This is a genomic window from Alteromonas sp. ABH4_456 (assembly GCF_056160645.1).
Genome location: NZ_JBSWXO010000015.1, coordinates 1 through 83,789 on the forward strand (window position 1 = coordinate 1; position 83,789 = coordinate 83,789).

The 83,789-nt window shown below is 49.7% G+C and carries 57 protein-coding genes; 32 read left to right on the forward strand and 25 right to left on the reverse strand.

Annotated features, from left to right (window positions below):
• Window positions 1-4,141: Ig-like domain-containing protein (locus tag ACXAG2_RS18470; RefSeq protein ID WP_474869400.1), on the reverse strand; the 4,141-nt coding region annotated here is incomplete at its 3' end.
• Window positions 4,142-4,383: 242 nt separating this feature from the next.
• On the opposite strand from ACXAG2_RS18470, the gene ACXAG2_RS18475 reads away from it, so the two are divergent.
• The 11 genes from ACXAG2_RS18475 (at window position 4,384) to ACXAG2_RS18525 (ending at window position 22,640) form a co-directional block, all read left to right on the forward strand.
• The gene (locus ACXAG2_RS18475) at window positions 4,384-6,288 is read left to right on the forward strand and encodes a TolC family outer membrane protein (protein WP_474869403.1); all 1,905 of its coding nucleotides are present in this window, start codon (window positions 4,384-4,386) and stop codon (window positions 6,286-6,288) included.
• Window positions 6,288-8,453 (forward strand): type I secretion system permease/ATPase, encoded by a 2,166-nt coding sequence (locus ACXAG2_RS18480; RefSeq protein WP_474869405.1) that lies wholly within the window; start codon window positions 6,288-6,290, stop codon window positions 8,451-8,453. Before ACXAG2_RS18475 ends, ACXAG2_RS18480 begins: the two co-directional genes overlap by 1 nt.
• Before the next feature lie 9 nt (window positions 8,454-8,462).
• Window positions 8,463-9,794, forward strand: a complete 1,332-nt coding sequence (locus ACXAG2_RS18485) for an HlyD family type I secretion periplasmic adaptor subunit (RefSeq protein ID WP_474869408.1) — start codon at window positions 8,463-8,465, stop codon at window positions 9,792-9,794.
• A 2-nt stretch (window positions 9,795-9,796) separates the two neighbouring features.
• On the forward strand, window positions 9,797-10,387 hold the full coding sequence (locus tag ACXAG2_RS18490; RefSeq protein ID WP_119500297.1) for a response regulator transcription factor: 591 nt from the start codon (window positions 9,797-9,799) through the stop codon (window positions 10,385-10,387).
• 27 nt (window positions 10,388-10,414) lie between these two features.
• Entirely contained in the window at window positions 10,415-12,076 is a 1,662-nt protein-coding gene (locus tag ACXAG2_RS18495) for a sensor histidine kinase (protein ID WP_474869409.1), read from the forward strand.
• 3 nt (window positions 12,077-12,079) lie between these two features.
• Complete coding sequence (locus tag ACXAG2_RS18500; protein WP_474869411.1) at window positions 12,080-13,627, forward strand: DUF3369 domain-containing protein; 1,548 nt, start codon at window positions 12,080-12,082, stop codon at window positions 13,625-13,627.
• Window positions 13,628-13,639: 12 nt separating this feature from the next.
• A complete protein-coding gene (locus ACXAG2_RS18505; protein ID WP_474869414.1) occupies window positions 13,640-14,884 on the forward strand; it encodes a sensor histidine kinase in 1,245 nt (414 codons plus the stop codon).
• 11 nt (window positions 14,885-14,895) lie between these two features.
• Window positions 14,896-16,830: a bifunctional diguanylate cyclase/phosphodiesterase gene (locus ACXAG2_RS18510; protein ID WP_474869417.1), complete on the forward strand. Its 1,935-nt coding sequence runs from the start codon at window positions 14,896-14,898 to the stop codon at window positions 16,828-16,830.
• A 64-nt stretch (window positions 16,831-16,894) separates the two neighbouring features.
• A complete protein-coding gene (locus tag ACXAG2_RS18515) occupies window positions 16,895-17,614 on the forward strand; it encodes a transglutaminase-like cysteine peptidase (RefSeq protein ID WP_474869420.1) in 720 nt (239 codons plus the stop codon).
• A gap of 113 nt (window positions 17,615-17,727) precedes the next feature.
• On the forward strand, window positions 17,728-18,951 hold the full coding sequence (gene sbcD / locus ACXAG2_RS18520; protein ID WP_474869422.1) for an exonuclease subunit SbcD: 1,224 nt from the start codon (window positions 17,728-17,730) through the stop codon (window positions 18,949-18,951).
• Complete coding sequence (locus ACXAG2_RS18525) at window positions 18,948-22,640, forward strand: AAA family ATPase (RefSeq protein WP_474869424.1); 3,693 nt, start codon at window positions 18,948-18,950, stop codon at window positions 22,638-22,640. The genes sbcD and ACXAG2_RS18525 overlap by 4 nt, the downstream gene beginning before the upstream one ends.
• Window positions 22,641-22,662: 22 nt before the next feature.
• Here the strand turns inward: ACXAG2_RS18525 and ACXAG2_RS18530 are convergent, their stop codons facing one another.
• Entirely contained in the window at window positions 22,663-23,724 is a 1,062-nt protein-coding gene (locus tag ACXAG2_RS18530) for an ROK family protein (protein ID WP_474846414.1), read from the reverse strand.
• Between the two features lie 971 nt (window positions 23,725-24,695).
• Between ACXAG2_RS18530 and ACXAG2_RS18535 the strand changes: the two genes are divergently transcribed.
• The 5 genes from ACXAG2_RS18535 to ACXAG2_RS18555 all read left to right on the forward strand — a co-directional run bounded on the left by ACXAG2_RS18535 (window position 24,696) and on the right by ACXAG2_RS18555 (window position 32,800).
• The gene (locus ACXAG2_RS18535; RefSeq protein WP_474869426.1) at window positions 24,696-27,710 is read left to right on the forward strand and encodes a TonB-dependent receptor; all 3,015 of its coding nucleotides are present in this window, start codon (window positions 24,696-24,698) and stop codon (window positions 27,708-27,710) included.
• A 173-nt stretch (window positions 27,711-27,883) separates the two neighbouring features.
• Window positions 27,884-28,603, forward strand: coding sequence for a SapC family protein (locus ACXAG2_RS18540; RefSeq protein WP_474846410.1), 720 nt, complete (start codon window positions 27,884-27,886; stop codon window positions 28,601-28,603).
• 75 nt (window positions 28,604-28,678) lie between these two features.
• Window positions 28,679-29,713, forward strand: a complete 1,035-nt coding sequence (locus ACXAG2_RS18545; protein ID WP_474869428.1) for a cupin-like domain-containing protein — start codon at window positions 28,679-28,681, stop codon at window positions 29,711-29,713.
• A gap of 9 nt (window positions 29,714-29,722) precedes the next feature.
• Window positions 29,723-31,219 carry a tryptophan halogenase family protein gene (locus ACXAG2_RS18550; RefSeq protein WP_474869430.1) on the forward strand — a complete coding sequence of 499 codons (1,497 nt, stop codon included), beginning with the start codon at window positions 29,723-29,725 and terminating at the stop codon, window positions 31,217-31,219.
• 18 nt (window positions 31,220-31,237) lie between these two features.
• Complete coding sequence (locus ACXAG2_RS18555; RefSeq protein WP_474869433.1) at window positions 31,238-32,800, forward strand: tryptophan halogenase family protein; 1,563 nt, start codon at window positions 31,238-31,240, stop codon at window positions 32,798-32,800.
• On the opposite strand, the gene ACXAG2_RS18560 is transcribed toward ACXAG2_RS18555, so the two are convergent.
• The 5 genes from ACXAG2_RS18560 to ACXAG2_RS18580 all read right to left on the reverse strand — a co-directional run bounded on the left by ACXAG2_RS18560 (window position 32,790) and on the right by ACXAG2_RS18580 (window position 37,603).
• Window positions 32,790-33,149, reverse strand: coding sequence for a DUF3703 domain-containing protein (locus tag ACXAG2_RS18560; protein WP_474869435.1), 360 nt, complete (start codon window positions 33,147-33,149; stop codon window positions 32,790-32,792). The two genes, ACXAG2_RS18555 and ACXAG2_RS18560, sit on opposite strands and share 11 nt — an antisense overlap.
• A 24-nt stretch (window positions 33,150-33,173) precedes the next feature.
• Entirely contained in the window at window positions 33,174-34,454 is a 1,281-nt protein-coding gene (locus tag ACXAG2_RS18565; RefSeq protein ID WP_474869436.1) for an SO_0444 family Cu/Zn efflux transporter, read from the reverse strand.
• On the reverse strand, window positions 34,451-34,876 hold the full coding sequence (zntR, locus tag ACXAG2_RS18570) for a Zn(2+)-responsive transcriptional regulator (RefSeq protein ID WP_349584671.1): 426 nt from the start codon (window positions 34,874-34,876) through the stop codon (window positions 34,451-34,453). Before zntR ends, ACXAG2_RS18565 begins: the two co-directional genes overlap by 4 nt.
• 175 nt (window positions 34,877-35,051) lie before the next feature.
• On the reverse strand, window positions 35,052-35,909 hold the full coding sequence (locus tag ACXAG2_RS18575; protein WP_349584674.1) for a patatin-like phospholipase family protein: 858 nt from the start codon (window positions 35,907-35,909) through the stop codon (window positions 35,052-35,054).
• 101 nt (window positions 35,910-36,010) lie between these two features.
• Window positions 36,011-37,603, reverse strand: coding sequence for an ABC-F family ATPase (locus tag ACXAG2_RS18580; RefSeq protein WP_474869439.1), 1,593 nt, complete (start codon window positions 37,601-37,603; stop codon window positions 36,011-36,013).
• A 386-nt stretch (window positions 37,604-37,989) separates the two neighbouring features.
• Between ACXAG2_RS18580 and ACXAG2_RS18585 the strand changes: the two genes are divergently transcribed.
• Together ACXAG2_RS18585 and ACXAG2_RS18590 are read left to right on the forward strand one after the other, a co-directional pair.
• Window positions 37,990-40,656, forward strand: coding sequence for a family 16 glycosylhydrolase (locus ACXAG2_RS18585; protein WP_474869442.1), 2,667 nt, complete (start codon window positions 37,990-37,992; stop codon window positions 40,654-40,656).
• A gap of 63 nt (window positions 40,657-40,719) precedes the next feature.
• Window positions 40,720-43,662: a TonB-dependent receptor gene (locus ACXAG2_RS18590; protein ID WP_474869444.1), complete on the forward strand. Its 2,943-nt coding sequence runs from the start codon at window positions 40,720-40,722 to the stop codon at window positions 43,660-43,662.
• Window positions 43,663-43,737: 75 nt separating this feature from the next.
• On the opposite strand, the gene ACXAG2_RS18595 is transcribed toward ACXAG2_RS18590, so the two are convergent.
• Complete coding sequence (locus tag ACXAG2_RS18595; RefSeq protein WP_474869447.1) at window positions 43,738-44,244, reverse strand: M48 metallopeptidase family protein; 507 nt, start codon at window positions 44,242-44,244, stop codon at window positions 43,738-43,740.
• A gap of 186 nt (window positions 44,245-44,430) precedes the next feature.
• Here ACXAG2_RS18595 and ACXAG2_RS18600 point away from each other — a divergent pair, with 186 nt between their 5' ends.
• The gene (locus tag ACXAG2_RS18600) at window positions 44,431-46,800 is read left to right on the forward strand and encodes a fatty acid cis/trans isomerase (protein ID WP_474869450.1); all 2,370 of its coding nucleotides are present in this window, start codon (window positions 44,431-44,433) and stop codon (window positions 46,798-46,800) included.
• A 64-nt stretch (window positions 46,801-46,864) separates the two neighbouring features.
• On the opposite strand, the gene ACXAG2_RS18605 is transcribed toward ACXAG2_RS18600, so the two are convergent.
• From ACXAG2_RS18605 to ACXAG2_RS18615, 3 genes are all read right to left on the reverse strand, one after another.
• Window positions 46,865-49,687 (reverse strand): hypothetical protein, encoded by a 2,823-nt coding sequence (locus ACXAG2_RS18605; protein WP_474869453.1) that lies wholly within the window; start codon window positions 49,685-49,687, stop codon window positions 46,865-46,867.
• A 176-nt stretch (window positions 49,688-49,863) separates the two neighbouring features.
• Window positions 49,864-50,271 carry a diacylglycerol kinase gene (locus ACXAG2_RS18610; protein WP_474869455.1) on the reverse strand — a complete coding sequence of 136 codons (408 nt, stop codon included), beginning with the start codon at window positions 50,269-50,271 and terminating at the stop codon, window positions 49,864-49,866.
• Window positions 50,262-51,866 carry a phosphoethanolamine transferase gene (locus ACXAG2_RS18615; protein ID WP_474869457.1) on the reverse strand — a complete coding sequence of 535 codons (1,605 nt, stop codon included), beginning with the start codon at window positions 51,864-51,866 and terminating at the stop codon, window positions 50,262-50,264. Before ACXAG2_RS18615 ends, ACXAG2_RS18610 begins: the two co-directional genes overlap by 10 nt.
• 194 nt (window positions 51,867-52,060) lie before the next feature.
• Here ACXAG2_RS18615 and ACXAG2_RS18620 point away from each other — a divergent pair, with 194 nt between their 5' ends.
• Both ACXAG2_RS18620 and ACXAG2_RS18625 read left to right on the forward strand, forming a co-directional pair.
• Window positions 52,061-52,738 carry a response regulator transcription factor gene (locus ACXAG2_RS18620; protein WP_119500319.1) on the forward strand — a complete coding sequence of 226 codons (678 nt, stop codon included), beginning with the start codon at window positions 52,061-52,063 and terminating at the stop codon, window positions 52,736-52,738.
• Window positions 52,735-54,150, forward strand: coding sequence for a sensor histidine kinase (locus ACXAG2_RS18625; protein ID WP_474869460.1), 1,416 nt, complete (start codon window positions 52,735-52,737; stop codon window positions 54,148-54,150). The genes ACXAG2_RS18620 and ACXAG2_RS18625 overlap by 4 nt, the downstream gene beginning before the upstream one ends.
• Before the next feature lie 87 nt (window positions 54,151-54,237).
• On the opposite strand, the gene ACXAG2_RS18630 is transcribed toward ACXAG2_RS18625, so the two are convergent.
• Entirely contained in the window at window positions 54,238-56,742 is a 2,505-nt protein-coding gene (locus ACXAG2_RS18630; RefSeq protein WP_474869463.1) for a glycoside hydrolase family 3 protein, read from the reverse strand.
• Window positions 56,743-56,892: 150 nt separating this feature from the next.
• On the opposite strand from ACXAG2_RS18630, the gene ACXAG2_RS18635 reads away from it, so the two are divergent.
• Genes ACXAG2_RS18635 through ACXAG2_RS18645 form a run of 3 tightly spaced genes read left to right on the forward strand, consistent with a single transcriptional unit; the run spans window position 56,893 to window position 60,825 of the window.
• Window positions 56,893-58,224, forward strand: a complete 1,332-nt coding sequence (locus tag ACXAG2_RS18635; protein WP_474869465.1) for a GH1 family beta-glucosidase — start codon at window positions 56,893-56,895, stop codon at window positions 58,222-58,224.
• 41 nt (window positions 58,225-58,265) lie between these two features.
• Window positions 58,266-59,276 carry a LacI family DNA-binding transcriptional regulator gene (locus ACXAG2_RS18640; protein ID WP_474869468.1) on the forward strand — a complete coding sequence of 337 codons (1,011 nt, stop codon included), beginning with the start codon at window positions 58,266-58,268 and terminating at the stop codon, window positions 59,274-59,276.
• Window positions 59,269-60,825: an MFS transporter gene (locus ACXAG2_RS18645; protein ID WP_474869471.1), complete on the forward strand. Its 1,557-nt coding sequence runs from the start codon at window positions 59,269-59,271 to the stop codon at window positions 60,823-60,825. The genes ACXAG2_RS18640 and ACXAG2_RS18645 overlap by 8 nt, the downstream gene beginning before the upstream one ends.
• A gap of 607 nt (window positions 60,826-61,432) precedes the next feature.
• Here the strand turns inward: ACXAG2_RS18645 and ACXAG2_RS18650 are convergent.
• From ACXAG2_RS18650 to ACXAG2_RS18690, 9 genes are all read right to left on the reverse strand, one after another.
• A complete protein-coding gene (locus tag ACXAG2_RS18650) occupies window positions 61,433-61,771 on the reverse strand; it encodes a helix-turn-helix transcriptional regulator (protein WP_474869474.1) in 339 nt (112 codons plus the stop codon).
• A gap of 300 nt (window positions 61,772-62,071) precedes the next feature.
• Window positions 62,072-63,325, reverse strand: a complete 1,254-nt coding sequence (locus ACXAG2_RS18655; protein ID WP_474869476.1) for a type II toxin-antitoxin system HipA family toxin — start codon at window positions 63,323-63,325, stop codon at window positions 62,072-62,074.
• Complete coding sequence (locus ACXAG2_RS18660; protein WP_474869478.1) at window positions 63,315-63,653, reverse strand: helix-turn-helix transcriptional regulator; 339 nt, start codon at window positions 63,651-63,653, stop codon at window positions 63,315-63,317. The genes ACXAG2_RS18655 and ACXAG2_RS18660 overlap by 11 nt, the downstream gene beginning before the upstream one ends.
• Before the next feature lie 198 nt (window positions 63,654-63,851).
• On the reverse strand, window positions 63,852-66,623 hold the full coding sequence (locus ACXAG2_RS18665; RefSeq protein ID WP_474869480.1) for a TonB-dependent receptor domain-containing protein: 2,772 nt from the start codon (window positions 66,621-66,623) through the stop codon (window positions 63,852-63,854).
• Window positions 66,624-66,863: 240 nt separating this feature from the next.
• Complete coding sequence (locus ACXAG2_RS18670) at window positions 66,864-67,442, reverse strand: tannase/feruloyl esterase family alpha/beta hydrolase (RefSeq protein ID WP_474869518.1); 579 nt, start codon at window positions 67,440-67,442, stop codon at window positions 66,864-66,866.
• Between the two features lie 84 nt (window positions 67,443-67,526).
• On the reverse strand, window positions 67,527-68,435 hold the full coding sequence (locus ACXAG2_RS18675) for a hydroxymethylglutaryl-CoA lyase (protein WP_474869482.1): 909 nt from the start codon (window positions 68,433-68,435) through the stop codon (window positions 67,527-67,529).
• 21 nt (window positions 68,436-68,456) lie between these two features.
• Entirely contained in the window at window positions 68,457-69,734 is a 1,278-nt protein-coding gene (locus tag ACXAG2_RS18680; RefSeq protein WP_474869485.1) for a CitMHS family transporter, read from the reverse strand.
• A 6-nt stretch (window positions 69,735-69,740) separates the two neighbouring features.
• Window positions 69,741-71,027 carry a serine hydrolase domain-containing protein gene (locus tag ACXAG2_RS18685; protein WP_474869487.1) on the reverse strand — a complete coding sequence of 429 codons (1,287 nt, stop codon included), beginning with the start codon at window positions 71,025-71,027 and terminating at the stop codon, window positions 69,741-69,743.
• Window positions 71,024-72,229: a CaiB/BaiF CoA transferase family protein gene (locus tag ACXAG2_RS18690; RefSeq protein ID WP_474869489.1), complete on the reverse strand. Its 1,206-nt coding sequence runs from the start codon at window positions 72,227-72,229 to the stop codon at window positions 71,024-71,026. The genes ACXAG2_RS18685 and ACXAG2_RS18690 overlap by 4 nt, the downstream gene beginning before the upstream one ends.
• A 336-nt stretch (window positions 72,230-72,565) precedes the next feature.
• Between ACXAG2_RS18690 and ACXAG2_RS18695 the strand changes: the two genes are divergently transcribed.
• From ACXAG2_RS18695 to ACXAG2_RS18705, 3 genes are all read left to right on the forward strand, one after another.
• The gene (locus ACXAG2_RS18695) at window positions 72,566-73,450 is read left to right on the forward strand and encodes a LysR family transcriptional regulator (protein ID WP_474869492.1); all 885 of its coding nucleotides are present in this window, start codon (window positions 72,566-72,568) and stop codon (window positions 73,448-73,450) included.
• A gap of 184 nt (window positions 73,451-73,634) precedes the next feature.
• A complete protein-coding gene (locus ACXAG2_RS18700; RefSeq protein WP_474869495.1) occupies window positions 73,635-74,399 on the forward strand; it encodes a hypothetical protein in 765 nt (254 codons plus the stop codon).
• Window positions 74,400-74,621: 222 nt separating this feature from the next.
• Entirely contained in the window at window positions 74,622-76,109 is a 1,488-nt protein-coding gene (locus tag ACXAG2_RS18705) for a catalase (RefSeq protein WP_474869496.1), read from the forward strand.
• Between the two features lie 85 nt (window positions 76,110-76,194).
• Here the strand turns inward: ACXAG2_RS18705 and ACXAG2_RS18710 are convergent, their stop codons facing one another.
• Both ACXAG2_RS18710 and ACXAG2_RS18715 read right to left on the reverse strand, forming a co-directional pair.
• On the reverse strand, window positions 76,195-78,435 hold the full coding sequence (locus tag ACXAG2_RS18710; protein ID WP_474869499.1) for a xanthine dehydrogenase family protein molybdopterin-binding subunit: 2,241 nt from the start codon (window positions 78,433-78,435) through the stop codon (window positions 76,195-76,197).
• Complete coding sequence (locus tag ACXAG2_RS18715; RefSeq protein ID WP_474869502.1) at window positions 78,435-78,893, reverse strand: (2Fe-2S)-binding protein; 459 nt, start codon at window positions 78,891-78,893, stop codon at window positions 78,435-78,437. Before ACXAG2_RS18715 ends, ACXAG2_RS18710 begins: the two co-directional genes overlap by 1 nt.
• 364 nt (window positions 78,894-79,257) lie before the next feature.
• Here ACXAG2_RS18715 and ACXAG2_RS18720 point away from each other — a divergent pair, with 364 nt between their 5' ends.
• From ACXAG2_RS18720 to ACXAG2_RS18740, 5 genes are all read left to right on the forward strand, one after another.
• The gene (locus ACXAG2_RS18720) at window positions 79,258-79,737 is read left to right on the forward strand and encodes a (R)-mandelonitrile lyase (protein WP_474869505.1); all 480 of its coding nucleotides are present in this window, start codon (window positions 79,258-79,260) and stop codon (window positions 79,735-79,737) included.
• A 104-nt stretch (window positions 79,738-79,841) separates the two neighbouring features.
• Entirely contained in the window at window positions 79,842-80,078 is a 237-nt protein-coding gene (locus tag ACXAG2_RS18725) for a hypothetical protein (RefSeq protein ID WP_474869507.1), read from the forward strand.
• Between the two features lie 67 nt (window positions 80,079-80,145).
• Window positions 80,146-81,054, forward strand: a complete 909-nt coding sequence (locus ACXAG2_RS18730; RefSeq protein ID WP_474869510.1) for a MipA/OmpV family protein — start codon at window positions 80,146-80,148, stop codon at window positions 81,052-81,054.
• A gap of 188 nt (window positions 81,055-81,242) precedes the next feature.
• Window positions 81,243-82,130: a hypothetical protein gene (locus ACXAG2_RS18735; protein WP_474869512.1), complete on the forward strand. Its 888-nt coding sequence runs from the start codon at window positions 81,243-81,245 to the stop codon at window positions 82,128-82,130.
• 29 nt (window positions 82,131-82,159) lie between these two features.
• Window positions 82,160-82,504: a Dabb family protein gene (locus ACXAG2_RS18740; protein ID WP_474846349.1), complete on the forward strand. Its 345-nt coding sequence runs from the start codon at window positions 82,160-82,162 to the stop codon at window positions 82,502-82,504.
• 19 nt (window positions 82,505-82,523) lie between these two features.
• On the opposite strand, the gene ACXAG2_RS18745 is transcribed toward ACXAG2_RS18740, so the two are convergent.
• Together ACXAG2_RS18745 and ACXAG2_RS18750 are read right to left on the reverse strand one after the other, a co-directional pair.
• The gene (locus ACXAG2_RS18745) at window positions 82,524-83,045 is read right to left on the reverse strand and encodes a GNAT family N-acetyltransferase (RefSeq protein WP_474869514.1); all 522 of its coding nucleotides are present in this window, start codon (window positions 83,043-83,045) and stop codon (window positions 82,524-82,526) included.
• 70 nt (window positions 83,046-83,115) lie between these two features.
• Window positions 83,116-83,679 (reverse strand): NAD(P)/FAD-dependent oxidoreductase, encoded by a 564-nt coding sequence (locus ACXAG2_RS18750; protein ID WP_474869516.1) that lies wholly within the window; start codon window positions 83,677-83,679, stop codon window positions 83,116-83,118.
• Window positions 83,680-83,789: the final 110 nt, after the last annotated feature.

Below are 83,789 nucleotides of genomic sequence, written 5' to 3' on the forward strand. Positions count from 1 at the left end.
CTGCCATTTCCGCTGGTACATCGGCACTGAATGTGCCGTCAGGTTGCACAGTGGCTGTTACTGTTTGTGCATCACCATTCGCATCTGTCACTGTCAGGGTGACAGATTCACCGGCTGGCAGATCCGTGGTACCGGAAATGGTTGGCGTGGTGTCGGTGCCTGTGCCCTGGGGATCCAGCGTGACCGTTGGGGCAGTGGTATCCACCGTACCTGACGTTGAAGCCGTGCCGGTGTTACCGGCCGTATCGGTCGCCGCAGCATCCACGGTGAAGTTACCTTCTGCCATTTCTGCAGGGACATCAGCACTGAACGTACCGTCTGGTTGTACGGTAGCCGTTACAGTCTGCGCATCACCATTTGCATCGGTGACCGTCAACGTCACAGATTCGCCGGCTGGCAGATCCGTGGTGCCTGAAATCGTTGGCGTGGTGTCGTTACCGGTGCCTTGTGCATCCAGAGTGACTGTCGGCGCAGTGGTGTCGATATTACCGCTGGTTGAAGCCGTGCCGGTGTTACCAGCCGCATCGGTTGCCGCAGCATCAACGGTGAAGTTACCTTCTGCAAGTTCTGCAGGCACATCGGCGCTGAACGTACCGTCTGGCTGTACGGTTGCGCTAACAGTCTGCGCATCACCATTCGCATCGGTCACCGTCAAGGTGACGGATTCTCCCGCTGGCAAATCGGTGGTGCCTGAAATGGTTGGTGTGGTGTCGTTGCCGGTACCTTGTGCATCCAGTGTGACTGTTGGTGCAGTCGTATCAACTTCACCGCCTGTTGCTGTTGCAGTCGTGGAATTACCAGCTGCATCGGTGGCCGTCGCTTCAACGGTATAGCTACCTTCTGCCATTTCAGCAGGGACATCGGCACTGAAGGTACCGTCTGGCTGCACGGTTGCGGTAACAGTTTGCGCATCGCCGTTAGCATCTGTCACCGTCAGGGTGACGGATTCACCGGCTGGCAGATCGGTGGTACCTGAGATGGTTGGCGTGGTGTCATTGCCTGTGCCCTGAGCGTCTAATGTAACTGTCGGCGCAGTGGTGTCGATATCACCGCTGGTTGAAGCCGTGCCGGTGTTACCAGCCGCATCGGTTGCCGCAGCATCAACGGTGAAGTTACCTTCTGCAAGTTCTGCAGGCACATCGGCGCTGAACGTACCGTCTGGCTGTACGGTTGCGGTAACAGTCTGCGCATCACCATTCGCATCGGTCACCGTCAAGGTGACGGATTCTCCCGCTGGCAAATCGGTGGTGCCTGAAATAGTTGGTGTGGTGTCGTTGCCGGTACCTTGTGCATCCAGTGTGACTGTTGGTGCAGTCGTATCAACTTCACCGCCTGTTGCTGTTGCAGTCGTGGAATTACCAGCTGCATCGGTGGCCGTCGCTTCAACGGTATAGCTACCTTCTGCCATTTCAGCAGGGACATCGACACTGAAGGTACCGTCTGGTTGCACAGTAGCCGTCACAATTTGCGCATCGCCGTTGGCATCTGTCACCGTCAGGGTGACGGATTCACCGGCTGGCAGATCGGTGGTACCTGAGATGGTCGGGGTGGTGTCGTTACCGGTGCCCTGCGCATCCAGTGTGACCATCGGTGCAGTGGTATCAACTTCACCGCCAGTCGCTGTTGCTGTCGTGGAATTACCAGCTGCATCGGTGGCTGTCGCTTCAATAGTAAAGCTACCTTCTGCCATTTCCGCAGGTACATCGGCGCTGAAGGTACCGTCAGGTTGCACGGTAGCGGTGACGGTTTGCGCATCGCCGTTAGCATCTGTCACGGTTAACGTCACCGATTCTCCCGCTGGCAAATCGGTGGTACCGGAAATCGTAGGTGTGGTGTCGTTGCCTGAACCTTGCGCATCCAACGTGACCGTTGGCGCAGTCGTATCAACTTCACCGCCCGTGGCGGTAACCGTTGTTGTGTTACCTGCTTCGTCAGTGGCGGTGGCCTCAACAGTAAATCCGCCTTCTGCCAGCTCAGCAGGGACTTCCGCACTGAACGTGCCGTCAGGTTCAACGGTGGCTGTAATTGTTTGTTCATTACCGTCTGAACCAGTGACTGTCAGCGTAACGGTCTCTCCGGCTGGTAAGTCTGTTGTACCGGAAATGACAGGCGTAGTATCAGAATCCACATCAGGTGGATTGATAGTCAGTTCAGGCGCTGTTGTATCTGGCTCAACAGGATCGACGGGGTCTGATGGTTCTACTGGCTCAGAGGGATCGACATCTGTCGAGCCTTCTGAGGGAGGCGGAGTAGTGGTCTCGCCGGTTTCACCCGGAGTCGTTGTCTCGCCGGTTTCACCCGGAGTAGTGGTCTCGCCGGTTTCACCCGGAGTAGTTGTCTCGCCGGTTTCACCCGGAGTAGTTGTCTCGCCGGTTTCACCCGGAGTAGTTGTTTCGCCGGTTTCGCCCGGAGTAGTGGTCTCGCCGGTTTCACCCGGAGTCGTTGACTCGCCAGTTTCACCCGGAGTCGTTGTCTCGCCGGTTTCACCCGGAGTGGTTGTCTCGCCGGTTTCGCCCGGAGTGGTTGTCTCGCCGGTTTCACCCGGAGTAGTTGTCTCGCCGGTTTCACCCGGAGTCGTTGTCTCGCCGGTTTCGCCCGGAGTGGTTGTCTCGCCGGTTTCGCCCGGAGTGGTTGTCTCGCCGGTTTCGCCCGGTGTGGTTGTCTCGCCGGTTTCACCCGGAGTGGTTGTCTCGCCGGTTTCGCCCGGTGTGGTTGTCTCGCCGGTTTCATCCGGAGCATCAGGTGCTGTCTCTTCTGCCGGTGCTGGCTCTGACTCAGCCGCTGTTACAGAGAAGGTGTCGTTAGCCTGAGTCTGGTTGCCGGCTGCATCGGTTGCGGTTACACCTACGGTGTAATCACCTTCAGCGAAGTTGTCCGGTAAAGTCAGATTAAAACTGCCGTCTGCAAGGACATCAGCAGTAAATGTTTGAGTGCTGCCATCTGCGCCGGTCACGGTAATTTCAACAATACTACCCTGAGCTAAATCAGTCGTACCACTTAATACAGGCGCTTCTCCTTCAGCCGCATTTACCTCAAAAGTAAGCTCTGGTGGAGTGAAATCTGTTTCACCGGTGGCATTTACTGACGTCGTATTACCCGCTTCATCGCTGGCGGTAACCGCTACATCAAAAGCGCCTTCCGCAAGAGGGGCTACCGGTGTTGCAGAGAAGCTGCCATCTTCAAGAACGATAGCGGTGATAGTTTGCTCGTTTCCATCTGCATCAGTAATGGTGATGGATATTTCGCTGCCTGCAGGCAAATCTGAAGTGCCGCTGATCTCAGGAAACTCATCATTGGTAACATCGATGGGATTTACATCGATAGTAGGTGGTGAAGTATCAACCACAAATGTTTCTGATACCGTAACCGTGCCATTCTGAGGATCCGGTGCTTCAACTACAACATCGAAAGTACCGTCTTCCAGCGTATCCGGTAATGTAGCATTGAAACTGCCATCATCTGCAACGATAACGTCAATAACCGTTTCAGCGCCTGTCTCATCAATAACCGTAATTGTAATCGGGGTACCGGGCTCCAGGTTAGAATCACCGGCTACAACCGGCGGGAAATCACCGGAAATGGTGATATTGTCCAGTGTAGTGGGTTCGTCCTGAGCTGCTGCTCCTTCAGGATCCTGCTCGATATTCTGTGGTTCAGTCGTCGCAGGCTCATAATCAAATGTCAGCGGATCCACATCTTCGGCGATACGGCTTAACTGCACAAATGACGCACCGCCGCCACCAGCACCACCGCCGCCACCGGCTGCAGTTTCTTCTAACGCATCAAGGATGTCTCCGTCGCCACTCAGCAAGGCGTCAATATCCGGAACGCCCTGCGAACCGGTGGAGTCAAATCCCGTGTCACCGCCGTCAACCATGGCAAGCATGTCATCAAGGGAATCGTCGTAAACCACGAATTCATCATCGAAAGCAGATGCTTCAAATGATTCTACATCTGCTACCAGTTGCGGTGCACCCGGAGCAAGGTCAATGGCTCCCTGTTCCTGAGTGATGATCTGACCACCATTGTCTGAAACGATTTGCGCATCTGACGGAATCGTATCGCCGGCTGAGACCGGGAATTCATCCCCGTTGGGAAGGCGTATAAATACGTCACCGGACACATTAGTTACGTTCAACATAATTCAATACCTTTTGCGTTTGATGCACTAAAAACTAGTTGCCGCAAAAAGTTTGACCCTGTACCAGAGAACAGTCTGAATCTAAATGTCTGTATTTATAGCAATTAAAAATTAAATTTTTTTTCCGTAATAAAAATTCATTCCCGCCGGTTTGCGGGCTTCAAAGTTCGTGACTACTTTTACAAATACAGGGAATCAATAGCGAAAATGGATATTTGTCGGTAAACGGAAATGAGGTATTCATGCTGATTCGAATTTTGGCCGTGGGCTTGGCAGCTGGTTTCTCGCTGGGCGGTTCACTTGTGAGCGCAGCACCAGTGAGCCTGACAGAAGTCGTAAAACAAGCCATTGACACAAATCCTGATGTGCAGGCAGCGTGGCGGGAATTTCTGGAAGCAGAACAAAATGTGAAGATTGCCAGATCGGGCTATCTCCCTAAAGTGGATGTCACTGCCAGCTCAAGTCTGGTGCGCCGGAACTATGGTCTCGACCAGAGTTACGTATCCAATGAAGCCCGTATTTCTGTTACCCAGATGCTTTACGACGGCTTTTTTACCTCATCGGAAGTAAAGCGTCTTGAGTCGGCGAAGAAGGTCAGATTCCTTGAACTGTTAAACCAGGTAGAACAGATTTCATTAGAGGTTGCCACTGCCTACTCGGACGTATTGCTTTACCGCGAGTTGTTACTGGTGGCAGAAGACAATCTTAAAACTCACGTTGACGTTTATAAACAAATTGAAAAAAGTGCTGCTGCCGGTGTGGCCAGGCGGGCTGATCTGGAACAGATCAGCGGGCGTCTGTATCTGGCTGAATCAAACGTGATGACAGAACAGTCGAATTTGCATGATGTTTCTTCCCGCTTCCTGCGATTGACCGGGTTTCGCCCGCCGGCGGAACTTGAACCGGTAGACAATCTCATAAACGCTGAGATCCCGTTATCGATGGAAGAGAGTTTGCTTGAAGCCTACAAGCGCAATCCCGGTTTTCTGGCATCATGGTATAACGTTAATTCAACCAATTACGGCATCGATTCAGCCAAAAGTCGTTATCATCCCACATTAAATCTGGTGGGCAGTTACGGTTCTCAGTCCAGGGACGATGCGGGTCTGGATAACACTCAGACCGAAGGGCAAATCGGACTCCAGTTCTCATACAATCTTTACAATGGTGGCGCAGACCGGGCGTCTATCCGTGCTGCGCTGGCAGTAACCGATCAGGCTAAAGATCTGCGGGATAAATCCTGCCGCGATGTTCGTCAGACAGTGCAGATAGCCTACAACGACATTCGCAATCTGGACAGACAGATCCCGGCACTGAACGAGCACCGGCTATCTTCCAGCAGGGTGCGTACCGCCTACCTCGATCAGTTTAAAATCGGTGACCGGACTTTATTGGATCTGTTGGACTCAGAGAACGAAGCCTATGAATCCGGCCGCGCATACACCGAAGCTGTTTTCACTCAATACAAAGCCATTTTACGTTTGATGGCCGGTGGTGGTGAACTGGCTGAATACCTTACGGTGACCCGGGATGAGTTTGATTTAACTGAAGCTATTCGTCTGTCGGAAGCCGTATACGATCCTATGTACGTTTGTCCGGCTGAAACCATCGATGTGATGTCTCAGGAAACCAATATTCTGATCCGTGATACAGACGGTGATGGCATTACCGACTTGTGGGATGAATGTCCTGATACACCTTTTGATACCGCAGTGGATGACTTTGGTTGCGCAACTCAGCAGCAAAATTCCGGTGACATCATTGGTGTGATACGTCAATCAGAAGTGGTAATTCCTTTCGGTGCTGACTCTGCTGAACTGGACCCTAAATACCTCGTTAAACTTGAGCCTATGCTGGATACGCTTGGTAAAGACCCCGCAGCCGGCGTCGTTGTGTACGGCCACGCCTCTCTGGAAGGGGAGTCTCACTACAATATGATGCTTTCTGTACGGCGTGCCAATGCCGTTGCTGAATGGCTGAAGGTTCAGTCCGGCAGTAATGAGCAACGCATCTCTGCCATCGGTCTGGGCGAAGATAAGCCCCTCATCAATGACATTTCACCTGAAGCGAACCTGGCTAACCGGCGTGCGGAAGCCGTTGTCGTTGTACTTAATTCTTCACTAGATTCGCCGGAGTATATTAATTAATGGCGCAACCTAAGTTGTCTGCCCCCGCAATCGAGAAGCTGGCAGAATCCTCTGAAATCCATGGCGGCTGCCTGATGGCCTGCCTGAAAGCAATTTGTGATTTCCACGGCATTACCCTCGTGCCCGATGCGGTTATGGCAGGATTGCCAATGGACAACGGGGAATTATCACCATCGGTGATGCCCCGTGCTGCAAGCCGGGTGGGTCTGAATTGCAAGGTAGTCAAACGTGAGCTGGCTGAAATAAATCCCGCGTTATTGCCGGCAATTCTGGTGTTGTCAGAACAGCGGTCCTGCGTGTTAGTTTCCTGTCAGATTGAATCCGGTCAGGCTGAAGTGGTATTCCCGGAAGCACCTGAAACCGTTGAAGTCATCGATATAGAGGATATTGAGAAGGACTACACTCAGTTCGTCATGTTTTTACGTCCGGACAGGCGCATCGGCAAACCTGCATCGGTATCCAACTCTCAAAAAGGTGTGCACTGGCTCTGGCATACCGTAGCTTCAGCGATTTCGCTGTATAAAGATGTATTGCTTGCCTCAATATTCATCGGGCTGCTTTCTCTTGCCATGCCACTGTTTGTGATGAACGTATATGACAGGGTGGTGCCAAACGCGGCGACGGAAACGTTGTGGGTACTGGCTATCGGTGCTGCTATGGTGCTGTTTGCCGAGTTTTCATTACGTATGCTGCGGCATTTCTTTGTTGAACTGGCAGCCAGTCGTATTGATATCACCCTGACGGCGAATTTAATGCAAAAAGTGCTCGGCTTTTCGTTTAAGGAAAAGCCGGCCTCCACCGGTGCCTTTGTCAACAACCTGCAATCTTTTGAAGCGATCCGCGGATTTACGAACTCACTGACCCTGGTGGCGCTGGTCGATCTGCCTTTCGCAGTATTTTTTATTGTCATTATTGCGCTGATCAACGACTTTTTATCACTGCCAATTCTGGTGGGCGGACTTTTACTGATTTGTTTCGGGCTTTACGCCCAGCGCAATATGGCCAGGCTCGCCAGCAGTGCAAGTGAAGCCGGCTCAGCCAGAAACGGGCTGGTCACTGAATCAGTCAACATGTTCGATGACGTTAAGTTTTTTAATGCCGGTCATCATGTGCAGCATGAATGGGAACAGCATTCCATTTATCTGGCAAAACTCAATGCCAAATTACGTATCGCAGGAACATCAGTCAGCAGTGCTGCTCTCTGGATCCAGCAGACCGTGGGCGTGTCTATGATTGTCGTCGGTGTATTTCTGATCGTGGACGGCGAACTTACGCAAGGCGGGCTAATCGCGGCGTATTTGTTGTCTTCACGGGCAATGGGACCATTATCACAGGCTGCCAGCCTGCTGTCACAATATCATCATGCTAAGACCGCTTACGAAACCTTGTCTGACTTAATGGCCAAAGAAGATGAGTCAAAAGCCGAACAAAAATGGACGCAGCATACCCGCATTCATGGCCGGTTGCACTTCGATAAAGTGTCCTTTGCTTATCCTGAGCAGCCATCCCATGTGATTAGCAGAATGTCCCTCACCATCGAAGCCGGTGAGCGGGTAGCAATTCTTGGCAATAACGGTTCCGGTAAAACTACGCTGCACAAACTGTTGCTGCACGCCTATGCGCCAACCAGTGGCCTTATCACTCTGGATAATATTGATTTACAGCAATACGAACCGAGTACGCTGCGTAATCAGATAGGTTATGTACCTCAGGATATTAATCTGTTTACCGGAAGTTTGCGGGACAACATCACTGTGTTTAAGGAAGACTACGACGAAGATTTTATCTGGGAGATACTCAATGCCTGCGGTTTAACTGACTTTGTTAACCATCATCCTGACGGTCTTAATCTCAGTGTGGGAGAAGGCGGAAAATTACTGTCCGGGGGCAAACGTCAGTCTGTTGCTCTGGCACGGGCACTCATCCGTCGTCCGTCACTGTTTTTGATGGATGAACCGACTTCGGCCATGGATGCCACTGCCGAACAACGTATAAAGGAGCTGCTGGACAGAGAAACGAAAGGGAAAACCTTAATTCTGAATACCCACCGGCACACTCTTCTCTCACTGGTCGACCGCATTATTGTTATCGATCAGGGGCACATCATTGTTGACGGTCCCCGTCAGGAAGTTCTTAAACGTCTCGCTGCTGCGGTTAAAGGCTAAGGATTCATCATGCTTATGTCATGGGCCCGCGATTGGCTGGCACCACCTCCGGAAAATGACTGGGTTTTAGAAGCCGAGTGGGCGCGGATTCAGCAGCGGCCACTGCGAGCCAAAGCGCTGCTTTATGTGGTTGTACTGACAATCACGGCATTAATTGTGTGGGCTTGTTTTGCACCCATCGCAGAAGTCGCGAGGGGGGAAGGTAAGGTTGTGCCATCCAGCCAGCTTCAGATTTTGCAGTCCTATGACGGCGGTATTGTTCAGGACATTCAGGTGAAGGAAGGACAGAAAGTCAACGCCGGTGACATTATCCTGAAAGTGGATCCTACCCGCTACTTATCTTCGCTGCAGGAAAACAATTCTAAGAGAAACGCTGTGGCTGCGAAAGTTCACAGGCTGACGGCACAGACACGGGCGCAGCCATTGAGCTTCCCGGAAGACCTTAAACAGGCCGCGCCTGAAATTGTTGCCAATGAAACGGCGTTATATTTTTCCAGTGTGAAAGAACTGGAAGAAACCTTGTCGAGGTTTGAAAGCCGGATTGCCCAGCGCCGGCAGGATTTGCAATCTTACCGCGCCGAATTACAGCAATATCAGGACACTCTATCTATCGCGCAGCGTGAACTTACGGTCACACGTCCGCTGATGGCTTCGGGCGCTGTTTCTGAAATCGATATTCTGCGGCTGGAAAAGCAGGTTATTGAAAATCAGGGGGCCATTCAGCGCACACGGGCTGCAATAACCCGCAGTCAGGCAACCATAGATGAAGAGCAGAACAATCTTAAAGAAGCCAGCCTGAAAATGCAGAACCGGTGGAATGAAGAACTCAATGAAGCGGTTGCCACCATGCAATCCTTGCAGGAGTCTCAAACCGGTCTGGAAGATGTGGTGAAACAATCTGAAATCCGCGCGCCGGTCGCCGGTACCGTTCAGAGACTGCTGGTAAATACTGTGGGTGGTGTGGTGACACCGGGCAGTGCCGTTGTGGAAATTATTCCTGCCGATGACCGGTTAATCGTTGAGGCAAAAATCCCACCCAAAGATATCGCTTTTCTGAAATTAGGGCAGCCCGCCATTTTGAAATTCAGTGCTTATGATTTTGCTATTTACGGCGGTATGGAAGCCAGCGTAGAGCACATCAGTGCTGATACCGTGACTGACGATCAGGACCGGACTTACTACCTCGTCAGGCTTTCCACCGAAGATAAAAACGCCCTCAATATGGATATCCTGCCGGGCATGATGGTGCAGGTAGATATCATCACCGGTAATCGTACTGTCATGCAGTACCTGCTAAACCCGCTTATCAGGGCCTCTTCATCAGCATTAGGAGAACGTTAGGAATGAAATTTTTCGTGTTAGGAGAGTCGCTTAAGGAGTATGCACCGCTATCTGATGCAATAGCGTGGCACGAAGTTTCATTTTCCCTTGCTGCTGACGGGGGGATCTGCTGGGTCGATACCCGTGAAACTGACTGGTTACGTTTTGTGCGGGAAAGCAGTGTGTTGGGTGTGCATCCTGTGGTGATCAGCCATGCACCTGATATCAAGGAAATGCAACGAAGTCTGGTAGTTGGCGGACGGGGCTATTGCAACGGAACCGAATTGATACGCCATTGCAATGAAATTGCCAGTGCTGTCATGGCCGGCGGCATGTGGATCCCCGGCGGACTCGTCACGGCGATGGTTCACCGCCTCAGTGAACATCCGGATTATGAGTTTAAAGAGGCGCAGACCGAAGTACTCACTGAACGGGAAAAGGAAGTTTTGCGGCTTTTACTGGACGGTGATTCTAATCAGGATATGGCGGATAAGCTAAATATTACTGTCAGAACGGTAAAAGAGCATATGTCGTCTATTCTTAAGAAATACAGAGTGAAAGACAGGGTGGCCTTGCTGCTTAAGATTGGCCAATTCAAACGAACTGCCCTTTAACAGCGCTGAGAATCCGGAGAGGTAGGGGTGAATTTAATTCTTCAAAAAAACGTGCTCACTTTTTTGAGTGTGCTTTTCAGTATTCTTTGCACCTTTGGCGGTTACAAAGTGTATTTGCAACTGACAGAGCAGGAGCGCGCCGCATCTTTCGACGGACCGGTTAAAGAGTTCAATGACCAGTTTAATGGTAACCTTGAGGACATGGAGTACACCCTGCACTCTGTGCATCAATTGTTTGACTCTTCCTCAAATGTAGATGAAATTGAATTTGATTCTTTCAGCGGTCTGATTCTGGAATACAACCTGTCCATCGCCGGTATCGGCGTTTTCAATTTTGACTCCCGTGAGATGGGAGCTAAAACCACCTTACCGGAGCCTCAGTACTGGCTGGCATCTGATTCATATCCCCAATTTACCAAACGGGAAGTAACGCTGGCGATGAAGCGGAACGTTGAGTTACGGGAAGCGTCAAAACTGGACAATTTCGCCTCCGACCTTTTCAGTGTTAATGATAGTCAGCAGCAATACGTATTACTTAACCGCATTATGCCAGAACACAACTTATTGCTGGCTATGGTGGTTGATCTACACCGCGCTGCCAAGCTTTCTGTAAGTAACAGGATTGTCAGTAATTTCATTGTTTACCGTGAGGGAGAAAACAGAAAAGAACTGGCTTTTTCTGATGTGAAATATTCTGCGACCCTGGCAAAGCCTTTTAACGGCGAAATCTTCCTGTTTAACCGTGTCTGGTCCATGGTGATTTATCCGCCGGCAAATTTATTCAACCAATATTATGTAGCTATCCCTGTCATAGCGTTCCTGTTCAGTTTGATGGTGCTGTATCTGGTTTATTTCGCGTTCAAATTACACAAGCTCAGTGATGACCGGCAGCTGGCCCTGCAGGATTTGAAGTTCGCCCAGAGTAAGATGGTTGAGGCCGAGAAAATAGGCGCAATGGGGGGACTGGTTGCCGGTATCGCCCATGAAGTGAATACGCCCCTGGGGATCAGTATTACCAGTTGTTCCCACGTGAACGATTTGATGCGGGATTTGAAAGAAGATTTCGATCGAGGTGAACTGGATCAGGAAAAGTTTGAAGATTTTCTGTCCTCCGGTAAGGAAATGCTGGGCATGGCACTGGAAAATATGGGCCGGGCATCTAAGCTGATTGCATCATTTAAGAAAATTGACGTCATTAATGCAGACGATTCCACCAAAACAGAGCTGGTTGACGTGGCCGAAATCGTTGAAAACTTTGTTGAGCATTATCAGCAGAATGCCATGTCAACGAAGATTAAATTTGATGTGGAAATTGGCAAGCGGGCACAAATCCATACCTACCCTACTGTTATTACTCAGGTGCTCGCCAGCCTTGCATCGAACTCAGAGGTTCATGCGTTTGCGAAGAAGAATGAAGACTGTGTTATTTCAATCCGGGTTTCTTCCTTCGGTAACTCCGTGTTGCTGAAGTTTGCTGATAACGGTAGCGGCGTGAAAAAGAAAAATCTCGCACAAATTTTTGACCCCTTTTATACCACCAACCGTGGTGCCGGTAATGCCGGCCTCGGCTTAAGCGTGGTGTACAACCTGGTGAAAAGTAAGCTGAAAGGTGAACTGAACCATGGTGCAGTTCCCGGAGGTGGTCTGTGGATATCACTACGAATTAAAGACTTAGAAGAGAAGGAGTAAACTATGGGGAATCCATTATTTGCCAAGCAGAAAGCTGCACCAGCTGAGTCTGTGGATGACGCGGCAGAGCAGAAAGATACCTCACCGTTGAAAGTGTTGATTATCGATGATGAAACCGAAGTTCACCGGGTAACCGACCTGACGTTAAAGCGCTTCCGTTTTGACGGCAAGAAAATTCAGTTTTTGCATGCGTATTCCGGAAAAGAAGCGAAGGAGATTTTCGAAAAAGAGACCGACATCGCGCTGGCCCTCGTGGACGTAGTAATGGAAACGGATCATGCCGGCCTGGATGTGGTGCATTATGTGCGTAAAGAGCTGAACAACACAGCCTGCCGGCTGGTATTACGTACCGGTCAGCCCGGTCAGGCGCCTGAACATGAAGTCATTGAGCGCTATGATATCAATGACTACAAAGAAAAAACGGAATTAACCAGCCAGAAGCTGAAAACCCTGATGTACACAGGGCTGCGCTCATACCGCGATATCTCTACCATTGAGAGCCACCGGAAAGGTCTGCGTCAGGTCATTGAAAGTACCACTAAAATGTTGCAGACCCATGCGCTTAACGAGTTCGCCTCAGCGGTGCTGAAGGAAATCATGAACCTGCTGCAACTGGACTCCAGTGCTATTTATTGTTCTACCTTCCCGCAAAGCGCCGAAGCCAGTAAAGGCCGCACGGTATTGGCAGCTACCGGAAGTTTGGCTGACATCAAGGAAAGCCACCAACCTGAAGTGCCTGACGAAGTGGAAAACTGCTTTAAAGAGGTTTTGGCTTCTAAACAGTCTCAGCATTTCCCTTCTGGCTATGTGTTCTATAACTGTACCGACCTGGGTTATGAGAACCTGTTGTTTATCGACACCAAAGGTACGCTTTCTGATGCACAGAAAGAGTTTCTGGAAATTTACTGCATAAATGTCTCGCTGGTTTACGAAAACCTGATGATTACAGAAGAAATTTCAGAGACACAAAAAGACATTATCCACATGTTGGGGAGCGCTGTTGAATTACGCACCAAGGAAGTTGGCGCGCATGTTAAACGTGTGGCAGAAATCAGCTACAAACTCGCGATTATGGCAGGTTTAAGCGATGATGAAGCTGAAAATATCCGCCGTTTTGCACCGGTTCACAATCTGGGCAAAGTCGCCATACCCGATTCTATTTTACATAAACCCGGAGAACTCACCCCGGAGGAGTGGGGCATCATGAAGTCTCACCCCAAAGTCGGTGCGGATATGCTGAGCCTTTCTAACAAACCCATGATTAAGAATGCGGCGAAGATTTGCTATGCACATCACGAGCAGTGGAACGGTGGCGGTTACCCTGAGGGCCTGAAGGGCGAAGACATCCCTCTGGCTGCGAGGATCACCGCGCTGGCTGATGCCTTCGATTCCATGGGCTCAAAACGCAGCTATAAAGAGGCGTGGCCGAAAGAAAACATTATTTCAGAGATAGAAGCGCAAAAAGGTGAACAGTTTGATCCCCAACTGGCGGAAATCTTACTGGCCAATTTTGATGACTTCTGGTCTCTGCGTGCCCGCTATCCGGATTAAGAGGAGAGTATCGTGTCCAAATCTGTAACCGAATCGATGGCGGCGTTACTCAGCCCTGATTTGCTGCGGGCACTCCCGGTACAGTCTCAGTTTCCGCTGCTGGATCAGGCCGTCTACATTGGTGCTGATTGTTATCATGTATCAAGCTGGCATGTGAGTGACGAGGCCAGTATTGCCGTGGACTGCATGGGGTGTATTCCCGGCCGTCAACTGGAAAACAGCATGTTAAGTTCCTTGCTGGCCGGTAAGGGGGGAAATCGCTGGGCAGAACGCAGCGTCGTTGATGCCAGTTTCTCTGACTGGATGGCACAGGCAGGTATGGCGGACAAAGTTTGCTCTGTGTATGTGATTGCCGATGAACAGCATGTGGGTGGATTCATTGTTCTGGTAACGCAAACGCCGGTAGATGAAAACGATGCAGGTCTGACGAAATTGCTGGACGAATTCACGCCGTTACTCATAGAAAGTGAGTATCTGAAGGAAAAGAAGGAAGCGGCCATCGAAATGGAGAAGCTGTGCAACTTAGGTGGCATGGTGGCAACGGTGGCTCATGAGGTAAATAACCCTCTCGGTGTGGCGATCACATCTTTGTCGCACCTTAAAGAAAGTGTTGATGATCTTGATAAAAGTTTCAAAGACGGAACCCTTACGGAAGAGTATTTCTCAGACTTTATAGATGACAGTAACGAAGTAAGCGATTTGCTCTCGTTCAACTTAGGACGTGCTGCCAAACTCATCCGTGACTTTAAAACCAATGCGGTAAACCAAAGCGCTGATGTGCTGATGGCGTTCCCGCTGAAGGGTACCATCGAAAGTGTGCTGAGCAGCGTAAAACCGCAGTTGAAAGCGAAGCAAATTGAAATTGTGCTGGATTGTAAGGTGCCCGACACCTTTATTATGAAGGGGTTTCCGGGAGCCCTGTCTCAGGTCCTGACAAACTTACTGTTCAATGCATCTATTCACGCATTCGATAAATCCATTACGTCCCCTAAAATTCAAATTAGGGCAGAATCAGCGGATGGCAAGGCAACGATCACCTTCAATGATAACGGTAAAGGGATCCCTGAAGAGTTTCGTGAAGTAATGTTTGAGCCCTATTTTACCACCCGCCGTGAAGAAGGTGGCAGCGGTTTGGGGTTACATATCGTGAAGAACCTGACAGAAAACAAGATGCAGGGACAGCTGACACTAAAAAGTGAAGTGGGTAAGGGGACTGAGTTTGTTATGGTCCTTCCCGTTGAGATAGACGCTGAATAGAGTAGTTGTTAATGACCCTGAATAAGCAGCTGTGGATTGCCATTCTCACCATTATTGCCATTAACAGTGTGGTGAGCTTTCTGGTGCTATTTTTCTCTACGCAGAAAAACACCGAGGAACAGCTGTATCTGAAGAACATTGATGATGCGAATTCACTGGCACTGGTGCTGACGCAGGCGGAGAAATCACCAGCCGGCATTCGCCTCATGCTGTCTGCAAAATTTGATTCGGGGCATTATTCACTTATCCGGCTTGAAGGCACGGACGGGAATGTTATCGACGAGATCTACTTTGAGGGAGAAGCGTCAACCGCGCCGGACTGGTTTCAGGCCATGGCGGAACTGACCGTACCGCCCGGCATTTCTCAGGTGAGTGACGGTTGGGATCAGTTTGGTACCCTTTATGTTGAAAGTCAGACTGCCTTTGCCATGGATACATTGTGGTCGAAGTTTAAAAGTTTTGTGATGAGTATCGTGATCCTCACTGTAGGGATCGGGATAATCGGCTCCCTCATTTTACGTGTCATCCTGAAACCGCTGGGGACTATTGTCGACCAGGCTAACAGTTTTTCCGAGAGGAAATTTATAAAAATTGCGCTGCCCTGGACTGCCGACTTTGCCCGGGTCGTAAATGCCATGAACTCGTTGGCCGACCGCTTTAAGGCAAACCTTGTTGAGAACAACCGCCGGCTTGAACTTGCCAGGGAACGGGACCAGCATGACCCCGTTACTAATATTCCTAATATCAATGCCTTCTTTACACTACTTGAATCTCAACTGAGATTTCGTGATAAAGATGGTCAGAACGTGCTGCTCATGCACAGCCTGATGAAAGACAAAGGCGATATTCAGGCGTTTGCGCCGGAGATATTTAATCAGTTCGTAAAAGAGTTTGCTGACCGGCTGGACGGCTTCTACTGTGAACACAGTGAGCTTTACACCGATTTCCGCATGGCCCGAATCAATGAAACAGATATTTGTGTATTGCTGACAGAGTGCCGTGATCTGGAAGGGATTCAGGAAGTGTTTATGGAAGACAATCCGCTGGAGCACAGTCCGGATTTTGCCGATTTGAATATTCACTGCGTCACCGCCGGCGTCTACATCCGGGCTGATGAAGCGAGTTACGAATTGCTCGACCGGGTTGACGGATTACTGGAAGAAGTGCAGGAAAGTGAAATTGTTTTCGGTTTTAATCTGCAGCCGTTGCCGGAAACGCACTATCGCTGTGACAGCAAAGAGAAATGGCAGAAGGATTTCGACATCGCCAGTCAGTCTGCCGAACTGATGACAGTGAGTGTTCATACCCACAGCGGTAAAACCATGCATTATCAAGCTTTCGTGCTGTATAAAGACGGCGATGAAATGCGAGGATTCGGACGTTTTACTGAAGCGGCCCGCCGCTTTGATACCGTAGATAAAATCGACCTTCTGGCACTGAAGAAAGCGCTGGCTTGGCTGAAAGACAATCCCGATAAATGCTGCGCGGTGCTGCTTTATCAGGAAACAATCCTGGATACGTTTAACAGAACACAACTGGAAGATTTATTAAAAGCGAATCAGGATGTGATCACCCGGTTATCGCTGGAGTTGCGGGAGCATACAGCTGCCAACCATCCTAAATCCTTCCGTCAGTTCTGTGAGCTGGCTGATTATTTCAAAGTGGATACCGGGCTTAAAAGAGTGGGAGAAAGCTTTTCGAAGGTGGCCGATGTGCATGAATTTGGCCTTAAATATCTAAAGGTTGACAGTACTTACGTGTATGACGTGGTGAACAACCGCTCAAATCAGGTATACCTGAATGGTCTTGCTGATCTTGCCCACTCACTGGGAATGGTGGTGATCGCTGATGGCGTAGTATCTGAAAAAGACGAGGAAGTTCTGCTGTCTATCGGTTTCGACGGTGTGGCGCGGCTTAACATTGATGATCAGGTTGCAACAAAGTGACAAACTCGCCGTACGTGGTACAGTACATGCTCAGTCTTTATCAGGGTGAGTAGTTGTGCTCCTGTTGAAACAATCACTCCTCCAGGGTAACTCCGGTTCATTCAGTCAGCGCCGGCTGTGCATTATAGTGATCGCCTGTTTCCTGCTGACAAACGCATTTGTTACCCGCGCATTTGTCGATATTAATTTTGGCAAATTCTGGCAAGCTGTCGCCAGACATGGCGGTAAAGTTAATGCAGGCCGCCAGGCGGGTCTGGAAGGCATGTTCAATGAAGCGCAGAACCTGCCGGAGTCGAAGCAGCTTCTGCTGGTTAATGCTTACTTTCGCGATAACGTAACCTACAAAACCGATGATATCGTCTGGAAGCAAAGCGATTACTGGGCATCACCGGCAGAGTTTCTGGCTAAAGAACTGGGCGATTGTGAAGATTACGCTATCGCTAAATATATCTTCCTGCTCAAACTGGGGGTCGCCGAAGAAAAGCTGCGTCTTATCTACGTAAAAGCTAAAGTGGGAGGGCGCCGCAGCACTGTGACACAGGCGCACATGGTTCTGGGTTATTATGAAACTCCCACCAGTCAGCCTATGATCCTCGACAGTTTAATTTCAGAAGTGTTGCCAGCACGGCAGCGAACAGATCTCATTCCTGTGTTCAGTTTTAACAGTATGGGGATCTGGTCTCCGGGCCAGAAAAAATCATCCGGTTCTCCTTCGGCCAGATTATCACGGTGGCGTAATGTGCTGGACAAAATCAGCTCTGAAGGCATCACAGTAACATCCTGATCCCGCTTAAGCCTGTACGAATCATCGCCGGTGCCGCGGCGGATTGTTGACTCGCCGCGCCGGTGTGGTCAACATAAGGCATGACGTGTCTCTGACTTTGTATTGTTGTTCTTATGAAAATCCTCCATTCCTCAGACTGGCATCTCGGTCAGAGCTTTTTTACCCAAAACCGCAAAGACGAACATCAGCAGTTTCTCGACTGGCTGTTGCAGGTTGTAGAAGCGCAACAAGTTGATGCCATCATCGTTGCCGGCGATGTGTTTGATACCGGCACGCCACCCAGTTATGCCAGAGAAATGTATAACCGTTTTGTGGTTGCTTTGCAGGCTCACCGCTGTACCCTGATTGTGCTGGGCGGAAACCATGACTCTGTGTCAGTGCTGAATGAAACACGGGGGCTGCTGTCTTGTCTGAATACCCATGTTATTGCTTCAGTGCTGGAAAACCCCGCGGATCAGGTGGTAGAACTTAAAGATAAAAACGGCGAAACCGGCGCATTTGTTTGTGCGATCCCGTTCATCCGCCCCAGAGACGTGCTGGTCAGTGCTGCGGGTCAGTCCACGGATGAGAAGAAACAGCACCTGGGTGATGCAATCAAAGCTCACTACCGGAGTGTGTATGATGTTGCGGCTTCGCGCCGCGAAGCTTCAGGAAAAGCCGTTCCTGTCATTGCTACAGGTCATCTTACTGCGCTTGGCGTATCTGCCTCGTCCAGTGTGAGGGATATCTACATCGGTACGCTGGAAGGCTTCGCCGCCGACGGCTTTCCGCCGGCAGATTATATTGCGCTGGGACATATTCACCGGCCACAGAAAGTGGCTAAATCAGAGCATATCCGCTACAGCGGTTCTCCTGTTGCTCTCAGTTTTGATGAACTGGGTACACAAAAGCAGGTGGTGCTGGTGAGTTTTGAAGGCAGCACAACCCCTGTTATCGAAGCCCTTCCCGTTCCGGTTTTTCAGCCCATGGAGATTATCCGTGGCGATCTGGATACCATTGAGCTGTCACTCAAAGCGTTCACTGATACGGCAGCAACCACCTGGCTGTGTATCGAAGTCACCACGCAGGGGTATTTGTCTGATTTGCATCAGCGCATTCAGGCAATGACAGAAGATAAGCCGGTAGAGGTACTGCAACTCAGGCGGGTTCATGAAAGGGCTGCAGCGTCGTTGACGGCAGAATATGAACAGGATTTGTCAGAACTGTCGCCGGAAGAGGTCTTTGAGCGGCGCTTGCTGTTAATGGATGATGCCACAGAGGAAGAGGTGAAAGCAGAGTTGCGTACACAGTTTCGTGAAGTGGTATCGGGCCTTGATGCAGGGGAAGCAGCACAATGAAAATATTGACCCTGCGGCTTAAAAACCTCAATGCGCTTAAAGGTGAGTGGAAGCTGGATTTCACCGGCGCCCCGTTTACTGATAATGGACTTTTTGCCATCACCGGTGCTACCGGAGCAGGCAAAACCACCTTGCTGGATGCAATCTGTCTGGCGCTTTATCATCAGACGCCCAGGCTTGGGCAACTGTCTGCGTCATCCAATGAAATCATGACCCGTGGTACCGGTGACTGTCTGGCTGAAGTTGAGTTTTCTGTTAAGGGCACTGCCTACCGTGCTTTCTGGAGTATGCGGCGGGCACGGGGTCATGCCGGCGGAAACCTGCAACCGGCGGAAGTGGAACTGGCCGAAGTAGAAAGCGGCAAGGTACTGGCTACACAAATACGCCCGAAAGCGGACGAGATAGAGCGGATCACCGGTTTGAACTTTGCCCGTTTTACTAAATCCATGATGTTGTCGCAGGGGGACTTTGCAGCCTTCCTGAATGCGCAGGAAAACGAAAGAGCGGAGCTTCTTGAAGAACTGACCGGTACCGAAATATACGGTGAGATTTCCCGCCGCGTGCATGAAAAATATAAAGAAGCTGAACAGGAACTGGCATTGCTGCGGGGAAACCGCAATAACATTTCTGTGCTGAGTGATGAGGAAAGAGCGTCGCTGATTTCGGCACTGGCGCAGGCTGACAATACGCTGAAAGAAGCCCGCGAAGCGTGTGAACACTGGCAGAGCGGACTGAACTGGCAGGACGGTTTTGCGCAGCGCTTGTCACAAAAGCAGCAGGCAGAAGCTGCGCTGACTAAGGCTAAAGATGATCTCACTGCATTTGCGCCGGAGGTAGAAAAACTGCGGCAGGGTGAACTGGCAGAGCAAATTAAACCTGAATATGAGCAACTGAGTGCGGCAGAATCTGAAGTGCAGACATTGCAGCAGCGCAATGAACTGCTGAAAGAGCAGCAACAGCAAAGTGCACAGCACGCAGAAAGCAGCCTTAAAGAGAAAGAGCAGTGCACCGCAGCCCTGGAAATCGCGGAGCAGGAAGGAAGTGCCCGCATTGCACTTATTCATAACCGCGTGATCCCGCTGGATAACAATATTGCCAGGCTGACTCAGGAAAAGCGTGAACTTGAATCTGCGCTGGAGCAGCAAAAAGCAATCACCGGTAAACTTGCCGCTGATATAGCAGGGTATGAGCAGGCGGCGGTAAGCATGCATGAGCAACTGACTGCGCATAAAAACTACCTGGACGAACATCAGGCCGACAGTGTTTTGCTGACGAAGCTGTCAGGCTGGCGCGGACAAATTAATCAGCTTGGCGTGCTCACCGCCAGTGTGGCGACCTCAGAAGAACAAGCCATAAAGGCCCGTGAGCAGGTTGACGGGCAGACACATCAGGTTGCACAGGCGGAAAAAGCCCGCAATAAGGCCCTCAGACTGTATAACGAAAAGCAGTCTGCTGTGACAAAACAACAGCAGACAGTAGATTCGCTGGCCGCTGAGCAAAACGGGCAGCAGATCGAACAGGAGTTACTGGCTATAGAACACTGCTGGGCGCCGCTTAACCGGGCAATGTTGTTACAACAGCAATACCTGAAGTTATGCGGGAAACAGTCTGAGCACAAAGCTGAACAGGCGAGGCTGCAAAGTGACTACGATGAAGCGATAAAGCAACGTGGCCTCATGCGCGAAGAATTTGTCGCCCTCAGGCAGTCTTTAAAGGATGTCACGTTATTGCTGAAACAAGAGGAGCAACTGGCAGAGTACCGGATGCAACTGACAGACGGTGAGGCTTGTCCGCTATGCGGCTCATTGTCCCATCCGGCCTCCGGGGAGGTTGCACTAGACGTGTCTGCTACACTAACCCGCAAGCATGAACTGGAAGCACAGCTCAAAGAGGCGGAAAGTCGCGGTATTGCGCAAAACGAGCGTTGTGAAAGATTTAGGATCGGACTGGAACAAACCACGCAGGCGCTGGAAAAAGCTGTGCAAGATTCAGATGACATTGCCTTACAGTGGGAAAGCATATCGCAGGAAGCCGGTATTTCTGTTTCTCTGAATGATGAAACCGGACTGACTCAATATGAACAGCAGCAAAAAAATCGTGGGGCAGCGCTGCGGGAACAGCGAAGCAGAGCAAATCTTGAGAAGGAGAAGCTTGCAGCACTCACCACAGAACTGAATGAACTGCAACGGCAGGTAAGTCATGGTGAAAATCAGGTAGCGCTCGCCGCTGAACGGTTGGCCCAATATCAGAAGCAGGCTGGTGACGCAAAAAGTGCACTGGAAAGCGCACAGCAACAGTGTACTGCGCTGCACAATGACGTAGCGAAAGAAACCGCTGATGCCGGACATCCGTTACCGTCATCGGGTTTTGAAGCCTGGCTGGACAGGCTGGAGGAGAAAGCGCAGCAATGGGCTGATACTAATGAGCAGGTGACTGCACTTGAGAAGCAGGCATCACAGCAGGCGGTGTATCGTGAAAATGCACAGCAAAACTGGCAGGCAGCAAAAGCGCAGGCCGGTAAGCTGACAACTGCATTTAACGCTTTATGTGACACCCTTACTCAGCATCAAACCGAACGCCATGCTCTGGCCGGTACAACCCCGTCGCAAACAGCCATCACGGAAGCGGAACAGCGCATCGCGCAGGCAAAACAGGTTGCACTGCAGGCACAGGAGCGGGCAACGGCCGCAAAGGAGCGCCATACCGGCATCACGTCTTCACTAAACGCAGCTGTTGAAGCGCTGGGAGCTGCGCAGCAAAAGACGGAAGAGTTATCTGAACGCTGGCAAATGCAGCGCAACCGGGCCGGTTTTGACAGCGATACAGATTTTCAAAATGCGTTACTCACACCCGGACTACGTGACCAGCTCAGCCGTGAGAAGAAAACCCTGGAAGCGGCAACTCAACGTCATTCGGCGTTATTTGAAAGCGCCAGTATGCAGTTCAACAGCTGGCTCAATGATGAACAGGCTGCACTGTGGCAACAGGCTGACGGCGATGAGTTGCAGAGTAAATATCAGCAGGCGAATGAAGAACGGGATCGCATTCTCACCCGGCGGGGAGAACTGGCTGCCAGATGTCAGGCTGATGATGAGCAGCGTGAGAAACTGCACAGTTTGTCAGAAGGCATAGCGGAAAAAGAACAGGCGTTTGAGATCACATCGGCCCTGCATGGTCTCATCGGTTCCGCCACCGGTGATAAATTCCGAAAATTTGCCCAAGGCCTGACACTGGACAATCTTATTGTGCTGGCGAACCGTCAGTTGCAACGTCTGCATGGCCGCTACAGATTGCAGCGAAAGCAGGCGGACGGTCTGGCTATTCTGGTGGTGGATACCTGGCAGGGTGATATCGCCAGAGATACCCGTACTCTGTCCGGTGGCGAGAGCTTTCTGGTCAGTTTGTCGCTGGCACTGGCGCTGTCTGATCTTGTCAGTCATAAAACCAGCATTGATTCGCTGTTTCTGGACGAAGGGTTTGGTACGCTGGATGCTCAAACACTTGATATTGCACTGGATGCGCTGGATAACTTAAACGCCTCCGGCAAAATGATTGGCGTGATCAGCCATATCGAAGCGATGAAAGAACGGATCCCGGTACAGATCAGGGTGAATAAGCGAAGTGGCCTCGGGATCAGCGAGCTGGATAAAAGCTTCCGCTTCTCCCCTGAAGCTCCTCTTGCCGGATAGTAAAATCCGGTCTGAGACTGTGCTATTCCGGATGCTGTATCAGCCCCAGTGAGGCTAGTGCCAGTTCATGGGCGCCGGCTGATGCGCCGCAAAGCGGGGCGGTATCCGGCATTGCACTGGCAATTACCCTGGTCGGCATCAGTGTTTTTTGTGGAATTGTGTCTTTCAGTGTTTTCATAAAGGCATCGTGACGGGAAAGCGGTCCGCCAATCACTATAAGATCCGGATTCACCAGAATACCCGCGTTAGAAATTACGTGAATAATTTTATCCATAGCCGGATGATCGTACAAAGAACGGTTTTCCAGTAAGGCTTTACCCAATTGATTTTCAACCACGTAATCCTGAAGGTTCTTCGAACCATCCACTTTAAAATAGCCCACTTCGCCGGCAATACCCGAACTTCCGCGGATAAGGTGCCCGTTGATATAAATGCCTGCACCGATCCCCCGGCCAAAATAAAAGAACATGAAGTTCTTCTCGCCGATAGCGTTACCCTGCGAACGTTCCGCCATGGTTGCCCAGTTCACATCGTTATCAATGGTAATGGGACAATGGAACATGCTGGCAAACAGGGAGGGAAAATTAATGTCGTGGGCGAGGGGGAAAGGGGCACCGTGCAGAGGCAAAACCTGGCCCGTTTCAGAATTCACCGGGTCAGCAATAGAAATGCCGATGGCGAGGACTGCGCTTTTCGTTCGTGCGACCATGTCTTCAGCCATGGTGGTCAGCTTCTGGAAAAAGGCTTCGCTGCTGTCTATGCGTGTAGACGGCACGTGTGCGGCTTCTACATCGTAGTCGGGGATGGCGTGGCCATTAAGCGCGGCTAATTTGAACTGTTCTTCTGCAACAATATTTTCAGCCAGGTCGGTCAGGCGCATCTGAATGTGCTGACTGTCCAGAGCAACAGACAAGGTAACACCCCGGTTGGCATTAATCTCATAAAGTATACCTGCACGGCCCTGTTTATTCTGGGTTTTCTTTTTCGTTTCATTGACCAGAGACTGGCCCTGCAAACGTCCTGCAGCCTCTGAAATAGTGGGGCGGGAAATGCCGGTAAGCTGAGAGATGGCTGCTCTGCTCATGGGGCCATTTTCGCGAAGACAGCGAAAAAACTGTCTGTCTGTGTCCAGTGCCAGGCCTTGCTGTTGGAGACGCTGACTCGATTGCTTGTGTACGGGCATAGTATTTTTGTTATGGAACAGCTCGCGCTGTTTTATCCTGTTGTTGAATAATTGTTAACGGTAAAAGGGCTTTAAAAGCCGTTTTTGTGACACACATTGTTAAAACTAGATCGCTGTTAAAGAGTCTTCTGCACTAAAAAAGTTCAGGGTTTACCGCTGTTTGTTTTTTGTTCTTTTTGCGATAATTCAGGCTTTACGGAACTTTCTGGTTTCTTTACATTTGTGTGACAGCAAAGTCAGTTTTATTATTGTTTTTTGCTTTGCACCATTCCCTTTTCAGGGGCCTCTATCATCTTCCGGTTATATTCTCTATAACTAATGCTTATACTTTTCCTTTATTTTTCATAGCGAATTTTCAGCCTTTTCAAACAGTGACTTATCATAAAAATTTAATATGACCAATCCTTGCACTCCGGAAAGTTGTCACCTTTACTTAACCTGTATTTGTAAATAAAAAGTGCCTGACAGGCCATTTATTCTAATCAGATACAGATAGTAAAATCTGCATTTACCCGCTCATTTAAGACTAAAGAATACTTCAATTTCAAGAAAAAGGTTAATTTTGTTAGGCAACCTAACAAAATACTTGCAATTGCTTCACAAGGCGGGCTATAACTACGCCGTTACAATTCGTTAACGTTAAATGGCGGCTTGTAACGCGTTACATTGTGAGAATGGGATCACAACGTAACGGTTTGCACAGCGAGTGCGTGATGGGGTTGAGTGAACTGATTGACCAGTGTTTTATGCGCGGTAGTCATCCTCCTCATAAGGGACACGCACTTTAATTCACGTGTGAAAACTCAACTGGAAACCAAACTATGTTTAATAAAACAAAGCTATCTTGCGCAGTGTCAGGGGCACTCTGCGTAATGGTCGCATCACCTGTATTTGCTCAGGACGCACCAGAACAAGTAGAACAGATTGAAGTACGCGGTGTTCGCGGAAGTTTGTCTCAATCTATGAACGTAAAACGTCAGTCTACCGGTGTTGTTGACGCCATCTCTGCTGAAGACATGGGTAAATTCCCGGACACCAACCTGGCAGAATCTCTGCAGCGTATCACTGGTGTTTCTATCAACCGTGTAAACGGTGAAGGTTCAGAAGTTACCGTTCGTGGTTTCGGTGGTAACTTCAACCTGATCACATTAAACGGCCGTCAGATGCCTGCTGCTAACGTAGCATCTATCACCGGTAACCCGCTTGACCAGGGTGCTTCCGGTACAACCCGTTCTTTTGACTTCTCTAACCTGGCATCTGAAGGTGTAAGTGGCATTGAAGTTTATAAGACTGGCCGTGCAGCCGTACCATCAGGTGGTATCGGTGCAACAATCAACATCAATACGTTAAAGCCATTGTCTCAAGGTGAAAACCGTGCCTCTATCGGCGCGAAAGCCATGAAAGACTACAGCGGTGACGGTGTAACACCAGAATTAAGTGGTGTTGCGAACTGGTCAAACGATGACAACACATTTGGTGTAGCTGTGTTCGGTTCTTACCAGGAGCGTGACTCCGGTAGCCGCCACATGAGTGTTGAGAACTACCAGCTGTACAACTGGGATTCAACGTCTCCTGGTACTTTCGGTCTGGTAGACGGCGCTAACGTGACTAACGCACCTGCGGAAGGTCAGTTGGTTGCCATGCCTTCTAACTTAGGTTTAGGTGTTAACGAAGATAACCGCGAACGTATGAACGGTATGGTTACCTTACAGTTCGCACCTTCAGAAACTCTGACACTGACCGCTGACGCAACTTACGCCAGCAACGAAATTAACTCTACCTCTGTTGTTGACGGTGTCTGGTTTGCCCGTCAGTTCACGGATATGGAATTCGATGGTAACCCGGTTGTTGCCACGCCAATCCGTTTCACTGAAGATATCGACGGGGGTAAAGACTTCTTCTTCCAGAACCTGGTGATGGCCGCTAAAGATGAACTGACATCTTTCGGTTTCAACGCTGACTGGTGGGCAAACGATTCACTGAACCTGCGTTTCGACGCTAACATGGCGAATGCAAAATCTGGCGGTAACGGTCCTTACGGTAAAAACGTAATACGTTTCAACGTAGCAGGTGCAACTGCCGGCTGGCAAACCATGGACTTCGGTCTGGATATGCCTCAGGCAAGCATTGTTGTTGACGATTCTGTTAAAGGTAACAACAACGGTATCTTCGACCTGGCCGATGTTGGTCCTCAGGTTACCCGTGCCATTTCTTCTGATCAGGAATCTGACGTTAAACAGTTCCGTTTCGACGGTACCTGGGACGAAGGTTCTGACGTAAAAGTTGACTTCGGTATCGGCTACATGGCGACTGAAATGAATCAGCTTCGTTATGAAACTGAAGCGCAGCTTGGTGGCTGGGGTGTTGCTGATGTAGGTAATATTCCTGAAGGTCTGCTGGAAGTGACTTGTACAGCCTGTGCATTTGAAGATCACAACATGAGCGGTGTTGCCGGTGCGGACTCAATTGCTCAGCCAGCAGGTTCAACCACTATTCCTCTGGGTAGCGTATCTTTCCGCGGTAACGCAGTAGACCTGCTGAACGCTGTTGCGCCGGCGTATGGCTTCACCCCGGGTGATCTGCCTTCTGTTGGTGCTCAGAACAACACCGTTAAAGAAGATATCCTGTCTCTGTACGCGATGGCGACAATGGACGGCGAAATCGGTGGTTTCGAAGCTAACTTAGTGGTTGGTGCCCGTTATGAGAAGACAGACGTTGAGTCTATCTCTCTGCAATCTGTACCAGAGCAAATCATCTGGTTGTCAGATAACGACTTCACTATCAGCTACGGCGATCAGACTGAAGCGCTGTCTCAGGACCACTCATATGAAGCGTTCCTGCCAAACATCGACTTCTCGGTTAACCTGACTGACGATTTGAAAGCCCGTGCGTCTTACAGCATGACGCTGGCTCGCCCTGCGTATAACCAGATGTACACAGCTACCAGCATTGGTGCGCCTGGTCGTCCTACTTACTTAGGCGGTGTGGCATCAGGTAGCCGCGGTAACGCTGCGCTGGATCCACTGGAGTCCAACAACTTCGACCTGTCACTTGAATACTACTACGGTGATTCAAGCATGGTGTCAGTAGGTTACTACCGTAAAGACGTAGACAACTTCGTTGGTACACAACAGGTTTCTCAAACTCTGTTCGGTCTGCTTGATGCGACTTCAGGTGCTGCCGGTACTGTTTCAGGTGAAGCTATTGCAGAGCTTGAAGCACGTGGTATCGAAGTAACAGAACGTAACTTCTTCACCATGTCTGCACTGCTTGCAAACCCTGACGTGTTCCCTGGTGGCGCTGATGAGTTCGAAGAAGGTCAGGCATTTGCTGATGACGTATTCGCTAACAACAATGTTGAGCCAATGGCAGGCGACCCTGAAATGGCCTTCGAAGTTACTCAGCCTGTAAACAACCAGAGCGCACGTATCTCCGGTTACGAGTTTGCATGGCAGCACTTCTTCGGTGACAGCGGTTTCGGTTACCAGGCTAACTTCACCATCGTTGACGGTGATATCGGTTACGATGTAGGTGCAGATCCGGCAATCGACCAGTTCGCACTGGAAGGCTTAAGTGACTCAGCTAACTTAGTACTGATTTACGAAAAAGACGGCCTGTCTACCCGTGTTGCTTACAACTGGCGTGATTCCTTCCTGGCGGAAGTAAACCGTGGCGTATCTTCTGTTCGCAACCCATTGTTCATCGATGAGTACAAGCAGGTAGACGTTAACGTAAGTTACGACTTCAACGAAGACCTGACAGTAAGCATGGACGTAATCAACCTGTTCGAAGAAGGTTCACGTCAATACGGCCGTAGCTACAACAACACGTTCTTCATCCAGGAACTGGACAGACGTATTGTACTGAGTGCCCGCTACAGCTTCTGATAGCTGTCAGCATCCGGTCACAATCCTCCCGGATTGTGACCTTTGATTCTCAGGCCGGTGTGCCCTCGCATGCCGGCCTTAATCCTTACAAACATGACATTGCGCCTGACGGGGTAGCGCGATAACATCCTGCGTATACCTTTCGCTCAACCCGCAGTAACGGGGACCAATCTATGTCTAAACCAGCTGTTCTGAATAACGTCGATCATAAAGATCTGAAAGTTAATACCCGTCCGGGTGCTTTTTCCGGCCATCAGGTAAACCGTACCCGCGTATTCGCGTCTGAAATCAGTGAGCTGCACAAAGAGTTTCCGCTGGTATTTTATAAAGATGCCGACAGTGGCGAGTTGCAGATCCACAGTATTCTGGGGCTAAGCAAGGACGAAAACCTGTTCCTGAGTGAAGACGGATGGACAACCCGTTATATTCCTGCCGTGCTGGGGCGCGGACCGTTCAGTATTGCCTATCGCGAATCTGATGATGCCGCACCGGAACCGTTTATTTGTATTGATATGGACGATCCCCGAGTTGGCGAAGAAGGTGAAGCGGTCTTCCTGCCAATGGGTGGCGAATCCGGTTATCTGAATTATGTAAAAAAGGCACTGCAGACTATTGAAGCCGGTGCCCAATACAACAAAACTCTGTTCACGCTGGTGGAAGAGATGGATCTTCTGGAGCCGGTGAACATTGAGATTAAGCTCAGCAATGTAGAGCAGGTGAATTTCTCCAACTACTATTCTGTCAATCAGGAAAAGCTTTCTCAGCTTGACGGTGACAGTCTGGCAAAGTTAAGCCAGTACGGTATGCTTGGTCCGCTTTACTTTATTTTATCTTCACTGGGTAATTTTCAGCGTTTAATTGATCTGAAGAACGCAAAATCTGCGCTGATTTAGGTACAGTGCTGGTCCGGATTGTCAGTGCCGGCTGGTACTGACATTTAAGCCGCTTTTTATTAACGGACGAAAACCATGGTTACACCTTCCCGACAAACCGTAACAGTGTGGGAAGGCATCACACCAGATGCCATCCCGTTTGATGATCTCTTCGCTCTTAACCAGCCGGTTATTCTTAAGGGGCTGGTAAACGACTGGCCAATGGTTAAAGCAGGGCGGACATCCCCCCTTGATACCATGCAGATGCTGGAAGATAACTACAGCAATAAACCCATGCTGGTGTATCGCGCACCATCAGAAATTCAGTCCCGCTTCGGATACAACGATACCTGTACCGGATTTAATTTCTCTGCAGAACGGTCAACGATCCCTGATGTGTTCAACACAATCCGTAATGAGCTCGGTGAAAAGGAACATGAATACCTGTACGTCAACTCTCTGGTATTGAAAGAAGGATTCCCTGCACTGGCAGACAGTCATTCTCTGGCGTTTACCCATCCTGAATTTGAGCAAAATCCGGTAGTCGCTAAAATCTGGCTGGGAACAGAATCTGTAGCTGCTGCACATTTTGATCAACCTAAAAATCTGGCCTGCTGTGTTGTGGGCAAACGACGGTTCATGCTGTTCCCGCCGGAACAGGTGGAGAACCTTTATCCCGGGCCGCTGCATCCTACGCCGGGCGGTCAGGTTGTTACGCTGGCGAATCTCGCTGATCCTGACTTCGATAAGTTCCCCCGCCTTAAAGAGGCGATGGACAATGCGTGGATTGCTGACCTGGAACCCGGTGACGGCCTTTATTACCCCAGTATGTGGTGGCATGAAGTTGCGGCATACGACCGTTTTAACGTAATGGTTAATTTCTGGTGGATGACCACAGAGCGTCACAAAGGCAATCCCATGGATGTGCTGTTACACGGCATGATGAGTTTGCGTGAAAAACCAGAGCAGGAAAAACAAGCCTGGAAGGCGTTGTTTGATTATTACGTGTTTGGCGATGCGCAGCGTGTTCGTGAACATCTTCCGCCGGAGTGCCGTGGTGCGCTGGGGGAGATGGACGACATTAACGCCAGGCGTTTGCGTTCCATGTTAATCAGTAACCTGAACCGGTAAGGAGCAGGCGTGAGCGAAAATAAGAAAACAAAAGTTGTTATTGCCGGTGGTGGTACAGCCGGTTGGCTGACTGCATTCAGTCTGGCTACCAGGCTGGGAAATTTACTCGACATTACGCTGGTTGAATCCGACCAGATCGGTACCGTGGGTGTAGGGGAAGCCACTATTCCCACCATGCGTAGTTTCCATCAGTTGATGGGCATAAACGAACAGGAATTTATGTCTGCCACCCAGGCCACATTCAAACTGGGCATTCAGTTTGAAAACTGGGGGTGTAAAGATGAAAACTATCTGCATTCCTTTGGCGAAATTGGTCAGCGTGCCTGGATGGCAGAGTTTCACGCCTTCTGGATGGCGGCAAAAGAAAGTGGCTACAGTGCCGGACTGGACGACTTCTGTCTTGAGCTGAAAGCCGCCAGAGAAGGTAAGTTTGCCCTTGCGGCGGGTAAGAAGCCACTAAATTATGCCTTTCATCTGGATGCCACTGCCTATGCCGTCTGGCTGCGTAAAAAGAGTGAAGCCGCTGGTGTGACACGCATTGAAGGCAAAATCGCTGCAGTGGATCTTCACAGTGACAGTGGCAACATTACGGCATTAAAGCTGGAGACGGGCCGGGGCATCGCCGGGGATGTGTTTATTGACTGTACTGGCTTTCGCGGACTGCTTATTGGTGAACACCTGGGTGTTGAGTACGAAGACTGGAGTCATTATCTCGCAGCCGACAGCGCCATTGCTGTGCAAACTGAGTCCGTTGAACCACCTTTACCTTACACCCGTGCTATTGCCCACGAGGCCGGCTGGCAGTGGCGTATACCGCTGCAGACGCGCACCGGTAATGGCATTGTCTATTCCAGTCGTTTTCTCAGCGATGAAGAGGCTGAAAAGACACTGATGGCAAACCTTGACGGCAAGCCCCTGACTCAACCGCGGAAACTGAAGTTTAAAACCGGAAGACGGGTAAAGGCATGGCATAAGAATTGTGTCGCCATCGGTTTGTCCGGCGGCTTTCTGGAGCCTCTTGAATCAACCAGTATTCACCTTGTCACCACGGCACTTATCCGTCTTATGAAGTTATTTCCGTTTTCGGATAATTTTGGAATATTAGCCGAAAGGTTTAACCAGGAAACGGCGGTTGAACTTGAAACTATCCGGGACTTTATTATCCTTCATTATCATCAGACTACACGTGATGACAGTCCGTTCTGGAACCACTACAGGACAATGGATGTGCCCGGTTCGCTGAAACACAGACTGTCGATTTTTCGTGAAAATGGTTATGTGTGGCCTGACGATGTATCGCTGTTCAGAGTGGACTCATGGGTACAGGTTATGATGGGGCAGGGACTGATGCCCGGAAGCTATCATCAGGCCGGTAAATTGCTCCCTCCTGAAGGACTGAAACAACAGTTAACAGCGTTGAAGAACCAAATTGATAACCAGTTGGCGCAATTGCCGCCACACGCACAATTCATAGAGAAATATTGCCCGGCAGGGAAGGTGGGTTAATTTTCAGGAGACTGGAAAATGACGAACCGTGTTGTAATTGTAGGTGGTGGTGCCGCCGGATGGCTGACAGCAGGCATCCTGGCCGCGAAAAATGGCGAAAAATCCGGATGCACACATCCGGTTCGCATTGAACTGGTTGAATCTCCCAACGTTAAAAACCTCATGGTAGGCGAGGGCACCTGGCCTACCATGCGGGATACTCTCCGCCAGATTGGCATTTCTGAAAAAGACTTCATGCAGTTCTGCAATGCCGGGTTTAAACAGGCTTCTAAGTTTGTGGGCTGGCAATATGGTAACGGAGAGCATTACTATCATCCGTTCACTGCACCGGCTGGCTACGGCGCGGTGAATCTGTCGCAATATTTTCTTAAAAACCGTCCCGGTTCTGATTTTGAAACACTGGTCTGTGCCCAGGGGGCTGTGTGTGAGCAGTCACTTGCACCGAAGACGCTGGCAACGCCGGAATTTGCTTTTGCTCTGAATTACGGTTATCACCTCAACGCCGGTAAATTTACCGAAATGCTGCGTTTGCACTGCACGCAGAAATTAGGTGTGGTGCATACCACCGGACATGTAGAACAGGTTAATGGTGCGCCGGACGGTGATATCGCTTCAGTGACCTTGTCGGATGGCCGTATCATTGAAGGTGATCTGTTTATTGATTGCAGTGGTTTTAAAGCACTATTGCTGAACGGGTTTTATAACGTTCCCATGGTGTGCAGGCGTGATCAGTTATTCAATGATGCTGCGCTGGCACTTCAGGTGCCTTATCGTGATGAAAATGCGCCGGTAGCTTCTGCAACCGTAGCAACGGCACAAAAGCACGGTTGGATTTGGGATATTGCCTTGTCCGGCCGCCGGGGTATTGGCCATGTGTTCTCCCGCCAGTACTGCTCGGCAGATCAGGCTCAGGATGCACTGATGCAATATGTGAAAAATGACCCGCATCTGGATGCATCAAAAGCAGAGCCCCGGTTAATCACCTTTGAACCAGGTCACCGTTCTGTGTTCTGGCACCGCAACTGTGTAGCTATTGGCGTGTCAGCCGGATTCGTGGAGCCTCTTGAAGCAACGGCGCTGGTGCTGGTGGAGAAATCCGTTGAATGGATAAGTCACCAGTTTCCCCGTTGCCGCAATGCAATGGCGGTACTGGCTAAACGTTATAATGAAATTACCCACAGCCGGTGGGAAGAGATCATCGACTTTATCAAGCTGCATTATGTGTTGTCGTCCCGGGATGATAGTGAATACTGGCGTGCTCACCGCGATGCATCCTCAGTGCCGCAAAGCCTGAAAGATTCTCTGGCATTGTGGCAAACCCAGTCTCCCTGGCTTTACGAGAGTGATCGCCGTCTGGAGCTGTTTTCCTCAGCCAGTAAGCAATACGTACTGATGGGCATGCAATCTACATTCGGGGAGGCGTGTACAGGCCTGTCGCAACATGAAATGCGGGTGGCGGATAAGGCTTTAAATGATGTGCGACGCTCGACAGAGCAATTGCTGCATGGCTTACCCACCAACCGCGAGTTTCTGTCACGGCTGGCAGGTGCGGTTAAAAAGGACTGCAGGGCTACCGCTTAGCCCCCGCTATTTTTTCAGCCAGAGCCTCAGAAACAGGCATCGGCTTAAATGCACTGACGTTTCCGCCGCCGGTGTTTCCCGTCGGGACCAGACCTGCAAAAGTCTTCGTGGCGGCGCCGGTGATACGTATGATCTGAGCTATCACTTCGCGGATGTCAGTTCGCCGCCAGGCCCAAAGCAACATCAGAATATGAACACGTGTGTGCCAGTATGTTGAAAGCTGCCCCAGGACATGTGCATTTTCCAGGTGCTTAAACGCGTTTTGCCATTGCCCGTTAATTTGTAAAGACCGGGCCATGACCAGTTCGCGGCGAACAGACATGGCGATGTTTTTTGTAAAATTACCCATGTGATGACTTCCTGATCCGTTTATTTAATGACAGCTGCTTTGCATGTTACTACCGGAAAACCACTTGTCCTTCGCTGCCTGCCAGCTGTTACGTACCATCAGTGCGCCCAGCACGACCGCACACAATGCGTAAAAGGCATTTACTGTTTCGCCGTGATGGTGGGCTCCCTCACCGGTGGGGATAAAAGATTGCCAGTTAAATGCCTCCACCGCCGCATTCAGCAGGTAACCCAAACCGATGCTGGCTGTGAGAATGCAGAACAAATAGATGATAAGAGAGCGGCGGCCGAGTTCGCGGCCAATCATGCCCATGGTAGAAATATTGGTTGCCGGACCTGCAAGCAGAAACACCAGGATTGCACCGGGTGACAGGCCGGCAGACAGAAAGCCTACGGCAAGAGGCGTTGATGCCGTTGCACAGATATACATAGGGATCCCAATCAGCGCCATAACCAGCATAGCCAGAAAACCATCGCCCCATTGGGTCAGAAAAGATACCGGTACCCAGGTCTGAATGGCTGCAGCCAGCGTAAGGCCAATGAGTAACCACATAGTGATATCTTCCAGTAGTTTACCTGTAGCGAACTGCCAGATTTGAACGACTTTATTCTCTTTTTCTGATTCGGCCGGAGTTGAACTGCAACAGGAAGACGCTTCTGCAGGTACCGGTATAGTGACTTTCGTGTCACAGCAACTACTTTGCGCTGCAGGCTTTCCGATATTTAGCGCAGCAGGCTTTTCACTGCTGCAACAGGATTTAACCGGCGCAACCACTTCCGCTTTTGAGGCACAGCAAGACGATACCGGTTCCTGCACCTGCGCTTTACTGCTGCAGCAACTGTCCTGCTCAACCTTTTTCGGGGCAGCAGATGAAGATGATATGTTCTGGTCGTCTTTTACAAACCACTTCACCATCAAACCGGTATAAATGGCGCTGAAGATGGCAGCAACAGGACGAACCACGGCGAATACGGGGCCGAGCAGGGCGTAGGAAACCGATATTGAATCTACGCCTGTTTCCGGTGTGGAAACGAGAAAGGATGCTGTGGCCGGCTTCGAAGCACCGCTTCTTCTTAATCCCAGTGCGGCGGGAATGACTCCGCATGAGCATAGTGGTAATGGTGCACCAATGAAGGCAGATTTTATCACCGCCCCCACACTGTTCTTGCCCATATGTTTCTGCAACAAGCTCACGGGTACGAGCTCGTGCATAATACCTGCAACCAGCAAGCCCATGAGTAACCACGGCGCTGATTCCATAAACAGACCAAAGAAATTGGTGAGTAATAGCGTGATATCGTTCATAGCGGTTTTTCTGAGTCCAGTAGTTGTAGAATCGTGCAATGCTGAGCACTTTCAGGGCCGCCATCGCACAAATTATTCATTTGAAGCAGCGACTGACGGATTCGCTCCAGTTCATTTATTTTAGCTGTCACTTGCTGCAGCTTTTGTTCGGTGACTTTCTTCACTTCACCGCACGTGTGGGTATCAGGATGCAGTTTCAGCTCCATGAGTTCGCTGATTTCATTCAACGTGAAACCCACCGTTTTGGTGCGCTGAATAAATAAGAGCTTTTCCACGTCATCTTCAGAATACAGGCGATAACCTGCATCAGAGCGTTCGGAAGGCGTAAGCAAACCCTTGCTCTCATAAAAGCGGATGGTGTCGTTACTCAGGTCAGTCAGGCGGGCCAGTTCGCCTATTTTCAGTAAGTCTGATTTTTTCATAGTGCTTACTATAAACCCTGGAGTTAACTCCAGAGTCAAATGTTTTTCAAAAATATATAGAAGCAGGATTAGCGTTGCCGGGGATTTATAGATATCAGCGATGATATAAAGGGCGCCGGGGTATTGCACCTTAACGTCCTGAATAAACCTTAGATTTATTTGAACAAGCCGGAACTCAGCTAATTCTGGAATACTGCTTTTTTAACTTTTCCGGCAGGTAAGCCATTGTCGTGTTGTAGCCGGTTTCGAATAGCGCTTCTTTGTCAGCGCCGTTGGCATCAAAGTCCACGGCGGAGACCTCGCCGGTATCAATCAAAATAGTGCGCTGCCAGAATTCAGCGTGTACGTACTCCCTTGCCAGTGCCGACATAAAAGTACGGATTAACAGCATGACATAAGTGGGCAGGGCGAAACGGGCTTTCTTCTTGCCGAGGTTCTCTTTTTTCTGACGGCTTTGCAGGCGGAAACAGACCGAAGGTGTGCCGTCCTGCTGCCAGTCACGAAACAGTGCGTCCTCAGACAGTACCGCGCCGTCCACCAGTAATTTATCTTCGAATTGTTTGAAGGCAAAAATGAGGGGGATCGACATGGAAGCCCTTACTGCAGCGGAGACTTTCACATCCGGCGTTTCTGTTGCATTGAACAGCGCCGGACCGCCGCCGTTCACATCTGTGGCCAGAATATGTAAAGGATAGTTGATGGTTGAAAAGGTGACGCCGTCGAGCTGCTCATCCAGCCATTGTTCGAAAATATCTCCCGATGCCAGGCCGCCTTCACGTAACAGTCGCCACAAAGAAAAATCAGCAAACTGACGGAAGTCAGTATTCAGTGCCAGATGCTTCATTTCGGTTACTGTGAAGCCCCGTGCGTACATTGCCGCAATGATAGAGCCGCCGGATACGCCCACAATAGTGTTGTGTTTTACGTTAAGGTCGTCGAGTGCCTGTAATATACCTATGTGAGCAGGCAGCCGTGTACCGCCGCCGGACAGAATGGGAACGATTTGCTTGGGGAATATTCTGGATACAGACATACACCATCACCTTTTTCACCTTATACAAAGCATAGTTCAAGGTTGAAAAAGGCGACAGTTTCCACTGTGTGATAAGCGCTTTTCAGTTATTAAATTTAATACTAAACAGCAGCGCTGTGTGCAAGGAACTCTTCGTAGGTACCTTCGAAATGATTGATTTTCTGATCTTTAATTTCGATAACCTGGGTGGCCAGTGAAGAGACAAATTCACGGTCGTGACTGACAAAAATTACAGTGCCGTCGTAGTTTGCCAGAGCATTATTCAGTGCCTCAATAGATTCCATATCAAGGTGGTTAGTAGGCTCGTCCATTACCAGTACATTGATATCCTGCAGCATTAACTTGCCAAACAACAGACGGTTTTTCTCACCACCGGAGCAAACACTCACTTTCTTATTGAAATCATCAGAGGTAAACAGCAAACGACCCAGCATGGCTTTAACCTGCAGATCATCATGCTTTGGTCCGCGCCACTGGCTCATCCATTCAAATAAAGTCAGATCGTTGGCAAAGTCACGGTTGCTGTCCTGAGGAACGTAACCTACTTCAGCGTTTTCAGCCCACTTTACCACGCCCTCATTGGCGTCCAGTTCGTTGATCAGACATTTCAGCAGGGTGGTTTTGCCGGCACCGTTTTCACCGATAATGGCCAGGCGGGCTCCCGCTTCTAAAAGCAAATTACCGTTACTGAAAAGTGGCAATTCAGGGAAGCCGTGCCCCAGATCTTCAAGAGTAATCGCCAGACGGTGCAGCTTCTTGTGCTGTTTAAAAATGATGTATGGCTTACGGCGGCTGGACGCTTTAATCTCGTTCAGCTCAATTTTCTCAAGGCGCTTTGCCCGTGAAGTTGCCTGCTTAGCTTTTGAGGCGTTAGCTGAGAAGCGGGCTACGAAACTTTGCAGCTCTTCAATTTCTGCCTTTTTCTTATCATTTTCATGATGGAGCTGTTCCAGCGCAGCGGCAGCGGCTTCTGAGAAATCGTCATAGTTACCGGGATAAATACGCAATTCACCGTAATCAATATCGGCCATGTGAGTGCATACGGAATTTAAGAAGTGACGATCGTGAGAAATAATGATCATCGTAGACTTGCGCTTGTTGAGCTCTTCAGCCAGCCAGTTGATGGTGTAGATATCGAGGTTGTTAGTCGGTTCGTCCAGTAGCAGAACATCCGGATCGGCAAATAACGCCTGTGCCAGTAAAACACGAACTTTTTTACCCGGCGCGACTTCCTTCATCAGACCAAAGTGATAGTCTTCCTCAATGCCGGCAGCAATTAAGATATCTCCAGCACGGGCTTCGGCGGTATAACCATCCATTTCAGCAAAACGGGTTTCCAGATCGGCAACACGCATACCGTCTTCTTCACTCATGTCTGCTTTGCTGTAAATCTCGTCACGTTCCTTCTTCACTTCCCACAGTTCGTTGTCGCCCATGATCACAGCATCAACCACCGACATTTCTTCGAAGGAGAATTGATCCTGATTCAGGATCCCAAGCTTGGTGCCCGGGGAGAGTGATACGTTCCCGGCGGAAGGGGTGAGCTTGCCGCTTAAAATTTTCATGAAGGTTGACTTACCACAGCCATTCGCGCCAATCAGGCCGTAGCGATTGCCGTTACCGAACTTAGCGGAGATATTTTCGAACAAAGGCGCAGAGCCAAACTGCATGGTGATATTGGCGGTGGTGATCACAACAAATTCCCGGAAAACAAAATAAGAGGTACACGTGAGTGCATTCAAGGCCGCGCAATATAAAGAATCCTGCCGGCCGTGTCGAGGTTAAACTGGCTAAAAGTCGCGCAATAGCGCACCGGTGAGTCAATCTGTCACGAAGGTGACTAAAATGTTAAAAAAATGAGAATGGCATTGACCTTTATTTGACCGTGTCGTAATGTAATGAAAGCGCTTTCATAGTCGGCGGGAATGGAATTCAATCGCGCTCAACTGAACAGTGCTTTCTTTTTGAGAAGATTTGTAAGCGCTTACAAAATTAATTCGACCACACAGACGGGACGAAAACTAAAAACAAATTTCCGGCAACGCCTGCTTGCCGGAAGTTGAAAACAGGGCTGAACACAATGACTAAAACATTTTTACAATTGTCGCGGCTGGCGGCCGCGATATCGGTCACAACCCTTGTGGGATGTGGCGGTGGCGCCACTACAAATACGGACGTGAATATTGTTGAGCCAACGGTACCGGTAACAGACTGGGAGTTGGTATGGAGTGATGATTTTGACGGGTCTTCTATTGACGGAAATAACTGGACTCATGAAGTCAATTGCGCCGGTGGTGGCAACAACGAATCCCAGTGCTACACCGACAGTCCTGAAAATGCATTTGTCTCTGACGGCACGCTAAAAATTGTCGCGTTACCCGCCGCAGAAGGGGCGGAGAAGCCTTACACATCAGCCCGACTCGTTACACAGTACAAAGCAGACTTTAAATATGGCCGTTTTGAAATGCGCGCAAAGCTGCCCTCTGGTCAGGGAAGCTGGCCGGCATTCTGGATGATGCCTACCGATTCTGTTTATGGTGGCTGGCCGCGAAGTGGTGAAATCGACATCATGGAAGCGGTTAATCTGAAAGCCATGGACGCCGGCGGTAACCCGGAAGCAAACATTCACGGTACCCTGCATTACGGCAGTGAGTGGCCGAATAACAAATACAGTGGTAAGGCCTATAAGTTACCGGACGGCGCTAATCCAGCTGACGATTTCCATACTTATGCCGTGGAATGGCAGGAAGGCGAAATTCGCTGGTATATGGATGATTACCTGTACGCCACACAGCGAAAGTCAACGGTGCGTTACAACAGCAACGGCGAAGCGACCGGTCTGGCGCATCGTGGCTGGTACACCGAATATTTCGATCAAACCAGCGGCGAATTGCAGAACTACTATACCAATTCCCCTTTCGATCAGGAATTCTTCATGATCCTGAATTTGGCGGTAGGCGGCGACTGGCCATCCAACGTGAATGAGCTGGGTATCGACCCGGAAGCCTTCACGGAAGGACAAACTTACGAAATCGATTATGTGCATGTTTATCAATGTTCAGCCAATCCGGATACCGGTAAAGGCTGTGAAACTGTGCGCCCCGGCTATGACTCTGCAGATGATGCTCTGGTAGAAGGTGAAGCGCCCATTCCTTCACCACCTTCCAGCGGTGTGGCACAGAACCTGACCATCTTTGGTGGTACCGATAATCCGAACTGGCCAGCATGGGACTGCTGTGGTGGCTCAACGCCTGCCATCGTCGACGATGCCGAAAAAGGTGACGTTTACGAATTCTCTATTGGCGCAACACCAACGGTAATGGGGTTCGTCAGTCGCAGTACCTTTATTACCGATCCAAACGGTCAGGCAACCCCTTTTGACGGTGCGCCTATGGTGGAAACCGGCAGTGTAAAGTTTGATTTGAAAGTCACGTCGCTGCCTTCTGATGCCAGTGCTGCCTGGCTGTTCAAAATTGAAAGCTCAGAAGGATCAACCGCTGTAGAGTTTCCACTGGCAACCGGCTACACGGGCCCGAATGAATCTGCTGGCGATACGCCGGAAGAGGGCGTGTGGGAAACTTATGAATTTCCGCTTTCCATGCTCGATGAAGCTGGCCTGGATGTGAGCGCCATTGACGTCATTATGGTGTTCCCTGCCTGGGGCGCGGGAGACGGAGCAACTTACCGCCTGACCAACGTGGAAATTTCTGCAGAATCCAGCTACCCGGAACTGGTGATTTTTGAAGATGCTACAAACCCTAACTGGCCTATGTGGGACTGCTGCGGCGGCTCAACCCCCACAGAAGAAATGGATGACGATGCCCACGGCCTGACCGCTGAATTCCGTATCGGTGCCGAACCTACTGTAATGGGCTTTATTACCCGTCCCGCTGACGGTGGCGGTGACACCCCGTTCGACGCCACTGCACTGGCAGATGGCGGCCTGCTGCAGTTCGATATGCGTGTTGTGAGCTTGCCAAACGATGCCTCTGCAGCCTGGTTATTTAAGGTGGAATCTAACGGTGCTTCTACGGCCATTGAATTACCCATCACAGAAAGTGTGGAAGGGGAAGCGCCGGTTGAAGGCGAGTGGCAAACCTACACTTTCCCTATAGCTGATCTGCAGGCCGGTGGCCTGGATATTAGCGCCATTGACGTGATCATGGTATTCCCAGCCTGGGGTGCCGGTGAAGGTGCGGCATATCGTATCGACAACATGAAACTGTACCACCCGGATGCCGGTGCGGCTGCAGGTTTAACCCTGTTCGCTGATACCGCAGCGGATATGTGGAGCATATGGGATTGCTGTGGCGGTTCTACTCCGACAATCGAAGCCGATGATGATGCCCACGGTGACGTAGCCGAATTCCGAATCGGCGGTACCCCGACGGTAATGGGCTTCCTGGCAGATGAAGAGGTGTCTTTCGATGCTTCAGCACTTCTTACCACAGGTGCTGTCCGCTTTGAAATGAAAGTGACTTCCATGCCTGCTGACAGCACAGCCCCGTGGCTATTTAAGATTGAATCTACCGGTGCTGCCACTGCCGTTGAGTTGCCGCTGTCGGAAAGCCTTGAAGGCGCCGATCCGGTAGCCGGCGAATGGCAAACCTATACCTTCCCGCTGCAAACGCTGTCTGATCTTGGTCTGGATGTGTCAGACATCAACGTGGTGATGGTGTTCCCGGCATGGGGACAGGGTGACGGCGCGGTTTACCGCATCGATAATGCAGAAATTGCAGCGCAATAACAAAGCCTCCGGCGACGCTATACCGGCTCGCCGGAACAATTGATTATGATGAGTAGGTCAACTATGAAAAACAATACATTTAAAAAGACCCGGGTCGCCACATCAATGGCTTTGTTACTGGGTACAACAAGCATGTTCAGCGCGCAGGCACAGGAAGCTGAAACCGCTGCAGACGAAAGCATGGAAGTCATTCAGGTTAAGGGGATTCGCGGCTCACTGATGCGCTCTCAGGACCTGAAGCGCAATTCAAGCGGTGTCGTAGATGCCATTTCTGCTGAAGAACTGGGTAAATTCCCGGATACTAACCTGGCGGAAGCGTTACAGCGTATCACCGGCGTAACTATCAGCCGGGCAAACGGTGAGGGTAGTCAGATCACTGTGCGTGGTTTTGGCCCTGAATTTAACCTTATTACTCTGAATGGCCGTCAGATGCCGGGCACCGGTTTTACCCGTTCTTATGATTTGCAGAACCTGTCATCGGAAGGGGTAAAAACCCTGGAACTGCAGAAAACTGCACGGGCGGAAAACCCCAGTGGTGGCTTAGGTGCTACGGTGAATATTCTGACCATGCGTCCTATGGATAATCCCGGTCAGCAGTTCTCGGTGTCGGCTAAAGGCATTATGGACACCTCTAACGAAGAAGGCAGTGATATTACGCCTGAAGTAGCCGGCGTGTTCACTAACACGTTTGCTGACGATATGTTCGGTATCGGTATTTCGGTATCTCACCAGGAACGTGATTTCCGTCAGCAATCTGCCAGCATCCAGGGTTGGGTGCTTGTGCCTGACGAGGATTTGCCCGAACTGGATCCGTCCATGGTGGTGGATAACCGTTCCGTCATTACCGATGCGGCATTCTTTCCTAAGGATCTGAACTTTGGCTTTGCCGATGTTCAGCGTGAACGTACCAATGCACAGGTCACGTTCCAGTTTCGTCCTACCGATAATTTCACCGCAACCCTGGATTACACCGCATCAGACGCCGTCACCGGCACTAACAGCTTTGGCTGGGGGATCTGGAATAACTTCGGGCCTAACATAAATGCTTATGAACTGGATGAAAATGGCACCGCATTGTATGCCGATATTGCCGGTGACGACGGTTCTGCTACAGCCAGCCGTAACACCACCGAAGTGAACGCCCGTTCTCTGGGTGTGAATCTGGAGTGGCAAATCAGCGATGACTGGGAAGTGTCAGTGGATTATCACGACTCCTACAATCAGATTGATAACGGCAAGGACAAAGGGTTGGGCGGCAGTGGCCAGGTCATTCTTGGCTCCGATCAGCTGATCTCCAAAGTGTATGACTATCGGGAAGGTGATATTCCCAGTTATTACATCAATTGGAATAACGGCACCAACGAGCTGATGCCCGGTGAAATTGATTCTAACTTCAGTCAGTTTACCCGCAATCAGGGCCGTTCGGATATTGAACAGCTACAAATCGACAGTACCTGGTACAACTCGGTTTTTGACAGCATTCCGCTGGTGAAAGTCGACTTCGGTTATGCCCGTACCGAACAGTCGTTGGGGGCAACGGACGCATGGGGTGGTTTACGTGGCGGACCCGGCTTCAGCCCGTCCTATACTGAAATTTTCCCGGACAGCATGTTTACCCGCCATGATACCGGTGATTTTCTGGATGCATTCAGTGGCGGCGGTGATGCGCTGAATCCGAATTACTTTTACACCTACAGCTTTGACGAAGCGGTCACCCGGCAGCTGGCTTACCTTACGGCAGACGTGACCGGTGACAGCAATGTTTACTCCATCGATCCTTTCTTTAATGCGCCAACGGTGAATTTTGTTGAAGAGATCACCGATTCTGTTTACGTACAAACCGAGTGGGATTTTGATATTGGTGATTTCTATGTGCAGGTGAATGCCGGTGTGCGCTATGAAGAAACTGAAGTGCCCAGTTCCGCGCAGGTGCGTGTACCCACACAGGTAAACTGGGTCGCACCCTCTGAGTGGATCACTGAATATCAGTCGGAACTTATCCTGCAGGATTTCACCGGTGAATATGACATTCTGCTGCCCATGTTCGACATTAAAGTGGACGTGACAGAAGACGTGGTTGCCCGTTTCTCCTGGGGTAAATCGATTACCCGTGCGCCTATTGGCTTGCTGCAAGGTGGTCGTGCATTTAGCGGCAGCCCCAAAATTGGTGCCCGTACCGCCTCTGAAGGTAACACCAGCCTGAAACCTTACGAGTCGCAAAACCTCGACTTGTCAGTGGAATGGTATTACAGCGAAGACAGCTATGCCTCCGTCGGCTTATTCCGCAAGACGGTGAGTGAGTATATCGAAACCACCGGGGGCGATCAGACCTTCGAAGGGCTGCGTGATATTTACCAGGGACCGCGGTGGAACGAAGCCGTTGCGGCTCTTGAAGCTGATGGTGTGCAGGCCACAGACAGTGCCATCTTCCAGTATTTCCAGGATAACGGCTACGCTAACGCAGAAGGTGTTGTTGAGCCAAACGCTGATGATCCACTCATCACGTGGCGTGTGACCAAGCCGCGAAATTTGCCGGATTCCCGCACAGTGGATGGTATTGAACTGGCCGTTCAGCATACTTTCGGTGACACCGGTTTCGGTGTGGGCGTGAACGGTACGCTGGTCGACGGTGATGTGAAGTATGACCCCTATATTCTCGAAAGCGGTCAGAACCCGCTGGTGGGTATCGGTGATTCTGCTAACTTCCAGATGTTCTATGAAAAAGAAGCGTTGTCGGTAAAAGTGACTTATGCATGGCGTGCAGGCTATCTGCAGGGCATGGGGCAGGCACAGGGTTCATCTGATGTACCGCCAACACAGGCAGACTCTTTCGGTCAGTGGGACTTCAGTATCAATTACGATTTCAACGAACATTTCACCGTGTTTGTTGAAGGCGTGAATGTAAATAACGAGACTGAACGTGGTTACGGCCGCTTTGAGGAACAATTCCTTTACGCCCGTCAATATGGTCCGCGTTATACCCTCGGTGCCCGGTATACGTTCTGATAAAAATAACAGGACCACATGAGTTCAGGCCGCATTGCATTTTGCTTTGCGGCCTTTTTTATATACAAAGCCTAATCAGAATACTTTTCCGTTAGTGTCCATTTCGGTGAGATAAACCCTTACATCAAACTCTAACTGGTGGTAGTCAGGCTGCATATGGCGGCAAAGCTGATAGAACGCCTTGTTATGATCTTTTTCTTTAAGGTGAGCCAGTTCGTGCACCACAATCATGTTCAAAAAGGGCTCAGGCGTATTTTTGAATAAATCGCTGACCCGCAGTTCGTTCTTACTTTTCAGCTTCCCGCCCTGATTTCTCGCTACATAGGAGTGCAACCCAAGCGCGTGATTCACGATATGAATTTTACCGTCGTAAATGACTTTGCTTAAAGGCTGAGTTTTTTTCATGTACCGGTTTTTTATGTCAATGGCGTACTCACGCAAATCACGGTCATTGTTGATGTTGTGCACGGACGGGTAACGGGAGCGGAGCCAGTCGCCCAACTGATTATTGTCGATGAGGTGGCGGATCTGATCCTGAAGATGTTGAGGGTAATGAGATAAATAGGTCAGTGGCCGGGACATGACGAATGCATAAAATAATAGTGTTGCAGCCAGTATACAGCATGATTAACCGCTCACCATGCATCCGGCTTTGAGTTTGCGGGTCAGCGGCTGAATATTAAACCTTTGACAGGATTTCACTATGGATAGATGGAGCAGGAGTAAATGGGTGGTAGACTATGCGCCGGGCATTACGGGAAGCGAAGTATGAATTGGTTTAGTAAGGGGAAGGCGGCATTGGTGCTGGCTGTTTTAATCGCCGGTGTGGCAATCTGGCAATGGTCTGCAGCAGAAGCGCCACTCTTTGATAACCCTGATACGGTTGTGGCGACAGAACCCTTACCTGCACAATTCTTTGAGCATGAGGTCAGCCCGGTTTTGACGAAGCGTTGTGTGGTATGTCACGCTTGTTATGACGCTCCCTGCCAGCTGAAAATGACAGCGCCGGAAGGTATTGCCCGCGGAGCGAATAAAGAGAAGGTTTACGAAGGTACCCGCTTAACTGCTGCACAGCCGAACCGGTTATTTATCGATGCGCATTCTGAAGACGCCTGGCGCAAGCGTGGCTTCTTTTCTGTTCTACCTGATGAAGACAGCGACGTTGTGCAGGAAACGCAAACCTCTGTTCTGGCACAGATGCTGTTATTAAAGCGGGCCAATCCGCAACCTGATACCACCCACCTGGGAGACGGTTTCGATATCAGCTTAAACAGAGAGCAGCAATGTCCGACACTTGATGAAATGGGGCGTTATATTGCAGATCAGCCTCTTGGGGGCATGCCTTATGCGTTACCGAACCTGAATGCTGAAGAAGAACATACACTGCTAAGATGGCTGCAGCACAATGCACCTTTACCTGAATCTCCTTCGTTAGACGAAAAGACTGTCGTTAAAGTATCGGAGCTGGAAACGTGGCTGAATGCAGATAACAACAAAGCGAAATTATCTGCGCGATATATTTATGAGCATCTGTTCACCACCCATTTGTACTTTGACGGCCTGAGTCCCGAAGGCGAAACGCCGCAGTTTTTTAATCTTGTGCGGTCAGCCACGCCGCCGGGTAAACCGCTTTCGGTCATCGCAACCCGCCGGCCCTTCGACGATCCGGGTGTTGAGCGGGTGTGGTACAGGCTCCAGCCTGTGTTCTCAACCATTGTCAGCAAAACCCATCAGCCGTATGTGATTGATGACGATTTACGGGCTAAATGGCAGGCCTGGTTCGTGGATGCGGAATTTGATGTGCCGGCATTACCTTCCTATAAGCCGGATGTGGCGGCAAACCCTCTCACGTCTTTCACTTTGTTACCGGTGAAAAGCCGGTACCGTTTCATGCTGGAGCGGGCACAAAATACCATCATGGGATATATCAAAGGGCCGGTCTGCCGTGGCCAGGTCGCATTGAATGTCATCAATGACCGTTTCTGGGTGTTTTTTGTCGATCCGGAAGTCGCGGCTTCAGAAGAGCTTAATGAATTCTATGCCTCCCAACGGGAAAATCTGCATCTGCCGGCAGAAAAAGACAGTACTGCGTTGGCGGTAAGCTGGGTGAAATACGCCCGCCGCCAGGGCGAATACATGCGTGCCAGAACGGCGTTTCTTAATGAAGCGTTTAAGCAGGGTGAACACCTGAGTTTACAAAGTGTCTGGGCCGGCGACAGCAAAAATACTAACGCCAGTCTGACCGTATTTCGTCATTTCGACAACGCCACCGTGGTGAAAGGCATGGTGGGTAACCCCCCGAAAACCGCATGGGTGATTGATTACGCACTGCTTGAGCGTATCCACTATTTGCTGGTGGCCGGATTTGATGTGTATGGCAATTATGGTCATCAGTTGATGACAAGGCTCTATATGGATTTCCTGCGAATGGAAGGGGAATCGAATTTCCTGACATTACTGCCGCCTGAAACCCGCCGTACCCAGTTAGCTGACTGGTATCAGCATGCCGGGCCGGAACTGACGGATTACATCGAGGGCGATATCAACAGCTTTGAGCAGGACACCGGGATTGAATACGACACCGGTAAGCCAAAAGGGGAGTTGTACCGCCTTCTGGCTGCTTATCTCAAGCACGTTCAGCCGGAAAATACCGGATTACACAGTGATGTACTTAACGAAGAGCAGCTTGCCGCGCTGGCTACCATAGACGAATTACCTGCTCAGCAAGCCACAATTATGCCGGAAATCACCATGATTATGGTGCGAAGTGACGAAAAACCGGAAGACTTCGAGGTGTTTACTGTACTGAGAAATAGCGCACACTTTAACGTAAGCAGCTTGTTTGAAGAAGATAAGAACCGTGACCACGCCAACGATTCATTAACCCTGGTTCAGGGCTTTCTGGGCAGTTATCCAGATGTATTTTGGCAGGTTAATGCCTCAGATATTCCGCAGGTCGTAAAACAGTTGAGCGAAGTGAAAAACGAAAGTGACTATCAGCGTCTGTTAGACAGGGTAGGGGTACGCCGCACCGACCCTGAATTCTGGTCATTCAGTGATGAGCTTATCAGATGGTCAGAAGCCCGTTATCCCGTTGACGGCGGTTTGCTGGATTACAACCGGTTGGAAGACCGGTAAACGGGAAATGTAAATGGCAAACTTGTACTCAGTGCCCGCTGAGCGGGCACTGAGTGTTGTCAGTTTATTGTTCTGAAAAGGTTAAGGTGTAGCAACGATGTATGTTGTCATCGACGGAATTATGCATGTCGTTACTCCTGACCCACATACGCTTTGTTTCCGGCGTAATATTTTCCAGAATTCCGGTAGTTTGCCCCGGTTCCAGGATCACAGCGGATGAAAGTTGAGGTGTAATCCCCTGAATGTCGGGGCCATCGTTATCAGCAACCCAAATCGTCAGGCCGCCGGGATTCGTGTCAACGGTGACTGTAACGTTCATGACTTTTTCCGGTTCCCCGAAACAGAATGCAGTCAGTGCAGTTCCGTTCACACTGGAGCCTATGGTTGTCTGCATACACATTTCTACGGGTGTACCATCGTAGGATACCGGTTTATAAACAGGCAGATAATCTTCAACAACCGCGGCGCTGTTGATGTCAGGATTCGACAGACTGGCATAAAAGCCTTCACCTTCAGCATTGCCGGACACACTGTTCACGCCAAAATCACTCAGTTCACCGTTACTCAGGTTTAACGATATTTCAGTTTCAAGTGCATCAAGGAAACTAAAAATGGTTGTGAAGTAATAAGCGCCGGAGTAGAACTCTGACTTTCCTTGTTTTCTTAACGCTGAGAAAACATGTGTGCCGAAGTCGTCAGCACTTTTGCCCTGAGAAACAAAGTACGACTGCAATCCGAAAAGAATATTGCCGGTGCCTGCTTCAAACATCCAGCCCTTGTTAATTTCAGTTACGCCGCCGCTGACAAAATTGTCAGAAGAAGCACCTGAAGCAAAGGTATTGGTAATCAGTTCTTCACCTGTCACGTAATAGCTGAACCAGTTTGCAAAACCCTCTGCGAAGGCTGCCCGGGGATCCAGTGGAGTATTAATGCCATGCGTGCCGCCGGGAGAATCATTTCTGCCTGCAACTGAATGAACATAATGTCCTATCTCATGAGCGAGTAATGTGTCATCGTACTCGTCTGTGTCGGCTGTGCTTTCACTGTCGACGTAAATGATTGTGTAGGGCCATTCGCCGGAATAGCCGGTTTCCAGCTCATTGTTCCTCCAGTCTCCGTCACCGGCATCATCCGGAGACCAGGCAAATAACAGTGGCTTGATGTTTTGTCCGGCTGGCAGCTGCCCGGACACACGTTCCAGAGCAGTACGGGCGACATTAATAATATTGAAAGCACCGGCAGTGCGGTCTTCACCAAGACTGCTGCCATCACTGTCTGCAGAAGCTGTGACTGTTAAGCCACTGGTGTCAGTGGTAAATGTTCCGGACGTGATCAGAAGTTCGTGTGGCGGTATCGGGTAGTAGGTCACCTGGTCTGTCAGATCATTTAAACCCGGTGTTCCCGTATTCACCACAACTATTTCAGCATTATCCATTTCAAAAGAGGGGATGAGTTTGATATCCAGTTGAGCGTTCGCCGGAACCAACAGCTCAAACGAGCCGTCTGTTTCAACTTCAGTTCTGGCGACCGTTGCTCCTGCTGAGTCTGTGGCGATGACAGACGCACCGTATGCCGGTGAATTAAACATACCAGCGTGATCCAGTCCGGTTGTTGTTGCCGGTACTTTTTCGAAAAAAGCGTTGCCGGATACAAGAGAGCCCGACCCGCCAGCACGAACGGTCACACTAATTTCGCCCAGACCACCAAACTTATCCGCAGAATCAAGCCATGCGTACAGTTGCTCAAATGCGAAGTCTTCTCCGATAACGTCCGGCGCAGTGTAGGTAGCGACAATCCCATTGCCGGTATGAGTAGCAGAGAAACTGCCAACTTCTACATACAAGGGCCCCTCAATTAAAAACAGTTCGCCTTCCGGATCAGGAATTTCTATGGTCTGAGTTTCACCGGCAGTCACATCAATGTTGTAGGTGACAGAGGTTTCGTATGCAGACGGAGTAACAGAAAAATCAAATGTATGCTGAAATTCGACATTGTCTTTTGACACTGTGACATCTACTGATGTATCAGTGTTTTGCTCCACACCCTTCACTTTAACCGTAAGTTCACTGTCTGCGCTATTGTGCGCATAGGATACCGGCGCACTGGTCTCTCCCCAGGACACTTCGTAATCTGAGAAGTTAATATCTGCCTTCAGCTTCACAATGCCGCCTGAAGCGACTCTGTCAGCACTTTGCGTAAATACAGGTGTCTCCAGGGGCATGTACAAAGATGATAAGGGCATGGAGCCGGATACTGCAAAATCATCAATCAGAGCGGTAATTTTGAGTGTGCCTTCCTGTGCAGCAGTATCGTATAACGCCTTAACAGTAACGGTGTCTGATGTAGTATTTTCCAGACTGAATCCGTCACTGTCTTCTACAGACCAGAGGACGCTGTCCGGGGTAAAACCTGACGTGTAACCAATGCTCAGTGAGTCTCCCATCGTCAGTGTGGCGGAGCCGGTTAGTTCTACAGTTAAAGCACCTGCTGAATTTACAGACACAGTAATGGTTTCTGCGGTTGACTTGCCCGTGCTGTCGGTGGCGGTATAGGTTACAGTGATATCGCTGTCTTCCGTTACACCGGTTAAATCGAGTACGGCTTCAGTTTCTGATGAGGATATTAAATTTACATCTTCAGTTGAAACAGACCAGTCCCAGGAGGCAATACCATCAGCGTCGGTGGCTGAAGCACTGATAGTGATCTGTTCATAATTTTTGGCAGTGAGGCTGTCCGCGTTTAGCGTAACTTCGGGGCTGTCGTTTACCGGTGCAGGCGTCGAAGGAGTATTATCAGACGGGGTTTGTGGGCTGCTGTCGCTTCCTCCGCCTCCGCCACAGCCAGTGAGAGCGGCGGTGACAATAAGACATACTGCTGAATATTTCATTACATCATCCTTGTTATACAGGCAGGTGTGGCCGTTTCCGAACCAGGCATCCGTGCCTGAGTTTATTTTTGTAGGTAAAATCCAAGTCTAAGTTACTATCTAAAACCGCAGATAGCACTAATTAAGTGCATAAAATTTGTCTTATTCAGACTTAAGTTTAATGTATGCCGCAGGGCTTATATATTAGCGAACACTGTCGTTCCCCACGCAACAGCAGCTATCGAAATAGCAACCATGACGGCTGCTGAAGCGAGGTCTTTTGCAAGCCCTGACATAGGGTGTAATTCCAGTCCAATTCGGTCAATGGTGACCTCAACGGCGGTATTAATGATTTCTGCAAACATCACGAACAGGACTGAAATCAGTAAGAAACCTTTTTGCTGAATCGGAATGTCCCATACTGCCAGGACAAGAAGCGCACCTGCCAGCAGCAGTAGCTCTTGTCTGAATGCTGCTTCATTGGTAGCGAGCCATTTAAGCGCTCGCCAGGAATGACCGGATGCAAGTATGATGCGGCGTATACCGCCTGGCTTTTTCGTGTTATTGAAGTAAACAACATTGCTGGTAGATTTATTTACTGGCATGAGGCGAATATATCCTGTTCAGGTTGATAGGTAGTGCTGACAACGCCGGTTAAGCCCAGAAGCGTGTCATATAAATTATCCTGAGAATACGGGCGATCTTTCAGTGATTTTGCGCAATTTAACTTAGCCGTCATATCATCGCCGTTTCGCCAGTAAAGCATAGGGACGTGGGTTTGCTCTTCCGGCGCTAAACTGTAAGGAAAACCGTGAAGATATAAGCCTTTTTCTCCCAATGATTCACCATGATCAGACAGGTAAAGTAACTGTGCGTTTTCCACGGCTTTAAGCTGTTCGATAATGTGGCTTAAAACGAAGTCGGTATATAAAATGGTATTGTCGTAGGTATTCGATAACTGCGTCGTGTCGCAATTTTGAATATCGCTCCTCGGACAGTCAGGGGTAAAGCCTTTGAAATCACCTGGATACCGGCGATAGTAAGTCGGTCCGTGGGACCCGATCATATGTAAGACAATCAAGCGCTTCTTCTGTGTGTTTTGTTTAAGCGTTGCCTCCAGCTGGTTAAGCAATATTGCATCCAGACAATAATCGCCGTCGCAGAAACGTTCATCCCTCGCCGGGTCGTAAGGAATGGTTTCTATACGGCTGCAAACCCCTTTGCAGGTGCTGTTATTGTCAATCCAGGTTACTGAGTAACCCGCGCGATGAATGATATCCAGCACATTGTCCTGACTGTGAGCAAGACGGCTGTCATAGTTGTCCCGGCTTAAACGGGAAAACATACAGGGTACGCTTACGGCAGTTGCTGTTCCGCAGGAAGTAACCTGAGTAAAACTGACCACCTTCTCATCTGACAACAGTGGGTTAGTATTTTTACTGTAGCCATTCAGACTAAAGCGATCGGCTCTGGCTGTTTCGCCCACCACCATGACGATAGTGTCGGGTAAGTCCCGGTTGCTTTCAGCAAGGGTGGGGCGGCTGTCTAAAATACGATAGGGCAAAGGGGGTGATAAATAACTATCGCGCAGGTATTTATAGCCAGCATCGTAGAAAGCGAGTGGCGTAATCTGTTTGATGATGTTCCGGTTGTTTCTGCCGACTGCGGCATAATCTTTATAGAAAATTGCGGCGATAAGCGCAATTGCCACAATGGCAATGCCGTTAATTATCAGAATATGTTTAATACTTTTACTGAATGCCGTTTTGATTTCCATATTACACAGTGCGAACACAGGCAAAATGCCCAGAATACAGAAGAACAAAACAAAGCTCGCGTTGAGATAAGAAAATGCTTCTCCTGAGTTCGTTTCTATCAGATTTTGGATCATGCTTTTATCGAACAGCAGACCGTATGCTGTCATGCCGTAAAATATCAGTGATGCAATAATGATGTGTAACGCGGAAATCATCCGCGGAAAAATTAACCCCCCGCTCAGAGTGGTAAAAAGTATCAGCAGGCTAAACAGCAATACAGGAACCGTAGCCAGAAAGGCATAATCTTTTATGCTGTCAGGCGATACGGCTTGCCATACCGTGCTCAAAAAAGGAGCATTAAAAAGCAGGGTAATAAGCAAGCAGGAAGACACAAGCGTTTGTGCCGGGGTCAGCTTGAATTTTAGTAAAGCGAAAATACGCATCCTGTGGGGACCGGGTTAATCTTATTTCGCTGCATCTTAGGGCTGGATCCTTAAGAATGACTTAAGGCAGACTGATTGTTCCGGGGCCGTTATACAAATAAATATGTGCATAAAAAGCAAAGAGTTACATCTTCAGCTAATCTTAAGTTTTCTGGTATACACTTCGACGATTTAGTTTTTAAAAGAGGTTGGCGATGAGAGTATTGCTAATTGAAGATTCCGATGCGCTCAGACGTAATATTACCATCGGACTTAAAAAGTTAGGCTATGCCGTGGACAACGCTGCTACCGGAACGGATGGCCTGAACATGGCGCTTCTGGGCGAATATGACATCGTGATCCTTGATCTCATGTTGCCTCACCTCGACGGTATGGAAATTCTGACGGTATTAAGAAAGAAAAACATCGATACCCGGGTGATTATCCTGTCGGCACGCTCCGGGCCTGACGATAAAGTTAACGGTATCATTGCCGGTGCTGATGATTATCTGGCAAAGCCGTTTTCCTTCGATGAATTATGTGCCCGTATGGTGAACCTGATGCGTCGGGGAAAGCTGGTTCACAGTGATGACAAAGTGGTGGTGGGAGACTTTACGTTAGATCTGCAGAGTAAGCTTTTACTGCTGAATCAAACGCCGGTAGACCTGACCCCCAACGAATACCGGATTGTGGAGTGCTTGTTTCACAATAAAAACCGCATAGTGACATCAGAGCGCCTGAGTGAGTCTATTGCCGGGAGTTATGACATGGTGTCTAAAAATGCCATTGAAGCCCATTTGTCTGCGGTAAGAAAGAAAGTGCGTAAACTGGGCGGCGAATTGCCGGTTAAAAATAAGCGGGGATTCGGCTATATGGTCGCTGAGGAACTATGATCTCTATTCGCAAAACACTCACCCGACGCTTATCTGTTGCTATTTCATTGCTGATCGTAACTGCCTTGTTGATTACAGATATTGCTGTAGATGGTTGGGTAGAACGACAGTTCAATCATGCGGTACATGACAAAATTGGCCTGTTAGAAACGCTGGTCGATGAAGACACGACCGGCGTCGAATTTGAGTTCGCCGGTGAATACTATCCGGAATTTACCGGCACCAATGATCCTGAGTATTTTCAATTATGGTACGACGGAGAAACTTTCGAGAAGTCAGCCACACTGCACATGCACAGTATGAATGCCTTGCCATTTAAGGCTGTTCAGGAAGGCGAAACAGTACTGGAAGATATTGTTTTACCTGATGGCAGGAACGGGCGTATAGCTTACACCCGGTTCATTCCTCAAATCGATACTGAAAACCGGGAAGATTACTTTGCCACAAAACAAAAAGGTGAGCGTAAACCGATGACCCTGGCCTACGCGGTATCGGTTGAGCAATTACAATATTCACTCTGGCTCATTGACGCCGCTTTTATTCTGGCACTTATCATTGTTCCATTAACGGTGCGCTTTACCGTGAAAAATACGGTGGCATACGCTTTAACGCCTGTGGATGACTTTATCGGTCAAATCCGCAATACACGGTTAATCGATAAACCTGAACCGATGCAAATGAAAGTGCCGGTTGAAGAATTACTCCCTGTTGTTGAAAGCCTTAATTACTTCATTGCAGAAAACAGCAAGCATTATCAACGGGAAAGAAGGCTTACATCTGATATTGCCCACGAGTTGAAAACTCCTGTGACAGAACTTATCACCATGGCTGAAATTGCAACACGATTCCCCGGTGATGAGGAGTTAGAAGCCCACTTTAAACCCGATGTCTTAACAATTGGTTTAAGGATGAAAAGTATCATTTCAGGGTTAATGCTTTTACACAAATACTCTAATCAGAAACTGGCTTGCGCAGACATTATCGATGTTTGCGATCTGCTTACAAAAGTGATTGATTCTGAGGGAAGTGGAAGGGTGCATCTGGTCATTGATGAAGCTACAGATGCAACTGTGAAAAGCAATTTATTTGCGCTGGAGTCCGTATTTACCAACCTGATTGCCAACGCATTACAGTACAGTCCGACTGACTCGCAGGTGACTTGTAATATTGAAAAGCTTACCGGTGATACTCTGGATATTGTGGTAAGCAATACCATGCAAAAACCGGTGAGCGACGAAGAGTTGCAATTGATGTTCGAGCCTTTATGGCAACACGATCCCGCCCGAACTTCGACAGAAAACTTCGGCCTCGGACTGGCTATCGTCAAAACGCTTCTGAAAGCGGTGGATGCCAGCATTCGGGTGAGTGCTGATGGGGGCGATATCGCCTTTCGGGTTAGTTTGCCGGTGTAGTGTCAAAGCCCGTCATACCAACTCGTTATAACGGGCTTTTAACTAGTCATCCTACATGTTCAAGAGCGACAGTTTTGGGTTGCTAAATTACTCACATGCAAGCACATCTACGTTTTCAGGGGCTTGTTGAATAAATACATCGGCAAGGCTTAACGTTCCGCTACCTGATGTGAGCAGGGCGAAGGCAGTTGTCAGTGTGTTTATGTCAGGTGAGGCGAAACATTTAAGGGGTAATGCCATTGATTGCCATGTGTCAGCTTCAAAGCCCGACAGCGCCGGTGCGATATTGACGCCGGACGGGCAGGCTTCATCGCCGTCTTGCTGTTCAGAACACAAGGTAACGAAAACGTCATCTGAAAAAGGCTGCGAGACACTGGCACTGAAAACCAGCGCAGCAGTTTCAGCTATTTCATCCGGTGCGACCAGTTCACCGCTTCCAGTGCGCGTGAAAGCAATACCGGCCGGCGCCTTTCCATCGAAGGTGACGGTGATCGCATCTTCCTGTACCACTTTGTCGCTGGTGCGGTAAGCAATGCTGCCGGTGGATTCAGCGCTGGCGGCAACAGTTTTGTGTTCATTGTTTGAGGTAAGCTTTAATGACCATGGCGTGCGGACGCCGCCCTGTAAAATGGCAACAGACTCTGCAGATTGTTGCTTCAGGCTTTCATCTTTTTCGTTCAGGTTATCGGGCAATACATTCTTGTCGTTGAAGGTTAAACCAAAACCATAGGGAAGGAGAGGGGCGTAATCTTTGTCACCCACATTGGCTATTTGCAGGGGTGATGCCGGCCATGAGAAGGGCAGTTTACCTTTAAAATCATCATCGCCGAATAATACCTCTGCCACAGCCGCACCTTCGGATCCCGGAAGCCAGGCAGCAACAAACGCATCTGAAGCATTCAGTTCAGCATTCACCCACATCGGCCTGCCAGAAACAAACACCGATACCACAGGGATCCCGTCTTCTTTCAGTTTCTTCAGTAAGGCTAAATCTTTCTGATTACCTGGCTGGTAGGCGAGCGTTTCTCTGTCGCCCACACCTTCTGCATAGGGCTCTTCACCAAATACGACAATGGCTACATCGGGTTTGCTGCTATAGCTGCCATCAACCGATAAAGTGGCATTACCGCCAGCTTGCTTTGCGTACTGTGAAATACCATCAAATATCGACGTGCCGCCCGGGAAATCGTTATTGGTATTGTTGGTCCCCTGCCAGGTAATTGTCCAGCCGCCGGATTGTTTGCCAATGTTGTCTGAACCGTCACCGGCCACCAGAATATTTGCACTTGCAGTCAGTGGTAGCAGGCTTTGTTTGTTTTTCAGTAAAACCAGAGATTCCTTAACGGCCTGATGGGCGACTTTTCTGTGTTCTTCACTGCCAATCAGAGACTGTTTACCGGAAAGCGGGCGCTGTGCAGGGCTGGCTTTATCAAAAAGTCCTGCCCGCATTTTTACCCGCAGAATACGCCTTACCGCGTCGTCTAACCGGGCGCTGCTGATGGTGCCGTCTTTCACCTGTGCCACTGTATTGTGGTAAAGCGCCTTCCAGTCAGAGGGGACCATGTATATGTCCAGCCCGGCGTTTAAAGCTTGTGCGCAGTTATCGTTCGTACAGCCTTTTATCTGACCATGCCCGTTCCAGTCGCCCACCACAAAGCCGTCAAACCCCATGCGATTTTTGAGCACGTCTGTCAGTAAGTATTCATGACCATGTAGTTTTTTGCCGTGCCAGCTGTTAAACGAGGCCATCACCGATTGTGCGCCCGCAGTGAGGCTGCCCACATATCCCTGGGCGTGAATTTCAAACAGGGCTTGTTCGGTAGCGATGTTGTCACCCTGGTCGTCGCCTTTCACTGTGCCGCCATCGCCAACGAAGTGTTTTACTGTACTGATCACCCGCTCGTCACCGAGGAAATCACCGGCATCAGCATGGCCTTGCAGGCCTTTAACCACAGACGCAGCATACGCTTTTACGATTTCAGGATCTTCCGAGTAACTCTCATAGGTCCGGCCCCAGCGATCGTCACGGACTACGGCAACCGTTGGTGCAAATACCCAGTCGATACCGGTGGCCATGACTTCCTGCGCCGTGATGTTAGCTATTTTTTCCATCAATGCCGGATTGTTCGCAGCGCCAAGACCAATATTGTGGGGAAACAGCGTGGCACCAATCACATTATTATGACCGTGTACCGCATCTGTTCCCCACATGGTTGGAATCGTTGAGCCGTCTTTACTGTCGTCAACAGAAGCCTGATACATGGCTTCTGCCAAATTTATCCATTCCTGCGGCGTTGCATGTTTATTACTGCCGGGAAATGAGCCTCCGCCGTTAAGATAAGAGCCAAAGCCGTATTGACGCATATCTTCCGGGGTAAAACTGCCGATTTCAGGCTGGATCACCTGTGCGACTTTCTGCTCAACAGTCATTGACGCTAACAAAGCAGACACTCTGTCTTCCGTCGCCTGGTCCGGTTTAACGGCTATATCCAGATGAGGCCAGACTGACGAACTGTCTGCGTTATCTGTGGAAGAAACACAGGCTGTCAGAAAAACGGAGGCAACGACCGTCGAGAGCAAAGTCTTTCGCATAATGTAAGAACCTTCATAGTTAGATTTGAAAGCGCTTACATTTTGTAATAATGTTAATTGAAAGCGCTTACATTTTTTCATGATAATTACACGAAGCGTTAACAAGTTCAATCCTGAATAACGAAACTGGTTTGCCTGCCGGGAACAGATATGAAAAAAATTGAGTTACCTGATGACAGCCCGATGTGGCATCGCGATTTCCTGTTTGGCGTTGCTACGTCCAGCTATCAAATTGAAGGAGGCAGGCATCAGCGGGATGATTGCATATGGGATCTTTTTTGCAAAAAGCCCGGTGCCATCAGCGATGGATCTGACGGCGATATTGCTTGCAGGCATATCGAAAAGTGGCGGGAAGATGCTGAGCTTATTGCATCCCTTGGCGTGGATGCCTACCGGTTGTCTGTGTGCTGGCCCAGAGTTATCAATGATGAGGGAACAGTGAATGAGGAGGGGCTGGCCTTTTACGTTGAAATGGTAACCTGGCTGCACAGCAGAGGGATAAAAGTCTTTGTTACTCTTTATCACTGGGATCTTCCGCAATGCCTTGAGGACAAGGGCGGGTGGTTAAATCGCGATACTGTCCGGGCGTTTGCCCGGTATGTTGACGTTGTTGCCAGCGCTCTGGGCGATAAGGTCCATGCCTGGGCTACCATCAACGAGCCTTTTTGTTCAGCTTATCTGGGATACGAAACCGGTGTGCATGCGCCTGGTATTACCGGTGTTAAAAATGGCAGACAGGCAGCACACCATATATTAATGGCTCATGGTCTTGGCATGAAAACCTTGCGAGCCCGCTGTCCCGGTGGCATTCATGGCATTGTGCTGAATTTTTCTACCTGTATTGCTGCGTCACCGTCTGCTGATGACATAAGAGCTGCCATTCAGGCTGATGCCTATCACAACCAGTGGTATTTGCAGCCGGTGTTAACCGGTGAATACCCGGATATCCTGCTGTCACTGGCGCCGGAAGAGCGGCCTGAAATTCTGCCGGATGACATGGCGTTAATCCGCCAACCTCTGGATTACCTGGGCGTCAATTATTATTCGCCGACAGTATACCGTGATAATGGCAAGGGTAGCTTTATCGCGCAGCCACCCCGTGATGTACCGGTTACAGATATGGGATGGGAAATCCGGCCGGAGGCGTTCACTGAATTGCTGGTGTCGCTGCATCAGCGTTATCAGCTGCCGCCGGTTTATATCACCGAAAACGGAGCCGCGATGCATGATATCCTGGTCAACGATCAGGTGCACGACGACGACCGCGTAGCCTATTTTCACACTCACTTAAATGCGGTGGATGAAGCCATGCGTCAGGGCGTGGATATACGCGGCTATTTTGCCTGGTCACTGATGGACAATTTTGAATGGGCGTTTGGCTACAGTAAGCGATTCGGACTGGTCTACACAGACTATGAATCAGGACAACGCATCATCAAGCAAAGCGGATTTGCCTATAAAGAGTTGATAACCCGCAAATAACCGGTAAATTGGTGACATGATGAAGGCGCAGTATTTTTATTATGGCAACCATTTACGAAGTTTCTAAAGCAGCAGGTGTTTCGCTGGCTACCGTGTCCCGGGTGATGAACGGCAATGCCAAAGTCAGTGACCGGACGCGACAAAAGGTCGTGGATGCCATGGAAGCGTTAGGTTACAAGCCTAATGCTATCGCCCAGTCTTTAGCTTCAAACCGCACAAATAGTGTGGGTTTACTGGTGTCTGAACTGCACGGTTCCTATTTTGGTGATCTGATGAGCACCATAGAACTGATCCTTAAAAAGCACGGCAAGCACGTTATTATCACCGCGGGCCACGTCGATGAAAACCGTGAAACAGACGCCATCGATTTTCTGACCAGCCGGCGTTGTGACGCACTGATTGTCCATGCTGAAGCCGTGACTGATGAATATCTGGTTTCCTTAAGCAATGCATCTGTACCGGTGGCGGTGGTAAACCGTAAAGTTAACGGCCTGGAAGATAAGTGTTTTGTCGCTGATAACGTGGATGGCGGTTATCTTGCAACAAAAGCGGTACTGGACAAAGGTCACCGGAATATCGGCTACATCAGCGGACCGCTTTTCAAAACAGATGCATCAGACCGGTTAACCGGACATAAAAAGGCATTAGCAGAAGCGGGTATTAGTTTTGAGTCTTCACTGATGTTTGAGGGAGACTATCATGAGTCGTCAGGTCAGGAAGGGTTTGCCAGCCTGCTGGCTCAGCATCCGGATATGACTGCACTGGTATGCGCCAACGATGAGATGGCCTCCGGGGCAATGACCGCCGCCAGAGAAGCGGGTTTTGCTTTACCTGAACAGTTGTCGGTAGTGGGGTTTGATAATGCCATTTTCTGTCGCTATCTGTATCCCAAACTGACTACGGTAAGTAATCCGGTACGTGCCATGGGCGAAATGGCAGCGCACTGGGTGCTGGAACATGTTTACGACATCAAATGTCCTCAACCTGTCACGCATATTTTTGAGCCTGAACTAATCTTACGGGATTCGCTGGGACCGGAACCCCATGCTTAACAGGCTTTCTCCTTCGCTGCGTTACACTCTCATTGTAGCGCTCGGCGGGTTCATTTTTGGCTTCGATGCCAGCGTGATTTCCGGCGCTATCGGTTTCATTGATTTAGCATTCGGGTTGTCAGACTGGCAGCAGGGGTTTGTTGTCAGCTCTCCCACACTGGGCGCATTAATAGCCATGTGCTGTGCCGGTGCGGTCAGTGACGCTATTGGCAGGCGAAAAACCCTTATCATCATTGCTGGGCTGTATCTGGTTTCCGCTCTGGCCTCAGCTCTGTCGGTGAATTACTGGATGCTGGTAAGCGCCAGATTTCTTGGCGGCATGGCATTTTGTTCACTGTTAATTGCGCCGGTGTATATCGCTGAAATCAGCGCTCCGGAAAATCGCGGCAAAATGGTGTCAGTAAACCAGCTCAATATTGTCACGGGTCTGGCACTTTCGTATTTCAGCAATTACGCCTTCCTTCAGCTCAGTGGCAGTGATGCGCAATGGGTAAGTGATCTTGGGATCAGTGACAACTGCTGGCGTTACATGTTGGGACTGGAAATGATACCGGCGGCCATATGGTTAGTGCTGTTGTTTAAAGTGCCCCGCAGTCCGCGGTGGCTCATGCTTAAAAATCGTCAGGCAGAAGCCGGACAGGTTGTCAGAAAACTGTTCAGTCATGAGCAGGCTGAAAGACAGCTCGCGGCTATGAGCCAGTTATCAGAAAACAAACACTGGCGATGGCGGCAGCGGCTTGGATTTCTGGTTGCACCCCGTATGCGCTTTCCTCTCATTGTCGGATTAATACTGAGTGTGTCACAACAAATCACCGGTATTAACGTAATATTTTTCTACGCCCCGACCATTTTTGAGCATAGCGGAGTCGGCACGGATGCAGCTTTTATGCAGGCAATCTGGATAGGATTAATCAATATTGTTTTTACCATTATTGCTATGGTGACCATTGACCGTTGGGGCAGAAAACCGTTGCTTGTAGCCGGACTCTGCGGAGTAATGCTGAGCATGGCAATCTGTAGCTGGGGCTTTAAGCAAGCCACTTATGAACTGAATTCTGTGGAGGTGGCTGAAATTTCACTTGGCGATCCGGCTCTGGCCTCACAACTTGTGCCACTCACCGGCAAGGCATTTTCATCAGACGTTTCCTTTAAGCAGTCTTTAATAAATGCACTGGGACAGGAACAATACAGTCAGCATCAGCGAGTGCTGTTAAGTAAGGGCATTAATATGAATGCACCAGTGGTTCTCTTTGGATTACTGGCATTTGTGGCATCCTATGCCATGTCTTTAGGGCCTGTCATGTGGGCCATGCTGGCAGAAATATTTCCTAACCAGAGCAGGGCCCTCGCCATCTCCGTGGTGGGCGTAGTTAACTCCCTCTCCAGCTTCCTGGTCCAGTTTCTGTTTCCCTGGGAGCTGATGAATCTCGGTGCCGCCGTCACTTTTGCCTCCTACGGTATATTCGCGCTCATCAGCCTGGTGCTGGTGGTTAAACTGTTTCCGGAAACCAAAGGACGCTCGCTGGAGCAAATCTCTGAGGGATTGTAGAGGAGCCTCATGGGTGTGCAGGCCGGCATTAAGGACAGTTGCGAAAGCAAACTGAGGTGGTAAGTTTGCTCAACAACCTGGTGAAGTGGCAGAACTTGTGTTGCCATTATCCGGTTGATTTTGATTGTGTCCCTGCATCACACCCTAAAAGAAAATTACTCTATGAATCTGGTAAACCGGTACCTGAATTATGCATTCACTGGCATGACGTCTGTAATAATTGTACTCACGTTTTTCAAACCTCTCTGGTTTGTAGAGTACGAGGCATTCAGGATAGTTATCCTGATTGGGGGCGGCTTCCTGCCGGTGTTGTATTGCCGGAAGTTGCTAAAGATTGATTCAAATCGTCAAACTTAGCGCTGGTCTTTATCTTGCGGGAGGTGATAGGTATGCGTAGCTTGTGCACGCTGCTGGCTAAGGTTTAAATAACTGAAATACACTGGGGCGCAGGGTGAATTCAGGTTTATAGGCGGCCTTCACTACTTCAAGGTAATTTTTTCAGTAGTTGAAAAGCAAATCATTAGTATCAGGTGCGACAGGGTTTGCTGCGGCAGGCCGGTGTTCTTCGGTTAGCCAAATTCAATCAAATGCTTCTTTATAATCCTGTTTAGAAGTCATCTTTTACTTCCGTCTTCGTTTTTCGGGCACTTTTAGGCAGCAGTGACAGCTTTTCTTCAATTTGCCTGACCTGCATGGCAAGTCGGCCAGGCTCTGCCTCAAACAGTGTTACACCGACGATTCTGGCTACCTCAAAAGTTGCTCCTATTTCGCATTTCGGATCTGCTTTTTCTATGCGGGAAAGCATGCCTCTGGAAATACCTGCGCGGTCTGCAACCTCCTGCGCACTCATCTTTTTCTCGAGTCTGGAGGCACGAATGAGCTTCGCCAACAATGTTAGCGCTTCTTCTGTGTAACGGGAGTAACTTCTGACAGTAGATTTTGGCATTTGCGTCACATATGAAACGTTGATGGGATTAATGTTCTATATGAAGCTCATTAAGGCTTAATTTGTCAAATTATCATTTGAGTGAGTTATAGAGTATATGGTGAATCTCTCAATTCATTATTGATACGAGATCAAAATTGCCCTAAGACAGTGAGTCAGCTCAGGCTGTATTTATATCAAAGTCACTCTATTTTAAAGGATTAATATTGATAGCATTTGACAGTTGATTTGATTTCACAACGTGAAAGCTATAAGCGCACCCACCCCGCCGCGCTTAACGGGAAATAGCGCCGCTGGGTGCTATTGTGTCATCGAATAAGGATTTAAAAACTGCCTCTGCCAAAACAACCGCTTATCGATTTCAGTCAGTTCAGCTTCGGCACAGACGGCATCAAAGTTAGCTTTAATTATCTGAATTTGATGTTCAAAAATAGCCTTAGCTTCCTCCTGTGATAGCAGAAAGTTATGCGCGGTTTGAAGGCAAGTCGCGAGTTGGCTCATTTTATTGCTACCTGCAATCAGCATGGCCTGAGACGCTTCGTTTCCGGTACGCCCCTGAGGACAGATGTCATAGGCTGGTGTTAACGTGAGTGATTTGCCATTCCAGAACGCCGCATGATTGCGCGCATGGTCGTCTGTATTGCCGCAAAGAACATTAAAGGTCAGGCGACTAAATAGTTCCCGAAGTGTCTCTCTGGGATTTGTGAACCGGTGTCGTATGATTTCTGCCAGTGTCTCATAGCTGGCATACCGCGCCATCATGTCATCCAATGCAAACAGGGTAAGTGCAGACACCATAGACTTTCTTGCCCAGCCGTTTTCTGAAACCACACGATCAAACCTTTCTACCAGCAATACGTCTTTATTCGCGGCTTTGGTCAGTTTGACCGGCGCCACATCAAGTCCAGCCAGTTTGGCTAATCGCATGGCGATGTATTCAGCCTTAACGACACTGTAGATATCATTACTGGCAGAAAATTTTGCGATGTATTTTGTTCCGTCCTCTTCAATCAGGGCTTTTGGGCGTGCGCCACCAATTGAACTTCCATGAAACAGGGCTTGATCTAGCTCGGGTGTTAACGGTACGCCTTTTTCAACGCGTTCTGCCGATTCTACTAATTCCTCCATGGTGACATTCTTCGCAGAGCGCGGCACGTATTCGGTAGGAGAAAGCTGAAAATCTAATGCACCAATGCGGTCAGACCCCGACTCCAGAAGATAGGTCAGCTCATCTAGCTGAGCTGTATCGATATCATCACCTTTATACCCGAGGCGTCGGTTGATAATAACGCGTCTGCCCCATGCATCTGGCGCACTGTCACGGATACAGCCGGGCACACTGAGCCCGTCTGATAACGGAAGTGCACCGGGACGCAGGGGGAGTTCAGGTTCATAGACAGGCACTGCATCCTTCACTCTCTCTAAGTAACTTTTACCGTAGTTGAAGATCAAGTTATCTCCATCAGGAGCGAGACGACCTGCTACGACAGGCTTGGTTTCTTCGGGCAACCAAATCCAGACGAATGCTTCTTTATAATCCTGTTTAGAAGTCATCTATCACTTCCTTCTTCGTTTTTCGGGCACTTTTAGGCAGCAGTGACAGCTTTTCTTCAATTTGCCTTACCTGCATAGTAAGTCGGCCAGGCTCTGCCTCAAACAATGTTACACCGACGATTCTGGCTACCTCAAAAGTTGCTCCTATTTCGCATTTAGGATCTGCTTTTTCTATGCGGGAAAGCATGCCTCTGGAAATGCCTGCGCGGTCTGCAACTTCCTGCGCACTCATTTTTTTCTCGAGTCTTGAGGCACGAATGAGCTTCGCCAACAACGTTAGCGCTTCCTCTGTGTAGCGGGAGTAACTTCTGACTATGGATTTTGGCATTTGTATCACATATAGAGCGCTATGATATTTTGTGCTCTATATGTAGCTCATTTTGAGTTGATCTGTCAAACTGTATTGTGCTTTGTATATAAAGCACAATGTCTCTTTGTGTTTCATATATGGAGCAATGTTGTTGGGTGGGTACGGAGTGGAAGATAAAAAGCAGTGCGCCAGGCGCACTGCTTCTCCATTCACTTTTTACAGTTCAAAAGACAGTCTCACATACGCCTGACGGCCTAACGGGTCGGCGGCGGTAGACAGATACTTGGTGAAAAAGGCTGCCGGTGGTTCGCGGTCGAACAGGTTCACGGCACCCACTGCAATTTGATACTGTTCGTTGCCGCCAAAGCGCAACGCGTACTGTGCATCAATCACCGTGGATGAACTGATCTGCCCCCATGGCGTGGTGTAATTCATCGGCAGGAACACGTCATCTTCCACACCATCAACAAAGCGCATGGTGACGTTTGCGGAGTGGGCGTTGTGTAACCAGGATACCTGCATAGTATCGCGGTATTCCGGTGCAACAGAGCCGGGGTTGTTGTCGTTTCTGCGTCCTACTACATCATACACGGGTTGGTCCGGGCCCACCTGCACGGTGTACTCGTTAATCCAGGTCAGCGAGTTACTGATGCTGAGAATGTGACCGTCGATGATTTCTGTACGGTAATCCAGACGCCAGTCAATACCGTTTGTTTCGGTTTTACCCGCATTGAAATATCCCACGTTTACCGCCAGTAACCGGCCATCGGCATCCCTGATCAAATCAGGCCCGTTTGGATCCCGCTCTATCACCTGTGTTGCTGTTTCTGCCGTTACCTGATTCTCAAACTCAAAGCTCCAGTAATCTAACGATGTGGTTAATTCATCTGTTACTGTCCAGGTCATGCCGATATTAACGTTAGTTGATTCTTCCGGCTCAAGGTCGGGATTGGCAATTGTATTGATTACACGGAAAGTCCCGTTGTCATTCGGGTCCAGCGGATCAATAGTCTGGCTGACGCCGGAAGATGACTGATTACCCACTGAGTGCGCCAGAGACGGTGCTCTGAAAGCGGTGCTGGCAGAGAGTCTGAAGGTGAGGTCGTCGGTAGCACGCCAGTTAAGACCTAATTTCGGATCGGTGGTGGTGAAGCGCCCGTAATCTTCATAGCGCAACGCCAGTTGCATATCTAAATCCAGTGTCCAGGGCAGGAATAACTCTGCAAAGACAGCATCGATGGTCCGTGAGCCTTGTCCCGGAGACTGCTTGCCGGTAAAGCCCCAACGTCCGGCCTGCGTCGCCGCATCCACTGTGACTTTACGGGTCTCCTTTCTGGTTTGTCCGCCAATTGCCACACCAATCGTTCCGCCGGGTAAATCAAACCAGGAACCGTTGGCAACAAATTCAATGATTTGATAAATCACTTCATCTGAGGAACGGCTTGGTTGCAACAGGTTATAAAATACGCGGTCGTCATGGTTAAGCTGATCTTTACCAAATGGGCTGAACCAGACACAGTTTCCTTCACCGGCGGTTTCAGCGCTGCTTGGATTGCCAAACGGATCTGTCTGGCAATCTGCACCACCATAACCATTTAAAGCATTTTGCAACATTTGCAGATCCGTGTCCGGCTCTGTATTCAGTGCGCGCTCCTGGCTCCACACTCCGCTGACTTCGTACTGCCAGTCAGAGAAGCCCAGCTCACCTTTCCCCCCTAATACTAAATGGGTACCGTCCACGTCAGATTCTGCGAGACGGTAATCCGCATTAATTCCCAGCACACGGCCATTGAACTGGACATCAACGCCGAAAGGGTTATATGGGTTTTCTGCCGGGACAACAGGGGATCCCAGTGAGATGGGCATACTGGCGACACCATAGCGATTACCTTCCTGCTTATAGAAGCGGCCTTCGAAGAACATCTCATGCTCATCATTTACAAGGTAATTGGCTGATGCATAGGTCAACCAGGTTTTAGACTCTGGCATGATTGGGTTCATTTGCTGGTAGCTGAACTGGCAAGTGCCGTAGGGAAACGGATTGCTGCCAACATAAATGCCGCCGGTGCCTTCGGCGGTACAGTGCGGATCGGCCAGCGTCACTCTGTTGCTGCCTGTATCTGCTGAAATCTGGTCGTACAGGGCGGAATAGTTTACCGGTCCGTTTACGCCATTATCGATGATGACATCTGAACCGTCAGCGCTGACAGGGCGCTCTGTAAGTACGAAGTTGCCCGGCTGCGCTGTACCTGAGGTGTTGTTAGTGGCTGTGACGGCGCGAGCTGAATTCTGCAAATTTGATTTGTACTCGTAGCTGCTGGCGATCATGCCGTGAAACTTGTCGTTTCCGCCACCCAGTTTAAATTGCAGCAAATTAGCCGGTGCGTTTTCAATCGCCGTATGTTGCCAGCTGGCCGTCACACCTTCGTAGCGATCATCGGTTATGATATTCATGGCGCCGGCTATGGCATCAGAACCATAAATGGCAGATGCGCCGTCGAGTACGGTTTCAATTCTTCCCACCGCGATAGTGGGAACTAAGGCGGCAAGGTTGGTGTAACTGTTACGTTTAGCATCCATTTCCTGTGAAGAAACACGGTGTCCGTTAAGCAATACCAGCGTGGAAGAGGGGCCCAGGCCCCGTAAGTTAGCAGAACGGGTCTGACGGGATTCTGAGCCGCCGCCGGCGAGGTTATTTACGCCGCCCACACTGCCAGTGTTCGCTGTATTGTTTACAATGATATCGTCCACACCGGAGAAGCCGGATTTGAGGATTTCTTCACTGCCGACAATCTGGATTGGTGATGACATGGAAGCCTGTGCATCGCGGGTTACATAACTACCGGTCACTCTGATGACTTCAACGTCTTTTTCTTCTTTGTCCTGAGCAAAAACAGTTGTTGATGTTGCCGGGTTAAGCAGAGCGGCGAGAACGGCGAGTTGCAGCTTGCTTCTTAAGAGCGGATGCTTTTTTGATGTGCTGAACATGATGTTTAGTCCTGAATCTGGTCGGACGGCAACCACTAATACCGTCCTGTTTTATGTGTTTGCCAGCTCCTGGCCGGCAGTCCTTATCAGTTCTCATCACACCATGGTGATATCAATAAGTTAAATTGATTTATACTATTAATTAACAAATTTTTAATATGAATTGGTTTTAAGTTTCTGAAATATAATGGTTTGGTGTTGAGGGGAACAGCTCAATTTTTTCATAATCCAATATAGACGCTATTTAATTATGGTTTTGGCGGGAGCTACCTGAAAAGTCTCTTTTGACTTACCGTTTACCGGTGCGTCGATGACGCCGGGTTCAGTGCCGTGCTCAACCCATTGTTGCAGGGCATGAAAAGCATCAAATTCGCTGATAAACGGGCCGCCGGCGCAGTGAGACATACCCGGCACTTCGTAATATCTGGCATTAAAAGGCGATCCGGTATCTGCCGCGGCCTCACGGAAATAGCGTGCCGTATCGGCTGATGATACAACCGGGTCTGCCAGGCCATGATAAATAATGAGTTTTCCGCCTTGTTGCATGAAGGGAGACAGATCCGTTTCTGTGGCGTCGATACGCGGGGAGAGAGCGTTGCTTGCCCGCTGATAATCTGTGTGCCAGTCAAATGTCCATGGGTCCCATTCCGCCTGATTAAATGCCCACAAACGCCAGAAGTCTGCTCTGGCAGGTTGTGAAGGGTTTTTCGGATCGGCCATATAGGCGGCCCAGCCTGCACCTCCGGTGTATTCACTGCCGGGTGGAAAACCCGGATAGATTTGCTCATTAGTGACAGGATCGACCGGCCCCTGATAAATCTTTGGCTGCCAATGTGTGAGAACTCAGAAGGAAAGTGGCAACTGCAAGTTGGCTCAGCAATAACCGGCTTAAGAACATCCTGCTCATTGAGCATTCTGCCTGTTCAGCATTGCCAGACCGGCGCGGGATGTACTTTGTCGTTGCAGTTCCCTGTTTATCCATAATCCGGTTTCACTGAGTTTGAGTAAATCGATGCCGTGGTTAAACCCTTCGCGGTCAAGCAGATAAACGAGATCCTCAGTGGCAACATTGCCTGTAGCGCCTTTTGCATAAGGGCAACCGCCAATGCCGCCCACAGAGGCATCAAAGGTACGGATGCCTTCTTCCAGTGAAACATAAATGTTGGCAATGGCCTGCCCGTAGGTGTCGTGCAAGTGCATGGCAATTTTGTGTGGCGGTATGCTCTGTAGCAGGGCTTTCAGTAACTGCCTGATGCGCCCCGGCGTGCCGGTGCCGATGGTGTCACCTAAAGACACTTCAACACAGCCCATATCAAACAGCTTCTCTGTTACATTAATCACACTTGCGTGTGAAACGTCACCATCGTAAGGGCAGCCGGCAATGCAGGATACGTAACCCCGCACCGGTATGCCTGCCTGTTGCGCCGCGCGGGTGACTTCTGCAAAACGGATCAGGCTGGTGGCAATATCGCAATTCAGGTTTTTATGGGAAAAACCTTCTGATGCTGAAGCGAATATCGCCACTTCATCTGCTCCGGCACTTACCGCCTGCTCAAAGCCTTTCAGGTTAGGGGTAAGGGCTGAGTAAATCACACCGGCTTTACGCGATATGCCTTCAAATACGGCAGGGGTATCCGCCATTTGCGGAACGCGGTCCGGGCGCACAAAACTGCCGGCCTCAATATGTGTTAACCCGCATCCGGCAAGCTGGTTGATGAGCATAATTTTCGTGTTCAGGGAAACCGGTAACCGCTCGCTTTGCAGGCCATCTCTGGCACCCATTTCCACTATCTTAATATCGGTGTTCGTCATGTTTTTACCCTGTAACGACTTTTATAAGGGGATCACGCCAAGCAACACGGCTACCAGCGTCATAAATAACGAGACGCCGGCCAGTAAGGGCAGGGCGTAGCGCTGATGATCTGCCAGACTGATTTGCGTAAGACCAATAAGCAGGAATGTCGCCGGTGTTAACGGGCTGACCGGAAATCCGGTGGTCATTTGTCCCAGCAGTGCACCGTGTGCCACGCTGACAGCAGGCAGGCCCGATTCAGCAGCAATGCCTGCCAGTACCGGCATAATGCCGAAGTAAAAAGAGTCCGGGTCAAACAACAGGCTCAGGGGCATAGATAACACTGCGACCACAAGAGGCATATTTCCGGTTAATGCCTCAGGTAATAAGGTACTGCCACTTGATGCCATGGCATCCAGCATGCCAGAGTGCTTCAGTACGCCGGTAAAACATCCGGCAGCAAACAGAATGCTGACCATCATGAATACCGGCGCAGCGTGGTTATCGATGGTTTTTTTCTGTGCTTCCTGCGAGGGGGCATTAATCAGCAAAGCGGCCAGCGCACCGCCGGTAAACGCCACAACAGGAGGGAGCAGACTGGCGACAATGGCGCTTATGACAATGACTATGAGCCCAATGTTGATGAACCATTTTACGTCTGTCCGGCGCGTTTGCTGCGCTGAAGTGATGGACGTATCTGTAATCGCATTTTGTTTCAGCCGTTCTTTATGGCCCATCCAGTAAGCAATCAGGAGCACAAAAGCAAAGCCGCAAAGATGCACCGGCAGTAAGGGCGCGTAAAGCTCCATAACCGGTACGTCGAGGGCGGCGGCTGCACGGATGGTGGGACCACCCCAGGGAAGCATATTGTTGACACCTGCCGACATCGCTACCAGTGCTGCCAGCTTTTTGCGCTCAATATTCAGTGCATCAAAAACCGGTAATACCGCGGGTATCACAATTAAAAAGGTACTGGCGCCGGAGCCGTCAAGATGCACCAGTGCGGTAATCAGCACGACACCGGTGAACAGTTTCCTGGGATCGCTGCCACACACTTTCAGTACGCCGTTGATAAAGGGCGTAAACACATGGTTGTCATTCATGATGCCGAAAAACAATATAGCAAACATGAACATGACTGCCACCGGGGCAATAGCGGTGATCCCCTGAACCATGTAGCCGGGCACCGGCATACCTTCGCCGGCAATCAGCGCGCCGGCCACAGGAATAGCGACAAGTGCAACCAGCGGGGAGAGACGTTTGCTGACGATAGCCAGCAAAACGGTCACGATGGTCAGAAAGCCGGTGAGCGCTAACATAAACTGTTAACGGGCTTCTGCGGCAGTCGCTTCAATCAGGTACTGACGAAACGGTACCTGTTTAGCAAAGGGAGGCGGCGTAATAACCTGCGTCATAAAGACTACCAGGCTTTGGGTTTCGGGGTTGACCCAGAACACCGTATTGCCGGAACCTGCCCAGCCGAAAGATCCGTCGGGCATGAAGTTTTCAGCTTCGGTGTCCGGTGATCCAATAGCAAAGCCGTATCCGAACGCCATCGGGGCGTCGTTACCAAATTCTTCAATGGTGATGCGTGGCGCAAATAAGGCATCCACAGACGCTTCGCTTAACAGCCGCTTACCGTTATAAGTACCTTTATTTGCCAGCATGGTGGCAAACGCCACGTAATCAGAGGCGGTGCCGGCCAGTGCACCGCCGCCATCGAGTAAGCGGTTTGCATCTTTGTAATCGGTATTTTGTGCCGTTTCTATGACCTTCAGACCATTCTCAGTCATCAGATAATTGGTCACAAACCGGTTGAGATCGTCACCGGTGACAAAAAAGCCGGTGTTGTTCATACCAAGAGGCGTAAACAGGTTGTTCTCAAGCCAGTTATCCAGCCGCTCGCCGGTAACGGTTTCAATAATTTTACCCAGCAGGGTAGTGGAATAGCTGTAGTCAAACGTTTCGCCCGGCTGGCTCAGCAGCGGGGCCGCGGCGAGTCGTTCAGCCAGTTCCGTGAGATTGCGCGCCGGCGCACCGTCAGTTGGCAGTGTGCCAACGGGGGTATCACGCTTCACGCCATATTTCCGGTAATACTGATGAACCGGTGTGTTGCCGGTAAAGTGATAGGTTATGCCTGATTTATGGGCCAGCAGGTCATCAATGGTCATTTGCCGCTTTACCGGCTCCGTGACCATGTTCTCAAAGTCGCCGGACACATAAACCTGTGAGTCTTTGAAGGCTGGCAGATACTTGCTGACCGGATCGGACACCTGCAACTTACCCTGCTCCTGCAGCATCATAATGCCAACACTGGTAATGGGTTTGGACATAGAATAAAGACGAAAAAGGGTATCATCCGTCATCGCCGTTTTGCTGCCAGTATCCTGATACCCGTTCACATAATGATAAACCGGCTTACCCTGCTCAATAATTGTGGTGACTGAGCCCGGCATAGTGCCGTTTTCAACCAGCGTATCTAATTTGGCAGACAATGCCGCAAACCTGTGGTCATTGTCAGCAGAGGGCGTTGCACATCCGCTCAGCGAAGCAAAAGTAAAAAGCGCAGCTGCACCGAGAATGTATGATTTTGCCTGAATGTTGAAACTCATTTTTCACTCCGTTCAGTGCTGAATATGATGTTCTTTTTCTGTAACTCATCGATAGCGTCGTGGCTGTAGCCTAATCCTTCAAGAATGCTCACCGTATGCTGGCCGGGTAGTGGTGGCGGTAAATCGTCTGTGACTTCTCCGTCAACATTGAAAGGTTTGCCGGGTTGCCGTAAGCGGCCTTCAGAGGGGTGCTCGTATTCATTGAAAAAGCGGATGGATGACAGGTGCGGGTCATGAAGTAAGCCATCAATGTTGTTCACCGGAGCAAAAGGAACGTCAATTTCAGTCAGTGCGGTGACCCATTCTTCCGTGGTCCGCGCAGGAGTGGCTTCACTGACAATTTTATACAGCGAGCCCACGTTTTCGCTCCGCTTTACCGGATCGGTCACCGTGGCGTGCTCAGTCATATCTTCGCGTCCAATCAGGCGGAAGAAGCGCTGCCAGTGACGTGTGCTGTAGGGCAAAATACTGATGTAGCCGTTTGCCGTAGGAAAGGGTTTACGGTAGGGCGAATTCAGCCGTTCATAGCCGGTGCCGCCGAGAGGCGGTACAAAGGTTTCGCCGGCCAGTTGCTCGGTCATCAGAAATGACACCATGCCTTCAAACATGGGCGCTTCAATGCAGGTGCCCTCGTTATGTTTCAGGCGGTGAACCATGCCGGCCAGCACCGACATGGCCAGATGCATACCGCCCACTTTGTCGCAAATAATTGTGGGAATAAAACGGGGCTGACCGTCAGATGTGCGGTTTAGATAGGCAATGCCGCTTTCCGCCTGAATAATGTCATCGTAAGCGGGTTTGTGGGCATACGCGCCGTTCTGACCATAACCGGGCGCGAAGCAGTACACAATTTTATCGTTGATCTTCTTTACCGCAGGATAGTCAATGCCAAGACGCTCTGCCGTAGCAGTACGCATGTTGTGAACAACCACATCGGCTTCTGCGATCAGCTTTTGAAGTATTTCCTGTCCGCCCTCACTTTTTAAATCCAGAGCGATGGCTTTTTTATTGCGGTTACAGTTAATGAAGCCCGCCCCCATTTCTGCTGAACGGCCGGGTCTGACGGTTCTGAATAAGTCCCCGGTGATGTTCTCTACCTTGATAACGTCTGCACCAAAATCACCAAGGAATTGCGTTGCATAGGGCCCTAAAACGATGGTGGTCAAATCAAGGACCTTGATCCCGTTGAGCAACGAAAACATAGATTCTCCTCAGATAAGCCGGCTGGATGGAAAGGGTAACGTGCCGGCTACTTTATTTTTACAAGTTGTTCATACTATGCGGAATGGTTATCTATCAGGCAAATCAATTAATTCTATAATTCAATATTGAAAATTTATTAATTGGGCCGGAGCCTTGTCAGCCCCGCTGCCGGAATCTGATGTTGTTTGATCCGGAGCTGACGTTCAGAAATCAAATTAACCTTTTTTAGATTAAAAGTTTACATTTTATTCATACTATGATTTTCTATTATCTATAACTCCAATAAATAAATTGTATAAATCTATAGTTTATTCTGATTAATCGGGCGTGCTCACGTGGTCAACATCAAACATCTCAAAGCCTTTATTGCTCTTGCCACAGAACTTCATTTTACCCGGGCTGCAGAACGTGTTTGCCTCACCCAGCCAGCATTAAGTTCGCTGATCCAGCAGTTAGAACAGGATTTCGGGATCCAGCTTGTAAGAAGACATACCCGTCAGGTTGAACTGACGCCTGCCGGAGAAGAATTTCGCGACACGGCAGAAAAGCTGGTGGCTGACTTTGAGCAGGCCATTTACGACGTCAAGACTTACAAGTCCATAAAGCGGGGCAGGCTGGATATAGCGGTGCTGCCCTCAGTTTGCAGCTCTTTGCTGCCACGGGTGCTGAAACGGTTTAACAGCGATTATCCGGATATCCGGTTAAACATTCAGGACTGCGCCGGAAAGGAGATCATCAATGCGCTGAATGAAAAGCGGATTGATTTCGGCATTTGTTATGCCCAGTCTGACAAAGAAGTGGAAGCACTGACCCTGATAAAAGATGCCATGGTGGTGGTGTGTTCTGATACACACCCTCTGGCAAAAGAGAAATCAGTCAAATGGGCACAACTGGCAAATCTGCCGGTCATTGCCATGAACAAAGGTACAACGATCCGTACCCTCATCGACAGCACTGCACTGGCTCAGGATATGAAGCTGGATATTATTCTTGAACCCATGCAGATGACATCTGCTTTTGCCTATGCAGAAGCTGGACTGGGCGTGGCAGTATTACCCAGTTCAGGAGTTCCGGCACGCATGTCCCCGGGATTACGGGCGATCGAACTCACCCATCCGGTAGTAGAAAGAAATATTTCTTTACTCCGGCGTAGGGGGGTTGCCTTGTCTCCCGCCGGTAATATTTTAAAGCAGTATCTGATGGAGGCGGTTAATGGTTAAAGGCCCCCAATTCAGGTCTGTAAACTCTACATTTTTTCGCGTGTATATTTCTGTAGCCGTATCAGTGTTAAAACACCGTTTTCTCGTAACTTATTGATTTTAATGGGCGGCACTGGCTTTGCATCAGTTAACTCCGAATGACTATTCATTGTTCTCAAAAGACATATCAATTCAGGAGGTCATTATGATGAACACGAAGAAAACATTAACTGCTGTATTTGTTACTGCCACTTTATCCAGTGTTGCCGGTGCCGCTGCAGCCAAACAGGTCGAAACACAGACCGGTGCCATGCAGCCGGTGAAAATGGAAAATCAGCAACAGTCTAACGCCCGTGACCGGATGAATAAAGCTGTGATGCAGGCTCAGGACTCCAACACTACAACGCGTCTGGCAGATATGCCGGATACTTGGATAACGCTCACTGGTGAGGTCACTGATGTGGATTCAAAGTTCTTCACGCTGGATTACGGTGACGGCGCTATTTTCGTAGAGCTTCATAATACTGACCTGGACGCACAGGCATATGAAGAGCTGGAAGGGAAAGATGTCATGGTAACCGCACAGCTGGATGATGGTTTACTTACTGACTCCCGAATCGTGGCACAAAGTGTTTTTGTGGACGAGCTGGAAACAACCTATCTGGCTGATGATGTGGACCAGCATTCCGCAGATATGTACTTGAGTGCTGCAAATTCGCTGGACGTGGATGACGAAGAAATGGTGCTGGTGGGCACAGTTCAGTCTATCGGTAAAAAAGCACTGCAGTTAAAAGTAGGCGACTCAACGCTGACTGTAGAGCTGGACGATCTTGATGACATGCCGCTGGATCAGGATGGCAAGCTCACCCTGATTAAGGGCGAGCGGGTCCGCGTCACCGGTGAGATGGAAGAGGAATTCTTCAATACCTTCACCGTGGAGGCAGAAGGTCTGATGAAAATGAAAAGCTAAATCGATTAATCGTATAGCGCCCGCCTTCCGGCGGGCTTTTTGTATCTTCGATTAAATTTTGCGTTTCTAATCTTTGAAATCAATTTAAACAATCAATTTACTTCGTTTTATTCAAAAATAGTAATCGACCATAATCTTCTCAACGGACAGAAACAGTCTCTACCTGAGCACTTAAATAAAAATCTGTCCATCACAATAGTGTCAGTTCAGAAGGATAATATTATGAGTCAGTGTCCATTTTCGGGTAAGAGCCCTCAATCTGTTACGTTAACCTCGGCTAACGGTGCGCCGGTTGCGAATGATAATCAAAGTCGCACTGCGGGTCGTCGCGGACCGGTGACTTTCGACAATCACTACCTGTTTGAGAAGCTGGCTCATTTTAACCGCGAGCGTATTCCCGAGCGTGTTGTCCATGCCCGGGGCAGTGCGGCTTACGGCACCTTCACACTAACCAACAGCCTGTCGGATTATACGATAGCTGATTTCCTGCAGCAGGAAGGTCAGCAAACACCGGTATTTCTGCGCTTTTCCACAGTAGGCGGCGGTCAGGATTCAAGTGATTATGCCCGTGATCCCCGTGGCTTTGCTGTGAAGTTTTACACTGAGCAGGGAAACTGGGATATGGTGGGCAATAACACGCCGGTATTCTTCTTACGGGACGGGATTAAATTCCCCGACTTCATCCACAGTCAAAAGAAGAATCCGCGGACTAATCTGCCAGATCCGCAGGCGGTTTACGAATTCTGGGCGAATAACCCGCAATCGTTGCACCAGTCCACCATTTTGATGTCTGACCGCGGGATCCCGTTATCATACCGTCATGTGAACGGATACAGCTCTCACACTTTGAGTTTGTGGAACAGTAAAGGTGAGCGTTACTGGGTGAAGTGGCACTTCAAAACTAATCAGGGGATTAAAACGCTGACCAGTGAAGAAGCTGCACAAATGCCGGCCTTCGGCGCACAGCAGGACCTGGTTGCCAGCATTGATAACGGTGACTATCCATCCTGGACGGTGAAGGTGCAGATCATGACGGAAGAGGAAGCTCGCAGCTACCACATAAATCCTTTTGATTTAACGAAAGTATGGCCACACAAAGACTTCCCGTTAAAGGAAATCGGGCAACTTGAGCTGAACCGTAATGTTGATAACTACTTTGCAGAAACCGAGCAGGCGGCGTTTGCACCAAATAATTTAGTACCGGGGATTGGTGTATCGCCGGACAGAATGTTACAGGCGCGCTTGCTGGCTTATCAGGATGCACACCGTTACCGCGTGGGCGCGAATGTGAATCAGATCCCTGTGAATGCGCCAAAATGCCCGGTGCACAACTACCAGCGTGACGGTGCTTTTGCCGGTATTAACCCTGCACTGGCAAGCAGTGGTGCTAACTTCTATCCGAACAACCGGGCAATGGCCGGTGAGCCGGCAGAAGCTGTGCAATATGCAGAGCCACCCATGCCGCTGGAGCAGGATGCATGGCTGGACATTTACGATACGCAGGATGATGATAACTTTTCTCAGGCCGGTGATCTGTACCGCATCATGAACGAATCGCAAAAGCAGCAACTGGTTCGCAATATTGCAGATGGTTTAAGCCAGGCAACTGCTGATGTGCAGCAAGCCATGTTTGCACAATACGATGCCGCCGATGAAGACTACGGCCGCAGAGTAAAAGAAGCCGTGATGGCAAGACTGACTGGCGGCTAAACGCCGGTATTAAAAAGAAGGGCCGGTGAAGTAAGTCACCGGCCCTTTTTTATTTCTGCAGTGCAGCTATTTTTGCAACCGGCGACTATGCCGGCACTTTAGCGCCCAGCGGTAACCTGCGAACTACTTTACCGGTTATGCTGCTGATGGCATTTAAGATAGCCGGAACGGCAGGCGGTACGCCAGGCTCTCCGATCCCCGTTGGCGGCTTCACGGAGTCGACCGTAAACACTTCCACTGCCGGTGCTTCATTGATGCGAAGAACAGGATAATTGTGGAAATTGCTCTGTGTTACCTCACCGTCTTCCAGGGTGATTTCCTGTTTCAGGAATGACATGGCAAAACCGATCCCGCCCTCTACCTGTGTCGCCACATTGACCGGGTTGATTACCTGGCCGCAGTCCACAGCGCAGTACACCTTGTCTACTTTGTAGGTGTTGTCTGCACGCACGGTGACTTCCGCTACCTGAGCAACGATGGTGTTAAACGACTGACGTATGGCAATACCCCGCGCACGCCTTTCGCCCTCTTTGCCCTGCGGAAGTGGCGTATTCCAGCCGCATTTTTCAGCAACGAGATCCAGCACGTTTACAAATTCAGGTGCATCAGCCAGTAATTTACGTCTGAACTGGTAAGGATCCTGTCCGGTTTTAGCGGCAATTTCATCAATCAACACTTCGCCGACAAAGGCCGAATGCGTATGACCTACAGAGCGCAACCACGAAACAGGCACATCACCTTTAACCAGGTGCTGCTCTACCAGCATGTTATTAATGGCGTAGGGTAGGCCATGAGCACCTTCCATCAGCGTATGGTCAACCTGCGTGGCCGGCATGGGGAAGAAACTTTGCCCCACAACACGCCAGCGCCAGGAAGCCACACTGCCATCGGCGTTAATCATGATTTTGTTGTTGTGTACTGTCATCGGGCGATACTGCATGCCACCCATGTCTTCTTCCCGCAGCCACACCATTTTGATTGGCACGCGTAGTCCTTGTGCACGGGCAACTTTGGCAATTCGGGCTGCTTCTATCACAAAATCGCAGCCCGGGCCGGCACGGCGGCCGAAACTGCCACCTGCATACAGCTGTGTGATCTGCACTTTCTCAACCGGCAAACCGGTCTCTTTGGCGATGGCTGCCTGGTCTGCGGTATGCCATTGTTCGCCGTTCCACATATGACAGCTGTCTTCCTGAAGGTGAATCAATGCGTTCATCGGCTCCATTGCTGCGTGAGCCAGGTAAGGCAATTCAAACACCGCATCGATTTCATAACCGCCTTCAGGCACTTCAGCTAATTGCGGGCCGGTGTTTGCTACTTCAAGCCCGGGCGTCGCGGCCAGCTGTCTGTATTCTTCAAACAGGGCTGCGGTACCGGCGTGTGAACCGGTATTCCCGTCCCATTGAATATTCAGCGCATCACGGCCTTTCTTCGCAATCCATGTGTTTTTAGCTAGTACAGCAACGCCACCCTGAATCACGTTGTCACCGGGGATTTCCAGTACAGCAACTACGCCAGGCACCGCCATGGCAGGTGCCTTATCCACCCTGGCTACTTTAGCGAACTTTCGTGGCGGGTGGGCAATGACGGCTACCAGCATATCCGGTAGTTTGATGTCCTGAGTATATACCGCTTTGCCGTTTACTTTTTCCGGCATGTCGACACGGCGCATGCCTTCCGCTTTTCCGATGCGCTGATACTCAGCCGGTTTTTTAAACGTAAGTGTACCTGCATCAGGCACCGGTAACTCTGCAGCGGCTTCGATAAAGGCACCGTAACCGGCACGCTTATTTGTAGCTTTATGAATAACGATACCGTCTTCCACAACCAGTTCTTTAAACGGGACTTTCCACTCCAGGGCCGCTGCCTGAAGCAACATGTGACGGGCTGATGCTGCTGCGGTTCGCATTACATTCCATGCCCCGGCCATAGCGGTACTGCCGCCGGTGCCCTGCACATTAAAACCTACCGCCGCCAGCGCCGGATTGCCGTATTTTTCTAAATCGGCAGGGGAGCCTGTGACCTGCAGTTGCTCCGGTGTAATGTGTAATTCCTCAGCCGCCAGTGTAGCCAGGCCGGTGAAGGTACCCTGGCCCATTTCTATGTAGCTGGAAATAATCGTAACAAAGCCGTTTTTGTCGATTTGAATAAACGCATTGGGCATAAAGACATCAGAACCGGCGTTTTCTGCAGCCAGCGCAACCTGGCCTTTAAAGTTTACCGCCAGTGTCAGTGCGCCCATCCCGGCCAGAAACTGCCTGCGGGTAATTGCAGAACCATGTTGCGCTGCTTCAGGTTGTTGCTGATGTTGAGGGTTAATGATCATTATTTCAGCTCCCTTGCCGCACGGTGAATAGCGCTGCGGATCCGTGGATAGGCTGCGCAACGACAAATGTTTCCGTTCATGGCGGCATCAATATCGTCATCCGTAGGCGCAGCTTTCTCTTTCAGCAACGCGACCGCAGACATGATTTGACCAGACTGGCAATAACCACATTGTGGCGCCTGCTCCTCTATCCAGGCAGCCTGAACAACTGCACCAACCCTGTCGGTTTCAGCGGCTTCAATGGTGGCGACAGCGGCTCCTTCCAAAGCCAGCATCGGAGTGACGCAGGATCTGACCGGCTTGCCATTAACGTGCACGGTACATGCACCGCACTGGGCCATACCGCACCCGAACTTTGTGCCGGTAAGCGCGATTTCATCTCGTAAATACCACAACAGTGGCATTTGCTGGTCTCCGTCAAAGGTTTCGGGACGACCGTTTACGGTAAGCTTAATCATGATATTTCCCTTGAAGCTGGCCTGTTCAGATTACGGGTTTCAAAATGTTTGTATGCAGGGGAAAGCGATTCTTTGTGGTGGTAGCATATGCATTGCGCTAATGCGTAATATGAATCTTTAGATCCCTGACTGTAAAAGATAGCGCTAATTTGCTGTGAAGCGATAGTCTGATCCTGTGAAAGTATTGCCTGATCCTCCGGGGGCTGTTTAATTGTATATCACGGGGATATCTGGCCCTTTCCAAGTAACTGTAACCCATCTATTTATTAAAAAAATTCATAGGTGCTATGCACTGCTTTTGAAAAACTTTGGCGGTGGTTTGGCGTAATCTGAATAACCTTTCCAACATCAGGAATTCAGTTTTATGCATACTTTTGCAACGTCATTCAGTGTGGTCTGTTTACTCGCTATTTCTTCATTGTCTTCAGCGCAATCTCTTGAAGTCACGCAAAACGGTGAACAGCAGGCAATCACCGGCTCAGACAAGTTCTTCACCGGTACCAGCATCGTGAATCCGTATTTCAGTAACAAAGAAGCCGGTGTTTCCGGTGCCAGCGTCACCTTTGCGCCAGGTTCACGCTCGGCCTGGCACACCCATCCCAAAGGACAACATCTCGTTGTTACCGAAGGGACGGGATACGTTCAGCAATGGGGTAAAGAAAAGCAAACCATTAAGCCCGGCGATGTGGTGTGGACCCCGCCCGGTGTTAAACACTGGCACGGTGCTACGGAGCATTCCATGATGTCACATATCGCCATTCAGCAATTCGGTGATGGTAAAAATGTGGTTTGGATGGAAAAGGTCAGTGATGAGGAGTACCTGCAAACACCGGTTTCCCCGTAAATTCACAATACGAACGCAACAGTGACAGCGTAATGCGAATTAAAGTGGCTGTGATATAGTGTTTTACAAGGTGATGAAAAACTGTCTTTACGGGGAAAATATTAGTGACAAACCTTCATAAGCAGGCGCTGGACCAAGCCTCTCAGGGAAACTGGGACGGAGCACATGCGATTGTCGAAAATGAAAATGATGTATTGTCATGTTTAATTCACGGCTATCTTCACCGGGTAGAGGGCGATAAATTCAATGCCCGCTACTGGTATACCCGTGCCGGTGAGACGATGCTGTCAAACAGTCTGGATGACGAGTTTGTCCGCCTATCCGAAATGGTAAACAGATGATTCACGCCGGTGTAAGCTTACGCTCCGGCACTCACAATTATGTCACTGACAACACAAAGGATTTGAATTGAGCTCATCACCATTTTTAATGCCAGCGCTGCTTCTCATGATGACTGCCTTTTACACCCTTGCGGACGACGAAATTACCGTTGCGGCCGACTCACCCAACCGCAACCTGACCGGTTTTGAGTCGCTTAATGAAAAGCAGCCATTGTGGGAAGTGGGTATTGGCGGCGGCATGATAGAAGTGCCGAATTACCCCGCATCCAAAGAGCGAAATTTTGTAGGACTTGCTGCACCTTACGCCATTTATCGCGGTGATATTTTTCGCATCGGCGGTGACGGCGGGGCCCGTGCTGTATTTCTGGAAAATGAAAATCTTGAACTGGACATGAGTTTCAGTGGCGCGTTCTCTGCCGACAGCGACGACAATACGGCGCGGGAAGGCATGCCTGAGCTGGATTATATGTTCGAGGCCGGTCCGCAGCTTATCTACAAAATACGGGATTTTTCATTCCAACGTGGTGGAAATGGCAGGCTCACCGGCAGAGTGCAGGCAAGGGCTGTATTTTCAACAGATCTTGGTGATTTGCATACCAGAGGTTATGTTTTTGAACCGACTTTACGTTATCAGCAGCGCGGCGTCTTTTTCGACAGTACCGGACTGAGTCTGGCATTCAGAATGACCTGGGCGACAGAAAAATTGCATGACTACTTTTATCAGGTCGATGAGGCGTATGTTACATCGACTCGTCGTCAATTTAATGCCAAAGGTGGTTATCTGGGATCAGAAGTGTCGCTGGGATTGTCTTTTCCTGTTATGAATAAAGTTCGCGGGTTTCTGGGCACATCTCTGCAATTTAATCAGGGTGCAGCCAATGAAGACAGCCCGCTGTATGAAAAAGATGTGACTTACAGTATAGGAGTTGGATTTGTCTGGCGGGCCTGGGAGAGCGAGGCGAGATCCAACTGGTGAGTTTACGCATATTAATCTGTTCAGAATAATAAGCAGGACAACCCATTGATGTTAGAAAATGTGAAAGCGCTTAAACGTTATGTGTTAAGTGCGCCCGACAGGGTAAACGCATTGCGGGTGAATACCGCTGAAACTGTTGTCATTAACGGTTTCTGGCGTAGTGGTTACAGGAATTGGTCGCGGAAGGTTTGAGTGCCAAACGGGTGTTTGAACCTTTGCAGGCCAGGTGCGGATATATTCAGAAAGCCGTGCAGGGCATCGCACTGCCTGACCAGGGTTATGCTTACATTAACGGTTTTATGCCTTATGCGACAGCGGCACATCCGCCGTCTCCGGATATGAAAGCGCTTTTGCATCAGGCCCAAAAAGGCATACTGACTAATCCGTTTGTGTTGCGTGATCAGGCACTACTCGACCCGGGCAGGGCTTTTAAAAACCGGGTTGTAGTGAAGTATGTGAAAGGGGCATTAAGCCTGAAATATCTGAAAGATACTTATCAGTGTCCGGCCATCCATATTTATCGTGATCCCCGTGCCGTAATCTCTTCCATTAAAGCAAGAAAAAACTGGGCTGAAGGTGCGTTTGAGAACTTTTCTCTGTCCAACCATTTGCTTAATGTGAACGATGGCAGGGCTGATTACTTCAGCCGGTACAGTGATGACATCCGTGCTATCGATAAAGCCGGAGATTTCGAAAGGCTTACCGGCTATTATTTTCTCACGGAAAAATTTATCGAAGACAGCTTCGCCGGTGACTCACTCCATTACGTGCGGTTTGAAGAGCTGGCCAGAAATCCTGATTTGGAATTCCAGAAGATTGCCGGATATCTGAATTGTGATGACATTAAAGTACCGGACTTTAAAAAGCCGTCTTCAACAGCTTACGTGCCTGATTCGACAAAGAAAATGGAGACCAGTAAAGTGACTTCCGGCTGGGCCGGTAAGCTTGGAGAGGCACACTTACAGACGATAGAAGATATTGCAGCAAGGTTTGCTATGACCCCGCGTTTAACCGGTCTGGCAGGCGAAAAAAACACGTCAGAACAATCAACCAGAGAGTATGCTGAGTCAAAATGAAGATACGAATATTACTATGGTGTTTATTTATGTGCGCAACCTTTAACGCTAACGCAGATACGGAGTCACAAACCGTCAGACATATCGTTGTATTCAAATATACCGGCGATGCGAGTGCTGCGGATATTGATAAAGTCACCCGCGCGTTTGCTGAGCTAGAGCATAAAATCCCCGGTATTGAGTCATTTGAGCACGGGGTGAATAACAGTCCGGAGGCGCTTAATAAAGGCTTTACGCATATTTATCAGCTCACCTTTACTGATGAAGCGGCACGGGATACTTATCTGCCCCACCCGGAACACAAGAAGTTTGGTGAGTTACTCGCTGAACTCGGCATTCTGGATGACGTCTTTGTGGTGGATTACGCGAAGTAAATTCTGTTCAGGCCGTCGTTTAGCGGCCTGAAATAAACTGACTTCTGTTCAGTTTTACAAAGGTCCATACATCACTCTCTTCAATGAGAAAACGGCCTTCCGCCGGCAGATCCTCTTTGTCCCCGTCGTCAGTAAAGCCAAGTTTTGCGAGTATCTTTCCGGAAGGCGCATTACCCTTTTTCAGATAATGCGATACCAGTCTGTCCATTCCGAGTATTCCGAAAGCCAGTTCACACATACTTTCTGCCGCTTTTGTTCCCAGGCCTTTTCCCCAGAAATCCACTCCCAGCCAGTATGAAAGTTCTGCTTCCCGTTTACGCCAGTCTATTTTCTTCAAAATACAGCATCCTGCCGTTTCAGAGCCCATGGTAATGACGAAATGCATCTCCTGAGGAGGGATTGATTTTCCGGCAGCAATCCATTTCAGGACGTCCTGCTCACTACAATTTTCCGGTACGCCACTTGTCCTGGTTATTCGCGCATCTTTTGCGATTTCAAGTAGCGCGGGAATGTGATCTGGCTGAGCTAATGTTAATTTCACTATTAATACTTCTGAAATACCGGAGATAGCGCTATGTTATCAAAGCTTCTTCAGAACACCATTCATAAACTCAGGTCTGGTCAAATATCAACGATTTATGCGCACCGATACCTGCAAGTGTTCCGGATGCAACAGCAAGTGTTCCACTCTGCATCGGGTTAGATAAATCGCCGGCTACGAATACGCCTTTAACGGAACTCTCTTTAAAAGCATCTACACAAACAACTTTGCCTGCCGGTGAATCGGCAAGGGCCAGACTCAGCTGTTTCAGAAACGGAGCATGCACTTCTATTCGCGGAGAGACATACAAACCGCCCAGAGGAATAATTCTCCCCCCTGCGAGGGTGACAGACTCCATTTTCGCATCATTACCATTCACTGCAACGACAGGTGTATCCTCTATACGCACTTTCCGGGATTCTAAAAGTGACAAAAGATCACCTTCAGGCGTATACATGCCCTGAGTGAATAATGTTGTATTGCCCCAGTCCGGGAGCATTGCCGCCTGGTGGAGAGACATGTCTGATGTGGCCAGTACACCAAGCTCAGTATTGCGAATTTCGTATCCGTGACAATAGGGGCAATGAACAACATTTTTACCCCAGTATTTTTTGATTCCCGGCAGTTCAGGCAATTTGTCTGCTATGCCGCAAGCTAAATAACTGATCCTATGTCTGCTACACCTTTGCCATTCCGTGGGCATTGCCGGGGAATGGTGATGTGGTCTCCATAAACCGCCGTACT

Excerpts from the sequence above, each read along its gene's own strand:
- ACXAG2_RS18475 (WP_474869403.1), top strand. The coding sequence starts at position 4,384 with ATGCTGATTCGAATTTTGGCCGTGGGCTTGGCAGCTGGTTTCTCGCTG.
- ACXAG2_RS18480 (WP_474869405.1), top strand. The coding sequence starts at position 6,288 with ATGGCGCAACCTAAGTTGTCTGCCCCCGCAATCGAGAAGCTGGCAGAA.
- ACXAG2_RS18485 (WP_474869408.1), top strand. The coding sequence starts at position 8,463 with ATGCTTATGTCATGGGCCCGCGATTGGCTGGCACCACCTCCGGAAAAT.
- ACXAG2_RS18490 (WP_119500297.1), top strand. The coding sequence starts at position 9,797 with ATGAAATTTTTCGTGTTAGGAGAGTCGCTTAAGGAGTATGCACCGCTA.
- ACXAG2_RS18500 (WP_474869411.1), top strand. The coding sequence starts at position 12,080 with ATGGGGAATCCATTATTTGCCAAGCAGAAAGCTGCACCAGCTGAGTCT.
- ACXAG2_RS18510 (WP_474869417.1), top strand. The coding sequence starts at position 14,896 with ATGACCCTGAATAAGCAGCTGTGGATTGCCATTCTCACCATTATTGCC.
- sbcD (WP_474869422.1), top strand. The coding sequence starts at position 17,728 with ATGAAAATCCTCCATTCCTCAGACTGGCATCTCGGTCAGAGCTTTTTT.
- ACXAG2_RS18525 (WP_474869424.1), top strand. The coding sequence starts at position 18,948 with ATGAAAATATTGACCCTGCGGCTTAAAAACCTCAATGCGCTTAAAGGT.
- ACXAG2_RS18530 (WP_474846414.1), bottom strand. The coding sequence starts at position 23,724 with ATGAGCAGAGCAGCCATCTCTCAGCTTACCGGCATTTCCCGCCCCACT.
- ACXAG2_RS18535 (WP_474869426.1), top strand. The coding sequence starts at position 24,696 with ATGGTCGCATCACCTGTATTTGCTCAGGACGCACCAGAACAAGTAGAA.
- ACXAG2_RS18540 (WP_474846410.1), top strand. The coding sequence starts at position 27,884 with ATGTCTAAACCAGCTGTTCTGAATAACGTCGATCATAAAGATCTGAAA.
- ACXAG2_RS18545 (WP_474869428.1), top strand. The coding sequence starts at position 28,679 with ATGGTTACACCTTCCCGACAAACCGTAACAGTGTGGGAAGGCATCACA.
- ACXAG2_RS18555 (WP_474869433.1), top strand. The coding sequence starts at position 31,238 with ATGACGAACCGTGTTGTAATTGTAGGTGGTGGTGCCGCCGGATGGCTG.
- ACXAG2_RS18560 (WP_474869435.1), bottom strand. The coding sequence starts at position 33,149 with ATGGGTAATTTTACAAAAAACATCGCCATGTCTGTTCGCCGCGAACTG.
- ACXAG2_RS18565 (WP_474869436.1), bottom strand. The coding sequence starts at position 34,454 with ATGAACGATATCACGCTATTACTCACCAATTTCTTTGGTCTGTTTATG.
- zntR (WP_349584671.1), bottom strand. The coding sequence starts at position 34,876 with ATGAAAAAATCAGACTTACTGAAAATAGGCGAACTGGCCCGCCTGACT.
- ACXAG2_RS18575 (WP_349584674.1), bottom strand. The coding sequence starts at position 35,909 with ATGTCTGTATCCAGAATATTCCCCAAGCAAATCGTTCCCATTCTGTCC.
- ACXAG2_RS18585 (WP_474869442.1), top strand. The coding sequence starts at position 37,990 with ATGACTAAAACATTTTTACAATTGTCGCGGCTGGCGGCCGCGATATCG.
- ACXAG2_RS18590 (WP_474869444.1), top strand. The coding sequence starts at position 40,720 with ATGAAAAACAATACATTTAAAAAGACCCGGGTCGCCACATCAATGGCT.
- ACXAG2_RS18595 (WP_474869447.1), bottom strand. The coding sequence starts at position 44,244 with ATGTCCCGGCCACTGACCTATTTATCTCATTACCCTCAACATCTTCAG.
- ACXAG2_RS18600 (WP_474869450.1), top strand. The coding sequence starts at position 44,431 with ATGAATTGGTTTAGTAAGGGGAAGGCGGCATTGGTGCTGGCTGTTTTA.
- ACXAG2_RS18605 (WP_474869453.1), bottom strand. The coding sequence starts at position 49,687 with ATGAAATATTCAGCAGTATGTCTTATTGTCACCGCCGCTCTCACTGGC.
- ACXAG2_RS18610 (WP_474869455.1), bottom strand. The coding sequence starts at position 50,271 with ATGCCAGTAAATAAATCTACCAGCAATGTTGTTTACTTCAATAACACG.
- ACXAG2_RS18615 (WP_474869457.1), bottom strand. The coding sequence starts at position 51,866 with ATGCGTATTTTCGCTTTACTAAAATTCAAGCTGACCCCGGCACAAACG.
- ACXAG2_RS18620 (WP_119500319.1), top strand. The coding sequence starts at position 52,061 with ATGAGAGTATTGCTAATTGAAGATTCCGATGCGCTCAGACGTAATATT.
- ACXAG2_RS18625 (WP_474869460.1), top strand. The coding sequence starts at position 52,735 with ATGATCTCTATTCGCAAAACACTCACCCGACGCTTATCTGTTGCTATT.
- ACXAG2_RS18630 (WP_474869463.1), bottom strand. The coding sequence starts at position 56,742 with ATGCGAAAGACTTTGCTCTCGACGGTCGTTGCCTCCGTTTTTCTGACA.
- ACXAG2_RS18635 (WP_474869465.1), top strand. The coding sequence starts at position 56,893 with ATGAAAAAAATTGAGTTACCTGATGACAGCCCGATGTGGCATCGCGAT.
- ACXAG2_RS18640 (WP_474869468.1), top strand. The coding sequence starts at position 58,266 with ATGGCAACCATTTACGAAGTTTCTAAAGCAGCAGGTGTTTCGCTGGCT.
- ACXAG2_RS18645 (WP_474869471.1), top strand. The coding sequence starts at position 59,269 with ATGCTTAACAGGCTTTCTCCTTCGCTGCGTTACACTCTCATTGTAGCG.
- ACXAG2_RS18650 (WP_474869474.1), bottom strand. The coding sequence starts at position 61,771 with ATGCCAAAATCTACTGTCAGAAGTTACTCCCGTTACACAGAAGAAGCG.
- ACXAG2_RS18655 (WP_474869476.1), bottom strand. The coding sequence starts at position 63,325 with ATGACTTCTAAACAGGATTATAAAGAAGCATTCGTCTGGATTTGGTTG.
- ACXAG2_RS18660 (WP_474869478.1), bottom strand. The coding sequence starts at position 63,653 with ATGCCAAAATCCATAGTCAGAAGTTACTCCCGCTACACAGAGGAAGCG.
- ACXAG2_RS18665 (WP_474869480.1), bottom strand. The coding sequence starts at position 66,623 with ATGTTCAGCACATCAAAAAAGCATCCGCTCTTAAGAAGCAAGCTGCAA.
- ACXAG2_RS18675 (WP_474869482.1), bottom strand. The coding sequence starts at position 68,435 with ATGACGAACACCGATATTAAGATAGTGGAAATGGGTGCCAGAGATGGC.
- ACXAG2_RS18680 (WP_474869485.1), bottom strand. The coding sequence starts at position 69,734 with ATGTTAGCGCTCACCGGCTTTCTGACCATCGTGACCGTTTTGCTGGCT.
- ACXAG2_RS18685 (WP_474869487.1), bottom strand. The coding sequence starts at position 71,027 with ATGAGTTTCAACATTCAGGCAAAATCATACATTCTCGGTGCAGCTGCG.
- ACXAG2_RS18690 (WP_474869489.1), bottom strand. The coding sequence starts at position 72,229 with ATGTTTTCGTTGCTCAACGGGATCAAGGTCCTTGATTTGACCACCATC.
- ACXAG2_RS18700 (WP_474869495.1), top strand. The coding sequence starts at position 73,635 with ATGATGAACACGAAGAAAACATTAACTGCTGTATTTGTTACTGCCACT.
- ACXAG2_RS18705 (WP_474869496.1), top strand. The coding sequence starts at position 74,622 with ATGAGTCAGTGTCCATTTTCGGGTAAGAGCCCTCAATCTGTTACGTTA.
- ACXAG2_RS18710 (WP_474869499.1), bottom strand. The coding sequence starts at position 78,435 with ATGATCATTAACCCTCAACATCAGCAACAACCTGAAGCAGCGCAACAT.
- ACXAG2_RS18715 (WP_474869502.1), bottom strand. The coding sequence starts at position 78,893 with ATGATTAAGCTTACCGTAAACGGTCGTCCCGAAACCTTTGACGGAGAC.
- ACXAG2_RS18720 (WP_474869505.1), top strand. The coding sequence starts at position 79,258 with ATGCATACTTTTGCAACGTCATTCAGTGTGGTCTGTTTACTCGCTATT.
- ACXAG2_RS18740 (WP_474846349.1), top strand. The coding sequence starts at position 82,160 with ATGTGCGCAACCTTTAACGCTAACGCAGATACGGAGTCACAAACCGTC.